This is a genomic window from Niallia sp. XMNu-256, from assembly GCF_036670015.1.
Classification (GTDB): domain Bacteria; phylum Bacillota; class Bacilli; order Bacillales; family Cytobacillaceae; genus Bacillus_BD.
Map to the genome: position 1 here is coordinate 2,922,234 of NZ_CP137636.1, position 115,343 is coordinate 3,037,576.

130 protein-coding genes, 2 pseudogenes, 1 riboswitch and 1 other annotated feature (2 of these 134 cut by a window edge) are annotated in these 115,343 nt (G+C 37.0%); of the genes and pseudogenes, 18 read left to right on the forward strand and 114 right to left on the reverse strand.

The window, feature by feature from the left end:
- From panC to R4Z10_RS14855, 8 genes are all read right to left on the reverse strand, one after another.
- Nucleotides 1-633 carry the 5' portion of a pantoate--beta-alanine ligase gene (gene panC, locus R4Z10_RS14820; protein WP_338470067.1) on the reverse strand. Its footprint begins 216 nt before the window's first position, so only the first 633 of its 849 coding nucleotides appear in the window; it begins with the start codon at nt 631-633; its stop codon lies off the left edge, out of view.
- Nucleotides 630-1,466, reverse strand: a complete 837-nt coding sequence (panB, locus tag R4Z10_RS14825) for a 3-methyl-2-oxobutanoate hydroxymethyltransferase (protein ID WP_338470068.1) — start codon at nt 1,464-1,466, stop codon at nt 630-632. The genes panC and panB overlap by 4 nt, the downstream gene beginning before the upstream one ends.
- Nucleotides 1,467-1,747: 281 nt before the next feature.
- Nucleotides 1,748-2,725, reverse strand: coding sequence for a biotin--[acetyl-CoA-carboxylase] ligase (locus R4Z10_RS14830; RefSeq protein ID WP_338470069.1), 978 nt, complete (start codon nt 2,723-2,725; stop codon nt 1,748-1,750).
- Nucleotides 2,710-3,909: a CCA tRNA nucleotidyltransferase gene (locus R4Z10_RS14835; RefSeq protein WP_338470070.1), complete on the reverse strand. Its 1,200-nt coding sequence runs from the start codon at nt 3,907-3,909 to the stop codon at nt 2,710-2,712. Before R4Z10_RS14835 ends, R4Z10_RS14830 begins: the two co-directional genes overlap by 16 nt.
- 2 nt (nt 3,910-3,911) lie before the next feature.
- On the reverse strand, nt 3,912-5,051 hold the full coding sequence (bshA, locus tag R4Z10_RS14840; RefSeq protein WP_338470071.1) for an N-acetyl-alpha-D-glucosaminyl L-malate synthase BshA: 1,140 nt from the start codon (nt 5,049-5,051) through the stop codon (nt 3,912-3,914).
- A gap of 45 nt (nt 5,052-5,096) precedes the next feature.
- Nucleotides 5,097-5,519, reverse strand: a complete 423-nt coding sequence (gene mgsA / locus R4Z10_RS14845; RefSeq protein WP_338470072.1) for a methylglyoxal synthase — start codon at nt 5,517-5,519, stop codon at nt 5,097-5,099.
- An 18-nt stretch (nt 5,520-5,537) separates the two neighbouring features.
- Nucleotides 5,538-6,338: a 4-hydroxy-tetrahydrodipicolinate reductase gene (gene dapB / locus R4Z10_RS14850; protein ID WP_338470073.1), complete on the reverse strand. Its 801-nt coding sequence runs from the start codon at nt 6,336-6,338 to the stop codon at nt 5,538-5,540.
- A gap of 14 nt (nt 6,339-6,352) precedes the next feature.
- Nucleotides 6,353-6,685, reverse strand: a complete 333-nt coding sequence (locus tag R4Z10_RS14855) for a nucleotide pyrophosphohydrolase (RefSeq protein WP_338470074.1) — start codon at nt 6,683-6,685, stop codon at nt 6,353-6,355.
- Between the two features lie 161 nt (nt 6,686-6,846).
- On the opposite strand from R4Z10_RS14855, the gene R4Z10_RS14860 reads away from it, so the two are divergent.
- Nucleotides 6,847-7,719, forward strand: coding sequence for a YitT family protein (locus R4Z10_RS14860; protein ID WP_338473254.1), 873 nt, complete (start codon nt 6,847-6,849; stop codon nt 7,717-7,719).
- A gap of 34 nt (nt 7,720-7,753) precedes the next feature.
- Here R4Z10_RS14860 and R4Z10_RS14865 read toward each other — a convergent pair whose 3' ends face one another.
- The 31 genes from R4Z10_RS14865 to R4Z10_RS15015 form a co-directional block, all read right to left on the reverse strand.
- On the reverse strand, nt 7,754-8,428 hold the full coding sequence (locus R4Z10_RS14865; RefSeq protein ID WP_338470075.1) for a zinc metallopeptidase: 675 nt from the start codon (nt 8,426-8,428) through the stop codon (nt 7,754-7,756).
- A 102-nt stretch (nt 8,429-8,530) separates the two neighbouring features.
- Nucleotides 8,531-9,322 (reverse strand): sporulation protein YpjB, encoded by a 792-nt coding sequence (gene ypjB / locus R4Z10_RS14870; RefSeq protein WP_338470076.1) that lies wholly within the window; start codon nt 9,320-9,322, stop codon nt 8,531-8,533.
- A 103-nt stretch (nt 9,323-9,425) separates the two neighbouring features.
- Nucleotides 9,426-10,028, reverse strand: coding sequence for a DUF1405 domain-containing protein (locus R4Z10_RS14875; protein WP_338470077.1), 603 nt, complete (start codon nt 10,026-10,028; stop codon nt 9,426-9,428).
- A gap of 102 nt (nt 10,029-10,130) precedes the next feature.
- Entirely contained in the window at nt 10,131-10,904 is a 774-nt protein-coding gene (locus tag R4Z10_RS14880; RefSeq protein WP_338470078.1) for a c-type cytochrome, read from the reverse strand.
- An 89-nt stretch (nt 10,905-10,993) separates the two neighbouring features.
- Nucleotides 10,994-11,668, reverse strand: coding sequence for a cytochrome b6 (locus R4Z10_RS14885; protein WP_338470079.1), 675 nt, complete (start codon nt 11,666-11,668; stop codon nt 10,994-10,996).
- Between the two features lie 2 nt (nt 11,669-11,670).
- Nucleotides 11,671-12,177, reverse strand: coding sequence for a ubiquinol-cytochrome c reductase iron-sulfur subunit (locus tag R4Z10_RS14890; RefSeq protein ID WP_338470080.1), 507 nt, complete (start codon nt 12,175-12,177; stop codon nt 11,671-11,673).
- Nucleotides 12,178-12,301: 124 nt separating this feature from the next.
- Nucleotides 12,302-12,766, reverse strand: a complete 465-nt coding sequence (locus R4Z10_RS14895; protein WP_338470081.1) for a DUF2487 family protein — start codon at nt 12,764-12,766, stop codon at nt 12,302-12,304.
- 105 nt (nt 12,767-12,871) lie between these two features.
- Nucleotides 12,872-13,420: a ReoY family proteolytic degradation factor gene (locus R4Z10_RS14900; RefSeq protein ID WP_338470082.1), complete on the reverse strand. Its 549-nt coding sequence runs from the start codon at nt 13,418-13,420 to the stop codon at nt 12,872-12,874.
- A 104-nt stretch (nt 13,421-13,524) separates the two neighbouring features.
- Entirely contained in the window at nt 13,525-14,790 is a 1,266-nt protein-coding gene (locus tag R4Z10_RS14905; RefSeq protein ID WP_338470083.1) for a tetratricopeptide repeat protein, read from the reverse strand.
- A 149-nt stretch (nt 14,791-14,939) separates the two neighbouring features.
- Entirely contained in the window at nt 14,940-16,238 is a 1,299-nt protein-coding gene (gene aroA / locus R4Z10_RS14910) for a 3-phosphoshikimate 1-carboxyvinyltransferase (protein WP_338470084.1), read from the reverse strand.
- Between the two features lie 28 nt (nt 16,239-16,266).
- A complete protein-coding gene (locus tag R4Z10_RS14915) occupies nt 16,267-17,373 on the reverse strand; it encodes a prephenate dehydrogenase (protein WP_338470085.1) in 1,107 nt (368 codons plus the stop codon).
- A gap of 46 nt (nt 17,374-17,419) precedes the next feature.
- A complete protein-coding gene (gene hisC / locus R4Z10_RS14920) occupies nt 17,420-18,523 on the reverse strand; it encodes a histidinol-phosphate transaminase (protein WP_338470086.1) in 1,104 nt (367 codons plus the stop codon).
- 16 nt (nt 18,524-18,539) lie between these two features.
- Complete coding sequence (gene aroH, locus R4Z10_RS14925) at nt 18,540-18,923, reverse strand: chorismate mutase (RefSeq protein ID WP_338470087.1); 384 nt, start codon at nt 18,921-18,923, stop codon at nt 18,540-18,542.
- Nucleotides 18,924-19,176: 253 nt separating this feature from the next.
- Nucleotides 19,177-20,250, reverse strand: coding sequence for a 3-dehydroquinate synthase (gene aroB, locus R4Z10_RS14930; RefSeq protein WP_338470088.1), 1,074 nt, complete (start codon nt 20,248-20,250; stop codon nt 19,177-19,179).
- The gene (gene aroC / locus R4Z10_RS14935; protein ID WP_338470089.1) at nt 20,250-21,419 is read right to left on the reverse strand and encodes a chorismate synthase; all 1,170 of its coding nucleotides are present in this window, start codon (nt 21,417-21,419) and stop codon (nt 20,250-20,252) included. Before aroC ends, aroB begins: the two co-directional genes overlap by 1 nt.
- A gap of 119 nt (nt 21,420-21,538) precedes the next feature.
- Nucleotides 21,539-22,312, reverse strand: coding sequence for a protein-glutamate O-methyltransferase CheR (locus tag R4Z10_RS14940; RefSeq protein ID WP_338470090.1), 774 nt, complete (start codon nt 22,310-22,312; stop codon nt 21,539-21,541).
- A gap of 122 nt (nt 22,313-22,434) precedes the next feature.
- Entirely contained in the window at nt 22,435-22,881 is a 447-nt protein-coding gene (ndk, locus tag R4Z10_RS14945) for a nucleoside-diphosphate kinase (protein ID WP_338470091.1), read from the reverse strand.
- 103 nt (nt 22,882-22,984) lie between these two features.
- Complete coding sequence (gene hepT / locus R4Z10_RS14950) at nt 22,985-23,947, reverse strand: heptaprenyl diphosphate synthase component II (RefSeq protein ID WP_338470092.1); 963 nt, start codon at nt 23,945-23,947, stop codon at nt 22,985-22,987.
- Between the two features lie 116 nt (nt 23,948-24,063).
- Nucleotides 24,064-24,765 (reverse strand): demethylmenaquinone methyltransferase, encoded by a 702-nt coding sequence (locus R4Z10_RS14955; RefSeq protein WP_338470093.1) that lies wholly within the window; start codon nt 24,763-24,765, stop codon nt 24,064-24,066.
- Between the two features lie 4 nt (nt 24,766-24,769).
- Nucleotides 24,770-25,573, reverse strand: coding sequence for a heptaprenyl diphosphate synthase component 1 (locus R4Z10_RS14960; RefSeq protein WP_338470094.1), 804 nt, complete (start codon nt 25,571-25,573; stop codon nt 24,770-24,772).
- A 148-nt stretch (nt 25,574-25,721) separates the two neighbouring features.
- Nucleotides 25,722-25,964 (reverse strand): trp RNA-binding attenuation protein MtrB, encoded by a 243-nt coding sequence (gene mtrB / locus R4Z10_RS14965; RefSeq protein WP_338470095.1) that lies wholly within the window; start codon nt 25,962-25,964, stop codon nt 25,722-25,724.
- Nucleotides 25,965-25,995: 31 nt separating this feature from the next.
- Nucleotides 25,996-26,565: a GTP cyclohydrolase I FolE gene (gene folE / locus R4Z10_RS14970; RefSeq protein ID WP_338470096.1), complete on the reverse strand. Its 570-nt coding sequence runs from the start codon at nt 26,563-26,565 to the stop codon at nt 25,996-25,998.
- A gap of 231 nt (nt 26,566-26,796) precedes the next feature.
- On the reverse strand, nt 26,797-27,069 hold the full coding sequence (locus tag R4Z10_RS14975) for an HU family DNA-binding protein (protein WP_338470097.1): 273 nt from the start codon (nt 27,067-27,069) through the stop codon (nt 26,797-26,799).
- Between the two features lie 554 nt (nt 27,070-27,623).
- Entirely contained in the window at nt 27,624-29,102 is a 1,479-nt protein-coding gene (spoIVA, locus tag R4Z10_RS14980; protein ID WP_338470098.1) for a stage IV sporulation protein A, read from the reverse strand.
- Between the two features lie 213 nt (nt 29,103-29,315).
- Nucleotides 29,316-30,023 carry a hypothetical protein gene (locus R4Z10_RS14985; RefSeq protein WP_338470099.1) on the reverse strand — a complete coding sequence of 236 codons (708 nt, stop codon included), beginning with the start codon at nt 30,021-30,023 and terminating at the stop codon, nt 29,316-29,318.
- 30 nt (nt 30,024-30,053) lie between these two features.
- The gene (locus R4Z10_RS14990; protein WP_338470100.1) at nt 30,054-30,254 is read right to left on the reverse strand and encodes a DUF2768 domain-containing protein; all 201 of its coding nucleotides are present in this window, start codon (nt 30,252-30,254) and stop codon (nt 30,054-30,056) included.
- Nucleotides 30,255-30,544: 290 nt separating this feature from the next.
- Nucleotides 30,545-31,570 (reverse strand): NAD(P)H-dependent glycerol-3-phosphate dehydrogenase, encoded by a 1,026-nt coding sequence (locus tag R4Z10_RS14995; protein WP_338470101.1) that lies wholly within the window; start codon nt 31,568-31,570, stop codon nt 30,545-30,547.
- Between the two features lie 16 nt (nt 31,571-31,586).
- Complete coding sequence (gene der, locus R4Z10_RS15000) at nt 31,587-32,897, reverse strand: ribosome biogenesis GTPase Der (RefSeq protein ID WP_338470102.1); 1,311 nt, start codon at nt 32,895-32,897, stop codon at nt 31,587-31,589.
- A gap of 153 nt (nt 32,898-33,050) precedes the next feature.
- Nucleotides 33,051-33,236, reverse strand: coding sequence for a hypothetical protein (locus R4Z10_RS15005; protein ID WP_338470103.1), 186 nt, complete (start codon nt 33,234-33,236; stop codon nt 33,051-33,053).
- Nucleotides 33,233-34,129 carry a YIEGIA family protein gene (locus tag R4Z10_RS15010; RefSeq protein WP_338470104.1) on the reverse strand — a complete coding sequence of 299 codons (897 nt, stop codon included), beginning with the start codon at nt 34,127-34,129 and terminating at the stop codon, nt 33,233-33,235. Before R4Z10_RS15010 ends, R4Z10_RS15005 begins: the two co-directional genes overlap by 4 nt.
- Nucleotides 34,126-34,734, reverse strand: a complete 609-nt coding sequence (locus tag R4Z10_RS15015) for a hypothetical protein (RefSeq protein WP_338470105.1) — start codon at nt 34,732-34,734, stop codon at nt 34,126-34,128. The genes R4Z10_RS15010 and R4Z10_RS15015 overlap by 4 nt, the downstream gene beginning before the upstream one ends.
- Before the next feature lie 142 nt (nt 34,735-34,876).
- Here R4Z10_RS15015 and R4Z10_RS15020 point away from each other — a divergent pair, with 142 nt between their 5' ends.
- Nucleotides 34,877-35,014 (forward strand): YpzI family protein, encoded by a 138-nt coding sequence (locus tag R4Z10_RS15020; RefSeq protein WP_338470106.1) that lies wholly within the window; start codon nt 34,877-34,879, stop codon nt 35,012-35,014.
- 13 nt (nt 35,015-35,027) lie between these two features.
- Here the strand turns inward: R4Z10_RS15020 and fni are convergent, their stop codons facing one another.
- The 15 genes from fni to R4Z10_RS15095 all read right to left on the reverse strand — a co-directional run bounded on the left by fni (nt 35,028) and on the right by R4Z10_RS15095 (nt 48,211).
- Complete coding sequence (gene fni, locus R4Z10_RS15025; RefSeq protein WP_338470107.1) at nt 35,028-36,107, reverse strand: type 2 isopentenyl-diphosphate Delta-isomerase; 1,080 nt, start codon at nt 36,105-36,107, stop codon at nt 35,028-35,030.
- Nucleotides 36,108-36,119: 12 nt separating this feature from the next.
- Complete coding sequence (rpsA, locus tag R4Z10_RS15030) at nt 36,120-37,259, reverse strand: 30S ribosomal protein S1 (protein ID WP_338470108.1); 1,140 nt, start codon at nt 37,257-37,259, stop codon at nt 36,120-36,122.
- Nucleotides 37,260-37,585: 326 nt separating this feature from the next.
- A complete protein-coding gene (locus R4Z10_RS15035; protein WP_338470109.1) occupies nt 37,586-38,167 on the reverse strand; it encodes a lysophospholipid acyltransferase family protein in 582 nt (193 codons plus the stop codon).
- A gap of 6 nt (nt 38,168-38,173) precedes the next feature.
- On the reverse strand, nt 38,174-38,845 hold the full coding sequence (gene cmk, locus R4Z10_RS15040) for a (d)CMP kinase (protein WP_338470110.1): 672 nt from the start codon (nt 38,843-38,845) through the stop codon (nt 38,174-38,176).
- A 182-nt stretch (nt 38,846-39,027) separates the two neighbouring features.
- On the reverse strand, nt 39,028-39,255 hold the full coding sequence (locus tag R4Z10_RS15045; RefSeq protein WP_338470111.1) for a YpfB family protein: 228 nt from the start codon (nt 39,253-39,255) through the stop codon (nt 39,028-39,030).
- Between the two features lie 54 nt (nt 39,256-39,309).
- Nucleotides 39,310-39,780, reverse strand: coding sequence for a PilZ domain-containing protein (locus tag R4Z10_RS15050; RefSeq protein WP_338470112.1), 471 nt, complete (start codon nt 39,778-39,780; stop codon nt 39,310-39,312).
- Complete coding sequence (locus R4Z10_RS15055; RefSeq protein ID WP_338470113.1) at nt 39,759-39,977, reverse strand: flagellar brake protein; 219 nt, start codon at nt 39,975-39,977, stop codon at nt 39,759-39,761. The genes R4Z10_RS15050 and R4Z10_RS15055 overlap by 22 nt, the downstream gene beginning before the upstream one ends.
- 134 nt (nt 39,978-40,111) lie before the next feature.
- Complete coding sequence (ypeB, locus tag R4Z10_RS15060; protein ID WP_338470114.1) at nt 40,112-41,464, reverse strand: germination protein YpeB; 1,353 nt, start codon at nt 41,462-41,464, stop codon at nt 40,112-40,114.
- A gap of 14 nt (nt 41,465-41,478) precedes the next feature.
- Nucleotides 41,479-42,354 (reverse strand): spore cortex-lytic enzyme, encoded by an 876-nt coding sequence (sleB, locus tag R4Z10_RS15065; RefSeq protein ID WP_338470115.1) that lies wholly within the window; start codon nt 42,352-42,354, stop codon nt 41,479-41,481.
- 117 nt (nt 42,355-42,471) lie between these two features.
- Entirely contained in the window at nt 42,472-43,149 is a 678-nt protein-coding gene (gene prsW, locus R4Z10_RS15070; protein WP_338470116.1) for a glutamic-type intramembrane protease PrsW, read from the reverse strand.
- 98 nt (nt 43,150-43,247) lie between these two features.
- Nucleotides 43,248-44,213, reverse strand: coding sequence for an asparaginase (locus tag R4Z10_RS15075; protein ID WP_338470117.1), 966 nt, complete (start codon nt 44,211-44,213; stop codon nt 43,248-43,250).
- A gap of 12 nt (nt 44,214-44,225) precedes the next feature.
- Nucleotides 44,226-45,188, reverse strand: coding sequence for a YpdA family putative bacillithiol disulfide reductase (locus tag R4Z10_RS15080; RefSeq protein ID WP_338470118.1), 963 nt, complete (start codon nt 45,186-45,188; stop codon nt 44,226-44,228).
- Nucleotides 45,189-45,289: 101 nt separating this feature from the next.
- Nucleotides 45,290-46,567 carry a Glu/Leu/Phe/Val dehydrogenase gene (locus R4Z10_RS15085; protein ID WP_338470119.1) on the reverse strand — a complete coding sequence of 426 codons (1,278 nt, stop codon included), beginning with the start codon at nt 46,565-46,567 and terminating at the stop codon, nt 45,290-45,292.
- A 191-nt stretch (nt 46,568-46,758) separates the two neighbouring features.
- Complete coding sequence (locus R4Z10_RS15090) at nt 46,759-47,334, reverse strand: genetic competence negative regulator (RefSeq protein WP_338470120.1); 576 nt, start codon at nt 47,332-47,334, stop codon at nt 46,759-46,761.
- Nucleotides 47,335-47,437: 103 nt separating this feature from the next.
- Entirely contained in the window at nt 47,438-48,211 is a 774-nt protein-coding gene (locus R4Z10_RS15095; RefSeq protein ID WP_338470121.1) for a metallophosphoesterase, read from the reverse strand.
- Between the two features lie 147 nt (nt 48,212-48,358).
- Between R4Z10_RS15095 and R4Z10_RS15100 the strand changes: the two genes are divergently transcribed.
- Genes R4Z10_RS15100 through cotJC form a run of 3 tightly spaced genes read left to right on the forward strand, consistent with a single transcriptional unit; the run spans nt 48,359 to nt 49,475 of the window.
- On the forward strand, nt 48,359-48,583 hold the full coding sequence (locus R4Z10_RS15100; RefSeq protein WP_338470122.1) for a spore coat associated protein CotJA: 225 nt from the start codon (nt 48,359-48,361) through the stop codon (nt 48,581-48,583).
- A gap of 1 nt (nt 48,584) precedes the next feature.
- Complete coding sequence (locus R4Z10_RS15105; protein ID WP_338470123.1) at nt 48,585-48,845, forward strand: spore coat protein CotJB; 261 nt, start codon at nt 48,585-48,587, stop codon at nt 48,843-48,845.
- A 60-nt stretch (nt 48,846-48,905) separates the two neighbouring features.
- The gene (gene cotJC, locus R4Z10_RS15110; protein ID WP_338470124.1) at nt 48,906-49,475 is read left to right on the forward strand and encodes a spore coat protein CotJC; all 570 of its coding nucleotides are present in this window, start codon (nt 48,906-48,908) and stop codon (nt 49,473-49,475) included.
- 42 nt (nt 49,476-49,517) lie between these two features.
- Here cotJC and R4Z10_RS15115 read toward each other — a convergent pair whose 3' ends face one another.
- The 5 genes from R4Z10_RS15115 to R4Z10_RS15135 all read right to left on the reverse strand — a co-directional run bounded on the left by R4Z10_RS15115 (nt 49,518) and on the right by R4Z10_RS15135 (nt 53,924).
- Nucleotides 49,518-49,976 carry a YpbF family protein gene (locus R4Z10_RS15115; protein WP_338470125.1) on the reverse strand — a complete coding sequence of 153 codons (459 nt, stop codon included), beginning with the start codon at nt 49,974-49,976 and terminating at the stop codon, nt 49,518-49,520.
- Between the two features lie 110 nt (nt 49,977-50,086).
- Nucleotides 50,087-50,758, reverse strand: coding sequence for a LysM peptidoglycan-binding domain-containing protein (locus R4Z10_RS15120; protein ID WP_338470126.1), 672 nt, complete (start codon nt 50,756-50,758; stop codon nt 50,087-50,089).
- The gene (locus tag R4Z10_RS15125) at nt 50,755-51,369 is read right to left on the reverse strand and encodes a CPBP family intramembrane glutamic endopeptidase (protein WP_338470127.1); all 615 of its coding nucleotides are present in this window, start codon (nt 51,367-51,369) and stop codon (nt 50,755-50,757) included. The genes R4Z10_RS15120 and R4Z10_RS15125 overlap by 4 nt, the downstream gene beginning before the upstream one ends.
- 33 nt (nt 51,370-51,402) lie before the next feature.
- Entirely contained in the window at nt 51,403-52,887 is a 1,485-nt protein-coding gene (locus tag R4Z10_RS15130) for a RecQ family ATP-dependent DNA helicase (RefSeq protein WP_338470128.1), read from the reverse strand.
- 2 nt (nt 52,888-52,889) lie between these two features.
- Nucleotides 52,890-53,924, reverse strand: a complete 1,035-nt coding sequence (locus tag R4Z10_RS15135; protein ID WP_338470129.1) for a helix-turn-helix domain-containing protein — start codon at nt 53,922-53,924, stop codon at nt 52,890-52,892.
- A gap of 293 nt (nt 53,925-54,217) precedes the next feature.
- Here R4Z10_RS15135 and R4Z10_RS15140 point away from each other — a divergent pair, with 293 nt between their 5' ends.
- Nucleotides 54,218-54,466 carry a ferredoxin gene (locus R4Z10_RS15140; protein ID WP_338470130.1) on the forward strand — a complete coding sequence of 83 codons (249 nt, stop codon included), beginning with the start codon at nt 54,218-54,220 and terminating at the stop codon, nt 54,464-54,466.
- Nucleotides 54,467-54,560: 94 nt separating this feature from the next.
- Here the strand turns inward: R4Z10_RS15140 and R4Z10_RS15145 are convergent, their stop codons facing one another.
- From R4Z10_RS15145 to R4Z10_RS15205, 13 genes are all read right to left on the reverse strand, one after another.
- Nucleotides 54,561-55,148, reverse strand: coding sequence for an ECF transporter S component (locus R4Z10_RS15145; protein WP_338470131.1), 588 nt, complete (start codon nt 55,146-55,148; stop codon nt 54,561-54,563).
- 175 nt (nt 55,149-55,323) lie between these two features.
- Nucleotides 55,324-55,460, reverse strand: a riboswitch (FMN riboswitch).
- A gap of 392 nt (nt 55,461-55,852) precedes the next feature.
- Nucleotides 55,853-57,631, reverse strand: a complete 1,779-nt coding sequence (locus tag R4Z10_RS15150; protein WP_338470132.1) for an ATP-binding protein — start codon at nt 57,629-57,631, stop codon at nt 55,853-55,855.
- Nucleotides 57,628-58,344, reverse strand: coding sequence for a response regulator transcription factor (locus tag R4Z10_RS15155; protein ID WP_338470133.1), 717 nt, complete (start codon nt 58,342-58,344; stop codon nt 57,628-57,630). Before R4Z10_RS15155 ends, R4Z10_RS15150 begins: the two co-directional genes overlap by 4 nt.
- 131 nt (nt 58,345-58,475) lie before the next feature.
- Nucleotides 58,476-59,660, reverse strand: a complete 1,185-nt coding sequence (ccsB, locus tag R4Z10_RS15160; RefSeq protein ID WP_338470134.1) for a c-type cytochrome biogenesis protein CcsB — start codon at nt 59,658-59,660, stop codon at nt 58,476-58,478.
- Between the two features lie 12 nt (nt 59,661-59,672).
- Nucleotides 59,673-61,298, reverse strand: coding sequence for a cytochrome c biogenesis protein ResB (locus R4Z10_RS15165; RefSeq protein WP_338470135.1), 1,626 nt, complete (start codon nt 61,296-61,298; stop codon nt 59,673-59,675).
- Between the two features lie 18 nt (nt 61,299-61,316).
- Nucleotides 61,317-61,841, reverse strand: a complete 525-nt coding sequence (locus R4Z10_RS15170; protein WP_338470136.1) for a thiol-disulfide oxidoreductase ResA — start codon at nt 61,839-61,841, stop codon at nt 61,317-61,319.
- A gap of 159 nt (nt 61,842-62,000) precedes the next feature.
- Entirely contained in the window at nt 62,001-62,723 is a 723-nt protein-coding gene (locus R4Z10_RS15175) for a pseudouridine synthase (protein ID WP_338470137.1), read from the reverse strand.
- Nucleotides 62,724-62,873: 150 nt separating this feature from the next.
- Nucleotides 62,874-63,401 (reverse strand): spore maturation protein, encoded by a 528-nt coding sequence (locus R4Z10_RS15180; protein WP_338470138.1) that lies wholly within the window; start codon nt 63,399-63,401, stop codon nt 62,874-62,876.
- A gap of 5 nt (nt 63,402-63,406) precedes the next feature.
- A complete protein-coding gene (locus R4Z10_RS15185) occupies nt 63,407-64,000 on the reverse strand; it encodes a nucleoside recognition domain-containing protein (protein ID WP_338470139.1) in 594 nt (197 codons plus the stop codon).
- On the reverse strand, nt 63,997-65,142 hold the full coding sequence (locus R4Z10_RS15190) for a D-alanyl-D-alanine carboxypeptidase family protein (RefSeq protein ID WP_338470140.1): 1,146 nt from the start codon (nt 65,140-65,142) through the stop codon (nt 63,997-63,999). The genes R4Z10_RS15185 and R4Z10_RS15190 overlap by 4 nt, the downstream gene beginning before the upstream one ends.
- A gap of 129 nt (nt 65,143-65,271) precedes the next feature.
- A complete protein-coding gene (locus R4Z10_RS15195) occupies nt 65,272-66,165 on the reverse strand; it encodes a superoxide dismutase (RefSeq protein WP_338470141.1) in 894 nt (297 codons plus the stop codon).
- A gap of 127 nt (nt 66,166-66,292) precedes the next feature.
- A complete protein-coding gene (scpB, locus tag R4Z10_RS15200; protein WP_338470142.1) occupies nt 66,293-66,868 on the reverse strand; it encodes an SMC-Scp complex subunit ScpB in 576 nt (191 codons plus the stop codon).
- Complete coding sequence (locus R4Z10_RS15205; protein WP_338470143.1) at nt 66,868-67,614, reverse strand: segregation/condensation protein A; 747 nt, start codon at nt 67,612-67,614, stop codon at nt 66,868-66,870. Before R4Z10_RS15205 ends, scpB begins: the two co-directional genes overlap by 1 nt.
- A gap of 154 nt (nt 67,615-67,768) precedes the next feature.
- On the opposite strand from R4Z10_RS15205, the gene R4Z10_RS15210 reads away from it, so the two are divergent.
- On the forward strand, nt 67,769-68,293 hold the full coding sequence (locus tag R4Z10_RS15210; protein WP_338470144.1) for a DUF309 domain-containing protein: 525 nt from the start codon (nt 67,769-67,771) through the stop codon (nt 68,291-68,293).
- Nucleotides 68,294-68,295: 2 nt separating this feature from the next.
- Here R4Z10_RS15210 and R4Z10_RS15215 read toward each other — a convergent pair whose 3' ends face one another.
- A complete protein-coding gene (locus R4Z10_RS15215) occupies nt 68,296-68,655 on the reverse strand; it encodes a GNAT family N-acetyltransferase (protein ID WP_338470145.1) in 360 nt (119 codons plus the stop codon).
- A 611-nt stretch (nt 68,656-69,266) separates the two neighbouring features.
- On the opposite strand from R4Z10_RS15215, the gene R4Z10_RS15220 reads away from it, so the two are divergent.
- Nucleotides 69,267-70,133: a DUF1002 domain-containing protein gene (locus R4Z10_RS15220; protein ID WP_338470146.1), complete on the forward strand. Its 867-nt coding sequence runs from the start codon at nt 69,267-69,269 to the stop codon at nt 70,131-70,133.
- Nucleotides 70,134-70,154: 21 nt separating this feature from the next.
- Here the strand turns inward: R4Z10_RS15220 and lysA are convergent, their stop codons facing one another.
- The 16 genes from lysA to R4Z10_RS15300 all read right to left on the reverse strand — a co-directional run bounded on the left by lysA (nt 70,155) and on the right by R4Z10_RS15300 (nt 83,774).
- Nucleotides 70,155-71,477 (reverse strand): diaminopimelate decarboxylase, encoded by a 1,323-nt coding sequence (gene lysA, locus R4Z10_RS15225; protein WP_338470147.1) that lies wholly within the window; start codon nt 71,475-71,477, stop codon nt 70,155-70,157.
- A 161-nt stretch (nt 71,478-71,638) separates the two neighbouring features.
- Nucleotides 71,639-73,117 carry a spore germination protein gene (locus tag R4Z10_RS15230; protein ID WP_338470148.1) on the reverse strand — a complete coding sequence of 493 codons (1,479 nt, stop codon included), beginning with the start codon at nt 73,115-73,117 and terminating at the stop codon, nt 71,639-71,641.
- Nucleotides 73,110-73,679: a stage V sporulation protein AE gene (locus R4Z10_RS15235; protein ID WP_338470149.1), complete on the reverse strand. Its 570-nt coding sequence runs from the start codon at nt 73,677-73,679 to the stop codon at nt 73,110-73,112. The genes R4Z10_RS15230 and R4Z10_RS15235 overlap by 8 nt, the downstream gene beginning before the upstream one ends.
- 28 nt (nt 73,680-73,707) lie before the next feature.
- On the reverse strand, nt 73,708-74,124 hold the full coding sequence (locus R4Z10_RS15240) for a stage V sporulation protein AB (RefSeq protein WP_338470150.1): 417 nt from the start codon (nt 74,122-74,124) through the stop codon (nt 73,708-73,710).
- Nucleotides 74,121-74,741, reverse strand: a complete 621-nt coding sequence (locus tag R4Z10_RS15245; protein WP_338470151.1) for a stage V sporulation protein AA — start codon at nt 74,739-74,741, stop codon at nt 74,121-74,123. The genes R4Z10_RS15240 and R4Z10_RS15245 overlap by 4 nt, the downstream gene beginning before the upstream one ends.
- 123 nt (nt 74,742-74,864) lie before the next feature.
- Complete coding sequence (gene sigF, locus R4Z10_RS15250; RefSeq protein ID WP_338470152.1) at nt 74,865-75,623, reverse strand: RNA polymerase sporulation sigma factor SigF; 759 nt, start codon at nt 75,621-75,623, stop codon at nt 74,865-74,867.
- 12 nt (nt 75,624-75,635) lie between these two features.
- A complete protein-coding gene (gene spoIIAB, locus R4Z10_RS15255; RefSeq protein WP_338470153.1) occupies nt 75,636-76,076 on the reverse strand; it encodes an anti-sigma F factor in 441 nt (146 codons plus the stop codon).
- A 4-nt stretch (nt 76,077-76,080) separates the two neighbouring features.
- Nucleotides 76,081-76,431 carry an anti-sigma F factor antagonist gene (spoIIAA, locus tag R4Z10_RS15260; RefSeq protein ID WP_338470154.1) on the reverse strand — a complete coding sequence of 117 codons (351 nt, stop codon included), beginning with the start codon at nt 76,429-76,431 and terminating at the stop codon, nt 76,081-76,083.
- 197 nt (nt 76,432-76,628) lie between these two features.
- Entirely contained in the window at nt 76,629-77,795 is a 1,167-nt protein-coding gene (locus tag R4Z10_RS15265; RefSeq protein WP_338470155.1) for a D-alanyl-D-alanine carboxypeptidase family protein, read from the reverse strand.
- Nucleotides 77,796-77,919: 124 nt separating this feature from the next.
- Complete coding sequence (gene deoB / locus R4Z10_RS15270) at nt 77,920-79,110, reverse strand: phosphopentomutase (protein WP_338470156.1); 1,191 nt, start codon at nt 79,108-79,110, stop codon at nt 77,920-77,922.
- A 370-nt stretch (nt 79,111-79,480) separates the two neighbouring features.
- Nucleotides 79,481-80,374 (reverse strand): site-specific tyrosine recombinase XerD, encoded by an 894-nt coding sequence (xerD, locus tag R4Z10_RS15275; RefSeq protein WP_338470157.1) that lies wholly within the window; start codon nt 80,372-80,374, stop codon nt 79,481-79,483.
- 6 nt (nt 80,375-80,380) lie between these two features.
- A complete protein-coding gene (locus R4Z10_RS15280; RefSeq protein ID WP_338470158.1) occupies nt 80,381-80,608 on the reverse strand; it encodes a YqzK family protein in 228 nt (75 codons plus the stop codon).
- A gap of 149 nt (nt 80,609-80,757) precedes the next feature.
- Nucleotides 80,758-81,216, reverse strand: coding sequence for a Fur family transcriptional regulator (locus R4Z10_RS15285; protein WP_338470159.1), 459 nt, complete (start codon nt 81,214-81,216; stop codon nt 80,758-80,760).
- Between the two features lie 100 nt (nt 81,217-81,316).
- A complete protein-coding gene (spoIIM, locus tag R4Z10_RS15290; RefSeq protein ID WP_338470160.1) occupies nt 81,317-81,958 on the reverse strand; it encodes a stage II sporulation protein M in 642 nt (213 codons plus the stop codon).
- Nucleotides 81,959-82,050: 92 nt separating this feature from the next.
- Nucleotides 82,051-83,223, reverse strand: coding sequence for a TIGR00375 family protein (locus R4Z10_RS15295; protein WP_338470161.1), 1,173 nt, complete (start codon nt 83,221-83,223; stop codon nt 82,051-82,053).
- On the reverse strand, nt 83,220-83,774 hold the full coding sequence (locus R4Z10_RS15300) for an NUDIX hydrolase (RefSeq protein ID WP_338470162.1): 555 nt from the start codon (nt 83,772-83,774) through the stop codon (nt 83,220-83,222). The genes R4Z10_RS15295 and R4Z10_RS15300 overlap by 4 nt, the downstream gene beginning before the upstream one ends.
- A 72-nt stretch (nt 83,775-83,846) precedes the next feature.
- Between R4Z10_RS15300 and mciZ the strand changes: the two genes are divergently transcribed.
- Nucleotides 83,847-84,062: a Z-ring formation inhibitor MciZ gene (mciZ, locus tag R4Z10_RS15305; protein ID WP_338470163.1), complete on the forward strand. Its 216-nt coding sequence runs from the start codon at nt 83,847-83,849 to the stop codon at nt 84,060-84,062.
- A gap of 58 nt (nt 84,063-84,120) precedes the next feature.
- Nucleotides 84,121-85,041: an aldo/keto reductase gene (locus R4Z10_RS15310; RefSeq protein ID WP_338470164.1), complete on the forward strand. Its 921-nt coding sequence runs from the start codon at nt 84,121-84,123 to the stop codon at nt 85,039-85,041.
- A gap of 40 nt (nt 85,042-85,081) precedes the next feature.
- Here R4Z10_RS15310 and R4Z10_RS15315 read toward each other — a convergent pair whose 3' ends face one another.
- Nucleotides 85,082-85,318, reverse strand: coding sequence for a DUF3886 domain-containing protein (locus R4Z10_RS15315; protein WP_338470165.1), 237 nt, complete (start codon nt 85,316-85,318; stop codon nt 85,082-85,084).
- 329 nt (nt 85,319-85,647) lie between these two features.
- On the opposite strand from R4Z10_RS15315, the gene R4Z10_RS15320 reads away from it, so the two are divergent.
- The 3 genes from R4Z10_RS15320 (at nt 85,648) to R4Z10_RS15330 (ending at nt 87,879) form a co-directional block, all read left to right on the forward strand.
- The gene (locus tag R4Z10_RS15320; RefSeq protein ID WP_338470166.1) at nt 85,648-85,779 is read left to right on the forward strand and encodes a hypothetical protein; all 132 of its coding nucleotides are present in this window, start codon (nt 85,648-85,650) and stop codon (nt 85,777-85,779) included.
- 98 nt (nt 85,780-85,877) lie between these two features.
- Nucleotides 85,878-86,813 carry an alpha/beta hydrolase gene (locus R4Z10_RS15325; protein WP_338470167.1) on the forward strand — a complete coding sequence of 312 codons (936 nt, stop codon included), beginning with the start codon at nt 85,878-85,880 and terminating at the stop codon, nt 86,811-86,813.
- Between the two features lie 139 nt (nt 86,814-86,952).
- Nucleotides 86,953-87,879: an alpha/beta hydrolase gene (locus tag R4Z10_RS15330; RefSeq protein WP_338473255.1), complete on the forward strand. Its 927-nt coding sequence runs from the start codon at nt 86,953-86,955 to the stop codon at nt 87,877-87,879.
- Between the two features lie 49 nt (nt 87,880-87,928).
- On the opposite strand, the gene R4Z10_RS15335 is transcribed toward R4Z10_RS15330, so the two are convergent.
- The 8 genes from R4Z10_RS15335 to R4Z10_RS15370 all read right to left on the reverse strand — a co-directional run bounded on the left by R4Z10_RS15335 (nt 87,929) and on the right by R4Z10_RS15370 (nt 94,480).
- Entirely contained in the window at nt 87,929-88,258 is a 330-nt protein-coding gene (locus R4Z10_RS15335) for an iron-sulfur cluster biosynthesis family protein (RefSeq protein ID WP_338470168.1), read from the reverse strand.
- 88 nt (nt 88,259-88,346) lie between these two features.
- On the reverse strand, nt 88,347-88,679 hold the full coding sequence (locus R4Z10_RS15340) for a YolD-like family protein (protein WP_338470169.1): 333 nt from the start codon (nt 88,677-88,679) through the stop codon (nt 88,347-88,349).
- Nucleotides 88,680-88,804: 125 nt separating this feature from the next.
- A complete protein-coding gene (locus R4Z10_RS15345; RefSeq protein WP_338470170.1) occupies nt 88,805-90,064 on the reverse strand; it encodes a UV damage repair protein UvrX in 1,260 nt (419 codons plus the stop codon).
- A gap of 230 nt (nt 90,065-90,294) precedes the next feature.
- Nucleotides 90,295-91,476, reverse strand: a complete 1,182-nt coding sequence (locus tag R4Z10_RS15350; protein WP_338470171.1) for an NAD(P)/FAD-dependent oxidoreductase — start codon at nt 91,474-91,476, stop codon at nt 90,295-90,297.
- A 27-nt stretch (nt 91,477-91,503) separates the two neighbouring features.
- A complete protein-coding gene (locus R4Z10_RS15355; protein WP_338470172.1) occupies nt 91,504-91,944 on the reverse strand; it encodes a DUF1641 domain-containing protein in 441 nt (146 codons plus the stop codon).
- Between the two features lie 244 nt (nt 91,945-92,188).
- Entirely contained in the window at nt 92,189-92,935 is a 747-nt protein-coding gene (locus R4Z10_RS15360) for an amino acid ABC transporter ATP-binding protein (protein WP_338470173.1), read from the reverse strand.
- 15 nt (nt 92,936-92,950) lie between these two features.
- Complete coding sequence (locus R4Z10_RS15365) at nt 92,951-93,610, reverse strand: amino acid ABC transporter permease (protein ID WP_338470174.1); 660 nt, start codon at nt 93,608-93,610, stop codon at nt 92,951-92,953.
- A gap of 69 nt (nt 93,611-93,679) precedes the next feature.
- The gene (locus R4Z10_RS15370; RefSeq protein WP_338470175.1) at nt 93,680-94,480 is read right to left on the reverse strand and encodes an amino acid ABC transporter substrate-binding protein; all 801 of its coding nucleotides are present in this window, start codon (nt 94,478-94,480) and stop codon (nt 93,680-93,682) included.
- 239 nt (nt 94,481-94,719) lie between these two features.
- On the opposite strand from R4Z10_RS15370, the gene R4Z10_RS15375 reads away from it, so the two are divergent.
- Nucleotides 94,720-95,898 carry an MFS transporter gene (locus R4Z10_RS15375; RefSeq protein ID WP_338470176.1) on the forward strand — a complete coding sequence of 393 codons (1,179 nt, stop codon included), beginning with the start codon at nt 94,720-94,722 and terminating at the stop codon, nt 95,896-95,898.
- Between the two features lie 33 nt (nt 95,899-95,931).
- Here R4Z10_RS15375 and R4Z10_RS15380 read toward each other — a convergent pair whose 3' ends face one another.
- A complete protein-coding gene (locus R4Z10_RS15380; RefSeq protein WP_338470177.1) occupies nt 95,932-96,732 on the reverse strand; it encodes an SDR family oxidoreductase in 801 nt (266 codons plus the stop codon).
- 89 nt (nt 96,733-96,821) lie between these two features.
- Here R4Z10_RS15380 and proC point away from each other — a divergent pair, with 89 nt between their 5' ends.
- Both proC and namA read left to right on the forward strand, forming a co-directional pair.
- A complete protein-coding gene (gene proC, locus R4Z10_RS15385) occupies nt 96,822-97,667 on the forward strand; it encodes a pyrroline-5-carboxylate reductase (protein WP_338470178.1) in 846 nt (281 codons plus the stop codon).
- 63 nt (nt 97,668-97,730) lie between these two features.
- A complete protein-coding gene (gene namA, locus R4Z10_RS15390; RefSeq protein ID WP_338470179.1) occupies nt 97,731-98,750 on the forward strand; it encodes an NADPH dehydrogenase NamA in 1,020 nt (339 codons plus the stop codon).
- A gap of 88 nt (nt 98,751-98,838) precedes the next feature.
- On the opposite strand, the gene R4Z10_RS15395 is transcribed toward namA, so the two are convergent.
- Complete coding sequence (locus tag R4Z10_RS15395) at nt 98,839-100,173, reverse strand: sodium-dependent transporter (RefSeq protein ID WP_338470180.1); 1,335 nt, start codon at nt 100,171-100,173, stop codon at nt 98,839-98,841.
- A gap of 52 nt (nt 100,174-100,225) precedes the next feature.
- Nucleotides 100,226-100,439, reverse strand: a binding site (T-box leader).
- Nucleotides 100,440-100,542: 103 nt separating this feature from the next.
- Nucleotides 100,543-101,463 (reverse strand): ribonuclease Z, encoded by a 921-nt coding sequence (rnz, locus tag R4Z10_RS15400; protein WP_338470181.1) that lies wholly within the window; start codon nt 101,461-101,463, stop codon nt 100,543-100,545.
- A gap of 141 nt (nt 101,464-101,604) precedes the next feature.
- On the opposite strand from rnz, the gene zwf reads away from it, so the two are divergent.
- A complete protein-coding gene (gene zwf / locus R4Z10_RS15405) occupies nt 101,605-103,104 on the forward strand; it encodes a glucose-6-phosphate dehydrogenase (protein ID WP_338470182.1) in 1,500 nt (499 codons plus the stop codon).
- Nucleotides 103,105-103,314: 210 nt separating this feature from the next.
- Here zwf and gndA read toward each other — a convergent pair whose 3' ends face one another.
- From gndA to mce, 5 genes are all read right to left on the reverse strand, one after another.
- A complete protein-coding gene (gndA, locus tag R4Z10_RS15410; RefSeq protein ID WP_338470183.1) occupies nt 103,315-104,733 on the reverse strand; it encodes an NADP-dependent phosphogluconate dehydrogenase in 1,419 nt (472 codons plus the stop codon).
- Nucleotides 104,734-104,859: 126 nt separating this feature from the next.
- A complete protein-coding gene (locus R4Z10_RS15415) occupies nt 104,860-106,122 on the reverse strand; it encodes a DNA polymerase IV (protein ID WP_338470184.1) in 1,263 nt (420 codons plus the stop codon).
- 244 nt (nt 106,123-106,366) lie between these two features.
- Entirely contained in the window at nt 106,367-107,488 is a 1,122-nt protein-coding gene (locus R4Z10_RS15420; protein ID WP_338473256.1) for a tripeptidase T, read from the reverse strand.
- Nucleotides 107,489-107,605: 117 nt separating this feature from the next.
- Nucleotides 107,606-109,162, reverse strand: coding sequence for a carboxyl transferase domain-containing protein (locus R4Z10_RS15425; protein WP_338473257.1), 1,557 nt, complete (start codon nt 109,160-109,162; stop codon nt 107,606-107,608).
- Nucleotides 109,140-109,571 (reverse strand): methylmalonyl-CoA epimerase, encoded by a 432-nt coding sequence (gene mce, locus R4Z10_RS15430; protein ID WP_338470185.1) that lies wholly within the window; start codon nt 109,569-109,571, stop codon nt 109,140-109,142. The genes R4Z10_RS15425 and mce overlap by 23 nt, the downstream gene beginning before the upstream one ends.
- Nucleotides 109,572-109,743: 172 nt before the next feature.
- On the opposite strand from mce, the gene prli42 reads away from it, so the two are divergent.
- Nucleotides 109,744-109,845 (forward strand): stressosome-associated protein Prli42, encoded by a 102-nt coding sequence (prli42, locus tag R4Z10_RS15435; protein WP_338470186.1) that lies wholly within the window; start codon nt 109,744-109,746, stop codon nt 109,843-109,845.
- 33 nt (nt 109,846-109,878) lie between these two features.
- Here prli42 and R4Z10_RS15440 read toward each other — a convergent pair whose 3' ends face one another.
- From R4Z10_RS15440 to meaB, 8 genes and pseudogenes are all read right to left on the reverse strand, one after another.
- Complete coding sequence (locus R4Z10_RS15440) at nt 109,879-110,391, reverse strand: L,D-transpeptidase (protein ID WP_338470187.1); 513 nt, start codon at nt 110,389-110,391, stop codon at nt 109,879-109,881.
- Between the two features lie 27 nt (nt 110,392-110,418).
- Nucleotides 110,419-111,420, reverse strand: a complete 1,002-nt coding sequence (locus R4Z10_RS15445; protein ID WP_338470188.1) for an aromatic acid exporter family protein — start codon at nt 111,418-111,420, stop codon at nt 110,419-110,421.
- Nucleotides 111,421-111,602: 182 nt separating this feature from the next.
- Nucleotides 111,603-112,325, reverse strand: coding sequence for an amino acid ABC transporter ATP-binding protein (locus R4Z10_RS15450; RefSeq protein WP_338470189.1), 723 nt, complete (start codon nt 112,323-112,325; stop codon nt 111,603-111,605).
- A complete protein-coding gene (locus tag R4Z10_RS15455; protein ID WP_338470190.1) occupies nt 112,318-112,977 on the reverse strand; it encodes an amino acid ABC transporter permease in 660 nt (219 codons plus the stop codon). Before R4Z10_RS15455 ends, R4Z10_RS15450 begins: the two co-directional genes overlap by 8 nt.
- A 138-nt stretch (nt 112,978-113,115) precedes the next feature.
- A pseudogene (locus tag R4Z10_RS15460) lies at nt 113,116-113,643 on the reverse strand (transporter substrate-binding domain-containing protein); the annotation flags it as partial.
- 30 nt (nt 113,644-113,673) lie between these two features.
- Nucleotides 113,674-113,901: pseudogene (locus R4Z10_RS15465) on the reverse strand (hypothetical protein); the annotation flags it as partial.
- Between the two features lie 254 nt (nt 113,902-114,155).
- Complete coding sequence (locus R4Z10_RS15470; protein WP_338470191.1) at nt 114,156-114,593, reverse strand: BrxA/BrxB family bacilliredoxin; 438 nt, start codon at nt 114,591-114,593, stop codon at nt 114,156-114,158.
- An 88-nt stretch (nt 114,594-114,681) separates the two neighbouring features.
- Nucleotides 114,682-115,343 carry the 3' portion of a methylmalonyl Co-A mutase-associated GTPase MeaB gene (meaB, locus tag R4Z10_RS15475; RefSeq protein ID WP_338470192.1) on the reverse strand. 418 nt of this gene lie beyond the right edge of the window, so only the last 662 of its 1,080 coding nucleotides appear in the window; its start codon lies off the right edge, out of view; its stop codon occupies nt 114,682-114,684.

Consider the following 115,343-nt stretch of genomic DNA (forward strand, 5'->3'; position numbering starts at 1 on the left):
CTCCACACCCATTTGCAAACTTTGATAAAGCTCAGGTGCTTCTACTCGTTCTCGATCTGTTAAGTAAACATTTCGTGAACTTTTAGCTAATCCATCTTCCTCACGAATCGTATTAACAGCAATAATTTGCAGTGGAAAATGAAAATCCTTCACAAGACTCTCCACAATTGCTAATTGCTGAGCATCTTTTTTACCAAAATACGCTTTAGTCGGCTGGACTAAATGGAATAGTTTGGTGAGAACTGTTGCAACTCCATCAAAATGGCCTGGACGGGTACGACCACATAACACGTCAGTCATTTTTTTTACGACTACAGATACCGATAATTCATTGGGATACATTTCAGCAACAGAGGGGTAAAACAGTATATCCACACCCTCTGTTTCAGCAATTTTTTGATCACGCTCAAAATCACGTGGATAGCGATCAAGATCTTCTGTTGGTCCAAATTGCAACGGGTTAACAAATATACTTAAAACGAGAATATCATTTTCTTTTCGAGCTTGTTTCATTAGTGCCCGATGACCTTCATGAAGGAACCCCATTGTTGGTACGAATCCAATCGTTTGTTGTCTTTTGTTTGTCTTCTCTATTATTTCTCGTAATTCCTGAATCGTTGTGATTACCTTCATGCTTTTCCTCCATATAAGGAAGTTAATTCTTCCTCTTTCATGATGTAACTGTGGCTTTTATCTGGAAAAGACCTTGTCTTTACTTCATCCACATATTGTTTAATTCCATTTATCGCGATCTCATCGATATCGCCAAACTTTTTAACAAATTTCGCGACTCGTTCCACCCCATAACCTAGAACATCATGATATACAAGAACTTGTCCATCTGTTCCATTACCAGCCCCAATTCCAATCGTGGGAATACTTAACTGTTTGCTAATTTCGGCTGCTAGTTGTTCTGGAACACACTCGAGAACAATCATGAATGCCCCTGCTTCTTGGCATTTAATGGCATCTTCTATTAGCTTTTTAGCTGAATCTGCATTTTTCCCTTGGACTTTGTAACCCCCAAGTACAGCTACAGATTGCGGTGTTAATCCTAAATGTGAACAAACGGGAACCCCTGCTTTTGTTAAAGCGTTAATATGCTCTAAGACGCCATCTGCGCCTTCAAGCTTAACAGCATGTGCTCCCCCTTCTTGGAGCATCTTTGTCCCCGCAAGTAAAGTATCTCGAATTGACAAATGATAACTCATAAAAGGAAGATCTGTAATGACAAACGTATCCCTCGCTCCTCGTTTAACAGCCTTAGTATGATGAATCATTTCTTCCATTGTTACATGGATCGTAGAATCATAGCCTAGTACAACCATTCCAAGGGAATCGCCAACTAAGATCACATCTGTATCCGCTGCTTCCGCATGCTTTGCTGAAGGATAATCATAAGCAGTCAGCATTGCAATGGGTTCACTCTTTTGCTTCATTTTCAAAAAGTCAGTAGTTTGCTTCATTTCAAATTACCTCCATAAAGTAATGGAAAGAGGCAAACATGCGTGCGGACAATAAAAAAATCCTTCCACAAAATAGCAGAAGGATTTTGAATGTATCATTTCACGCATATCCCTCTGTCCTGGTCCATTTTTTTGGATCTAGGCAGAATCTTATTGTTCATATATTAGTTAGATTCAGTTATTCGGTGCAGTTCACAACATGATACCGCCCAATCATCCCGATTATAACAAATATGCATGAATGTTGGCTATATAATTTTATAATTTTTTCATTTTTCCATTTAATTTTGCAATTCTATATCTGCGGAATATATTGAATGGATAACTCCTTTGTCATCCTCTAGCAATAATACCCCATCATCTGTAATTCCAATCGCCTTTCCCTCGATGGTTTCTTTTAACATACGAGCGGTTATTTTCTTTCCAATCGTAACGGCATAACCTTCCCATAATAACTTAATTGGATAAAACCCTTCCTTTAAATAAAGGTCATATAAAGTCTCAAGCTTTGTTAATAGGGTTTGTATTAATCTCGCCCGATTAACCTTTTCTCCTCCTTCAATCAACAATGATGATGCAATTGATTCCAGCTCTGGTGGAAAGGAGTCTTGATTAACATTAATACCAATTCCTATAGTAACGGAGTTAATTCGGTCACTTTCCGCTTGTAGCTCTGTCAAAATACCCGTTATTTTTTTGCCATTAATCAAGATGTCATTTGGCCACTTAATTTGTGGCAATAGAGGCGTTAGTTCCTCAATTGCTTGAACGACTGCAACAGCAGTAATTAAAGTTAACTGGGGCGCTTGTTGTGGCAGAAGATTCGGGCGTAAAAGAATACTCATCCAAATTCCTGTATATTTGGCTGAGTGCCATTCTCGATTCAATCTTCCACGTCCAGATGTCTGTTCTTCAGCAATGACAATCGTTCCTTCTGGTGCACCGTCCATACTTAATTTCAGCGCAATTGCTTGGGTAGAATGGACGGATTCTTCATAATGAATTTGTTGTCCTAACCTCTTTGTCGTTAATCCTAGACGAATTTCATTATCGGTTATTTTTTCTGGCACCTTAACAATTCGATAACCTTTTCGTCTTACCGCCTCAAGTTCAAACCCCTCTTTTCGAAGATCTTCCATATGTTTCCACACGGCCGTTCTCGAACAACCAATTAATTCCGCTAAATACTGTCCTGATAAAAATTCTTCATCGCTATTCGTGAAGGCGTCCAGCAATCGTTTTCTTACTTCAGATTGCACTTTGTTAGCCACTCCCTTATTTGTACTTTCTCATTCTCAATTTTTCCAGTAATAACAGCCCTCTCAATAATTTGAAGCACCTCTTTAATCCATGGACCACCATCTTTATCATACCATTTCATCAAATCGTCCCCACGAACAGCGAGATCTTGCCGCTCTTTAATGGGAAGTAGGCTGTGCTGCTTTTTTAGATCCATTATCCCTTTTAGCACGTCATGTTGCTGAAGGATATTATAAATTTTTTCAGTATGTATCGCATTTTCAAGCTTAGCATCGAATAAAGTTTCTACCGTCCACTTTTGTTGTAAGCGATGATGCAATAGCTGTAAAAGTAAAGTTACTTTTTTGATTTTCTTCACTGGGAGTTTCCATTGTCTTAAAAACGTCTCAGGATGATCAATCGTAGTTCCCAATAAATATAGAAGTAAAGTCCACATTTCATCAATCGCTAAAGGTTCAATATTTAATTTTACCATCTGCTCTAGAGCCGGTTGCTTACCTTTAAGACCCGGTAAATACTTATATAAGCTTGTGTCTATTAATATCTGTAGAGCTTGTTCTTTGCCCTTGCCGATTAATAGTTTTTCAAATTCTACGGTTTTCCGCTCAGTCGCAACATTTTCTAGGAGCGGGGCATGTTCTCTTAACGCATGATATGTATTTTGTTCAACCGAAAACTGTAATTGACTAACAAATCGAACGGCTCGCATCATTCTCAACGCGTCTTCATGAAACCTTTCCCTAGGCGAACCAACCGTTTCGATGACTTTGCTTCGAATCGCCTGTTTACCGCAAAATGGATCGGTGAATGTTCCTCCTTTATCCATTGCAATGCTATTCATCGTGAAGTCACGACGCTTTAAATCATCATGGAGATTACGAATAAACGTTACTTCTGATGGACGACGAAAATCGATATATTCACCGTCAGTACGGAAAGTAGTTAATTCGTAGGTTTCATTATTCCATAGGACCACAACTGTGCCATGCTCGATTCCTACATCAACGGTTCTTGGAAAGATCTGTTTAATTTCGCTTGGAGTAGCAGAGGTTGCAATGTCAATATCTGAAATCACTCTACCAAGAAGATAATCGCGAACACAACCACCCACAAAATAAGCCTCGTATCCAGCTTTTTCAATTTTAGTTAAAATGGGGATAGCTTGTGTAAAGACCGGCAACATCCTCATTCACCACTTTCCATTAAACCATAATAAATGTCCTCGTATTGTTGGACAATTTTCTCACCTTTAAAATTCTCATTCACCGACATCATTCCTTTTTGTGAAAATTGATGATGTAAGGACTCATTTGTTAAAAGTTGTAATGACTTATCAGCAATTTCTTCTATATTCCCTAATTCACAAATAAAACCATTTACTCCATTAGAGATTACCTCGGGAATGCCACCAATGTTTGTTCCAATACAAGGTACTCCGCATGCAAGTGCTTCAAGAGCTACAAGTCCAAAGCTTTCCTTTTCTGACAGAAGAAGCATTAAGTCGCTAATGGAATATAATTCCTCGAGATTTTCCTGTTTGCCGAGAAATAAAACATCATTCTTTAAGTTTAATCTGTCAACAAGTTGACTTACTAGTGAGATATCTGGACCATCACCAACAAGCATTAATTTTGCAGGTACTTTCTCAGCGATTTTGGAGAAGGCCTTTACAACATCTGGCACCCGTTTGACACTGCGGAAATTAGATACATGAATCACTACTTTTTCATGTGCAGGAATGCCATATTCTCCTTTTAGGTATTGGGAAGGTACTTTATGATAAATTCGTTCATCAATAAAGTTATATACTGGAACAATTTTCTTTTTTGGCTGAATTACGTCATATGTTTCAGCCACTAAGGAATTGGATACAGCTGTTACGATATCCGACTCTTCTATTCCAAAACGAATGGCATCAGATAAAGAGGCATCGTAGCCAAGGACCGTAATATCCGTTCCGTGTAATGTTGTTACAATTTTCACATCTTTATTAGACATTTGTTTCGCTAATATCGCACAGACCGCATGGGGAATCGCATAATGAACATGCAATAAATCAAGCTTCTCTCTTTTTATGATTTCAGCCATTTTACTCGCAAGCGCAATATCATAGGGTGGATATTGAAAAACAGAATATTGATTTACCTCTACTTGATGGTAGTAAATATTGTGATACATTTTCTTTAATCGGAAAGGCACACTAGACGAAATAAAATGTATTTCATGGCCCTTTTCTGCCAGCATTTTTCCTAGTTCGGTTGCAACGACCCCTGACCCACCTACTGTTGGGTAACAAGTAATTCCGATCTTTAATTTTCTATTCATAGTAATACTCCTACTTCACTTAGATCAAATGATATCCACAGTAATTTAATCTGTTATGGTGTTTTCCGTGTTCCCTCTTACAATATTCCTCCATGAGATATCCCCACGCTGAAGGCCCTTAATCAGCACTTCTCCTGTCCCCATATTTGTTGCTAGCGGAACTTCATACACATCGCATAAGCGAATAAGTGCCGTTACATCTGGCTCATGCGGTTGAGCAGTTAGAGGGTCACGGAAGAAAATAACCATGTCCATTTTATTATTAGCAATCATCGCACCGATCTCCTGGTCTCCGCCCAATGGGCCTGATTGAAAACGATGGATTTCTAAGCCAGTTGCTTCCATAATTTTTAATCCCGTTGTACCAGTTGCAAAAAGCTTATGATTCTTTAATATTTCTGAATAAGCAGTAGCGAAACGAATCATATCATTTTTTTTCTTGTCATGTGCTATTAAGGCTATATTCATTAGAGAGTCATCTCCGTTCTAATCAATGATGTTTTCTAGACCATAAATGAGAGTATTAACATTTTTCACTGTATCAACAGCAAGCTTAACCCCTGACATAAAAGATTCACGATTATAAGAATCATGACGAATCGTCAAAGTTTGACCATTTGAGCCAAACATCACCTGTTGATGAGCAATTAAACCAGGCAATCTCACAGAATGAATATGCATTCCCTCAAAGTTTGCACCTCTTGCCCCTTGGAGAGTTTCCTTTTCGTTTGGATGACCTTGATTTTTTTCCGTTCTTACTTGTGAAATCATTTGTGCTGTTTTGACCGCCGTTCCAGAAGGTGCATCTAACTTTTGGTCATGATGCAATTCAATGATTTCTACATCTGGAAAATATCTTGCTGCTAACTGAGAAAATTTCATCATTAAAACAGCCCCTACGGCAAAATTAGGTGCAATAATACAACCTAGATCTTTTTCTTTACAGAGGTCTTCCAATTCTCTTAAATTTTCTTCGGTAAATCCAGTTGTCCCAACGACTGGACGAACACCTAATTGTAAAGCTGTTCTCGTATGCTCCATCCCTATTTCAGGAGTCGTCAAATCAATAAGTACATCCGCTTTAACTTCCGTTAAACAGACAGTCATATTATCGTATACAGGCACTGGCAATGATGAAATTCCATCAAGCTCATTTAACTTTTTCCCACCGTGTTTGTGATCAACCACAGCAACCAGTTCATAATGTTCGGTTCTTTCTACTAATTTCACAGCCTCAGAACCCATTCTTCCTCGAGGTCCTGCTACAACAATTCTTGTTTTTTCCATAATTAAATCCCCTTTTATTTATTAATTTTAGTCCAGCGATCTTTATCTCTAGTAGCAAACTTTTTCATGACAGCATTATGAGCTTCTTCTAGATCAATATTTAAGGAGTTGGCAAAGCAAATTAACACAAATAATAAATCTCCCATTTCCTCTTCAATGGTACGAGCTTTTTCCGTTGTTTTTTTCGGTTTTTCTCCATAAAAATGATTGACCTCACGAGCTAATTCTCCAAGTTCCTCTGCCAACCGTGCAGTCATTGCTAGTGGGCTAAAATACCCCTCTTTAAACTGACTTATGTATGCATCGACTTCTTTTTGTAAATCTTTTACCGTTTTATCGTTTGACACTACAGCCACCTCGAATAATGAAAAAATAAAAATATTTATCCTTTTACTTCTATCATGTTAGCTAAACTCATTAAAATTTACAACATTTTTCATTTTTTCGTATGATTGCTATAAGAATGTTAAACTTAATAGAAAGAGATGCTGAATTGGAGGCGTTTGTCATGAGGTTAGGTCTTAAGTTTAAGAATATTGTATTAATCCTTATTGGTGCTTGTATTTTTTCATTTGGTATCGTCCATTTCAACATGCAAAACAACTTATCTGAAGGTGGGTTTACTGGAATTACATTATTGCTTTTTTTCCTGTTTAACTGGGATCCTTCATATGTCAATTTACTTTTAAATATTCCATTATTCTTTCTTGGGTGGAAATTACTAGGGCGTAAGGTTTTTCTTTATACAATTATTGGTACAGTTAGTGTCTCAATCTTCCTTTGGATCTTCCAGCGTTACCAAATCAACATGCCTTTAAGTAATGATATGACGTTAGCAGCGTTATTTGCTGGGACTTCTATTGGAGTTGGACTGGGAGTTATTTTTCGATATGGCGGAACAACCGGGGGAGTTGATATCATCGCAAGATTGGCGCAAAAATATATTGGCTGGAGTATGGGGAAAACGATGTTTTTATTTGATGCCTGTGTAATTTTTTTATCATGGATTTTTTATTTAACCTATCAAGAGGCAATGTACACACTTGTTGCAGTTTTTCTAGCTTCAAGAGTGATTGATTTTATGCAAGAGGGTGCCTATTCTGCTAGGGGAGCGATGATTATTTCTGAGTACAGTGATAACATAGCTGATAAAATATTAGAAAAAATGAATCGGGGCGTAACTGTATTAAAAGGGTATGGGTCTTATTCCAAACAAGAGCGAGAAGTATTATACTGCGTCGTAGCGAAAAATGAAATGGGGCGCTTAAAAGAAGTTGTTACGAGCGTTGATCCACATGCTTTTGTATCTGTTAGTGTTGTTAACGATGTGATTGGAGAAGGATTTACTCTAGATGAAAATAAAAGGCCGATTGAAGATTGAAAAAGGACGGACTTATTTTAGTCCATCCTTTTTCTTAGTCATCACTTTGCATGCCTGTATAAATGAGAATTAAACGAACCAATTCTAATACAGCAATTGCAGCAGCAGCCACATAGGTCATGGCGGCAGCGTTTAAAACCTTTTTCGTTTCTCTCTCCTCATCATTTCGAATAATACCGAGAGCAACTACTTGGTCCATCGCGCGATTTGAAGCATTAAATTCAACTGGTAATGTTACGACTTGGAATAACACAGCCGCAAACATAAACAAGATTCCTAACAGAACAAAGTTACTGAATCCAAGCAGCATTCCAATGATAATTAAGATCCAAGAGAAATTAGAACCAATATTAGCGACCGGAACAAGTGTATGTCTTAGTCTTAAAAAGCTGTAAGCTTCCGCATCTTGGATTGCATGCCCCACCTCGTGGGCTGAAACAGCGGCAGCAGCAACAGAATGACCGTGATAATTGTCAGTCGATAAACGCACTGTTTTGGTTCTAGGGTCATAGTGGTCTGATAAAACTCCACCTACTTCTTCAATGTTCACATTGTAAAGTCCATTATCATCAAGAATCTTCCTAGCAACCTCTACTCCCCTCATCTGTGAAGAAGAAGAAACCTGTGAGTATTTTTTATAGGTTTTTTTCACCCGAATTTGTGCCCAAATTGGAATGATTAAGACCAGCGCAAAATAAACTAAAAACAATCATTATCCCTCCTAGTACTTATCGTTACATTTATTTTAGAAGGTTTCTAATATAACTGTCAAATAATAAAGTTGAATTCAAGGTCATTTTTTAAAAGCGACTTATTGTCTAGATGGATTTTTGCCTTTTTCCTTTTCACCTTTATATTTTCTCCAGCCTACATAAGACAATGTAACAATGATTATACTTCCTGTGGAAATGATTACCCACCATAAGGATGGATCCATTTCATCCTCAGTGGTTATCTGATTAAAGACAGATGTTAGTTCTGTTTCAATTTCAAACAATTCTTGCCTTGCTTGATCTTTATTCAAAATATCCATACGATATCGGTCAATAAAGGCAATTCTCGTATCCAATTGTTGAATTTTCTCTGATGAAACATCTAATTTAAGACTTGGTTGAATAATGTCGTATAAAACCATAAAAGTATTTAAACTTTGATGAAATTTCTCCTTCTCGCCATTTATCGCAGCCTTTTTCACTTCATCATAGGCAGCCATTACAGGTTCCTCCATCCTTGTCCAAAGAGGCTCTTTTGAACCTGAAATGGCGTCAATCACAAGTCTAAACTTTGTCAATCGATTAATTCTCTCATCCTGATTCATCGTTGCATTTGTTGTCGCCTCGACTGCTTCATTATGAGCAATCGTCACAATACGTAATTCATCCATTGAAAATGACTGTTCTTTCACAGTTACAGACGAGAACTTTTTAGAGAATGCCTCTAAGATCAACTTAGCGTCTTCATATCTATGTGATTTTGTTAATTGGAGCGCCTCATCAGACAAATCATTTAATTGATCGATCGGCGTAGTTTCCTCATTAGCAAATACAAGATTAGGTAATAATAGCAAAAACAATAAAAAGACAATCCATATTTTGGATTTCATGCTTGTCCCCCCTCTATTAATAACAATCTATGAGGGGATAGACAAGGTTAGACCATTAATTTAGCCTGTGCAATAAGAAGAAATAGAGATTCAGAAGGGAAAATTATCTACTATATCTTATTGTTAATTTGAAACGATCTTCTCTAACGCCTAAGTAGTATGCAATAAATAGCGAACAAATACTTAGCCAAAAGGTAAAGTAGCCAATTTGCGGAACAAATGCATCAAGAACTTGATAACTTGGCATCATAAAAAATACATAATCAATGACATCATTATGTAGTGTCCAAATTCCTGCTACAATTAGATGCCAAACTTTAAAGCGATAAAATGGTGCATATAAAAGACCTTGGATGGCCATTCCAGCATGAGAAAAGACCAGCATCCAGCCTGCTAAACCAAGCTCCCCGGTTTCAAACAGAACAAGAAAGTTCATCACAACTGCCCAAAAACCATACTTAAATAACGTAACAATCGCTAACGCCTCAATGAGCGGCCAATTTTTTCCCATTAAAAAGGCAATTAATACAAACACAAAAAATAAGCTTGCCGTAGGGCTATCAGGAACAAATAGGATAAAAATCGCCGGTGTTTCTGCTAATTGCCAGCCGTACCAATCATATCCATAGATTGTGCCAAAAATATTAATGATTAATAATAGCCATAAAAAATAACGATTTCCTAATAAGGGATACATTTGTTTCATTATAAAATTCCTCATCTCTGTGCTAATATGTACCTTTTTATATTAACATAAAGAAATTAAAAACAAGAAAGAAGCCAATCTCAAAACCGGCTTCTTCGATGATTATTTACTTTCAATACTAGATAAAAATTCTGACATTTTTGCTAGTTCATCATCTGTTCCACTAAATAAGCCTGCTGGCATTTTACCACTTTCTGTACCATTTTTTGCAATATCTGCAATTTCTTCAGGAGTAAGACCTGTATCAATTAAAGATGGAGCAGCTGCCGTTCCTTCAAGCTGATTTCCGTGACAGCTTATACACCCATTGACTTCAAAGATTTGATAACCTTCCGCAGTTGTATCTATCTCTGCTTCAGCTACTATTTTCCCTTGTTCTGCAGCTGCCTCCCAGTCATGATTGTCAACGGCTTCCCAAGTTAAATACGTAATTGCTGCAACAGCAAGTAACATAAATCCAGTTGCTAAAGGACGTTTTGTTGGCTTTCTTTCAGGCCCCCTGTCAATAAATGGCGCTAGTAACAGCGCCCCAAATGCTAAGCCAGGAATAACTAGCGCCCCTACCACATTATACGGACCAGAAGCATAGCTGTATTTTAATAATTGGTACAAAAATAAGAAATACCAGTCCGGCAATGGGATATAGGCTGTATCACCAGGATCTGCAACTTTTTCCAATGGAGGCTGGTGGGCAACGGTTAAACATAAAAAGCCAATAAGAAAAACAGCACCAACCATCCATTCTTTCAGTAAATAGTTTGGCCAAAATGCTTCCGTTTTCCCAGGGTATTCCGAATAATCTTTCGGAATGTTCGGTTTTTTATTTTCAGTGACGCGTGAATCACCTACAAACTTCATCCCTTTTCCACGTTGCATGAACAATCTCCCTCCCTTTTAGAGATCATAGATTCAGAGGAATCATTAATTTAGTGTATCGAAAATTATAGATTAAGACTTTACTTATCTTATAATGGTCCTGAAATCCCTTGTTTACGAATCATGATAAAGTGAGCAGCCATTAATCCAAATAATGCGGCAGGTAAGAAGAACACATGAATCGCAAAGAATCGCGTAATTGTTTGGGCCCCGACAATATCAGAACTACCTGCTAATAAAATTTTTAGATATTCTCCGATAAATGGTACAGATTCAACAATTTGAATCGTAACCTTTGTCGCAAACAACGCTTTCATATCCCAAGGTAGTAAATATCCAGTAAGACCTAATCCAAGCATAACAAAGAAAATTAAAACTCCGACAATCCAGTTCAATTCCCGTGGCTTCTTGTAAGCGCCTTGGAAAAATACACGCAATGTATGTAAAAACATCATAACGATTACCAAGCTTGCTCCCCAGTGATGCATTCCTCTAACAATTTGTCCAAACGCCACTTCATTTTGCAAATAATACACAGATTCCCAAGCATTTTTAATATCTGGTACATAATACATGGTTAAAAACATACCGGAAAGAATTTGAATAACTGTAATAAAGAAAGTAAGTCCTCCAAAGCAATAGACAAATGCGGAAAAATGATATGCTGGATTTACGTGCTCTGGAACTTCATGATCGGCAATATCTCTCCATAATGGAGTTATATCCAAACGCTCATCTACCCAATCATAAATTTTATTTAACATGTTTAAGCACCCCCTCGTGGTTCTGCTTTACCTAAGTAGAGGTATCCATCTTTTTCTTGAATTGGGTATACATCTAGCGGAGCAATCGGTGGTGTTCCTTTCACATTATCTCCGTTCTTCGTATAAAGACCTCCATGACACGGGCAATAAAAATGGTCAGGATTGGCTTTATCTGTGTTCCAATCAACCGTACACCCTAAATGCTTACATACTGGAGAAAGGGCGACGACCTCACCATTTTCATCCTTATAAACCCATGCTGAATTGGATACATCTGATTCATACCAAGCATCTTTTTGCTCAAAAGTAAAATCGACACGTGTTGGTACCTCTGTAATATCACTAATCTTTTGTGGTGTAGGGATAAAATCGCTGCTTCCAGATTGTTGTAAAACTGGATCAACAGCGAAACGAACCATTGGCATAAGGATTCCAGCGGCCATAAATCCGCCTACACCCGTCAACGTATAGTTTAGAAATTGACGTCTAGAGACACGCTTTTTGCTCATACATCTCCCCCCTAAATCGATTAAATTGAATTAACAAAATTTTCTTACTAGGACAATTTCAATAATATATCAATATTTCGGTAAGGTCAATAAAATCAGAAAATTATGGTGATTTTTATCACCCTTATTCTTCGGTTTGCCACCTCTTCGCTAATTGAAATTTAAGTTCCTTCAGTTTATCTTCTAGGATAATATTTTGATATTTTCGATCAGATGAATGAATTGTCGTTTCGAAAATGGTAATTAATGTGCCATTTAATTTATTTTCATAGCTTACCCATTCGTTATCTCCAGTTAAATAGAATATATGCTTAAACCCAGCCTGTAATAATTCTGATTCCCATTTTAACAAATAATCAAATGGCAAGTCCCTTTCAATTCCTTTTAAATAGGTAAATCTAGGGAGCAGAAGTAATCTGCCTTTGAATTGTTTTTCAAGGGGAACTGTCAATAATGATATAAATTCAGACATCCCTACGGTTTCTTCTAAGTTATCTTCAAAGGATATGGGACATAATGGCAATACTACTGTATCTATATATTCTTTAGCTTTAATAAACATGTCCATATCTTCGTATGTCCATTTCAAAACGGTTTCCTCTTTTCCATATTTTCTATATATTCTAACATATTTTTAGTAATAAACAATTTATCTAGCCTTATCTAAAAAAATAGACCTGTTCCGAGTAACAGGTCATTTAGCGTCCATCAGTTTATTTAACTGGGCCGTAAGCTTTTGAAAGGCCTCTTGATCTTTTTTGTCAAGGGCTTCGTCAATTTGTTTGAGGAGTTTATCCTTTTGGAACTTTTCAATGCTGTTAATTAAAAACTTTTCTGCTAATTGACGATCTTTATCGCTAATTTGGATGTTTTTTGGCATAAATGGATTCTCTTCTAATACAGCTGCAAACTGAGGAGCTTTATAGGATGCACGGAAGTTTAGTTGAATGTATATGTCTTCATCTCGATTTAAACGGATGTCGTGAAAAGATTTCTCGGCATCTGTTGTCATCACATTTTCCTTGTAAAAGCGAAAAGGTACTTCGTCAACACAATGGGCAGACATGATGATACCCCTCGGACAGTATTGAGCCTGTTCAACAAAATGAACTTTCTCCATTAGTTGATCGTGACTCATTAAGTAGTTTAAAATCCATACACACTCTCGTCTTTTCAATTGGTAATGATTTAGAAACCAACGAATAAAGTCTTTTTTCTCATTGACAGAAACAGGGGCGTTCATCTTTGGTAACCCTCCTCTGCTATTATTAGCATATATTATTATTTTTTAACAAATCCTTTAATGCTATAAAAACTTTAGTAACATCTTTTGTTAAACCAATTTACCTATAATGGGTCAATATCTTCAGTTAGCCTTTGCCAAACATCTACATACTCTTCATTATTAGGTTCCATTTTAATCAGCTCACTAAAAACTTCGACGGCCTTCTCTCGTTTCCCTTCTTCAACTAGAAAATATCCGTAATGGCTTAAAAAATCTGAGGAGTCTTTAAAAAATGTATATGCGTTCTCATAGCTATTTAATGCCTGTGAATATTCTTCTAAATTTTGATAAGCTATAGCCGCATCCCAATTGAATTGAGGATCTTCTTCCACTCCAACGATGCTTATGATTTCGATTATATCTTCATATCTTTCTTGATGAAGGAATAATTTATTCAGAGTTAATGCCGCTTCTATTAATTCTGGATCTAACGCTAAAGCTTCTCTGAACATTTGCTCAGCCTCGTCCTCTTTACCTATTTTCAGGGCTAATTTTCCAGCATATAAATATAGATCCTTATTAAACTCATCATACTGCATGGCTTCTTTAAGGATTTGATAACCTTTTTCCACATCTTCCACTCGTTCGTATGCGCGTGCTAAATTGGTGTATAACGAATAATATTCCGGATCAATCTCTTTTAACTGAAGGAATAATTTAATTGCTTTTTCATTAAAACCAGCTTGAAGAGCTGTGAAACCATAATTAAAAAGTGTATTTAATTCCATTTTTTCCATTAGCGCTTTCTCATAGTAGTGTAGTGCATCTTCAAATGAGCCACCAGCACTCAAGGCATCAGCAATTCTTTGATTTAGATTGACACCTCCAACTTCTTCTGTTGTTTGAATAACCATTTTATAATAATGGATGGCTTCGCTAAATTTTCCTTCCTCATAATTAAGCTCGCCTAATGCAAAATCAATGACTGCTTCATTTGGTAACAGCTCCTTTGCCTTTAATAATTTTTGTTTACTAACTTCATAAAGGCCTTCCATCTGATAAAGATCGGCCATAAGCAATAAGCTTTGCGGATAACTCGGGTCATTTGGGCTGATTTTCTCTAATTCTAGCACCGCAGCCTCTTCATTTCCTTGTTCCATTAGCGTTTCCGCCAGTAAGACTATAAGTTCACCTTCTTGTGGATAGACTTTTATAAGCTCTTTTATTAAATTCTGAGCCTCAAGGATAAAGCCATATTGAAATAGACCTTCTGCAACTAAAAACTTTTCTTCATGTGAACCAATAGCTAAAATGGCCTCATACTCTTCCATTGCTTTCTCGTATAATCCATTTTCCAAGTGTGTGATTATTTTATTCGCTACATCCATAATTAAGACCCTTTCTTTTTATCATTCGTTTAACCAAAAAAACAATATTCAAACCTCATTATGTATTCATCTTTTAATTGTAAATTTCATTATAACAAAAACAGGTTAAATAAAAAAAAAATAAAACTGCAATAATTGCAGTTTTATTTTCAATCTGTAGCTATTAATTGCTGGAGATCATTAAAAAATTGTGGGTAGGATACTGAAATTGATTCTTTTTCTTGGAGAAAAACCTCGTTCTCACAGATTAATGCGGCAACCGCAAGCATCATTCCAATCCGATGGTCGCCATGACTTGATACCGTTCCACCAGTTAATCGATTATTGCCTTGAATAACCATGCCGTCTTCAGTTGCTTTAATCGCTACTCCAAGCTTTGATAGTTCATTCACAACTGTATCAATCCGGTTCGTCTCTTTTACCTTTAATTCTTGGGCATCACGGATAATTGTTTGACCCTCTGCTTGAGAAGCAAGTAAAGCAATTACAGGAATTTCATCAATTAATCGAGGAATTAAGTCACCGCCAATGGTCATTCCCTTTAAATTTGACGTTTTAATCGTTATGTCTCCAACAGGTTCAAAATTATTCTCATCTGATTTCATTTCAATTGTCATATCAGCACCCATCTCTTTTAGCACATCAATAATTCCAGTACGAGTTGGATTTAAACCGACATTCTTTAAGATAATAGAGCTATTAGGTACAATCGCTCCTGCAACAAGGAAAAAAGCAGCAGATGAGATATCTCCTGGAACATGAATAGTCGTTCCTTTTAAAGTTTGTCCACCTTTTACTGATACGGATAAACCATCTTCTTCTACTATACCGCCAAATTGTCGGATCATTCGTTCCGTATGGTCTCTTGACTTTTCTGGTTCTATAACAGTTGTTCTTCCCTCTGCTTGCAAACCAGCTAAGAGAATGGAAGATTTCACTTGAGCACTTGCAACAGAAGGGTGATAGGTAATCCCCTTAATTTGTCCACCTCGGATCGATAATGGGGTATACTCTCCGTTTTGGCGACCATCAATTTGTGCTCCCATTTCTGTCAACGGCTTCGTTACCCTTGTCATTGGTCGCTTTCCAATAGATTCATCCCCTATGATTGTACTGTGAGATTCACGACCAGCTAAAAGGCCCATTAGCAAGCGAATAGTTGTTCCTGAATTACCTACGTCTAGCACTTCTTTTGGTTCCTTTAAACCGCTCCATCCTTTTCCATGAATCACTAATTTATCCTCGGTCTGCTGTATATCAACACCCAATTGACGAAAACAAGCAACCGTATTTAAACAATCATCTCCTAATAGAAAACCAGTTACGGTTGTGTCACCCTCTGCAATTGCTCCAAACATAACCGAACGGTGTGAGATGGATTTATCACCTGGGACTGTAATCTCTCCAGTTAATGAATGTTGATTGTATTCTAATGGTTTTGAACCCATCTGTTTCACCTTCCTTACTAGTTGAACCTTATGATATTAAGGTTGTTTCAAAGTCTGTATAGTGCTCAATACATTTCTTAGCTCGTATACGGTCTTCTTCCGTCTGAAAACTAATAACAAGAACACCAATGATATCTTCTCTAGTTTCTCGAATTTGTATATTGGTAATGCTGATTTCTTCCTTAGCTAAATAGCCCGTTACTTCAGATACAACCCCCGGATAATCGGGGACATCAACAAATAAGTCATAAAAGGCAGGAATGGCCCCTTTCTGTTGTGGCAATTCATCTCTGAATCTTTTAGCATCGGCAAAATATTGATAAATTTTTTCACCATCTTCAGTTTTAATAATGGTAGCAACAGTTCTCATTTCGTTTTGCCATTGGTCTAGCAATTCCATTAATACCTCTTTATTATGTAAAAGAATATCGCGCCACATAGACGGGCTACTTGAAGCTATCCTAGTAATATCTCGAAATCCTCCAGCTGCTAGCCGCGGAATTAAATTTTGTTCTTTACTCTTTTTCTCAGCTTGATGGACAAGTGATGCAGCAATAATATGTGGGAAATGGCTAATCACTCCCGTTAAGAAATCATGTTCTTTCGGTGTAACTACAAGAAATTTTGCGTTTGTTCCTTTTAACCACTCTTTCAACACTTGCACTTTTCCTTGTTCAATTCCTTGACCTGGAGTTAATAGATAGAATGCATTTTCAAACAAAATGGCGCGAGCTGCTGATACTCCACTTTTATGGGAACCGGCCATTGGATGTCCACCGATAAATGTAATTCCTTGCGAACTTAATTTTTCCTCCGCCTTTTTGACTACCTCATATTTTGTACTTCCAGCATCTGTAATTATCACGTTTTTCTTTAGAGGAATTTCGCAGAGAAGATCGATAATTTGTTCTGTTTCTTTAACTGGAGTCGTAATTAAAATCAAATCAGCGTCTTTGGCACCGTCTTCGATTCTATCTACTAATCTGTCTACAACTCCAAGCATTTTTGCAATTTTACCTTGATCCTCATTAATATCATAACCGGTTATTTGGCATTCCCCATGCTCCCCTTTAATACACAATGCGAGAGAACCGCCAATAAGGCCTAGTCCAATGACAAATACTTGACCTTCCAATTCGGCCACCCCCTTTTTTTGCATTGCCACTCTCTATATAGTTGGATTAATTTGAAATAGCCGCTTTTTCTTGTAAGTATTGAGTCATGACTTCTATGACTCCATTATTCTCTTCGGTAGAACCAACCGTAACCCTAACAGACGTTGGGAACCCTAATGCATTACCAGAACGAACAATATAACCTCTTTCCAATAAATATTGGAAGACCTCGTCTCCACTCGTACCAAAATCAATTAAAATAAAGTTCGCTTGTGAAGGAAAATACTTTAATTGCTTTTCTTTACAAAATAACTCGAATTGAGCCATTCCATCGCGATTTTTCTTTTTGCATTCTTCAACATATTCTTGATCATTAATTGCAGCAATTGCAGCAATCTGTCCAAGTGTGTTGACATTAAATGGTTCCCTGACTGGTTCTAATGCTCGTATAATATCTTCATGTGCAATCCCATAACCAATTCTTAAACTAGCAATTCCATAAATTTTTGAAAAAGTTCTTACGACAATTACATTTTTATAAGTTTTAGCGAAGTCTACTGAATCATAGAAATCATCAGCTACAACATAATCATGATATGCATCATCAATAACCACTAGTGTTTGATCTGGTACACGATCAAGGAATGAAACGAGTTTTTCTTTTGAAATATGAAGGCCTGTAGGGTTATTCGGACTGCATACCCAAACAACCGCAGTATTTTCATCAATTGCCTTAAGCATAGATTCTAAATCATGTTCTCCATCGTTTAATGGGATCTCTCTAATCTCCGCTCCATCAACAATGGCATTATGTTTGTATTGTGAGAAGCTAGGGCTTGGCATCACCGTGTTTTTCCCCGGCAGCAAAAATGCGCGAGATACAATTTGAATTAAATTATCTGCTCCATTTCCAAAAATCAATTGATTTTGATTTACTTTTAAAAAATCACACATTGACTCTCGCAGCTTTGTCGCATATCCATCAGGGTAAATAGCGAAATTAGTAACCGCTTCTTTTAAAGCTTCCACTGCCTTAGGCGATGCCCCAAATGGGTTCTCATTAGAAGCAAGTTTTACAATATTCTCAAGACCATATTCTCGTTTTACCGATTCAATGGGTCTTCCTGGTTGATATGGTTTTAATGTTAATAATTGCTCTTTCCACTGCATGACTATTCACCTCAGGTTAATCTTGATTGTTTCTATGTTGTACTAAGTCCGGCCGTAAAGTAACAGCCTCTTCTAAATAAATATGCTCAATTTCCCGTTGCCTTTTCGTTGTATTAATATGCATCATTACTCGTATACATTTCTGTAATGCATGAGGGACAGCCATTTCCTTCATACACATGACAGGTACATAGCTCCACCCGTCGATCGCACGCATCGCTCTTGCTGGAAAAGCATTCGTAATATCATCTGTTACAGAAATAAATACGGAAGCCACCTGCTCTGGATCGATTTTATTCGCTTTGATCATCTCTCGTAATAATCGGTCCGTTTCTTGTAAAACAGCTATTTCAGTATCTTCTTTAATTGTAATCGCCCCGCGGACTCCTCGAACTTGCAAAAAATCCCCTCCCAATAGAAAAGCACAAGCGCCTTGACCAGCCCCGATAAAGAAAACTCTCCGACTGGCAAGCCTTTAGGCGAAGACAGAGGAGTAGTTGCTCTTATGCCTAACATTTTTCTAGTTAGGCCAAGCACAAGACGAACTGTCAAGAAGGTCGACCTTTACCTTCTTGACGGATTGGCTTGTGACCTCGAGAGGCTAGGCGCTGGAGCTAGACAGTTACCTAAAACTTATAAGTATAGCCTCTTATTCAGAGGCTGAATTGCTCTAACTCTCCTAAAATTTCCGTTTCGGATAATTCATAGATTTGCGGCATTCCAATTTTATTTAAAAGGACAAACCTAATTTGCCCATCGATTGATTTTTTATCACCTTTCATCCTTTGGATGAGTGCATCTAAAGATAAACCTCTCGGCAACTCGGTTTGATAGCCTAATGAATCAAGCCATATTTGAAAGGCTGCTGTATCCATTTGAAGCCCTGCAAATTTCTGACTAAGTTGTAAGGCGAATCCCATTCCAATTACAACGGCTTCTCCATGAGTGATTTTCCCATAGCCCATTTCAGCTTCAATCGCGTGTCCAAGAGTATGACCGAAGTTTAAATAAGCTCTTACCCCAGTTTCCTTCTCGTCCTCACCGACAATCACGCTCTTAATCTCAATTCCTTTTGCTAAAAACGTAACAAGATCCTCTTCTGTCAAATATTCTAATTGGCGAATATGATTTTTTAGCCAAGTATAGAAAGAAAAATCCTGTATGAGTCCATGCTTAATAACTTCAGCAAAACCCGAACGTATTTCATGCTGTGGCAAACTAGCTAAGAAATGAGTATCATAGATCACTGCCTCTGGTTGATAAAATGCCCCAATCATATTTTTACCTTTCGGATGATTGATCGCAACCTTCCCACCTACCGCACTATCATGTGCCAAGATCGTAGTTGGCAGCTGAATAAAAGGAATTCCTCGCATAAATGTCGCAGCAACAAATCCTGCCAAATCTCCAACCGCACCGCCGCCAAGTGCAAGGATTAAGGAACCGCGATCAAGACCGGCATTTAAAGCTGCTGTTTGACATTCATAATAAACGTCAAATGTTTTAGCCTCTTCCCCACTTGGTACCCTTATTGCTTCAACATGAAAGTCTTTGAGTAATTGAAGGATTCGATCTAAATAAAGAACTCCCACCTTTTCATCCGTAATAACCATGATTTTCGTGACAGATAGATGTTCCTGTATAAAACGGGGCAGTTCATCAATTACACCAGGCCCGATATAGACTGGGTAAGATTTTAATGGAGTCTTGACCATATGTTGAATCATTAAAATTCCCTCGCATATTTACGGTGTTCATCAACTACTTCTTTTAGCGTTTCAAAACGATCACTATAAAACTGATCAATAATGGCTGAAGCCAATTCCCATGCAACAACATTTTCAGCAACAACCGCAGCTGCTGGTACGGCACAACTATCTGAGCGTTCAACACTTGCTGTAAATTCCTCTTTTGACTCAATATCCACACTTTGCAGCGGCTTGTACAATGTTGGAATTGGTTTCATAACTCCTCTTATGACAAGTGGCATCCCATTGGACATACCACCTTCTAAGCCACCTAAACGATTGGTTTTTCGATAGAACCCTCTTTCTTCAGACCAAACGATCTCATCATGTACTTGGCTCCCTGGAATATGCGCTGCATCAAAGCCTATTCCAAATTCAACACCTTTGAATGCATTAATACTGCAGATTGCTGCAGCCAGTTTCGAATCTAACTTACGATCATAATGCACATAACTGCCAACCCCTGCTGGCATACCCTCTACAATAACCTCTACAGTTCCACCGATTGAGTCGCCATTTTCCTTTGCTGAGTCAATCGCTCTCATCATTTTTTCCCCTGCTTCTGGATCTAGACAGCGTACAGGTGATTCTTCTGTTATTTCTCTTAAGCTTTGAATCGAGTCATAACTTGTCTCTGATGCCTTTACCCCACCAATTTCTACTACATGGGATGCAACCTCGATTCCTAGTAGAGATAATAATTTTTTCGCTACAGCCCCTGCTGCAACACGAACGGTCGTTTCTCGCGCAGAGGATCGTTCTAATACATTTCTCATATCACGATGACCGTATTTTAACGCTCCGTTTAAATCAGCGTGACCTGGTCTAGGTCTCGTAACTTTCCGTTTGATATCTTCTTCATTTCCTTCAAAAGGCTCAGCCCCCATGATTTTTACCCAGTGTTTCCAGTCATTATTTTCTACAACTAATGCAACTGGCGACCCTAATGTTAATCCATGTCTAACCCCACTAGTGATCTCAACTATATCCTTTTCAATTTGCATTCGACGGCCGCGACCATACCCTTTTTGTCTTCTTGCCAATTGTTCATTTATATCCTCTTGTAATAGAGGCATTCCCGCTGGTAGTCCCTCTATAATGGTTGTTAATTGCGGGCCATGTGATTCTCCTGCTGTTAAATATCTCATCTTTCTTTCCCCCTTCACATCATTAAAGGATTATGTATCAATATAACATATCAATCCAAATTAGAATAGTAAGTTTTAAAAATAATCCTAACATTTTTTCAGAAAAGTTTATACCATTATTATATCTTTTTGTAGAAAAAAGTATCTTCCACTTCAAAACGATATTTGTTTACATTAAAAATTTGTTCAGTACTACCAACAAAAAGGATACCGTCCTGGTTTAGAGCCTTTGAAAATTTTTGATATATACTATCCTTTGCTTCTTCTGTAAAATAAATGAGAACATTGCGACATATAATTAAATCATAAGCTGTTCCATAGGGTTCAGCTAATAAATTATGTTTTTTAAAAGTGACGGTCTTTTTAATTTCCTCTGAAAGGACGTACCCGCTCTCCTCACGAGTAAAAAATCTTCTTTTCATATCCACCGGGATTTCGTTGAGAGACCGTTCAGGGTAAATTCCTAATTTTGCTCGAGCGATCGCTTTTTCATCAATATCTGATGCTAATATATTAATTTTTGATAACGGCATATACTTGGATAATATCATCGCTATTGTATATGGTTCCTCGCCTGTCGAACATGCTGCGCTCCATACTTTTGGTTTATTTACCCTTTTTAGCATTTTTGGCAAGATTCCTTTTTCTAAAACCTCCCAACGTTTATAATTACGATAAAATTCGGAAACATTGATCGTCATTCGATCCAAAAATTCATATAACAATTCTGAATCACGAGTCACCCCTTGAAAGTATGCTTCAAAGAAGGAGTATCCTTTCTTTTCATACAAGGAGGTTAGTCTTCTTTTCATTTGTGTCTCTTTGTATAGACTTAGATCAATTCCTGTTTTGGATTTTATGCGACTAATGAATTGTTGATAATCAGTAGGCATTCTTATACTCCCTTTATTAGGATAACTTTAGTATAGTACAAAAGGGATTCCCTTTTCCATCTAAATAGAAAAGCTACTCATTAAAAAAACGGCACTTGAAAAAAATCAAGTGCCGCTTTTTATTAATAAATCCATTGACCCATTAATTTATCGTATTGAACTACTTCTTCTTCCTTAAAAAATAATCCGATTTCACGAACTGCACTTTCAGGAGAGTCAGAACCATGAATTACGTTTTTTCCAACTGTTACTCCAAAATCGCCGCGAATGGTTCCAGGTGCAGCATCCTTTGGATTTGTTGAACCCATCATTTGACGAGCAGTTGCAATGACATTTTCGCCTTCCCAAATCATCGCAAATACTGGACCAGATGTGATAAAATCAACTAATTCACCAAAAAAAGGACGTTCTTTATGTTCACCGTAATGCTCTTCGGCTAATTCTCTAGGAATATTCATTAATTTTCCACCAACAAGTTGAAAACCTTTTTTCTCAAACCGTGAAATTATTTCACCAATTAAATTACGTTGTACACCATCTGGTTTAACCATTAAAAATGTTTTTTCCATAATACTTCAGCCCCTATAACAGTATGTATAATATTCTCCCTTTCGCTTTTTGAAAGGGATTCCATGGAAATAATAACATTTATTTGAATACTTTACAACTTCCCTAAAATTTTCTTTTGCCAATATATTTAGCAATATTACGAAGTGCGGTTTTGGCCTGATTATCGGGAAGTTGTTCAACCATGATTAGGGCTTTATTTAAATATTGATTGCTGATGTTTCTAGCTCTTTCAATTGCACCACAATCAATAATCAATTTAATAATCTCTTCCATTTCTTCCTTAGTCATCTTCTCATGGACTTTACGAATTTCCTTTGCAATTGCCTCATTTTCCATGGCAATTAAAGCCGGAAGTGTGATATTCCCTTGTAACAAATCTCCTCCAGATGGCTTCCCTAATTCCTTTTCAGTTCCTGTAAAATCAAGAATATCATCGATAATTTGGTAGGACATCCCCACATAATATCCATATTTCGCCAGATTCCATGCTGTTTTTTCGTCAACATTGGCCGTAATTGCACCTAACTGACAGCTCGATTCAATTAACAGAGCCGTTTTCCTTTTGATTCTCCGTAAATAATCCCTTAAATTTTGATTAAACCGATATTTATCTTTCATTTGCTCTAATTCACCGATGACCAACTCAACCATTGTATGCGAAAGAATTGTATGTGCCTGAGGTTTTTCTATTTCAGCCATTAATTCTAAAGCACGAGCAAAAATATAGTCGCCTGTATAAGTAGCAATTCGATTATCCCATTTAGCTTTAACGGTCGGTTGTCCTCTTCGAATGGACGCATCATCAATTACATCATCATGAATAAGAGAGGCAGCATGGATTAACTCTAAAGAAACCGCCACTTTTTTGATCTTATGAATATCGTACTCACCAAATTTAGCCGCCAATAACACAAAAAGAGGACGAATCCGCTTCCCCCCCGCTTGCAACAAATGAAGAGAGGCTTCTCTTAGCAGTGCCGAATCAGCATACACAGCCTCTTCTAATGCTTTCTCTACTATATCAATATCCTTATTTAAAAATGAATACATCATTTTAAATTTCATATCCGTATCCACCTTGCTGTAACCCCTGCTTGCACACGCAAACAAAACGTCCATTTATTTTAAGCTAAGTATTTGTCACATCACTTATCAATGTGTAAGACTGCTGCTGAATAAAGTTAACGCTTATAGCCAAAATGTGCTGCTGCAACGCCACCTGTATAAGGTTTATACGTTACATTCACAAAACCTGCTTGTTCAAACATCTCAGCTAGTTTTCTCATCCCCGGAAAATGACGCGTTGATTCATTTAACCAAGCATATTCCTTATAGCTTTTCGCAAATAATTTACCAAAAAACGGCATGATAAATTGAAAATAAAAATAATATAATTGCTTAAATCCAAAAGCGGTTGGATGAGATGTATCTAATGAAACAACCAATCCACCTGGTTTAACGACACGATACATTTCTTGTAACACTTGCTGAAGATCCGGTACATTTCGCAGCCCAAATCCAATGGTTACATAATCAAAGGCCCCATCAGGAAAAGGAAGTTCCATAGCATTCCCATGAACAAGAGTAACATTATGATAATTTTTTAACTTTTGTTCGCCTATTTTGAGCATATTTTTACTAAAATCCAGTCCGATTACTTCTCCATTGTCACCGACAGCTTGCGCTAGAGAGAGTGTCCAATCACCCGTACCACAACATAAATCAAGTGCTTTTGATCCTGCACGTACGTTCATTCGCTTCATAATATCATTCCGCCACCTGACATGCTGTTTGAAGCTAATGACAGAATTCATTTTGTCGTACTGGTCATAAATATTTTCGAAAACGCGGTGAACCTTTTGTTCTTTTGTTTGTTCTTGCATGCTTCTACCCTTCCTCCACAAATGATTTTTCTACTGGTTGGGTTCTATCCATCAATCGTTGTTTTAAATTGGGACTTAATAAAGGTGCATCATCCATTCCAATCATGATTTGCTTCTTAGCGTGCTCAATAAAACTCTCACATTGTTGGATTAAGCTCTGTTGCATGTGATTGTTTAGCCTTTCTCGATCACTTGCAAATGTTGAACGGTCAATGGCATGAAGAACAACTGAATTTCCGGTCGTCAAAAATAGTTCCTTTTCCTCAATTAATCGATTGAGGAGGAGAAAGTTTGCGATACTATAATCCCAATTTGTTATGTTAAAAAAATGGGCAAACTCTTCAATTAAGGAGAATTCAATCACCTTTACACTATCCATAACTTCTCTTACATTGTTTTGATTTTTACTGTAAAGAGTGACTTTATGCTCGTTAATTCTTTTAACTGCTTTCGATAGTTTTTTTATAATTGCAATATTTTCTACTTTAGCTAAAAATTTGTAATACAATCCACTATAATAGTCTCCCGCTAAAATAGTGAGTTGCCTTGTTTTCATACTATTATCATCTTTTAAAGAGTTGGATACATAATCATGTGTATCTAAAGCAATATACATAAGCATAATGGCAATAATATATGAATCTTGTTCTATTGGAGAAAGATCTAATTGATCAGCTATTGAAATCAGGATAAGTAATTTATCCTCATCAATTTTTGGCAATTGGATATATTTACGTAAATAAGGATGTAAAACATATCTTTCGATGATTTCCTTCATTTGTGCTATTCTAATTTCAATATCGCTCATGTAATCACACCCTTATTCCCCGTTTAATTATTAAGTAGTGTTAAATCTATATATTATATAGGACAAGCAGACCCCATTATATCATAAAAGATGCTATATTGGGGTATGCTTTCCTATTTTGTTTACTTCACTTCAGTTGAATATATGGTTAGTTAGAATCCGTTTTTCCTTCGCTTTCTAAGTCACCAAATTGCGTTTTAATAAAAGCAGAACCGCGAATTTTAATTGCTGATGTATGTTCTGTAAATTGTGCAATTAACACTTCGCCTTTATCTAATTTTTCAGAATGGTGAAACTTAGTATCTGAACCCCTTGTTAAACCAATGACGTTGACACCGTCTTCTTTTGCTTTAATAATTACATAATCATTAGAGGTTGGTTTTGTATTCATAATCCCCACAGCCTTCTTTCTATATTGAGCTTTATGGATGTTTAATTAACGACAGCACTTCTGATCGTAAGTTACTATCCTCGTCAAAAACACCCCTCGTTGAAGTTGTAAGTGTTCTAGTACCAGGTTTATTGACACCCCTCATTGTCATACACATATGTTCGGCCTCAACTAATACCATGACTCCATGTGGTTCCAGTGTTTCATATATACTATCAGCAAGCACAGCTGTAATCCGTTCCTGGAGCTGTGGCCTTCTTGAAACAGCCTCTACCGCTCTAGCCAATTTACTTAAACCGGTAACTCGTCCATTTCTCGGTAAATAGGCTACATGGGCTTTACCAAAGAACGGAACTAGATGATGCTCGCACATCGAATAAAGAGTAATATCCTTCACTAATACTAATTCTTCATGTTCCTCACTGAATACGGTTTGAAAATATTCTTTCGGGTCTTGCTGTAAACCACTAAACACTTCTTCATACATCTTTGCTACTCTTTTAGGAGTATCTAGGAGTCCTTCTCGATTTGGGTCTTCTCCAATTGCTTCTAATATTAAACGTACCGCTTCTTCAATTTGAGTACGATTGACTTGTGTCATTCAGATTTCCTCCTAATATGATCTCAAAACTAAATAATAATTTCTCTTATCTCTTATAGAAAACCTTAATGATTCGTTGATGAATTACTATTTATAGTAGCATACTTTATAAATTATTATTAGGTGGAAATCATGAGGATATGCCTGTCAGCAACTGAAAAACATATGTATATTTAGATGACTTCAATAAAAAACCGCGAATTCTCGCGGTTTATTAGCACTTATATGTAATTATTTAACTGCATCTTTTAGCGCTTTACCTGGTTTAAATGCAGGAACCTTACTTGCAGCAATTTCAATTTCTTCCCCTGTTTGAGGGTTACGTCCTTTACGTGCAGCACGCTCACGGACCTCAAAGTTTCCGAAGCCAATAAGCTGTACCTTATCACCGTCTTTTAATGCGTTTAGAATCGCATCAAAAACAGCATCTACTGCTTTAGTGGCATCCTTTTTAGAAAGCTCACTTGCCTCAGCAACTGCGTTAATTAATTCTGTTTTGTTCATGACAGTCACCTCCTCCCAATGATTAAAAACCTTGTAAATACTCACTTCTTACCTACATTTGTAAACAAATTTTGTTAATTCTATACATCATTACCATTTTTTAAATGATAACAAGCATTATCTTAAAACATAGAGAAGAATATTTCAAACCTTTTTTTAAAAAAAGCCTTTAATTTCAAGGGTTTTTTGATTATTATTACCAATTCCTCTAAAAGATTATCATAATAGAATCCTAATCGCAAGAGAATTTTAACAACCTAGACAAGTTTTCCCTCCATTTACATACACTCCGTCAAATTTCACCCCGAATACTTATACACCCAAAGCACAATTACATAGATTCACCTGACTAAGTTGTCATAACCGTAGCTCGAACTCATTCGGTGAGTTTCTACCAAATATTCCTTGGTTTCCGCAGGAAGCTTAATATATATCAGCTTAGGATTGAACTTCGCTCTATTAGAAAATCATTTGCACTCTTCTCCGACTTTTAGAGGTAGAACTAATCAACTAATGAAGCAACAAAAAAAAAAAGAACTCTCATAGTGAGAGTCCTATAATATAATCGCAATTAGTCCACCAGATCCTTCATTGATAATTCTTTCTAACGTTTCTTTCAACTTATATCGAGCGTTTTCAGGCATTAAGGACAGTTTTGCTTGAATGCCTTCCCTGACTATGGAACTCAAACTTCTTCCAAAAATATCAGAGTTCCAAATGGAAAGTGGATTATCTTCAAAATCCTGCATGAGATATCGGACTAATTCTTCACTTTGTTTTTCAGTTCCAATAATTGGAGCAAATTCACTTTCCACATCAACTTTAATCATATGAATCGATGGAGCCACCGCCTTTAGGCGTACACCAAAACGTGAGCCCTGACGAATAATTTCTGGTTCTTCCAAACTCATATCCGCGAGGGCTGGTGATGCAATTCCATAGCCTGTTTGTTTTACCATTTTTAAGGCATCTGCGACTTGGTCGTATTCGGTTTTAGCATGGGCAAAATCCTGCATAAGTTCTAGGAGATGGTCTTTTCCACGGATTTCGACACCTACAATCTCTTTTAAGATATCATCGTATAATTCATCAGGTGCAAATAAATCAATTTCCGCAACACCCTGGCCCATTTCAATTCCCGCTAAGCCTGCTCGGTCTATAAATTCAAATTCAGAGAACTGTTGAACCACTCGATCCACGTCTCGCAGCCTTTTAATATCCTTTACTGTTTCTTTAACGGCCTCTTGATAACTCTCACGAAGCCAGTGATTCTCTTTGAGGACCATTACCCAACTAGGTAGATTAACATTAACCTCGAGAACTGGAAATTCATATAATGCTTCTCTCATCACATTTAAAACATCGGTTTCACGCATCCCCTCTACACTCATCGCCAGTACAGGGATGTCATACTTTTCCGAAAGATCTGCACGGAGGGATTCTGTATTTGGATGTTGTGGTTGTACACTATTGATCACCATAATAAATGGTTTTCCAACCTCTTTTAACTCATTGATGACACGTTCCTCTGCCTCAATATAGTTACTCCGTGGAATGTCACCAATTGTACCGTCTGTCGTAATGACAACACCGATGGTTGAGTGCTCTTGTATCACTTTTCGAGTTCCAATTTCTGCAGCCTCATGAAATGGGATCGGCTCTTCATACCAAGGAGTCGTAATCATTCGTGGACCATTCTCATCTTCATATCCTTTTGCCCCTGGTACTGTATATCCAACACAATCAACTAAGCGGATGTTCACATCCAATCCTTCAGCAACATGAATGCTTGCTGCTTGGTTTGGAACAAATTTCGGTTCTGTTGTCATGATTGTTTTTCCAGCAGCACTTTGAGGGAGCTCATCTTGGGTGCGGGCTCGCTCTGCTTCATTGCTAATGTTAGGTAGTACAACTAATTCCATAAATTTTTTAATAAATGTTGATTTACCAGTACGGACTGCACCAACTACACCTAGATATATGTCTCCACCGGTTCTTTCGGCTATATCTTTAAAAATATCTATCTTTTCCAAGTGATCCCCTCCTAAAATCCCGATACTAATAATGTATTGAATGATCCTATCAATTATTTTCTACACTATATGTTTATGATGTTGTCCCACATCGTTATGACAGTTTTCTATATTTTTAACCTCCTTATCGGAAGAATAACATGTGAGGGTTTCACTTTCATTACGAGAAAAAACCCTTCTTTTACAATATATTTTGTAAAAGAAGGGTTATGACTAATTCGTTAAAAAGACAGGTTCATTTGTTTCTGAATCAATCGTATATGGCAAGGAATAAGCGGGTACAAATGGAGAGCTCTTTATTAAAATATTCCTTATATCATCTCCATTTTGGAATTCATGAGACTCATTGTTTATCGCCTGATATAAATCACTACGATAATCCACATATACTTCTGTTTTGTGATTAATCACAATCGGGAGATGTTGACTACTATAAGGACTAACCACAAATGGTTCCTCAGAATAACCTAGCTTTTCAAAATCAATACTATAAATATTTTCAGCAAGCTTATCCTTAAATGGAGGATAACCTTGAATTTTAATACGTAAATTAATTTCACTAATGAGATCAGCTATTCGCAGGTCAAACATTTTAACTGTTGGTTTCGTTTCAGCGTCAACAATGACATATTGAAACACCCCCCCACTCTCATAAGCATTGCTAGGGGGTTCAGCCATATACTCTGGTATAAGTCTTTTAAAATCAATTGGATATTTATGGTATATAGGTGTGTCCTTTTCTAATGTTTTGATTGGCAAAATCCCACCCTGATCTTTTTGGAAATTCTCAACTGCAGTCTGTACCGATTGCAGTTGATCCTGATATGGAATTGCATTATGTGCCAATTGTTCCTCAGGAAACATACACCCAGCTAACAGTGGTATGCTAACTAACAACACAAGTGTGAATAACTTCTTCAATCTCCTCAGCCCTTTTAATCTATAAAGTTACTATGTAGTTGGTCCACTAAAAACCACTAAAAATATGATCATTCCAGAAATAAATAATAATAGATAGGCAAAAATAGCGGAAAAAACCTTTAAAATTTTTTGTTTTAATTTATACCTACTCAAATAAATTAAGATCATTGCCACAAACAAAAATCCCATTGATGCAATTGATATCCACATTCTCATTAATGCTGGTGACATTTTCTCCACTCCCCTTATTTGAGAAGTATTATATCACAGTAATTAGTATTTTTATAATGTTTTGACTCTTTATTTTTTGTCTAATAATTGAGGGCAATTTTTTTAAAAAAATAAAAAAAGCCAGAACGAAGATGGGGCTAAAAAATCTTCATTCTGGCCTCTAATTGACTAAATAACCCATGTTCACAGTTTAATACACCAGTTCCTTCGTATGCATTGTATGCAAGAACCTTGTAAATCGTATCCTCAAATGCCTAGAAAGGAAAATTTTTTTCAGGAATTTAAATCAATTAGATGGTTAAATCTTCCATTTCATGAGTTTTTACTCTTCCCATTAATTCATCAACAGCAGCTTTGGCATTCCCATTATTAAATAATACCCCATATAGGGCATCAGTGATCGGCATATTGACCTCATATTTCTTGGCTAATTGCCATGCAGCCTTTGTTGTTCGTACCCCTTCGACAACCATTCCCATGTTATCCAACACTTCCTGGAGAGACTTTCCTTTACCGAGTAAATTCCCAGCTCGCCAATTACGGGAATGAACGCTTGTACATGTAACAATTAAATCACCAATGCCTGTTAAGCCAGCAAAAGTTAAAGGACTAGCCCCCATTTTGACTCCAAGTCTTGTGATCTCTGCAAGACCTCTTGTCATTAAAGCAGCTTTAGCGTTATCTCCATACCCTAGTCCATCCGATATTCCTGCCGCTAATGCAATAATGTTTTTGAGGGCTCCACCAATTTCTACCCCAATAATATCAGGATTTGTATATACGCGGAAATGTTGGTTAATAAACAGATCTTGCACTCGCTCTGCTGCAGTTATATTCTGAGAAGATGAAGTTACAGTTGTTGGTTGGCGTAGAGCAACTTCTTCAGCATGACTTGGACCTGATAGAACGACAATACTTTCATATAGATCTTTAGGCAGTTCTTCTTGTATCATTTCTGAAATTCTCATAAATGTATCAGGCTCAATGCCTTTACTAACATGCACAATCGTTAATGGACTTTTTTGAAATGATCTGACCTTCCCTAGTACTTCACGAATTGCTTTTGTTGGAACAGCTAGAACAATAAGGTCTAATCCTGAAACGGCTTCTTCAAGAGAAGAATAGCCAATAATATTGTTGGGTAACTCGATATTTGGTAAATACTTTTGATTTGAATGATGTTGATTAATTTCTTCTATTTGGTCTGGTTTATGTCCCCATAAGCGGACCTCATGTCCATTGTCCGCTAAAACAATGGACAGGGCTGTTCCCCAACTTCCAGCACCTAACACAGCAACCTTTTCTATTTTACTCATACCATCACACCCTTTTTTACTTCCTTGCACGCGGGAAGATTTTGATTGGAGTCCCCTCAAATCCAAACGCATCCCTGATCCGATTCTCAAGAAATCGCTCATAAGAAAAATGCATTAATTCTGGTTCATTAACAAAAACAACAAATGTAGGTGGTTTTACAGAAACTTGAGTTGTATAATAAATCTTTAACCGCCTCCCTTTGTCTGTTGGTGTCGGATTCATAGCAACTGCATCCATAATGACATCATTTAAAATACTTGTATCCACACGACGAGCGTGATTTTCACTCGCCATATCAATCATTGGCATTAATGTATGGATCCTCTTCTTCGTTTTAGCCGACAGAAAAACAATTGGAGCATAATCAAGAAACTGGAAATTATCCCGAATGTTTTCTTCAAAGTCTTTCATGGTTTTTTCGTCTTTTTCGACAGCATCCCATTTATTTACAACAATGACAACAGCTCGTCCTGCCTCATGTGCATAACCAGCTATTTTTTTATCTTGTTCAATAATCCCTTCTTCAGCATTAATTACGACTAGAACCACATCTGAACGTTCAATCGCCCGCAATGCTCTTAACACACTATATTTTTCAGTTGTTTCATATACTTTTCCTTTTTTTCGCATCCCGGCTGTATCAATAATGACATACTCTTGACTGTTGTATGTTAGAATTGAGTCAATGGCATCACGGGTTGTACCAGAAATATCACTAACAATCACACGTTCTTCTCCTAGGATAGCATTCACTAATGAGGATTTCCCAACATTAGGTCGTCCAATTAAAGAAAAACAAATCACATCATCTTCATAATCTTTCGTATCTCTTTTAGGAAAGTGTTTAGCTGCCTCATCTAATAAGTCTCCAAGCCCTAAACCGTGGGAACCAGAAACAGGGAACGGTTCTCCAAATCCCAAAGAGTAAAAATCATAAATCTGTTCTCTCATTTCAGGATTATCGATTTTATTGACCGCTAACACGACAGGTTTCTTCGCTTTATACAATATTTTAGCGACTTCTTCATCAGCAGAAGTCACACCTTCTCTTCCATTCGTTAAAAATATGATTACATCTGCTTCATCAATTGCAATTTCTGCTTGCTGACGAATTTGTTCTAAGAATGGCTCATCTCCAATGTCAATTCCACCTGTATCTATGATGTTAAAGTCATGACTCAGCCATTCTCCAGAACTATAAATCCGATCCCTTGTCACACCTGGGATATCTTCGACAATTGAAATTCTTTCTCCTACAATCCGATTAAAGATCGTTGATTTTCCAACGTTAGGCCGACCTACAATGGCAATAACGGGTTTCGCCATTATTATCACCCTCCTTATATATTCACGCACTTTTTGTTATGTATCATTTGGTTTACAAGTAAAATTTAACATGGTGGATCATTACATGCCAGAAAACCCTTCTGTACTAAGAAGGGCTTAACTATACTAGTTTATCAAAAGTATACTCCAATATCAATGTTTCACGATAATATAGACTTCATCTGTAATGGCATGGGCAATTCCATCCAATATTGCTTCTAAATTGGTGGCATAGTAGTCCATTTGTTCTTTATCGTCACAAACAAAAACCGTTGTTCCACTTGGAACGCGATTCGGATTTGTCGTAATTGCAGCTAAAATAAATTTCCCGAGATTCATTCTTCAATACTTCCTTCCGACTTAACTTTTCTCTCTTTTGGCATTCGTATCGCATTTTCCAAAGTTGGAACCGCTCCGATCGTTTCGATCGCTTTTTGTTTATCACGATCTTGAGGCAGAATAAAAACAGCTACCCTTCCATCTTCTAAATCTCTTTTAGCAAGCGGCGCTAGGGCAGGAGTACCGGAATCACGATAAATACCTAATGCTGTTGATACATCATGCAGAATTGCTTGTCGTTGTCCGAGATTAGCAATTGTCGAGCGAGCATCGAAGTTTTTCGGTGTTAAAACAAAGCCCATTCCATAGCGAAGGATTTCTTCACGACGGTCCGGTATTCCAATATTCATAATATATATATTATCTACATGTAATCCAGGTCCATCAAAATGAGGTTCAACATATTTAATATCCACAATTTCTCTTAACTTTCCGCCAGTCATTAACTTCTTTGAAATCAACATACAAACAATTACAGCAACTACCGCTACCCAAAAGTTAAATATTAAATAAAAAAGTGTCGTAATTAAAGATGTAAAGATTACTAAATAATTCCTGCTTTCAAAAACAACCGCAATTCCTTCAATATACGTTTTTCCACGCGGCACCAACTCATAGCCGTCTAACTCTGTCAGCGTATTTCGCTCCATGTTTCTCACTTCTCTAAATTGAGAAGCTGCAACGGTTAAGAAGGTAATTGCTGTAAAATCCTCCTCCATTAAAGACGGAACAGCCAGTGTTCCTAGACCTGCAGCGATAAAGCCTAAGGCAATGTGGATGATTTTCCCATGCAAATAAGTTGGATATTGACGATAATCGGTTTTCAACATATATACTCTAGACAATGTTCCGATTGCTACCCCGAATGCGACGGGTAAAGTGTATTCATTCATGATAGTTTTTGTTTCTCCTTTTCTATAGAATCGACCTGCTTGTCAAAATAACTAGCTACTAGTTCTAATCCATTCCATCCAACTAAAAATGATATTGACAAAGCATAAGGGTCAAGTGAATATAATGTAGCTACAGGATATGAGAATGAATACTTTGCTACAAGCAAACTATATAAGATTTCTCCATGGATTGATCCCATTGTAACTGCAATCATTCTCAATCTTTTATCTTGAATGAGTAGCAGCGTTGTACAAGTTAGAATAATAGCTAATAACCATTCTCTCTTCATCATTAACCATACAGGGTCAAATAATTCGTATAAATGGAAACAGGCCGTAACTAACATTAAAATAAAAACAGAAAATAAAACATATAATAAAGGTTTTAAGTCTAAACGCGAAATGGTTAGGTAGGTGGTTAGCAACATAAATAAACCTGAGCCACTTATCTCTAGAGATCCCACTAGAACTGAAGAAGTAGACAGCATAATAGAAACTAATATCCAAGCAGATAGAATTAAACGGTCATGATGGTTCTTAGAATAAAAAAATGTAGTAATGACCCACCCCATCCAAAAAATCCAATAAAATAACAAACCATTCATTTCCCCATATACCTCCTATCTTTACCAGTATGACTACATTTTATGTAATTTAATCGCGCAGCAAGTTGATAACCAAAATCTTGTACGTTTACGGGTATAATCTAATATGGATGTTGCATGTTATTAAAGTGGAGGTGATAAGATGGGAAATGATCGCCAAGAAAAGAAACTTAAACAATCAAGAAGAGTAGAGTCCGACAGAGACCAAGCCTTACACTATCCCGGTGCAACGAAACTACAAAGTCCTGAAGAAGCCAGAAAGTTAAATGACGGAAAATAAAAGGTGCGAGGCATCATCCATTTTCTGGATGGTGTCTCGCACCTTTTCTCAAACTATACTGTTTTGTATCAATATTTCGTTCATTTAACCAATGATGGGTATTCCCACTTATGACGAGAGAAGATCGTTGTAGTTCTGCGATATTTTGGACACCTAATGCTGTCATAATCATGATTAATTCTTCATGCATTAGAGCGATTTCACTTATTAAGCTTTCGATCCCTTCTTTAATAAGCACTTTTAAGAAATGTCCTGAAATACCAGATAAGTTAGCCCCTAATGACAACGTTTTTGCTACATCTAAACTTGTTTGAAGCCCACCAGAGGCCACCACTTCCATCTCACATCCGCTATTTTTTGCTTCTATTAGTGAGGCAGCTGTAGAAATCCCCCATTGATTAAAGAAACTTAAAAACCGTTCGCGTCGTTTGTTCTCAATCTTCGCAAAATTAGTCCCACCATATCCGCCGATATCGACCATTTTTACTCCAATGGAAGCAAGTTCCTTGACTGTTTCACGATTCATGCCGAATCCAACTTCTTTTACGATAACAGGTACATCTAATCCATTCACAATTTTCTCGATGCGTAACAAAGCATCCGCAAAATCGCGATCTCCTTCTGGCATTGTAAGCTCTTGGATCACATTTAAATGGATTTGGAGAAGGTTTGCCTCAATCATGTCAATGGCCCGTTTGGCATCGTCAAGACTTGCTTCACTGCCAAGATTCCCCATAATGATTCCGTTCCGATTTTCTTTCCTTACTATTCGGTATGTTTCTGCCTCTATAGGGTTTCGGATAGCAGACATTTGCGAACCAACAGCAATGGCTAAATCCAATTCTTTTGATACAATTGCTAGCTCCTGATTTATCTTTGTTGTTCTTTTCCCACCGCCACCAGTCATCGCATTGATAAAAATTGGCGAACTTAAAGAAAGTCCGCCAATCTTTGTATCTAATGAAATATCGTTCACACCCATATTGGGTATGCTTTGGTGTATGAACATCACATCATCTAAACCAGTTGATCGCTCCTGACCTGTTGATAGTGCATGTTGGATATGATCCCATTTTCTTTTTGATCTAGACAATTTATATCACCATTATTTTTTCAAATTCTTAAGTTGATCCCCAATTACATCACCAAGGGAGAAGCCTTTCGTTTCTTCTGGCAATTCGTAATCAGTCACTTCTGTTGCTACATTTTCTTCTAATTCCTTAATGCTTAGAGAAAGTCGTTGTTCAGATTCGCTAACATCAAGAACCTTCACTTTAATATGGTCTCCTTCGCCTAACACTTCATGTGGTGTACCAATATGTTTGTGAGAGATTTGTGAAATATGAACAAGTCCTTCTACTCCTGGAAAAACCTCTACAAATGCACCATAAGATACAATTCGCTTAACAGTTCCATCTAAAATAGAGCCTTTTGGTGCTTTTTGAGCAATATTTTCCCATGGTCCTGGCAGTGTTTCTTTAATTGATAATGAAATTCTTTCATTATCTACGTCAACACTTAAAACCTTTACTTGAACCTTTTGTCCTTCTTCAACTACATCAGAAGCTTTTTCGATATGCTGATGGGATAATTGGGAAATGTGAACAAGTCCATCCATACCGCCTATATCAACAAATGCTCCAAAATCGGTTAGTCTTTGTACCGTTCCTTCAATCACTTGACCTGATTGTAAAGAAGAAAGTAACTCTTGCTTTTGTTTTACTTTTTCTTCTTCCTGTACTGCTTTATGGGATAAAATAATACGGTTCTTTTCTTTATCTAGTTCAACAATTTTGAATGTTAAGGTTTTTCCTTTATAATCTGAAAAATCTTCAACAAAATGAGATTCAACTAAAGATGCTGGTACAAATCCACGAACGCCTAAATCTACAACAAGCCCGCCCTTTACAACATCTTTAATTTCAGCTTCAAATGTTTCATTATTTTCAAATTTAACAACAAGTTGATCCCAAGCCTTTTCAGCATCTACCTTTCGCTTAGATAGAATTAACGCCTCTTCCTCAACTTTTAAAACTTGAAGGTCTAGTTCATCACCAACAGACACAGCATCACTGGCCTTTTCAATATGAAGACTTGATAATTCGCTGATTGGAATAATACCATCTAGTTTACTTTCAGCAACTTCAACAACTACTTGCTTCTCTTCAACCTTAGATACAACGCCTGTAACGCGATCGCCTACCTCAAAATTTCTAACTTCTACTTGGCCCATTTCCTCTGACATATGTATTCCTCCTTAATCCACAAACTTACTTCAAAATCAAATTCGCCTACCGAATTTGCGCCGGATTTATCGAGCTCGCTCGATAGAAAAATCCGAGGCGTCCGCCGGAGGCCAACTTCATCCAGCTGAGGTTTGTACCCCAACTGAATCAGATCAATTCTTTCTTTTATAGCTTTAAAATTAGGAGCGTGAGACTATTGCTGAATGAAGTTAAATGACGAATTTTTCATTAAAAATGAAGCTCTAATAAATCTTTAATAGAATTTTAAGAAAGATACTCCTTTTTAATAACTTCTTATAAATAGCTCATTTTGTCAAGTAAGATGCTATTTATAAATTCCGATTAATTGCTGAATTTCATTCATAATAATAGCAGTTGCTTCTTCAGCAGATACTTTGTTATTACGGTGTTCTGTAAAATCAATTGGCTTACCAAATACGATTTTAATTCTTTGAAAAGGCTTATATGACCCGATGACTGCACAAGGTACAATCGAAGCTTTAGAACGTAAAGCAAAAAAACCTGCTCCAGCTAACCCTTTCCCCAATTCACCCGTCTTACTTCTCGTCCCTTCTGGAAACAATCCCAATACTTGTCCTTCTTTTAGCACCTTTAGCCCCGTTCTTAATGCCTCCCTGTCACTCATTCCTCGTTTCACAGGAAAAGCATTAATATGGGGAAGAATTTTTCCAATTACGGGAGCAGAAAACAACTCCTCCTTTGCCATAAAATGAACGGGTCTAGGAGCTGCAATCCCAACTGTAGGGGGATCTAAATTACTAATATGATTGGAACATAGCAATACACCCCCATCTTTCGGAAAGTTTTCCCTACCAATAATCTGATAATTATAGATTGGATATAGTAACCCACTACAAATGGCTCTTCCTAAAGGATATAAATTCACTTACGATCAAATCCTTTCTTTTACTAATTCCAGAATTCGCTCTGCTACTTGATTGATCGAAAGTGTTGTTGAATTAATTAGAGTGGCATCTTCTGCTTTTTTTAGCGGAGCAACTTCCCTCTCGGAATCTAGCTTATCACGCAATGCAATCTCCTCTTTTAATTTCTCTAGATCAGATGAGTATCCTTTTTGTAGATTTTCTGCATGTCTACGATTGGCTCGCTCCTCAACAGAAGCGATTAAAAACACTTTCACTTCTGCATTCGGTAAAACAAAAGTACCGATATCACGGCCATCCATGACAACTCCTCCGCCTGAGGCTAAAAGTTGTTGACGTTTTACCATTTCCTCCCTGACTAACGGATGTCGAGATACAATAGAAACCGAATTTGTTACTTTTGAAGATCGAATTTGTTCGGTCACATCATTACCGTCTAAATAAACAAACTGCTTTCCGTTCTCGGGCACTAATTCAATTTTCGTATCTGATAATAGTGTATGTAAAGCCGGTTCATGTTCAAGACTAATCCCTTGATTCAACGCTTTATAGGTTAATGCTCGATACATGGCTCCTGTATCAATATAAATATATTTAAGTTTTTCAGCCACTAACTTTGCTACTGTACTCTTACCAGCTGCCGCAGGCCCATCAATGGCAATAGATATCTTTTTGTCCATGTTTCCTCCTGAATGTTCGGTAAAAATCTTAAAATTTAATTGTTTAATTTATTTTATCATAAGATTAGTGTAGAAGCCCTTATCAATTGTTAAAAGGAATAAGTTTATTATCGCCTATTTCAAGAATAAATAAAGACAGAGAGAATTCCCTGCCTTTATTTATTGATAAAGTGAAGCCACCGTTAATTAGGTTTACTTTCATCCCCACTTATAGATGTGGAGAAATTCTGCTGAATTGAGTTAAATGTTTCTAATACTTCTGTGATATTATTTTCAGTTACTCCTTCATAATGGGTGAGTTGTTGTAATTCTGGAAAAGAATTCCACTCATGAAAAAAGAGTTGGGTTAAGATTAGTAAAACGAGTTGAATCGTGATCATCTTCACTAACAATCTTTCAATAAACTTCATTTTATCCCCCATCATCTGTTATTTTATTCCTATTATGAGGGATTAAGGTTATTATTATTCGTTATAATCAATTCCTTTTTTCTTCATAGCCAATTGTCGATCAAAGGTAAAACGGAGTAAGGTTTGTCTTTCAATAGATGTAACATTCAAGAATTGCAAAGAAAATAAAGACCTTCCAGTTTCATCCTCATTGATCCTCCTAATAATTTTACTTCTTAGTTTCAAATAATGGTATTCTCCATCTTGAAAAGGCAAAATAAAAACAGCTACTACATCCGCTCCTTGTTGGACTGGATGTGCTTGTTGATCCAGTAAAAGTAATGAACCTCCAGCACTTATATCTTCTGTTATTGTTGTAAATGGTAAAAATTCATCTTGTACCGGGTGTATTGCAACATCAACTACCGCTGGGACTCGTACATATTGACGTCTTTGTATCTTAATGACAAAAGAGTCCCCGGGATACCTTAATTTTATCATCGGGATTCCTTGTAGTACTCTTCCTAAAACCTCAGTATTAAACATAAAAGCTGAATTGCCAAAAACAAAAAAACTTTCAATTGAGTCCCATCTACAAGAAACGTCGTTTGATTCGTTTTCATATTTATAGGATAATCAATATAAATAATCCCATCACTTTTTTCTACTAAGCGACATTTATATTTTTCCGAATGCTCATTATCTCTAGGTTCTAAAATTAGAGTGTCTCCAATCGTTAACATATGACCACATTCCTTTAATTTCCTTTAGGTAATTACTTAAATTATGCACATAAAAGATTAAATGGGCAATAGTTTCAGATGATCTTAAGAGATTAAAAATGTCTGTGTGACAGATCATCACACAGACATTTGTTTTATACTAAATCTTCATAAATTGGCTCTGCATTTTTCATTTTTTCGACTTTTTCTTCCTGACCGGTTTCAGCATTAATAAAGATACGATAAGTGTCTTTATCAAGTGTTCCCATAAATTCATAGCATAGAACAGCTTCATTTAAATCATTAATAATAACAGCTTGACGTTCCTCCATCACTTCAACTTGCGGATTGATTTTCTCTCTTGCCTCTGCCACAGTGATAGATGGTTTTGCAACTTCTGTATCAGAGGTAACTGATTTTAAATAATCTTCGTTCGAAAAACCAACAATTTGACCATTGTCTAATGCGACCTTTACTTTAAGTGACTTAGGATAGACTCTGACACCATCTAGAGATTTTATGATTGTAAATACACCTAAATTATCATATTGAGCACTTTCAAATACTTCAAGGTCCTTAAAACCATGATCTTTTAGAAATTGAACCGCACGATTTGCAGCATCATTCAAACTGATTTCCTGGCTCTTAACATCTCTAGAGAGCATGTACCAAAGTGGATGGCCGCCTTTTTTGGTAATATCCATATTCGAAATTTGATTCGTCTTTTTGTCTTCAAAGGAAATACTGTAAAAGCCATAGTCGGAGCCTTTGGCGTTTTCTGTAATTTGAACTTGTGTATCATTACTTAAACCAATAAATTTCTTGGCAACCTTGACCGCTTCATTTTTCGTAATAGTCTTGCCTTTTAAATGATCATAGCTATTATCATTTACCTTCATGTCGACAAATGCAACGCCTAAATCTGTTTCATCATAACCTTCCACCGTCTTTTCAACTGTTTTAAATCCATCGATGATTGCATTATCTCCTTGCTGTTTACCCGATACTAAAGCCAACTCAACATCCATCCATCTTAAGTTATTCTCCATGGCGACATGCTGAACCTTTCTAAGTTCATCCTGGATTTCTTCTGCTCGTCCATATAATTGTTTTAATGTAGCATACTCTTCTTCAGTCAACGGATCTTTGTCTAAATCACGAACAGCTGCCCGATAACTGAAATCTCCTACTTGAGCTAAGAACTCTTCTGTTTTATTAAACGGGAGAAGAGTTAACGGCAGTTGCCCAACATCACTATGAGCTTGTGAAGTTATCCTCCATACCTCTGCTAGAGTCGGTGAGAGGGATTGGCGAGAATTCATCGCGAGTGTTGTTCCGATCTTATCATGTAATAAATCAATTTGATAAGTTAACTCATGAAACGCCCTTTGGTAGTTATTTTCCGCATTGATTAAGACCGCATTTTTTTCTCGGTGTTCCTGATACCCCCATATAGTTGTACCAGCTACCGCTAATGATAAACCTGCAATTAAAATTCCTCTAAACAATGTACCTCACCTCTCTATTTACAGAATATATGTTTACCGATTTTTTTAATTTGTGGTCTAGTCCATATCCAACCACTTGTTGCTGTATCAGGGTTAAAATAGTAAAGCGCTTCACCTGTTGGATCCCAGCCATTTATGGCATCCAGAACCGCTTTTTTAGCAGTTTCATTAGGGGTCAACCAGATTTGACCATCGGCAACCGCTGTAAAAGCTCTAGGTTCAAAGATAACACCTGAAACTGTATTAGGAAATGTTGAACTCTGCACTCGATTTAAAATAACAGCTGCAACAGCAACTTGACCAATATAAGGTTCACCCCGTGCCTCACCATGTACCGCGTTTGCCATTAGTTGAATATCATTTTGTGAGAAACCATTTGGTACATTTGTGGCTGTTGGTCCTTTAGGCGTTGTTTGTTGCTGCCTTGCCGGTTGCTGTTGGGCTGGTGTCTGTTGCTGTCTTGCCGGTTGTTCTTGCTTTGCTGGTGATTGTTTCTTTGGCGGTGCTTGCTTATTTAAGTCTGTCCCACCATAATGCGTAAATTTTTTCCCCTTATTGATGTTTTGTTTCACATGCTTCTCATTATATTTTGACGCTTTAACAAGCTTTTCTTTCGTCTCTGCTCCTGCTAAACCATCTACTTTCATGCCAAACTCATACTGGAAATTCCTTAATGCCCAATATGTTCTCCATCCAAATACTCCGTCAATTTTTCCATTGTAAAAACCTAAATATTGTAGACGAGATTGAAGTTCTATAACGTCATCACCTACCGCACCTTGTTGAATGATTTGGTCCGTAAAGGCATCTACCTTTTCTCTATCTGGATAGAAACTGAAACAAATCGAGAAAATGATGATTAGTGCCGTAAAAAAAACTTTTCTTTTCATGTTAACTACCCCCAGTTATAAATCATTTTCACATTAATCGTATTTTTTGTAACAACTGGTTCATTTATACAAGTAATTTTTTTACCTCTTCTTAAAAGCAAAATAAAACCCTTCACTTTATAAATGAAGGGTTTTAACATTTTTGGAGTATTTAACACTTAATATGTGAGCCTTTTTCACTTTACGTAAGCCTAACCACCAAAGGAAAATCATAAAGGGCAACATAAAATAAATCCACGTTGTATGCAAATATAAAATGTAATCGTAAATCCCATGTAATAAAAATGGGACAAACAGTGATAGAAAAAGCCATTTTCCTTTTGATTGTGAAGAAAATTTTGCTTTGCCTAAATAATAGCCCATAATTACCCCAAACATGGCGTGGCTTGATACCGGTAGTAATGCACGTCCGATTGCAAATTCCAATCCATTACCAATCAAGTATAATATATTCTCTGTTGTTGCAAACCCAAGAGAAACAGATGAACCATACACGATGCCGTCATAGGGCTCATCAAAGTGAAAGTGCAAATAAGCTATATAATATACAATAAACCATTTAAAAAATTCCTCGAGCAAACCTGTTGAGAAAAAAGCATCCCCCATATTTGTGCGTAAAATATTCTCTGTCTCTAAAACATATTGAATAAACATAATCGGAAAAACAATTAGCGCTCCAAAGAAAAAAGTTCTAATTACTAATGCAATCGGTTCTACACCAAACTGATCCTTCAAATAAAAATAACATAGCAAGGCCAAACCAGGTGCGATTCCGGCTGACAGAATTCCCAGCATTTGCCGTCCTCTTTTCAAACTTTTTCTTTCATCCTAACATGTTACATACGTAAAGAAAACGGCTAATTTTACTAGTGAACAACAGGGGGCTAATATTTTTACGCGAACTCACTTTGTGTTATTTTTTGATCAGAGGCTAATAATACAGCTAATTTGATCCTTGCCTTTTTACTATCATAGTCCTCCCCTAGCAGGACGCCACTTTTCTGTAAATCATGAGCACTGCCGAGGTACCCATAGGAAGGGTACACTTTGCCTTCTTCCGCACTTGTTGTTACAACTGTGATAACTCCTTTATTAATAGCACTTTTTATTGAATCCATCATATAAGGAGGGACTTGTCCTCTTCCAACTCCTTCTAACACAAGTCCTTTTGCACCAGCAGTGACAGCGGCATCTATAAAAATTCCATCACCACCGCTATAACATTTAACAATATCCACTCTTGGGATGGATCTTTTAATAAGATATGATTCCTTCCTAACGGGCTTTTGGTAAATACTGACGATGTCATTATCAATGATTCCTAAATAGCCATATCCAAAGGACTCAAAGCCCTGTAAATTGGAAGCGTGTACTTTTTTCACATATTTTGCAGAATAAATTCTTTCATTAAAAACAACTACTACGCCAACACCTTTTAAAATGTCTGTTACTGCTACATAAATTGAATTTCTCATATTTGAGTAAACATCCGTCCCAACATCCTGTGGAGAACGCTGTGATCCGGTCACTACGATTGGTCTTGAATCATCAATCGTTAAATCTAGGAAGTAGGCCGTTTCTTCTAATGTATCGGTTCCATGGGTCACGACAATACCACAAATGGAAGGATCTTCTAGTTGTGAGAGAATTGCTTTACGAACTTTTAGCATTTCATCAAAGTCAATATGCATACTCGGCTTTTGCATCACATCGATAACTCTTACTTCAATATCATCAGGCAGTTGACATAACTCTGCCAACTCATTCCCCGTAAGAGCCCCTGAAGCTAAAAGTCCCTTTGATATTTCTTTACTAGCAATGGTTCCACCTGTTGTAATTAATGCAACTGTTTTTTTCAACTTATTCATCCTTTAATTTCTATTATCGATTGAAAGGGCTATTTTTTCGCCATGAAAGCGGCCATTTTCAACAAAAATCTCATTGGCCTCATTCCCAGCAGCAATAACACCAGCTATATAAACTCCCTCCACATTTGTTTCCATTGTTTCATCATTATAAACCGGTCTACCTGTTAAATCGTCTATTTTTACACCAATTTTTCTCAAGAAATCTTTGTCAGGATGATAACCTGTCATAGCAAAAACAAAATCGTTCTTTATCGTATACTGTTCTCCATCCTTCACGTAAACTACAGTGTTTTCTGTTATTTCCTTAACGACTGACTTCCATTCCATCTTAATGCGTTCATTACGGACATGTCCTTCAAATTCTGGAAGTATCCATGGTTTAATTTTAGGAGAGTATTCATTACCGCGATATAAAACCGTTACCCTTGCCCCTGCCTTAACTAATTCAAGGGTTGCATCTACCCCTGAGTTCTTTAAACCAATAACCACTACATCTTTATCAAAATAAGGGTGGGCCTCTTTAAAATAATGAAATACTTTTGGCAAATCTTCACCTGGTACTCCAATTAAATTAGGTTGATCGTAGTAACCTGTTGCAATAACAACATTATTTGCGATATATTTTTCTTTATCCGTTGTTACAATAAAACGAGAATCCTCTTTTTGAACATAAAGAACCTTTTCGAACGCATTGATACGTAAATCTTTCCGCTTTACGACTTCTCTATAGTAGGCAAGTGCTTGGCTTCGATTTGCTTTTCTTGTTTCTGTTATAAACGCCACATCACCAATTTCCAGTTTATCACTAGAACTGAAAAATGTTTGATGGGTTGGATAATGATAGATCGCATTTACAATATTACCTTTTTCAATGACAAGTGGTTTAATCCCAATGTCTTGTAGTGCAATTGCTGCGGCCAACCCACATGGACCTCCACCGACAATGATAACTTCTTCCTGTTTCAATGATGTTCACCTCAAAATTACGTACTATTTTTAGTAAAAAACAAAAAACTTCTATCCTATTATGATAGAAGCTTTGTTTAAAACTTTCAATATAAGAATAATTAGACCCAACCTCTGAATCTTGATGCTTCAGCCATTTTGCGTACGCCTACCATATAGGCTGCTAAGCGCATATCAACTTTACGAATTTGTGCCATCTCGTAAATTTGGTTAAATGCTTTCACAATAACTGTTTCCAATCTATCGTTTACCTCTTCTTCCGTCCAATAATATCCTTGATTATTTTGCACCCATTCAAAATAGGATACGGTTACTCCACCAGCTGATGCTAACACATCTGGAACAAGTAAAATACCTCGATCCGTTAAGATTTGTGTTGCCTCAAGGTTTGTCGGACCATTAGCAGCTTCTACAATAATTTTCGCATGGATATGTGGAGCGTTTTCTTCCGTAATCTGATTTTCAATGGCTGCAGGAACAAGAATATCACACTCTTTTTCTAGCAATTCCTGATTAGTGATCGTATGGTTAAATAATTTGGTAACCGTTCCAAAACTATCTCTTCTATCTAGTAAATACTCTACATCAAGACCATCCGGATTATAAAGAGCACCGTACGCATCCGAAATTCCGACAACAATCGCCCCTGCATCGTGCAAAAACTCCGTTAGGAAACTTCCAGCATTTCCGAACCCCTGAACGATGACTCTTGCACCTTTTATATCTATACCTTTTTTCTTTGCAGCCTCATTTATACATATGATTACACCTTTTGCTGCAGCGGACTCTCGTCCATGTGAACCGCCTAACACAAGCGGTTTTCCTGTAATAAATCCTGGAGAATTAAACTCATCGATCCGGCTGTACTCATCCATCATCCAAGCCATTATTTGTGAATTCGTAAAAATATCTGGAGCAGGTATATCTTTCGCCGGTCCAACAATTTGACTAATTGCTCTTACATAACCACGACTCAAACGTTCGAGTTCTCGAAAAGACATATCACGCGGATCACAGACAATTCCACCTTTCCCACCACCATATGGCAAATCAACTATTCCACATTTTAAACTCATCCAAATGGAGAGTGCTTTAACTTCATTTTCAGTTACTTCCGGATGAAACCGAATGCCTCCTTTAGTAGGACCAACTGCATCATTATGCTGCGCCCGAAAACCTGTAAAGATTTTCGTTGACCCATCATCCATGCGAATCGGGATTTTGACAGTCAACATCCGAATCGGTTCCTTCAACAGTTCATATACTTCTTCTGGATATCCTAATTTTTCCAAAGCCTTATGAATAACGGTTTGGGTTGACTTTAAAACATCAAGTTTTTCCTCTGCCGTGTTCGTTACCTGACTGTGATCGGCGGTCATGCATATTTCCTCCTAAAATCGTTGCTGATAGATGATTCTTTAGAGTTAGTATACACTTTTGTTGATAATATGCAAGACAAATGATTTTCTAATTAGAATAGTTAAAATATTTATAAAGCACTATGTAAACACTTTGAAACTCCCCTCGATTATTAGTTTCTTCATAATCAAGGAGAGTCGCATATCCGCTATTATTGAAAGTAAGTCATCATTTCGTTTACAGCTTTGTCCTTTACAATTGTTTTACCATACTCTTCTAGAATATGAACACTGATAAAAGACGGGTTTCCATACTCAGCCATAATCGCCGTAATGGTTGTTTGAATATCTTCACAAACATTATCAATTAGAAAATAATAAGCATTGTTCATATAGTAAATGGTTCCACCTGAAAACCCCGTGGCTCCTAACCTCTTGGCTAACCCAATCACATCTTCAAAATCTGCAATTTCAAATAAAATCTCCACATTGCCTTCTAATGTCACTTGCATATCGATAAACTGATCGTTAAAAATATCTTCTTCACTCTCTTCAACTGTAACGATCATCACCATCCCCTGTGCTTGCATAGAGAATATTTCAACAGCGACAGAACCATGGATATCCACTTTAAACTGTTCGCTAGCTTCTTCAAGCATATCATGAAAAAGTTGATGCCATTTCAATGAATCTTTCCAAATATCTTCTTTCGTCAACCCTCTGTCAAATAAATCATCGAGGGTCAGGAATATTTTAATCTTATTGTAATTTAATCGTTCTAAGCGCATATTGGATGCCCCCTACTGTGAACAAACTCTTAATTTAGTTTATGTAATAAAGCTATATTTGTGAGTCGTCTCATCCTAGTTGTATGTGTATACCCAATTTTGGTCAGGTTTCATGCTTAATCGTGATAAGATGTGTTTCAGCCTTTGCACCCAATCTAAATGGAATACCTGTTGTACCATATCCGTTACTTATTAAAACCGTTAATTCATCTATCTTCTTCAAACTTCCTTTCTCATAAGGTCCATACCCAAACAGACGGATCTGCCCTCCATGTGTGTGTCCTGACAACAATAAGTTAATTCCATACTTTGGTTCGATTTCCCTTCTAATTTCAGGATTATGACAGACTAATATTTTAAAGCTATCAAGCTCAACTTCTTCCATTGCCAATTCCAGATTATGTCTATCTTTACTAACCTCATCTAATCCGATAAAGTATAACCGCTCCCCTTCTTCGGATTGAAATAAAATCGAATCATTCACTAGTACTTTCACATCTAAAGATAATAGCATTGCATCCAGTACCGGAACATCTCCTTCATAATCATTGTTCCCCCATACAAATAAAACCGGCCCTAATGTTTTTAATTTCATAATATTGTTTTTGACACGTTCTAATGGTACACCTTTTTCCAGTAGATCTCCGCCAACAATGACGACATCTACATTTCCTTTTACCTCATCAATAATACTGTCAGAAACCGTTCGACGATGGATATCGGAAATAAAAAATAATTTAACTGTACGAAAGCTCTCTGGAAAAGCTGAAAATTCCAATGTATGATATACAACTCTGTTGCCAAAGGCTTCTCTATACATATAAATAAATAAACTAAGGAGAGTGATTAAACTAAGTATTAATATCCAAACCATCATTTTTTACAAGTGCCCCCTAAATAATAACTCATAGTCCTTAACATAGGATTTCTCGCATGAAGAGACCTATATTTTACCATAAAAATGTAACATAGAATAAATTTACCTATCATATGATTTAAAGGATGAAATAAAGGAGGTTATTAGATGAATACAAGAAATAAAGTTTGGCACCCATATAGCAGTCCATTCGATCCTTGTAAGCCTATCAAAACAAAAAGTTATTCTACTCCTCCCCATTTATACATGGGATTTCAACCACCAAATTTAGAACAGTTCGCACCTTTGGAGGCTTTAAAAGCCGGAACCCTTTGGAAGGCTCTTTACGATCCCTATTACAGCCCATATGAAAAAGCTAAAGGGAGGGATTAACATGAAAAAGATGCCTCCTGAATACTATCAATTACTCGAACAACTTCAAGCAGTTGATTTTGTCCTTGTCGAACTGACCTTATATTTAGATACCCATAATGACGATGCGGAAGCGATTAAACAATTTAACCAATTCGCTTCGGAACGAAAAAAAATAAAAAAGGCAATGGAAAGTAAATTTGGTCCACTGCAACAATTTGGAAACAGTTATTCGGGTTATCCATGGAACTGGGATGACGCACCGTGGCCATGGCAAGTATAGGTCGACTTATCCGATTAGGATTTTAACAAATGGACTTGTAGAATGTTAGGAGGTAATCTAATGTGGATTTATGAGAAGAAGTTGCAGTACCCCGTTAAAGTCAGCCAGTGTAATCCAACACTCGCGAAATACTTAATTGAACAATACGGTGGTGCAGATGGAGAATTAGCCGCAGCCCTCCGTTATTTAAATCAACGCTATACCATTCCTGATAAAGTAGTTGGACTATTAACCGATATTGGTACAGAAGAATTTGCCCATCTAGAAATGATTGCGACAATGGTCTATAAATTAACAAAGGATGCAACCCCTGAACAACTCAAGGCAGCCGGTCTTGGGGATCACTATGCAGATCATGATTCCGCTCTATTTTATCATAATGCAGCGGGTAATCCTTGGACTGCGACCTACATTCAAGCAAAAGGCGATCCGATTGCAGATCTTTACGAGGATATCGCTGCAGAAGAAAAAGCAAGAGCTACTTATCAATGGTTGATTAATATAAGCGATGATCCTGATATTAATGATAGCCTTCGATTTTTAAGAGAAAGAGAAATTGTCCATTCCCTCCGATTCCGCGAAGCCGTTGAAATTTTGAAAGAAGAAAGAGGGAAGAAGAAATTTTTCTAACAAAATCTTTTATTGAAAACAAATAAGAGTCTTTTGATACTCTTATTTGTTTTCATGGTATAAATTAATATCATAATTTTTCTTCATCATCTCAAACACAAGATGCCGATTTTTCCATTCGTCCTTATTACTCCACAAATCCTTACTTTTATCGATAATTTCACAACGCAATAAGTGGAATTCCTTTTCAGCCTTATCCCGTTTTTGCCGAAAAACATTCATTAGACCAAATAGGCCAAGGACGATCATTAACATAAAGAGATGGTTCGAATTATTTACATAAACCGAAAAAACGGTCGCAAAGGAATATGAATACGGCTTAAATAGCGTATAATACAAAACTATAAAATAGCCAAATGCAATAATGATTGTTCCCCACATAATCATTAAATGCCAAAAGGTTAATTTATCAAATTTCTGTTTTCTCTCAACTACCTTTTGTAACATTTTTCTTGTAGCCTGATCCGTTCTTTCATCAAGCATCATAATCGGTGATTCCAACTCATTCCCTCCCTTCTATCACCAATTTATGAACTTGTCCGTAAATGTATGACGGTTCTTTTTAAGAAATGATCTAATACGGCAAAAAAATCGGCACCACACATGCCGATTTACTTTGATAATGGGATGGTCAAAACCTGCCCCACTTTAATTTCATTACTACTTAATCCATTGGCCCTTTTAATCGTATCTATGCCTGCTTTTGATTGATAATATTTCATCGAAATTCGATAAATCGTTTCACCCGGCTGAACGGTATGGTAAATCGATTGATTGGATTGAGACTTCGTTTCACTCACGATTGAATCGACAGAAATAGAAGGGTTAGAGTTCTCTCCAGAGGAAATCAAATCATTGGGGTCCCTCCTTCTATCAACTGAATCTTCCACAACATCCTGTTCTCCCTCTGTTGAAGTTTCTGGTTCTGGCTCTGGATTTATCTCTTTCTCACTTTTTTCTTTTGGCACTGACTTTTCAATATCAATTACTTCGAAGCCCTCTGACGACTCCCCTATCGTTTTTCTTACGCTACTCATTGGTTCTTTTAACAAGGAAGAATAAATACTAAATATCGTAATTGGTAATAAAATAAAAAATAACACTAATAAACGAATGACCGGATACTTTAGCTTCCATTTATTTTTTTCCCTTTTTTGTTGGTGCACACGGCTTCTTGGAGGTAATTCTTCTCTTTCAACCATTTGCCCCTCTTCAAAGGTAGTTTTCTCTAATTTTTGCCTTAACTTCTCAGCTTGTTCTCTGTAGGGGCGCTCTTTACTCATTCAATGATCCCTTCCTGTTCATTTTGTTTCTTAGACTGAATAAAGTTGTATTTAATCAAACAACCTAATAAAAAATCAATCATAAAATGCATTAAAATCGTAACCAATAGATTCTCAGTCCGATCATAAATAAATCCAATTAGAAAACTTAACCCAATGACATTTATAAATAGAAACTTATTAAATAAATAACGAAAGTGAACGAACGCAAAAATAAGACTTGATAAAATAAGACCAACATGCGTTTGAATTACTCCACGGAATAAAATTTCTTCGGCTATTGAAACGATACCAGAGATCATCGCAATTTCAACAACTGGACGGGTTTGAAAAATTCGTTCATTCAATCCACCGTCATCATAGTAATGGGATGGAAGTAATTTCATTAACAAATAATCTAATAAAAATACCGCTACTCCAGCACTACCGCCCCATAAGAAAATTTGGTTTATATCCCATTTAAATAATGCGGCAAATTCTCTAACATCATCAAATAAAAAGAATCCTAGGATAAGAGAGAGGATTAACAAGAATAGCTGTGTTAAATATAAAGATTTGAGCAATTCCTTATCAGTTACTTCTAACATTAATTCACTGTACTTTTTTTTCATTGTTTCACTCACTTATGATATATTCGGTATCTTTTAATTTAATAATATATCAGTGAGTCTCTGTTTCCAACTAAATTCGACTTCATTCTTTTCTTCTATATTCCCACGATAAAATAATTTCATCTCAAACCCACACCTATCACAGCATGATTTAAGGTCTTTTCCTACCGTATCTTCCTTAAAGTACTGGAGGATCTGACTTCTTCTACAGCCGTCTGATCTGACAAGTTTCGTCATAACTGCTGTTTTTTCTTCTTTCAATTTTCTTCTTGATTCAACGATATTTTTATAATCTAGAAGATTTGTCAGAATGTCCGATTTGGTTTGGTCACGATCCAACAGAATATTAGATACAAATCTCCAACTTGTATCTGTAAATCCCCCCATTTTCTGCCATGCTTCCAAATCATGACTCCATACATCCTCGGATTGATGAACCATATTGAGTAACCAATCCAACTGTTGTATGGACGGTATTTCTGATAAAGCCAATTGATAAGCAAGTTGTTCATCACCAGGTGAGTATAATAAAACCGCAACACTCGGCTTTCCATCACGGCCTGCCCGCCCAATCTCCTGCAGATAGGATTCGACTTGTCCTGGCATATGATAATGAATAACAAAACGAATATTTTCTTTGTTCACGCCCATTCCAAATGCACTTGTTGCACATATAATTTCAAGTTGATTCATGAGAAACTGCTGTTGAATTAAAATGCGGGATTCCTGATCCATACCTCCATGATAAGCAGCAATGTTATTCACACCTTTTCCTCTTAAATATGTAACAGCCTGTTCAGCCATCTTTTTACTTGAAAAATAAATGATTCCGGGTCCCTTTAATTTGGCAACATGTTTATATAAAACGTTCCACTTATCTTGATGATTTTCAATTCGTAACACCGACATTGCAATATTTGGGCGATCAACCGAGAACACAATTTGCTGACAATTGTCCAACCTTAGTGATTGGATTATATCCTCAATAACATCCTTTGTCGCTGTTGCAGTTAAAGCTAATGTAAGCGGAAAACCTAGTTTTTCCCTAACTTCTCCAAGTTTCATATAATCAGGTCTAAAATCATATCCCCATTGTGAAATACAGTGCGCCTCATCAATGACAAATAGTGAGATTTTTTTTAACATTTTCAGCCTATCCATGAGAAGTGGATTGGCCAGTGATTCTGGTGAAATAAAAATAAATTTATATTGGTTTAAATTTAGCAGCGCTTTTTTCCGATCGGATCCAGCTAAAAAAGAGTTGACTGCGACAACACTTTTTTCCCCATTCATTTTCATTTGTTCAACTTGATCCTGCATTAAAGATAATAATGGAGAAACAATAATAACCTGGCCTGTAAGCTTATACCCTGAAAGTTGATAGCAAAGTGATTTGCCTGTTCCAGTCGGCAGCATTGCAATCGTATGATTGCCTTCTAGAACGGAAGTAATCACTTCCTTTTGTCCTGGTCGAAATTGTTCATAATTAAAATACTGTTTTAAATCGCTTTCTAACATGATCACCCGTCTCCATATTTAGCCAGCACCAATCTAATCTGAAAGTAAGTAACGTCCTCAACCATATTGAGAATAACTTTAAGTTGCTTTGACATCGACTGACTAGCTGCCCTTTTAATTTTTTCTTGTTTTTCTACTGTTACATACGGTTCAATTGAAAAGTCATTGATTTTTAAGGCTAGTTCGACTATATGATCTTCAATCGTACCTTTTTTTAATTGCCGAATGTCAATAATTTCTAGTAGTGAATACCCTTGTTGTAATAACTCCATTGTTTTTTCGGCAGACTGGGTAAGAACCCTGCTTTTCGTTGGTTCAATTAATGTATGTAAAATCGGAAATTTTTCAGCTTTTTGTTGAACTTCTGTAACCATAAAGTGGAGGATATTCAGAAATTCATAATAAAAATGTGTCGTCTCTAGATTAAACTTTTGAGCAGCTTGCTCTATGGTCAAACCAATAGAATGATATCCGCTTAAACGAACAACTATTAAATTAGGGTTAATCGACCGTTCTTTCTCTAAACAGGACACTAATTCAGAGTGTAAGTTCATACCTAATGTTTTCCGATTATAACGGTTTTGTTTTAAAAACATTCGTATCCAGTGAATGGTTTCTTGATTTTTTTGAATCGGGATATACTTTGAATCACGTTTTTGTAAATAGGAAATGACTTGAACTAATAGAGACAGCCTTTCCCAAAAAAGGAGGCTCTGCTTTTGCACATTCATGCCATCTAAATAACGTGGAATTGGTTTTTCGGTAATTAACCCAGCAAGAATGCACTCGCCTTCTTCCGTAAGACAATAATGATCATTATCGGAAATTGCTCTGACCCATTCGTTTGTTTTAAAGAAAGAGAGCATTTCTTCTAATTCCTGTCTACTTAAAAAGGGATAAGTATTAAATAAAGGTGTTAAACGATACAAGAATGCATCTTGAATCGTTTGTGAGGATTGTTTTCCATGTAACAAATGGAAAATCGAGTATATGGTGCGTTCTCCATTCAGTTTTTGTAAACTATATAAAATGATCATTTGTAAAAATGACAATTCCATTATGCTCACCGAACCATTCTAATATATTATTTCAAAAATAGTATACGCATAAACCCTACTTCAATCATACCATGAAACATTGTAATGAAAGGGTTTTCATATTGATTTTTTCAGCTTTAACCCTGAATAACTTTAAAAAAGCTATTCAAAATATTTTTTCTATTGAAAAGTTACTCAACCCGATTTAAAATAGAGGATAAGAAATGAGTTTATCGTTAAATCATCGTACAAACGATAAAATAAAAAATTATATTACTCAGGAGGTTTTTTCAATGGCAAAATATACAATCGTAGACAAAGAAACTTGCATCGCATGTGGCGCTTGTGGCGCAGCAGCTCCAGATATTTATGATTATGATGATGACGGTATCGCTTTCGTTACACTTGATGAGAATCAAGGTACAGTTGAGATTCCTGATGTTTTAATCGACGACATGATGGATGCTTTTGAAGGTTGTCCAACTGACTCCATTAAAGTAGCAGATGAGTCATTTGATGGGGACGCTTTAAAGTTTGAATAGTATCAGTAGTTAAAGGGGGGCTGGCTTTAGCCCTCTTTTTTTGGAGATCGTTTTCTCCAAATAAAAAAAAGCACCTTAAAGGTGCTTTTTTTATTTATAGACCCATTTTGTATGATGATTGTTGCTTTTGAATCCAATTTCCCATTTTTGAGAATAAGAACAAGAATACAAGTGACATAGCAATTCCTTTAATAATATTAAATGGTAATACCCCTGCCACTATATAGGAGCGAATTTCCGGACCGCTCATTGCTGGCCAGTTTAATAAAAACGTATAAGCTGGAAGTAAAATAAAGTAATTTAGTACACTCATAATTCCAGCCATTAAAATGGTACCGATAATTAAGCCAAAAGTCATGCCTTTTTTCGTTTTAATTTTATTATACACGTAATATGTTGGCAAGATAAAAAGGATTCCTGAAACAAAGTTTGCAAAGTGTCCAACAGGAATACCTGTTTCGCTACCCGTCATAAAATAATCAAGCACATTTTTTAATAATTCAATAACGATCCCTGCCATTGGACCATAAACTAACGTACCAATCAAAGCGGGCAGGTCACTAAAATCAATCTTTAAGAAATTTGGAAACGGTGGTATTGGAAAGTTTAATAGCATTAATACATACGCAAAACTACTTAACATGGCTACAGATACCATCACTCTAATCTTTTTACTTCTCATCTTCCTCTTCTCCTTTACTAGGATCCCTTCATCGGTTCCATAGAAAGAAGGTTTAGCGATAGCCCCTATAAATTTTCAATAAAAATCCCTCAAGTTTTATACTTGAGGGAGAATATTAGAAGGCATCTTTAAGAAACATCCAAAAAAGTATAATTTTTCTTGAATGTTGCCAAACCTCCATCTTCTCCCATCCAGACTATACTGTCGGCTTTGGAATCTCACCAAATCCTGCCTTTAAAATAAAGGCTCACGGGCTTTGAGATAAATCTCATTACCGTCGGTCGGGAATTTCACCCTGCCCCGAAGATAGATCTTATTCATATTTATGTCTTTATTATACATAAAGGTCCTATATCTGTGAAGAAAAATGTCTTAAAAAGGTTAAGTAAAGGTATATCTGTGCCTAATTTGTCACACAATTAACATCATTTCTTCATTTTTAGATTCCTAAAAATAATAAACTGACACAAAAGCCCATTGCACCTGCTATTAAAAACCTTCTTATGTAATCTCTCACGTTAACAAATCCTCCTTCCCTTATTCCCCTTTCACCCTATGTCAACTTGTCCATGAATAGAACAAGTGGTAATGAAAAATTCATTACCACTTGTTGAACAGTATTTATCAGGCTTAACGCACAGAAAGACTCCCTAATGATAAAAATTACTTTATTTGTTCCTTATGAAACAAGATTTGTCGGCAATTTACTTCAAATTTCTTGGAATCAGGAAGGAAAATGTCGTCCCTTGTCCTAGTCTGCTTTGAACGGTAATAAAACCATTATGTGCTTCGACAATATTCTTGGCAATTGCGAGTCCTAAGCCTGTGCCTGACTTTCCTCGTGTTCTCGCTTTATCTGCTTTATAAAATCGTTCAAACACAAATAGTAAATCCTCTTCAGGAATTCCAGCCCCATTATCTTCTACTTCAATCAAAATTCCGCGGTCATCGCTTCGCTCATGAATAGTAACTGTGCCACCTTCTTCAGTATGTCTAATTGCATTATCAACAAGGTTTGTTAACACTTGTTCAATCCGATCAGAGTCAAATGAAAACACAGATTCATTCCCTTCGCGATTAAATTGAAGTTTAATATTCTTTTCTTTCGATAACCCCTGAAATTTACGGTAAATCCTGCTTAGGAATGGTTCTATGTCCACCTCTTCAAGTGTCAAATTAAAATGTCCAGATTCCATTTTAGCCAAGTCTAATAGTTCATTAACTAGCCGGCCCATTCTCAAGGACTCATCGTAGATGATCTTAGCCATTTCTTGCTTTTCCTCATCTGTTTGCGCAATTCCGTCCACAATCGCTTCACTATAGCCTTGCATCATAGCAATTGGCGTTCGTAATTCATGTGAAACATTGGCAATAAAGTCACTTCTCATTTTATCTAGTTTTCGTTCCTCGGTCATATCTCTTACAACAGCAACAGCTCCACGGATGGATTGATGACTATATAATGGACTGACAATCATCACCCAATAATGACCTTTAAGAGTGATTTCACCGATTTGTTCTTTTTCTGTATTAACAGCTTGCTGGAATAACTCCATTACCTTAGAAGGTAGTTCTTCAGAAGAAGTTTCCAGCTTTTGTTTTTCAAAAGACCAATTTTGCAGAAAAAGTTCACCAGGGGGATTTGTCATGAGTATGGTACCATCACGATTAAACGTAATAACCCCATCTGCCATCCCACTTAAAATACTAGATAATAATTCTTTTTCCTGATTAAGGGCATTCAAATTAAATTTCAATTGACGGCCCATTTGATTAAAAGCAGTTGCTAATTCACCGATTTCATCATTTGTTAAAATCGGTACTTTCGTATCAAACTTTCCTTTAGCAACTTCAAAAGCCGCCTGTTTCATCTTTCGAAGCGGAGCATTAATTCTCGTTGATAAGAAGAACGCAAAGAAGGTTGTGAGAATAATCGCAATTCCAGCTGCGAGTAATATATATTCCGTTGTTTCCCGCGCCATTTCCTCGCCAACTTCAACTGATTGGTAAATATAGACAGCCCCATTATGACCATCTTTCCCTGCCAAAGGTACCCCAATAATAATGTATTGTAATAGGTCTTCGGCTCCGGCCCGATCAGAAAAATTAGTTACCACTTTTTTTAATTCATTTTTTTTCAATACCTGCGATAACTCTTCATTTTCTAAAAAATATGACAAGGGAATTTTTAATGTTTTCCCTTCATACGGAGCTGTGTAATACTCCGTTGGACTTAATACAATTGTAAGCCCTGTTACTTGATCAATTAACTCCCAAGAAATTTCTAAAGCACTGTCCAACTCATGGGTCTCTATGATTCGTGCAATTTTTTCAGCTTCTTCTACTAAGTTTTTTTCATTTTCAGAAGCTGAGTAGTTTTGCAAAAATTGCATCGTCATAATTAATACAAAAAACAGTACAAACGAGACAAGCAAAAGAATCGTTGCCCAAAGTTTAACAACTACACTGCGCCAAAATTTCATTCATCGATTACCTCAAACTTGTACCCGACACCCCAAACGGTAATAATCATTTTTGCAGCCTGTTCTGATACTTTATTTAATTTTTCCCGTAACCGCTTAACATGAGTATCAACTGTACGTAAATCACCGAAAAATTCATAATGCCAAACTTCTTTTAACAATTGTTCACGGTCATACACCTTATCTGGTGATTTCGCCAAGAAGAATAATAGTTCATATTCTTTTGGTGTTAAGTTGACTTCCTGTCCATTCGCTACTACTCGATGGGCATCATTGTCAATGGTTAGATGCGGGAAAACAATGACATCTTTTGTAACTGGTTCTGCTTGCACAAAGGTGGTTTGAGAAGAACGGCGTAATAACGCTTTCACACGTAAAACCACTTCTCTTGGGCTGAAAGGTTTAACAATATAATCATCTGTTCCCACTTCAAAGCCTTGGACCCTGTTCACCTCTTCACCCTTAGCTGTTAGCATGATGACTGGTGTTGACTTTTTCTCTCTTAGTTCCCGGCAAACTTCGATGCCATCTTTACCAGGCATCATTAAGTCTAGCAATATAACATCATAATCATTTGCCAGCGCCATTGAAAGTGCTTCATTTCCGTCTTCTGCTTCCTCAATCACATAATTCTCTCTCTCTAAATACATTTTTAATAAACGGCGAATTCTCTCTTCATCATCTACAACTAATATTTTAATGTTTTTATCCAAAGAATAACCCTCCTAGCACATCTATTGTACAAAAAGAACTGAATTATATCTATCCTTTCCCTATTATTTTGCCTAAAAAGGCCTCCACTACTTTTGTGAAGGCCTAAAAAGGAAGTATATAAATGAATTAATTAAGCATATGAGTGAAGTCCTGCTATCACCAAGTTGACTGCAACGAGATTAAACATAATAATAACAAAACCAATAACAGCTAACCATGCTGACTTTTCGCCATGCCAACCTTTTGAAAGCCTTAAATGTAAGAACGCTGCATAAAATAGCCATGTGATAAGAGCCCAAACTTCTTTTGGATCCCAGCCCCAAAAACGTGTCCACGCAATTTGCGCCCAAATCATTGCGAATATTAGTGCTCCTAATGTAAAAACTGGAAAGCCAATTAATACTGAGCGATAACTAATTTCGTCAACTAAATTTAAATTGACATTTTTGACAAGGGGTTTAAAAAGATCGCCAATTCTTTTTCGGAAGATGATGCGAATAACTAGATATAAAATAATCCCTACAACAATTGACCAGACGACCGTGTTTAATTTTTTGGCATTAATAATTGCAGGTACTTCAACGAGTGGTGAAAAGTTATCCTTTGTCAATTGTTCTCCTTCATGAGGACCAATGATGGCTGGCATTGTATACTCGAGTTCCGTCTCCGCGCCATTTTTATCAATCCAGTTAAAGTTTGTCTGGTAATTTAATGCCGAAAAGGTACTTGTGACAACTATGAACCCTACTACACAGATTAGGCTAAACATGATTGTTTCAAGCCAAAAAGTTTTTTTGCTTTTTTTGGATTGGTCAATCGACTTCACTAAATAAATAAGTCCTGCTGCAAAGCTAATGGCAAGAATGGCCTCCCCTAGAGCTGCTGTAATAACGTGAATTTGTAACCAGTGACTTTGCAGTGCCGGTATTAGTGGTGTAATATCTCTTGGGAACATACTTGCATACGCTATGATTAATAGGGCTACAGGTAAAGTAAATAATCCCAATAACGATGTTTTATAAATAAAGTATATCCCGATAAACACTCCAACAATACACATTCCAAAAAAGGTAGTAAACTCAAACAAATTACTAACAGGTGCATGACCTGCAGCAATCCATCTAGTAATAAAATAGCCGAGTTGAGCAAGAAACCCAATAATTGTAATTGTAATGGCTACTTTTGCCCATCTATTTTGCTTTTTATATTCTTCTTGATGGGTCCTTTTATCCTTAATGGCTCCACCAAAAAAGATGGTAGCTATTAAATATAGTATAAAGGCAAGAAACAACAAATTACTACTTAGGTTCACCAACTAAATCCCCCCTTATCCGTCCTTTTCTATGTTTAATTGGTCGTTAGGCTCTTCAACTCCTGTACCGTCCAACACAAATGCGATCTCTTGTTTTAAGCTGTGCCAATTTTTATTTGTGTGAGCAGCAAGCCAAACTTGATTGTCTCTACTATAGATCCAAATTCGCCTATGATACCAGAATGAGCCTTGACAAACTCCCAGCATAAAAATAGCTCCACCGAGCGCTATAATCCAAAGCGTTAAATCTTTTCGAACGGTAAGTCCCGAAACATTTTTCGTTTCGACCTCTTTAAAAGTCATTTTATATTGATTGTCACCGTCTGGTTCAATCGTTTGTCTGATGGCGACAAAACTAATTTCCCCATCTGGTTTGTCAGGGGTGTACATTTTAAAAATAAACCCTGGATTATTTGGAATTTTTGACTTAGTAGAAGGTTCTCCGTCGTTATTAAATTCAAAGTCTGGAAAGTAACTCATCATCTCAACTTCATAACCCTCTGATAACGGATATTCTGTTTTAGGCTCGTTTAAGTCAATCGTTAATGTGCCAAACTCCTCGCCCGTTTCTTTATGACTTAAAGCAAACGTCATCGTACTTAATTCATTTAACTTAAATTCGGTTTGGTATAGGGCATAATCTTCAAATTTAAAGGGTTCATTAACTCTTATTTCTCCATCTTTCAGCTTTTCTAATTGTGGTGGCTCGCCTGGAAGGGAATTTCCCTCTTTTTTATAAAGGGTGACATTCGATTGATAATTTTTGGCAACGACTCCAGCCCGGTCAATCGCATCCGCAAATACCTTACCATCTTTTTCACTATTATAAGTTTCTAGAATAAACTGATTATTTTTAAGGTAATATTCTCCATTTGTTTCTGGGATCAGCTTTGTTTCCCCTTCACGAACCCAGAGGACTTTATCAACATACATACCTGGGACAAAGCGAAGCATACCACCAATTAAAAAGATAATAAGTCCAACATGATTCACATAGGGTCCCCATCTTGAAAAACGACCCTTTTCTGCAAGCAGGTTTCCGTTTTCTTCCCGAATATGATAACGCTTTGACTTAAGTTTTTCTTTTAACAAATTATAGTTATCATCAGATAATTTAACATTTGTTTTGCTAAAAAATCGTTGTCTCTGTAAGAATCCTTCATTCCTCGTTACCCTTTGTTTTTTTAAGGCACGATAAAGTGGGATTACCCGATCCAAGCTGCATATGACAAGCGACACTCCAATTGAAGCAATTAATAATAAATACCACCATGAACTGTATAAATTATGAAATCCTAGTTCATAATATAATTGTCCAAACCACCCATATTGTTCTCGATAAAACTCTGATGGTGGGATTTGCGGCGGAATATACATTTCTTGCGGAAAAATTGTTCCGAAGGCAGATGCTATCAATGTAATGACAATGAGCATCACACCCACCTTTACAGAAGAGAAAAAATTCCAAATTTTATCAACAATCGTTTTGTTATAGGTTTGAGAACGCCGTGCACTTCCTTCATATCTCATGTCGACAAGTTTTTGCTTATTTTCATTTTCAGATAATGGTTTTCCACATGCCTCACAAAGGATCGTTCCATGTGGATTTACATGGCCACATTCGCATTTAACCTGATTCATCGAAAAAAACTCCCTTTACTACGGTTGAATTTGCTTCATATAATTATGCACCATTTCTTCCGTTAATTCCCCTAAATGTGATTTCACCACTGTTCCATTTTTATCAATAAGAAACGTGATTGGCAGTGGATTTACTCCATAGGTAGTCATGACCTCTTCTTTTTTATCAATCACGACAGGAAAAGTAAGTTCATGGCGGTCAACAAATTGCCTAACCGCAAATTCAGTTTCCCCCACATCAACAGCTATAACTTGTACCCCTTTGTCTTTAAAATGCTTGTACTGATTATTAATATATGGAAACTCTTTTTCACAAGGCTTACACCATGTTGCCCAGAAATTTAAAAATACCCCTTGGCCCTCATAATCTGATAACTGATGTTTTTCCCCATTTAGATCGACTAATGCAAAATCAGGTGCCTTTTTGCCGATTTCGACTTTATGCACTTCATCTTTTGTTAAATTAGCATACAATGAATAACCAACAGCTAGTACTAAAACTCCCAAGATTATGGTTCGCATCCAAAATCGTTGTTTCTTCATAAATGGCTCCTCCCCCCCAGTCCATTTTTGAAAAATGAGATCATCACAAATAAACTATGATGATCTGCCTTTTTGTTTTTTGAAAATAATAATTTTTCTAATATTATATCATTAATCTCTATCCTGTATTATTTTTTTTGCTTAATATATTTGAATTCCCTAATTACTTTCTGCTAAAAATCGAAGCTGCTTGACTTCGTGTGCTGTTAGCTCTCGAGATTCACCTGCATTTAAGCCCTGAAGCGTTAAAAAGGCATATCTTTCTCTACGCAGTTTCATAACCGGATATCCAATCGCTTCAAACATTCTTCGAACTTGACGATTTTTTCCTTCATGAATCGTCAGCGAAACAATCGCTGTTCCTTTCTTTTTATCTACAGAAATGACTTTCGCCCGGGCCGGAGCGGTCTTACCGTCTTCCAATTGGATTCCTTTTTCGAGCATTTTTATCTTTTCTCTAAGAGGAACTCCCTTTATTTTAGCAATATATTCTTTTTCGATCTCATTACGCGGATGCATAAGCAAGTTCGAAAACTCCCCATCGTTTGTTAATAAAATTAGTCCTGATGTATCATAATCAAGACGTCCTACTGGATAAATCCGTTGTTTAATTTGTGGGAAGTAATCCGTAACGGTTTTTCGGCCTTTATCATCTGTTACACTAGAAATGATGCCTCGTGGTTTATAAAAAAGAAAATAAACAGGTTCTTCCTTCTCAAGAGGAATTCCCTCCACCTCAACTTTATCGGAGTTTGACACTTTGACACCAAGTTCTTTAACTACTTTGCCATTTACCTTCACTTTACCTTCAAGAATCATTTCTTCTGCTTTTCTCCTTGAAGCGACACCTGCATGTGCGATTACTTTTTGAAGTCTTTCCATATAGTCACCTCTATCAAATTCGCGAGCTTTATACTTCATTTTGAATTATGCCATATTCTGCTCTTTTTTCAAAATAAAAGAAATGTAAGTCAACACAAAGGGCGGCCCTCGCGTTTGTTTCATCAAACAAGAGAACCGCCCCTTCTATTTTTACCATACGAGTGACACGATTACAATCGCAATCATAATTCCAAAAAGGTCTGCTAACAAACCTACTTTTAACGCATCCCCCATCTTCTTAATGCCGACTGCTCCAAAATAAACGGTTAAAATATAAAAAGTAGTATCCGTACTACCTTGTAAAACTGCTGCTAAGCGGCCAATAAAAGAATCAGGGCCATAGGTTGCAATTAAATCACTTGTCATCCCAAGAGCTGCTGTTCCAGATAAAGGCCTGATAATGGAAAGAGGGACAATTTCTGTTGGTACCCCGATTGCTTCCATTACTGGTCGGATTAAATTCATAAAAAATTCAAGAGCGCCGGAGGCCCGAAAGATGGAAATAGCCACTAACATTCCAACTAGAAACGGAATAATTGAGATCGCGATTTTAATTCCTTCTTTCCCGCCTTCAACAAAACTTTCATAAGTCGGTACTTTTTTATATGTACCGTAAAGTAAGATAAATCCTATGAGAATTGGTATAAACCAAAGGGAAATAACTGAAACAATTCCCATTCCTATCACCCTTTACGTTTTCGGGATCTTCGATAATAAAATAAGCGATCAATCATAATAGCCGCAATCGCTGATAATAAAGTAGCAAGTAATGTTGGACCAACAATATCTGTCGGTGATTCGGCATTATAATTCATGCGAATTGCAATAACAGTTGTGGGGATTAAGGTAACACTAGCAGTATTAATGACGAGAAATGTGACCATAGACCGACTTGCCTCACTTTTACCCCCGTTTAATTCTTTTAATTGCTCCATTGCTTTTATTCCTAGTGGTGTTGCCGCATTCCCAAGCCCGAATAAATTAGCCATCATATTAGATAAAATATATCCCATTGCAGGATGTTGGGGTGGGACCTCTGGAAATAATCTTTTTACAAAAGGACGAAAAAACTGTGAAAGTTTGTCCAATAGCCCGGCATGTTCGGCAATTTTCATCATGCCTAGCCAAAAGACAAGGACACTAATCAGCCCGATACAGAGAGTTACCGCCTCTGAAGCTCCTTTAAAAACCGCGGCGTTGACCTCTTCCATTGTTCCGTTAAACATGGCAAACACGACCCCAATTACGGTCAATAATACCCAAATAATATTAATCATTCTCCAACACCTATATGAAGACTAAACATGTTTTTGAAGTGTTCAGAGAAAGATCGATCTTCCTTTTTACCTGATCCTTTATAATAAAGGGGTACCTCTCTTAGCCTTTTTTCATCAAAAAGGATCGTTGCTTTACCAACTAAATCAGGTTTAACGTTCCCTTCTCGCCATTCCTCTTTTGGTTTCTGCAACGTGATTTTGATATGGAATAATTCTTGTTCTTTTTTCGTAACTGGATAGACAACATCCTGTTCTACATATACCTTGTTCTTATAAAAGTTGTCATCGATTTTTTTAAGCGTTCCTGCTTGTAAAACAGTTACGAGGTTATAGTTATTGAATCCATGCTCATACATGTTAATATGATCATTCCAATCATCAGGACCATTTAGTGTAACAGCAATTAAATCAAGATTGTCTTTTGAAGCGGTTGTAACTAGCGTTCTTTTGGCCCTCTTTGTATAACCTGTTTTACCGCCAGTTGTATGCTCATATAAACCAGTTAGTAAACGATTTTTATTTTTCCAGATTCGATCCCAATCTCCAGATGGATCTGGGGCACGATGTACTTTTGTTCCAGAAATTTTCTTATATGTATCATCGTTCATTGCATATTGGGTGAGTAGTGCCATATCATAGGCTGTTGAATAATGATTTTCATGATCATCTAAACCATGAGGATTGGCAAAATGGGTATTTTCCATTCCGATCTCTTCTGCTTTTTGATTCATTAAAAAAACAAAACCATCTAAACTTCCACCAACATGCTCGGCTATAGCCACAGCAGCATCATTACCAGACCGAAGCATTAATCCATAAACCAAATCTTCTAATTTTATCTTTTCATTTGGCTGTAAATAAATAGACGAACCTTCTGTACCAACTGCGTTATTACTAATGGTTACCGTTTCATCTAATTTTCCAGACTCAATCGCAAGAATAGCGGTCATGATTTTCGTAATACTTGCAATTCTTTTCTTCTCATGTGCACTCTTTTCGTATAAAACCCTACCTGACTGCTGTTCCATTAAAATAGCACTGCTTGCACTGACTGAAGCAGCACCTTGCACATTATGGGGAAGATACAGTAAGAAGGATGAGATCATTAAAGTACAAATTAATAAGTATTTAAAAGATTTCATTCTGTTATCCCTCTTCTCCTTTATCGGTTTGTACAAGTTTATGCCACTCTTGTCCCGTTATGACAAAAAAGAATGCAGGCCTTTTCCGAAGACCTGCCCTTCTCACCTTCTTAAACATTATAAAATCTTCTAAAATGGCTTCCATTTTAATTGTCTCGCTTTTAAAAAACGCTCCTCGACATCTTTCCAATTGACCGTATTCCACCAATTGTCTACATAGCTTGCCTTATTATTTTTATATTGTAAATAGTAAGCATGTTCCCATACATCAAGAGCAAGTAGGGGAATCGTATCCCATTGCGTTAAAATCATATGTCTCTCGGATTGGAGGATTTCCAAATGGCGTGAACGAGGGGACCAGACAAGAATGGCCCAACCAACTCCTTCAACTGCCTTGGCAGCTTCAGAGAAATGTTTTTTGAATAAGTCAAAACTGCCAAAGTACTTCTCAATTTCTCTAAGTAATAATCGACCAGGGGCTCCACCACCTTTTGGAGTCATATTATTCCAAAAGATTGTATGCAGATAATGACCTGACCCATGAAAGGCCAATTCTCGAGACCAATGCTTTACAAGGGAGAAGTCATTATTTTTTCTAGCCTGGGCAAGACTAATCTCTGCTTTATTCAGTCCATCTACATAGGATTGATGATGCTTTTGATGATGCAATTTCATGATTTCCTCTGAGATATAAGGCTCAAGAGCATTATATTCATAAGGCAAAGGCGGCAGCACATGCTTTCCTGGTTGAACATAAGTTTCATTTATAAAAGTACTTCCATGACTTTGACGTTCGATAAAGTATTGTTCGACTTCCTCATGAAGAGCTGCAACTTCTCCTTGTACAACTGAAAGCACCTCATTCGATGCATCTTCCTCCACAAGCCTTGATAATTGCGTTGAAAAGTCATGAATTCGCAAGTATATGCTTTCATTTTCATTTACTCCTTCATCTTTTAAAACAGTTAACACGTCTTCCTTCCATTTAAGCACTTCTTCTAAATACTCGTGCCTAGAATTCATCGTCATGCCTCCCCATTATCAAATTTTCCTCCACCACTATCCTATGGATAGTAATGAAGATTATTGCTTGACTAAACATAAAAGGTGCCAGGTACATCCAAAAAGGATGTACCTGGCACCTTTGTACCTAATCATCAAAACGGTCAAAAAATAAATCGGCTTCCGCTTGGAAGTCGTCTTCTTCTACCTTTTCCGGAAGCGGCGGAAGTTCCTCAATGCTCTTTAAGCCAAAATAATCAAGGAACTCTTTTGTTGTTCCGTACAGATAAGCTCTTCCTGCTCCCTCGGCTCTACCTACTTCTTTTATTAGAGCTTTTGCCATTAATGTGTGTAAGGGTCTTTCTGTTTTGACTCCTCTTATCTCCTCTATTTCCATTCTAGTAATTGGTTGTTTATAGGCGATAATCGCTAATGTTTCTAATGCTGCTTGAGATAAATTGGCTGTATGAGGGGATTCAACTAACTTTTTCAAATAGGAAGAGTACTCCTTTTTGGTTACTAGTTGAAAAGCACCTGCCATTTGCACAAGTGTAATTCCACGGTTTGGATTTTCATTGTATTCTTTTTCCAGTTCTCCAATTACTTGTTCAACCAACATCTGTTCTATTTCAAGAACATCGCAAATTTGTTTCATGGTGAGACCTTCATCACCGGCAGCAAATAATAAACTTTCAACAATTCCTCTCCAGTGAATAATCTCCATTACTCTCTTCCTTCCAAAACACAAACATAAATATCAGCAAAGTTTTTTTCCTGTTCAAGAATGATTTCATTTTGCTTCATTAATTCTAATAGAGCTAAAAAAGTTACGACAATATGCTCCCGATCATGAACAGGAAATAAATCAAAGAAATACTTTCGTCCTTTAATGCTTCTTAAATCATTTATAATTTCCTTCATTCTCGTTTCAAGCGATATTTCTTGGCGGGCGATTTTTGTTAAGAGCGGCCTTTGCAGCTTTCTTCTCCTTAATAACTTTTGTAAGGCTCCTAACATATCGTATAGTGACACATCAACCAATGGCTTTTGTTGGGCTATTACTGAATCCGTATATTGGGTTAAGTCGACAGGAGGTTTTGTAAACAATAAACTTCTTTCTTCCTCTAGCGTTCGTAGATCTCCAGCAACCTCTTTATATTTCCGGTATTCAATAAGACGTTCGACCAATTCCTCCCGCGGATCTTCTACTAGTTCAATTATGACATCTTCAAGTTGATTATGATTGGGGAGCAACATTTTACTTTTAATTTCTAATAACGTAGCCGCCATAACAAGAAATTCACTAGCAACATCAAGTTGTAATTCTTTCATCGTATGAATATAGTGCATATATTGTTCGGTTATTTGGGCAACTGGGATATCGTAAATATCTATTTCTAGTTGATTGATTAAATGAAGGAGTAAATCAAGTGGACCTTCAAAAGCCTCAATCTTTACTTTATATTGCATATTTTCCACCAAAACTTTTCACATAATAGTTGTTACTTATCTTTGTTGAATATCTTCTCTATTTGAAAATAAGCTATAATTAGTATAGTAGATTGACCGAATTTATCCAATAAAAATTTAAAGGAATACATTCTTAAACAAAGGGGATTAGAGCATGAACTTTCCACAAGAATATATCGATTTTTTAGTTCATTTTCACGGGGATCGCGATTATTTTGAATGTCATGAAATATTGGAGGATTATTGGAAAAAAGTAGATGAACGGAATAAAGACTCTATTTGGGTCGGACTTATTCAAATAGCTGTTTCCAATTATCATCACAGGCGCGGGAATCTCCATGGCGCCAAACGAATGTTAGAAAAGTCGCTTACCATCCTTTCAATGCACAAACAACCATTAGAAAAGCTAGGCCTTGACGCAACCGCTCTCTTTCAGCAAATGGAGCAACACTTATTACATATAAAAAACTCCGTGTCTTATAGCAGTCAACAACTACCTATCACTCCCGAATTGTTGGCTTTATGCAAAAAACGTTCGCAAGAATTAGAACTAGACTGGGGTAGTGAAAGCAATATGGAGGATTCGGAATTAATCCACCGTCATAAGAGGAGAGATCGTTCATCTGTCATTAATGAAAGACAACAAGCCTTACAGAAAAAAATGAATAGAAGGCAGTGAGATCATTCACTACCTTCTTCTATACACTTATCAATAAATGCGCTAGTAACCTTATTAGGTATAATTTGTTTATCCGGATACAAATCCTTTAATGCCATTACCATACTAGACCCAATTCCTTGTCCGCGATGGGATGGGTTCAGTGAAATGTGGTGAATCATAAATGTGGACTCATCATTCCAGACACCACCAAGTAGACCAATAATATCATCATCTACTTTCCATAAAAATAGCTGCCAATCTTTGTCAGACTCATATTGCTTTATGGTTTGTTGTAGTTTTTTTAAATCTTTTTCACTTGGCATATAGGACAGTAAACCCATAGCAATTTTCTCAAAACTTTTTTTATAACGAATAAGCATCATTAATCCCTCTTTATAAAACCAGTTGACCTAGTTTTACCTTTGTTAAAATTTTATCAAATTCGCTTACCGAATTTGCGCCCGGGTCTTTATCACGCGATTACGCCTCAGTGCGCCACTTTTGTGGCTTACACCTGACTAGAGGAACATCCTTTGTCGTGAAACTTCAATCAGTGGGTGTTCTATCCTACTGAATGCTGGTTGAACTAAACGGGTCTTTACTGGCAGTTGATTTCTACCTTCCTAGTTATATAATTAACTTGAGGTAGGGGTCTTACTACAGTTAAGACCCGGAAAAATTCCCCTAAAAAATCCGAGGCATCTGCCGGAGGCTTTATTTTATTCAGCAGGGTTTTAAACTACTATTAATGAACCGAACTTTACTTTTATTTCTTTCATCGTTCTGTTACAGAGAGTTACTGCTGAAAAAAGATAAATTGTATGACCTATTCATTTTGCAAACATCATACTTTTCATGATACCTAATTTATGGACATCTTTCAATGTCAAATTCGATATCGGACTAGAATTCATATTTACTTCTCTTTCTACTCAAAATTTTGTATGATGGAATTGCTTATCTTTATAGAAGGGATCACGAGGTGATAAAATTGAAAGTAATTAAACATGTAATCCTATTCCTGTGTATGCTTTTCATCCTTCCGCTCCAAAGCCATGCGGATGTTGCTGTTGGCGATACCATTATCACATTAGGTGAGAGTTTATCTGAAGAACAGAAGCAGGCCATCCTTGCAGAAATGAATGCACCCAAAGATGCCCAGATTATTACCGTTACAAATAAAGAAGAACATCAATATTTAGGTAATTATATTGCCAAGTCGATTATTGGATATAAAACCTTTTCTTCCTCAGCAATCACAATAAGAGAAAAAGGTTCAGGTCTTGAGGTTGAAACAAAAAACATAAATTGGGTAACAGATGAAATGTATCTAAATGCCCTTATTACTGCTGGTGTGAAAGATGCTGAAATTTATGTAACTGCACCTTTTGAAGTATCAGGCACAGGCGCTTTAACAGGATTAATTAAAGCCTATGAAGTTTCTGTTGATAAGACCATTCCTGAAGATGTAAAACAGGCTGCAAATGAGGAATTAGTAAAAACTGCTGAATTAGGAGACTCAATTGGAGCGGATAATGCTTCCGCTTTAATCGCCAAAGTAAAGGAAGAAATGGCAAAAACTCAACCTGAAACCGAAGCTGACATTAGAGCTATTATCGAACAAGCTGCAAAAGATTTAGGCATCACTCTAACTGAAGAACAAATCCAAAGTTTAATTGATCTCTTTAATAAATTAAAAGATTTAAATATTGACTGGAACCAAGTGGGCGAACAAATAAATATTGCAAAAGATAAAATTACCAAATTCCTTGAAAGTGAAGAAGGGCAAAGTTTCTTAGATCGATTGAAACAGTTTTTTATCAGTTTAATCGATGCCATTAAAGCGATGTTTGCCTAAAAGACAAAAGCTAAGCATTTGTTACAAATGCTTAGCTTTTTCATTAATAGATAGATCTAGTCGAATAAGATCTTCGTACGTTTCTCGTTTGACTACTAATTGTGCCTTTCCATCTTCAACGAAGACAACTGGTGGGCGTGGAATGCGATTATAATTATTTGCCATTGAATACCCGTATGCACCCGTACAAAATACCGCTAAAATGTCTTCATGATCACTTGCTGGTAAAGGCAAGTCCCAGATTAACATGTCTCCAGATTCACAGCACTTACCTGCAATTGATACTACTTCGGTAGGTTTCTCTAACGGTTTGTTGGCGAGAGCTGCTTCATATTTCGCTCCGTAAAGTGCAGGTCTAAGATTATCTGTCATACCTCCATCGATCGCAATATATTTGCGAACTTCCGGTACTTCTTTTCTAGAGCCAATTTTGTATAAAGTAATCCCTGCATCTCCAACTAGAGATCTACCAGGTTCAATTCCTAATTCAGGAATGTTCATTGAATATTCTTCTGCTTGTTTCTTTACTTCGTTAATAATTTCATTTACATAATCAGCTGCAGGTTTTGGTGTGTCATCTTCCGTATAACGAATCCCGAAACCGCCCCCAAGATTGAGAATCTCTGGTTGGTATGAAAAGCTAGTTTTCCATTGAGACAATTTTTTAAAGATTTTTTGTACTGCCAAAATAAACCCTGTTGTTTCAAAAATTTGTGAACCAATATGACAATGAATACCAGATGGTGTTAACCACTGAGATTCGATAATTTTTAATAAAGCTTCCTCAGCTTGACCATTTTCCAAGCCAAATCCAAATTTAGAGTCCTCTTGTCCCGTCAAAATATAATCATGAGTATGTGCCTCAATTCCAGGTGTAATTCTAATGACTACAGACATTTTTTGTTGTTTTTCCGCACATAACTCTTCTAACAGGTCTATTTCATAAAAATTATCGACAACCACATAGCCAATTTTATAATCTAGCGCCATCGATAATTCTTCTCTACTTTTATTATTGCCATGGAAATGAACCTTTTCCATTGGAAAGTCAGCCACAGCTGCTGTGTATAATTCTCCACCAGAGACAACATCAAGAGACAACCCTTCTTCATTTGCTAGTTGTACCATAGCAACTGATGAGAAAGCTTTGCTAGCAAAAGAAACTTGGGCGTTCACTCCATTTTTGCTAAAAGCTTCTTTAAAGCTTCGCGCTCTTTGTCTAATTAAGGCAACATCATAAACGTAGACAGGTGTGCCAAATTCTTTTACTAAATCTACCGTATCCACACCGCCAATTTCTAAATGTCCCCTATCATTTACAGTAGTTGTTCCATAATAGTACATGTTCGTCCCTCGTTCCTCATTAAAATAGATGTCACCAAGACTTCTTGTGTAAAATAATGTATCATAACAAAGTGAAATTCGCAATCGGCAAAACACACAATAGAGCTTGCGATTCCCCTCGCAAGCCCTATTTAAATTCGTCCCCTACATGAAGTTAGGAACTACTGTTTTGGTTGTCTTACCCGATTTGCCGTATGAATAATACTTGGTCTTAATTGTGCACCTGGGACGGCTCTTCGGATTAAGATTTGTAAAAATGCTTTCGGATGGAAAGGCAGTAACGGCCATAAATATGGGGTACTTAAAGAACGAATTCTTGCTAATAAAATAATATAAATGGTGATCCCCACGACTAAACCAGGTGTCTGGAAAATCGCAACGATAATTAGTATTCCTAACCTGGCCAACTTATTGGCTATCGCTAGTTCATAGCTTGGTGTAGCAAAATTCCCCATCGCAACAATAGAAATGTATAAAATGACTTCTGGAACAAATAAACCAACATCAATCGCAATTTGTCCGATTAGAACTGCAGCAACTAATCCCATCGCATTGGACAAAGCCGTTGGGGTATGGATTGCAGCCATCCGTAGAAACTCAATCCCAACATCTGCTAAAAAGACTTGAACAATAACAGGAATATTTGTTAATTTATTCGGTCCAATAAAAGCAATTCTTTCAGGCAAATGATGGGGTTCTAGGACAAATAAAAACCATAATGGCAATAAAAAAAGCGAGGTAAAAATCCCAAGAAAACGGACCCATCGAACAAATGTCCCGACTCCTGGTGATTGACGATACTCTTCCACATGCTGCATATGGTGAAAAATAGTGGTTGGTGTAATGATGACACTTGGAGAAGTATCTACATAAATTAGCACATGTCCTTCTAACAAGTGTGTTGCAGCAATATCCGCTCTTTCCGTATAACGGACGAGTGGATATGGATTATAGCCTTGTTTTAATAGAAACTCTTCTATTGTTTTATCAGCTAGTGGAATTCCATCAATCTCGATATTTTGTAATTCTTTCTTTATAATATCAACTAAATCTTTATTGGCAATTCCGTCAATATATCCAATTGCTATATCGGTTTTTCCTCTCTCACTTATACGCATGATTTCAAAGCGTAAGTTTTCATCACGGATCCTTCTTCTAGTCAATGCTGTATTTAAAATAATATTCTCGACAAATCCATCTCTTGAACCACGGATGACTTTTTCAGTATCAGGCTCCATCGGTGTCCTGCCGGGATAACTTCTAACATCTACAACTAAGGCTTGATCATACCCCTCAATAACTACAACCATTAAACCTGAAAGAACCTCGTCCACTAATTCATCAATCGATCTGATCGGTTTTACCGACTGATGGACGAGCCGATTATGTAAAATATCAAATAGATTTTCTGAATCCTGTTCGTTGTCATTAATTTCCACTAATTGTTCTGTTAACTCGATAATAAACCCCGCATCACATAACCCATTTACATAATAAAAATGAACATCTTTATTTAGAATTTTTAATTTCCGAACCCCTACATCAAAGCTTTTCCCCAGCCCAACTTTTTCTTTCATAAATTCTTCAACTTCGGTAACTGATCTAGGAATCGGTGTTTTTTCTTTCGCTTGACTAGCCATCAAAACCGCTCCTTTCTAAAATTAATCTTACGGCTTGTTTGGTAATCGGCGATCCTTTTTCATAATCATCTTTTCCCGCCATTTTTCCAATATCACCAACACCAACAATAATCGGTATATTTAACCCATCTAGACAGTAGACTGTATCTCCATATAATCTTCCAACATCCATTTCTTGAATCCCATATTTATCTACTCCCTTCTCTGTAAGGCAGCCCTCACGATCAATACTTACAGTAATTCTTGTCCATTCTTCCTTTCTAGTTCTAGAGGCGACAGCAATGACTCCAAGCACCTCGATTTCCTCATGTTGTGCAACAAATTTCAGTGCACTTTCTCCAGCACCTTCTCCAAGCATTCCACTATCATCAAACATTACTAGAACTGGATCCTGTGCAGCTTTTTTTATTAAATTAACGATTTCTGAACCGCTTAGTACAGTTGGATTACCATGAGACATTGATATACATCTCCCGCCTATATCTTTTGCAACTAATTCAAGGGATCTTCGAGCATAATCGTCTCCATCTGTTACTAAAATCACTTTTCTTTTCCGATTCATATCGTCAATTTCCTTTCCTATCAATTTTTTAATGATCGACAAAATAAATCCATTGAAAAAGGGACCCAATAACCTTTCCTAATGCTAAAGCCATCATTAAAATGACAATTTTCTCCTCTACCCCGATACGTTTAGCCAAAATTGGCCAAACATTTAAAACTTCTGTTAATGCTGCAGCCATCATCCCTACAAAAATACCTCCAGCTAAACCGAAACCAATGAGAATGAATGACGGAAAGTGTAAATGTGGTTCCTGTAAAATCGCAACGGTTCCTATAACGGCTCCCAAGATAACTGCCCATTCATACGCTTGAATCATTTTCATGGTTTTAGATAATTGTGTTAATCTTGGTATGATCCCAAGAACCGTTAAGAAAGCAACATAGCCTGCACCTACGGAAAAACCGCCTGCTAAACCAATAAATAAGACAAATAAGTGCTTCATGATCGTTTTTTCCTCGACATACTTTCTTTATTTTCATGCATAATGACATAACGATCGAGGTCTTGTTGATAGTTAAACATTTCAACTTCAAGGGGGCTTGGTTCTTCATTTAGTCTTTTCTTAAAGATATGGTTAAAAAAGATAATCATCCCGAGTCCCAGTCCAATTGAATATGGAATTTGAAAAAGCAACGGCTTTTCAACGCTTTCACCTGTTATGATTTTATAGAGTCTTTGATGAGCATCCTGCATGCTTACATCTTCATGGAAGTTCATTATTGTAAGCATGGAACCAAAAAATAGTAAAAACCAAATTAATCCAAAAAATACAGGTGAAATCTTTCTTTTTTTATATACGACTTCAATGATTGTTTGAGATGGACCAATCAACTGGATTTCTATCGCAGGATTAACTTTTTTCATCCTTTCTACAACTTGCATACTATCAATAATAATGATGTTTCGATCTTCGGGTTTGACTCTATACATGATCAATTCGTTAATTTGATTCAGTAAATGGTCTTCAGCAATAATTTGCGCGATGTCTTTTAAAAGAATTTTATCGTTTGGTTGAACAAGAATACGGTGACGTAGCCGAATATAAACCGTTTTTTCCAACATGTTCACATCCCACAATAGCATTTTTCTCTTACCAAGTAGTATTTCTTAGTTAAGAACGATCATGAACCCCAATAACTGGTTTATTAGTAAAGACTTGGAAAAATAAAAAACCGTATGGAGCTACATGTCCATACGGTCTTTCATTTGTTGAAGTATTTTCTTTTCTAGTCGAGAAACCTGTACTTGTGAAATACCTAGCCTTACTGCCACTTCTGATTGCGTCTGATCTTTGTAGTACCTGAGGTAGACGATTAATCGTTCTCGTTCATCGAGTTCTCGGATCGCTTCTTTTAAAGCGATTTGGTCAAACCATTTTCCTTCATTTCCGTCGTCAATTTGATCAAGGAGGGTAATCGGATCTCCATCGTTTTCATAAACGGTCTCATGAATGGATGAAGGTGTTCGACTTGCTTCCTGTGCCATAATGATATCCTCTGCCTGTATCTCCATAAACTCGGATAGTTCATTAATGGTCGGGATTCTACCTAACTTCTTAGATAACTCATCCTTAGCTTTGCGAATTTTATTCCCTAATTCCTTTAATGATCGGCTTACCTTCACCGTTCCATCATCCCTGATAAAACGTTGAATTTCACCAATAATCATTGGAACCGCATAGGTTGAAAATTTCACATCATAGGATAGATCAAATTTATCCACCGATTTCAACAATCCTATACACCCTATTTGAAAAAGGTCATCTGGCTCGTAACCACGATTTAAAAAGCGTTGGACAACAGACCACACTAATCGCATGTTTTTCTGAACGATCAAATCCCTTGCACTTTGATCACCAGCTTGACTTTGTTTAATTAATTCTTTTACCTCATTATCTTTTAAATAAGGTTGACTTTTTTCTGTTTTAACCTCCACATCCATCGGCAAGACTCCTTAATTGCACAGCAATTTACTTTTTTGTAATTGCTTTCTTAGTCGGATCTCGGTACCTTTACCTGGCTGCGATTGAACTTCGATGTCATCCATAAAATTTTCCATAATTGTAAAACCCATTCCAGACCTTTCTAATTCAGGCTTTGTCGTAAATAGTGGCTGTCTTGCTTCTTCTATATCTTGAATTCCGACGCCCTTATCCTTAATAGATAACTCTACAAACCCATGATCAAGAGAAACAGAAATATAGACGATCCCAGTTGGATCACTATTATATCCGTGAATAATGGCATTCGTTACCGCCTCTGAAACAACGGTTTTAATTTCCGTTAATTCATCCATTGTCGGGTCTAATTGCGATATAAATGCTGCAACGGTTACACGTGCAAAGGATTCATTTTGGCTCAGTGCACTAAATTGAAGTTTCATCTCATTTTTCATCGTATTAGGCAACCCCCAATCTTTGCAAAGCATTCTCTTCTGTAGGCTCAAGACGAATAATTTTAAATAAGCCTGACATATCAAATAGTCTTTGAACAGAAGGGGAAATTGCACATACGACCATCTCACCGTCAACCTGTTTAATTTGTTTGTAACGGCCAAGAATAACCCCTAAGCCAGAGCTGTCCATAAATGACAAGTGTTCCAGGTTTAATACAATATGATGAATGTCATGGCTCTCAATGGCGTTAACGGCTTTTTGGCGGAGTTCATCGGCTGTGTGATGATCCAATTCTCCTGCTAGACGAATGCATAAAACATCTTGTTTAACTTCCAATTCAATACTCAGACTCACTATTCGTTGCCCCTTTCATACATGTCCCTCATAATAGATGGTATGACATGCCATCTCTAAATTTATGATAAACTTGTTGGATAAAAATTATAAAATTAGAGATCGGCATCTAATAGTGAGTCAATTCTATAAAACCTGTATGATTTCCTTCTTCAAAACAAAACTAGTGGTAATTCGCTAATAAACTATCTTTTTTGTCAAAGTGTTTTCGTGAAGATTCCAAATGATCGTTTAAATAAATCCCACCAACTTGCTTTTTCAATATCTTGCTTAGCTACAATTGGACTCTCAACTAGTTTTTCGCCTTCTTTTTCAATGATTAGCGTTCCCACTTTATCACCTTTTTTTATAGGTGCTTTTAAATCTTTATTGATGGTTACTTTTTGTTTCACATCTTCAATATTTTCACCTTTTTTAGTCAGCAAGGAAATTGGTTCACTCGTAACAACATCTAATGTTTTTTCTTTCCCTTTGCTTATTTTTACAGAGCCCATTACATGATTACGTTTAAACATTGGATGGGTTTTATATTGACTAAAAGCATAATCAAGCATTTTCGTCACTTGAGCATTCCGATCCTTTGGTGTTGGTGCACCAAAAACAACGGCAATGACTCGCATGCCATCTTTTTCAGCTGTTGCTGTTAAACAGTACATCGCTTCTCTCGTAAAACCTGTCTTTAGACCATCGACTCCAGGATAGAAACGAACTAATTTATTTGTATTGACAAGCCAGAACTTTTTATCAGTATTTTCACGTAAATACGCTTCATAAGTACCCGTATATTTCGTAATATCTTCGTATTTAAGCAATTCTTTAGCCATAACAGCCATATCATGGGCAGAACTGTAGTGATCGTCAACAGGTAAACCTGTTGTATTTTGAAATTTTGTACCTTTTAGTCCTAGCTCTTTCGCTTTTTTATTCATCATTTCAATGAAAGCTTCTTCAGAACCTGCAATTCTTTCAGCCATTGCAACGGAAGCATCATTACCAGAACCAATCGCAATTCCCTTTAATAACTCTTCAACTGTCATTTCTTCGCCTGGTTCTAAAAAGATTTGCGAACCACCCATGGAGGCTGCGTATTCGCTCGCACGGACTTTTTCATTATATGTTATTTTCCCTTCGTCCAACGCTTCCATAATTAAAAGCATCGTCATAATTTTCGTCATGCTCGCAGGTGGTAATTGTTCATTGCTGTTATTCTCATATAACACTTTCCCTGTATCACGCTCAATTAAAATGGCAGACTTGACATTATCAGCTAATTCAACCCCTGTTTTTTCCTCCGCAGAGGCCATCGGAATCGCTAAAGATGTAAGTATTAAGACAGTGAGCATGATTGAAACAAGTCGTTTCATCACAAAACCCCTCCATTCTTTCTATGTTTTCCATTTTTTCCATTAAAACCAAATTTATACAGCCATAAGAAAAAAACATGGGAATGGTCTTTCTGTTCTCACAAAAAGACCATTCCCATGTTTTTTATTTTGTAATATTATCTAAAAAGCTCTTTCCGTTTGGCGGCATTTTCACTGAAAAATTATCAGCGATTGTTGCACCAATATCTGCAAACGTCTCTCGTAATGGTAACTCTTCTCCAGATTTCATTTTTGTTGAATAAACGATAAGCGGAACATATTCCCTAGTATGATCGGTTCCTTGATGAACAGGATCATTTCCATGGTCTGCCGTTAGAATTAGTAAGTCTTCTTCAGCCATTTTCTCTAACACTTCAGATAGTCGGGCATCAAACTCCTCAAGTGCTTTTCCATATCCAATCGGATCGCGACGGTGACCATATAAAGCATCAAAATCAACAAGATTCAAGAAACTTAAACCAGTAAAGTCCATATCAAAAGTTTGTAAGATTTTATCCATACCATCCATGTTGGAGACTGTTCTTAAACTTTTCGTAATTCCCTCACCATCATAAATATCATGGATTTTTCCAATCGCAATGACATCTAAACCAGCATCTTGCAATTCATTCATTGTTGTTCTACCAAATGGTTTTAAAGCATAATCATGACGATTGGCAGTCCGTTCAAAGCTTCCTGGTTTCCCTATAAATGGACGTGCAATAATCCTACCGACCATATATTCTTCATCAAGCGTTAATTCTCGAGCAATTTTACATATTTCATATAATTCCTCTAAAGGGACAACTTCTTCATGAGCAGCAATTTGTAGAACCGAGTCAGCCGAGGTATAAACAATTAAAGCACCCGTTTTCATATGCTCCTCACCTAATTCAACTAAAATTTCCGTCCCGCTTGCCGGTTTGTTGCCAATGATTTTCCTGCCGGTTTTCTTTTCTAACTCTTGGATTAATTCTTCTGGAAAGCCATCAGGAAAAGTTCTGAAAGGGGTTGATACCTTTAAGCCCATAATTTCCCAGTGTCCTGTCATTGTATCTTTTCCACTTGAAGCTTCTTGCATTTTTGTATAGTAGGCTAGCGGAGTGGTTGCTTTAGGGATTCCTTTAATTTCTTCAATTGCTCCAAGACCTAATTTTTCCATGTTTGGCATATGTAAACCGTTCATTTTTTCAGCGATATGGCCTAAAGTATGAGCTCCTTTATCACCAAATTTATCAGCATCTGGTGCCTCCCCAATTCCAACTGAATCCATCACAATAAGAAAAATTCGTTTAAACGGAAATGATGTAGTCATAAAACCCCTCCTGCTTCATTTTTACGTTATTCTTTTTGCCATCAAAACTATCATATCCTTCATTTTATTCTTTCATGAAATAAAGTAAAACTTCCATCAGTGGATGTTCTTCCCCCCTGATAGTTAGTTAAAACCAGCAGACTTGATGGTCACGCAGACATGACCGCAGGCGTTTTAGTCTATGTTCATTATTTCGGACCTTTACGGACAGTTGATCCCCTACCTTGATCTTGATGGAGTGAATTTACTGCCCGTTAGGTGCGGGAGAAAAAAAGCCACCATTTTATCACGGCAGCTCTGAAGAATTCTAAATGAAATTAATCTAGTTAAGGGATTGTACTCTTTACAAAGTGTGATAGGGCGAATTTATTTATGCACGTGGATGATATCGTCTATATTCATCATTTAATCTTGTTTTTGCTGCATTTATATAAATCTGGGTTGTCGATAGGTCCGCATGACCAAGCATTTCTTGAACAGCCCGGATATCAGCCCCATTTTCCAATAAATGGGTGGCAAATGAATGTCTTAGTGTATGTGGCGTTAACTCTTTCTTAATCCCTGCCTCATTGACCAATTTTTTTAAAATCTTCCAAAAACCTTGCCTTGACAATCGTTTTCCATGGTGATTTAAAAATAGAGAGTCGTCGTAATATTTAGGAGAAACAAATTGAGGCCTGCCCTCTTCTAAATAGGTTTGTAAGGCTTGGATGGCAGTTTTTCCAATGGGAATAACCCGTTCTTTATTTCCTTTTCCTGTACAACGAACAAACCCCATCATTAAATGAATATCATTCATAGATAAAGAGATTAACTCACTGACCCGAATTCCTGAGGCATATAATAACTCTAACATGGCTTTATCGCGAAGCCCATAATGATTAGTTGGATTAGGAGAATTTAATAAGGTTTCGACTTCTTGTAAGCTCATTATTTTTGGAAGGGAGCGCTCAACATGCGGACCTTCGACAAATACAGATGGATCATCATCTGTCGCCTTTTCCCGTAATAAAAACTGATGCAGTGCCCTTATTGAAGCAATATGCCTGGCGATGGTACGCGATGATTTCCCTTGCTCTTTTAAATAGTCTAAAAACCCAAAAATATGGAATTGCCTGGTTTCATTAAATCCCTTTAATTTCTCTACATTGGTTAAATACTTTATGTAACTCTTTAAGTCTCTTTCGTATGATACAATGGTGTTTTCCGCTAATGCCTTTTCTGCAAGTAAAAAATGGGTAAACTTCTTTAATTCAGCTTCCATCTATCATTACTCCCCATTTAAATAAAACAAGATTAACCGATCAAACCAATTTGGATGCTGTTCCTCCCCTACTGCTATTACCTTAATTGCCGATCCTTCTGGTTCATCATATCGGTGGTATTCTGTATATTCTTCATTTAACCACATAATACCATAATAAAAAAGAATTGTGCATCCAGTGAATAAAATAAACACTTTGATTGTATGGAACATTAATCTCAACCAGTTTTTCATTTTTATTCCTCCGCCAAGTATTTCCTACTTCATTCATATGCCAAGATGGACAGGTTTTATACATCGATTAAAAAAGATTGGTTAGTTATCAATCGGATCCATATAAAACAAAAAAACCTCTTCTATTATTTATAGAAAAGGTTTTGATTTTAATTGCTCTTCTCTTTACTTTTTCCTTGACAGCGATGGCAAATTCCATGAAAAGTAAGCCTATGATCTTTAATTTTGAATTTCCACTCACGCTCAACAATTTCTTCAACATCATCCAATAAATCTTGTTGAATTTCGTCAACAGATCCACATTCAATACAAACAAGATGGTGATGAAAATGCGCCGCACCCTCTGTACGGAGATCGTATCTTGAGACACCGTCTCCAAAGTTTATTTTATCGACTATTTTCAATTCAGTTAGTAGCTCTAATGTTCGATAGACTGTAGCAAGACCAATCTCAGGCGACTTTTCTTTCACAAGGAGGTAAACATCTTCTGCGCTTAAATGGTCTTCTTCATGTTCTAATAAAACCGCCACAGTCGCTTCACGTTGTGGTGTCAACTTGTAGCTTGATGAGTGTAATTGTTTTTTAATTCTTTCAATTCTAGTCTCCATAACGAAAAGTTCCTCCTCTTCTCCCATTCTCAATTATAACAAATGGAGAGGGGGTGTCAATCTAAAATCATTATAATCTACATGTGATAATTGTTATTATTTAATATACAATATCGATTATTGTTTTCATTAATGAAGGAGATATATAGGCTTCAAAAAGTGCTGCTACAGCAAGGAATACCCCCGCCACAACGAAAATTAAAGCATATCTACCCAACAGCGGGAGAATCGGTTCGCTGTTTTTTTTCATAAACTGCCTTCTAAACATTTTCAACGAAATCGATACAGCCACTGTTGCTGTAATAATAAACACGGGAATGATAATAAAATTTTGCGGTAATACCGAAACAAATGATAACAGAAATCCATTCCACCCCATTTGATTCACTAAAAATCCGACGGTAAAACCAATGACTAACCCTTTCATAAATAAAACAATTAATATGATTGGCAATCCGACAATTGAAATTCCCAGTATTCCCATCATCCCGATAAATTTGCTATTATCAAAGAAACTTTGCGAAAATACGTCGCTGGCTGATGCAATTTTACCGTTTGAAACTTGTCCAAAGAACTGCGATAAATAATAGGCTAAATCTTCCTTTTGACTAAATGTTAAGCTATTTACAACAACTGCTCCGAATATGACCCCCATTAAAAATAAGACGACCACAAATAAATAAATTGAGGAATGCTCACGAATATGGGCGGCTACAACGTTCTGGTACATTTTTTTCTTCATTGCTCTTCCTCCTGCAAATGATTATTACAATTTATGCAGGAGGTCTGAAATCTATGACGCCGATTTAAACATTTAATAGATTTACTCTACTGTTAGTCCCCAACCGATATTTTTCCATACTTTCCACCACCACCAGCAGAAAGGTTTAACTTGCCTGTTCTTGCGAGGACAATGTACTGAGCTAGCTTTTCTGGAACGACGTTTTTTAAGTGTTCAATTGGAACATCATGTAGAATCGCCATTTCGGTACCAAAATGATTTAATAGTTTTCCTCTAATTTTTGGTCCAAGTCCCGGAATGAATTCAAGCGGAATTTGATGGATATAGGGAGGGCGTTCTCGCTTATTTCTGTTATCTCCCGATAATTCGGCAATCCGCTCCGCTACACCTTTTACATATTTAGAATGTCCACAATGAGCGCAAGTTGTTTCAGTCTCTGGGTGAAAAGGGTGAAGACATTTTTCACAAACGGTTTGGTGGTATTTTCCAAGTAATGGATCTAGTCCATAGTTAGCCAAGATTTTCCTTTCCTCTACATTATGCAACGCTTTTTCTAACTCACGGAAAGTTCGATTTTCCATCTCAATTGCCTGATATTCACGGGCTATTTTTCCAAGCGAATGTGCATCTGAATTAGATAAAAATGAATAGGAATGGAGCTCAGCAATTCCGTCTGCCATGTACGTGTTAGAGCTTAAGCCAAGTTCAATTCCATCGATATATTCTGGAATGAACACCTCTGTTAAAGAGGAATGAACCCCTTTCCCATATAGACTTTTATAAGGGGTAAACACATGAGCTGGAATAAATAATCCATTTAATTCTTTCACCTTTTGTTGTAACTCTTTTCCACTACAATAAATCCGTTGGGAGCTAAGATGAATATTTTTCAAATGATTACTCAGCCAGTTCGAGAAGGTTTTTAGCGTTTCAATGGTCGGTAAATAACAAAGAACGTGGATGGGACCATGACAGTTTTCATCATAAATTTCCAATTCTGAACCAGGAATAATTGTTAAACCGCCGTAACTTAATCCACCTTCCTCTAGTTGAATCAATTCACCTGCCTCCATCAGTTCTTCCATCTCAATGATAACTTCAGGAGAATGACAATCAATAATGCCAATCATGTTCAATCCCTTTTCATCCCTTGCATGAGCAATAATATTTGAAAAGGTTAACGTTTTGGCACCAGTAATTTTAACCGCCCTGCCGTTTTTTGTTCTGCCAATGTGAATATGTAAATCAACAAAATATTGGTTCATATTTGCTTCAACGCCTCTTGTAACTGCAAATATTGAACGGCAAAGACAGTTTTTGCATCATAAATTTTTTTCTCCTCAATGGCATGCATGGCTTCTTCCAGTGTCAATTCTCGTAATTCAACAAATTCATCTTCATCAAGGCCAGCGGCATTTTCTTTTTTTGACAACCCTTTCGCTAAGTAAACATGAACAATTTCATCAGCAAAACCCGGTGATGTATAGAAAGAACTAACTAGTTCCAGCCCTTCACATTGGTAACCCGTTTCTTCTTCTAATTCTCGCATTGCACATTGAGCTGGATCTTCTCCCTTTTCAAGTTTACCAGCTGGAATTTCGAAGATTGTTCGCTCCAATGCTTTACGGTATTGCTCGACTAATACAAATTTATTTTCGGTAGTTACTGCAATAATTGCGACAGCCCCTGGATGTTTGACTATTTCACGCTTCGCTTGTTTGCCATTTGGAAGTTCCACGTCATCCACTTGCAAGGAAATGATCTTTCCACTAAAAATTTGTTGGGTTGACAGTGTTTTTTCTTCAAGACTTTTCAATTTATACCCCTCCAGTTCTATTCAATTTATTGACTCATACATTTTAGCATACTCGGTTAGGGGGAAATGAGAATGAATATTTATGTCCATGAAAAAGGAGTTCTTTTAACAGGTAAAGCATGGGAAATAAGACAAAAGTTAAACGAGTATGGTAAATGTTATGAATATGTTGCAGATTGGGTGGGAGCCCAGTCTAAAGATGCCTCAAATGTATCTTATCACAAGCCTTCCTTAATCATGAATCCACAGCAAAAAGAATTTAGACCCACTTCCTCTAAGAAACGCTAATGCTTTTTCTGGTTTTAGAATTAGCAGAGTGTTATAAATAAGGAAGGAGGTGTCGCATTTGGTACAGAAACGACAATTAGGGACTTCTGATTTACAAGTTTCAGAACTCGGATTAGGATGTATGTCTCTCGGTACCGATCCTTTAAAGGCTGAATCTATTATAAAACATGCAGTTGAGGCCGGAATTAATTTTTTTGATAGTGCCGATTTATATGACTATGGTGAAAACGAAAATATTCTAGGCCAAACACTAAAGCCTATTCGAGATAAGGTAGTAATCTCTACAAAAGTAGGGAACCGCTGGAATGAAGGAAAAGAAGGCTGGTGTTGGGATCCCTCAAAAGCTTATATAAAAGAAGCAGTTAAAAATAGCTTAAAAAGGCTGGATACCGATTATATCGATTTATACCAACTTCACGGTGGAACGATTGAAGACCCTATTGAGGAAACGATCGATGCCTTTGAGGAACTAAAGGCTGAGGGATACATTCGCTATTACGGTATTTCTTCCATTCGTCCGAATGTAATTCGAGAATATATCGAGAAATCGAATATCGTCTCGGTCATGATGCAGTACAGTCTGCTCGACCGTAGACCAGAGGAAGAGGCCCTTCCTCTTTTAAACAAGCACGGGATTAGCGTCATTACAAGAGGATCACTGGCAAAAGGACTTTTGAGCGTTAACATGTCAGATAGAGCATCCTTTGCTATTCGTGAAAAAGGTTATTTAGATTATTCGTTTTCAGAAGTGTCTAATGTAGTAGATAAACTTACAGCCTCATTACAACGTCCATTAAATGAAATTGCTTTGCATTATAATTTAGCCCATCCTGCTGTTGCTTCGGTTGTAGTTGGTGCTAGTTCAGTACAGCAATTGAAACAAAATGTACAGGCAGTTAATAGTGAAAAGCTAACTACAGAAGATGTCACTCAACTTCAGGCTTTGACAAAGAATAATATCTACCGAGAACATCGCTAAAATAGTAGGCAACTTCCACTTTCCGAAGTTGCCTACTATTTTATTTAAAGTCTTTCCAATTAAAACTACTTTCATTAAGCAGCTCTTCAAAGCTTTTATTTTTCTCTTTTTGTCTGCGTTCTTTCTTTTTCTGCTCTTCTTGGGCTTTCCTTTTTTGTTCTTCCGCTGTCTCTAATTCCTTTTTCTTTTCCTTTAGTTCCTTAACTAGATCTGCGTTTAAGAGATCCCCCAATGTAGCTGATTTCTCAACAGCTTTTTTCTCTTGTTTTTTTCTCATCCAAATCCCTCTTTAACATTGAATTTTCATAACCCATTATAACATTTATCAGGCTTAACGGGCAGTAAGACTCCCACCTCAAGATTCTGAGTAAAATAAAAGAAGATAGGTGGGGAATCAACTGATCGTAAAGCGCCGAAATAATGAACATAAACTTAATACGCTCCAGCAACATCTGCGTGACCAACGCTGTGGACTAAAGCTTTCCATCAGTGGGGATGAAAGCCCCCCTACTGATGGATGTTTTACTTTATTGACTGCATAATTTCCTCTCTTTTCAACCATGTTAACAAGTGAAGTACATACTTATTATTTAGGAGATGAACAACTTGAGTCAAAAACGTGAAAAAGGTTATAGCCAAAAGGGAAAGCCGAATGCTGATACGGTAAAAAATACAATTGCTGCTGAAGATTTAGAAACAGCTATCCATCCAACGAAAAAACAAAATTCTAAACAGTAAACCGCTTTTTCATAAGCGGTTTTTTTGAATGAATTTTTTCTATTATCTCATACTAAAAAACAAATTCAGTTATGCATCAACCATCGGAGGCAGCAATAATGAATAAGAAAAAGGTACTTCAATGGTCTTTTTCGGCCGCCCTATTTCTTTCTTCTATAGGTATTTACGCGTCAAATCGACTAATGTACATGAAAACTAAAGATGATGAAGCCATTATCCACCGCGAAAAGAATGCAGGACGAATAAATCCAGACGAATTTAACTCCTTAAATAAAAGAGAAGTTACCCTTTCTTCTCCATTCGGTTATCCGTTAAAATTGCTTCTTGTCGAACCACTTGTCACCAACCGTTACATCATTATTTCTCATGGGGTAACTGAAAATAAACTGAGTTGTATAAAATATGTAAAATTTTATTCAGACAGAGGTTTTAATGTCCTTATGTATGATCACCGACGCCACGGAGAATCAGGGGGAAAAACGACTAGCTATGGTTATTACGAAAAATATGATTTGCGTGCAATTGTGCATTGGCTAAAGCAAGACATGGGTCCAGAGATTTTACTAGGCATTCATGGAGAATCGATGGGAGCTGCCACTCTTCTTCTTTATGCCGGCATGCTTGAAGATGGTGCTGATTTTTATATTGCCGATTGCCCTTTTTCCGACCTTAAAGAGTTAGTATCCTATCTCATCAAAAAAGAGGTTAAATTGCCTCCAAAACTGGTTTTGCCTGTTTCTAATTTATTCTTACGACTACGGGATCGCTATACTCTTCACGACATTTCGCCGATTTCTGTGATTGATAAAATTAATAACCCAATTTTATTTATTCATACTAAAAAGGACGACTTCATTTTACCTTCCATGACTGAGGAACTTTATCACCGGAAAATAGGACCCAAACAATTATACCTGGCCGAAAACGGATTTCACGCCTGTTCTTATAATGATAATAAAGAGTCTTATGAAGCTACTGTTGATGAATTTTTAAAGAACTTTGTTTTTAACATGGTGGAACAACAAGCAAACTAGAATGATTTCGCACCCTCAAACCATTTTGGGTGCTTTTTCTTTATTTTAATTTTTTTAACATCCTTAATATGGGCACCATCCCTTATACACTACAGTATTATATATTACTAATAAAAAAACGGAGGCGCGCCTTGTTATGATGAAAAAATTCATAAAGATGGTCCGTTTTCTGTGTTCGCTTCTATTATTTCTTTCTTCCTTTGGGATTTTAATTACCAATCGATTGATGTACATCAAGAAAAAAGAGGATGAAGCCATTCTTCATCGCGAAAAGTCATCGGGCCATTTCCATCCAGATGATTTTCTTCATTTACCAAAAAAAGAGATGACTGTTCCTTCTCCATTTGGCTATGATTTAAAAGTCATTCTTGTGGAGCCCCATCAAACAAATCGCTATATGATTATTTCCCATGGGGTAACGGAGAATAAAGTAAACTCAATTAAATATATGAAACTTTTCCTAGAGAGGGGTTTCAATGTGGCCATTTATGATCATAGACGTCACGGGGAATCCGGTGGTAAAACAACCAGTTATGGTTATTATGAAAAGTTTGATTTAAAAGCCATTGTCCATTGGCTAAAAAATAAGAAAGGCTCCGATCTTCTCTTAGGAATTCATGGGGAGTCTATGGGGGCGGCAACCATGCTTTTGTATGCTGGGTCGGTTGAAGATGGAGCTCATTTTTATATTTCCGATTGTGCTTTTTCAGATTTTAAAGAACAACTTTCCTATTTATTAAAAAAGAATATAAAACTACCGCCGAAGCTTGTTCTTCCTCTCGCCGACACCTTTTTACGAGCTCGGGAAAGATATACTCTCCATGACATTTCACCGATTTCAGTTGTACACAGAATTAAACATCCGGTTCTATTTATTCATAGTAAAAAAGATGATTATATTTTACCATCGATGACAGAAGCACTTTATCAAAAGAAAAAAGGACCGAAGAAACTATTTCTTGCTGAAAACGGAGCCCATGCCAAATCTTTCCATGAAAATAAAGAAGCCTATGAAGCAGCCATTGATGCATTTTTACAAGAGTTTGTTTTCCAAAGAGACAGATAAAATCTGAATATAATGGTAGAAACCACGTCTATCATTGCGTGGTTTCCCTCTATTTCCCTGTTTTATCAATAAAACTCATTCTTGGATTTAAATATTGGTTAGGACTTTTCAACATGAAGCTGAATCTTTTTTCATTGAAATCAATGGTCAACTTTTCATCAAGAAAAACTTCCTTTGATTTCTCAATATAAACGCTGACATTATTGGTTTTTACTTCATAATCATCGCTATCCAATTCACTTACGAACCATAGGGTAGAAACTCCACACATGACACAACCACATTCATCTGTATCATATTTGAGTTTCACATAACCTTTTTTATCCTTTGTTAACCCGTTGATTTTTTCTTGGGCAAGCTCAGTGATTAAGATTTCCATGGAGTAATCCTTTCTTTTATGAATTAACTAACTGTTTTATTGTAACATAAGAAAGATTTTTCCCTCACCTTCTTTGCTTCAGACATATTTATCTAACTATTTTAACATCCATAATATTTTGAAGTTTAATTCGGTGTTCTTCATCAAAGTAATCAATGATACACAGCTGATTTTCCAATGGATCAAAGCGATGAATCTGCCCTATTAATACCTCGTATTTTTTGTCACGATAGTGGACTATACTAACAGAGCAGTCAAACTCCATAGCTTCGGCAATCACTCCATTCAGAACTTCTAATTGCTGATCATCCAGTATTTTTTTTGTTTCATACGTGTCTTCTTCAGCCCACTCCCTTAAAACTTGAACATGTTCAGGAAGCATCATAGATACCCATTTTATTCGTCCACGATCCCGTATCACTTATATCCCTCCTTCTCCATTAGTGGAGGTTTTCTTTCATCCCCACTATCTTTTTTATTGTAATCAAAACTTAAGGTGGGACCTTACTCCCCCGCTAAGCCTGATCAAACTACGTCTATGAAATTTTACATTTTATGGCCTCCAACAAGTTTCGAGCGTTGTCTTGCTGTACCAGCCTTTGTATAAGAAACTGCCCTTAGGAGGGCATCTGATCCAAACCGTTGGCGTATATGATCAACGGTGTAGCCCAAGGCATGTCTTTTCCAGCCATTTAAATCAAAGAGATCTAATTGAAAGTCTGTGTCATCGACAATATTGCTTAATGACATCGAAATCTTTCTTACCGTTTTCCCTTCATAATGCTCATGAAAAAGCTCCAAACAAACACGGTAAATATCCATTGTAGTATTGGTTGGATTTTCAATCGTTCTAGAGCGATAAAATCCGCCGCCTAACTCATCTTGACTATAACTTAATCCAAAGCTAATCGTCCTGCCTGCTTTTCGGTGATTTCGTGCCCTTTTAGCGACTTCTTCACACATTTCGAGAATTACACGCTTAATCTCTTCCTCTTCTTTATAATCACGTAGCAACACTTGCCCTTTCCCAAAGCTAATCTGTCCTTCCATAATTGGAGCACCGATTTCTGACAAATCAATCCCCCAAGCATGGTGATACAACTGATTGCCCATAACGCCAATTTTTTTTTCAAGTTTCTTTAAATCGTATTGGGCAAGTTGGCCGACTGTGAAAATTCCCATGCCATTTAATGTTTTTTCGAGCCTTCGTCCAATCCCCCACATATCCCGTAATGGTGAAATTGGCCAAAGTTTTTTAGGAATATCCTCATACGTCCACTGAGCAATTCCCGTTTTCTTTGCTTCTAGATCAAGGCAAAGCTTAGACATCAATAAGTTAGGGCCAATCCCGATCGCACATGTCAGTTGAAATTCCCGCTCAATATCATCTTTTATCTTTTTTGCGACCGTTACAGGATCTCCCCAAAGCTTACTTGTACCATCTACTTTGAGAAAACTTTCATCAACACTGTAAGCATGAATTGCTTCTTTTGGTACATAGCGATTAAATACTCGTAATATTTCCATTGAAACGCGAACATAGGTCGCCATTTTTGGTTCAACAACCACAATTCTTGGATCTTCCGGGATATCAAACTTTCGCGACCCCGTTTTAATCCCAAACTCTTTTTTCATTTTAGGAGAAGCGGCAAGGACAATACTTCCCTCACGTTCCTTGTCTCCCACCACCGCCAAATAGCATTGCAATGGATCCAGCCCTGCCATCACAGCAGAACAACTCGCGTAAAAGCTCTTCATGTCCACACATAAAATATACTGTTGCGGCATTTTACTATAATCGAACATGAATGGCAGCCTCCAATAAACAAATTATCTTTAAGAACATCCGTTCTTTATTCTATTCTCATCTTAAACGAATATACGTTCTTATTCAATGGGATTTTCTCCCATAAGGACAAAATCCTATAGACATACAAAGATATTACTCAAAAAAAGTAATCAATTTCATACAAAAAAAAACTGCCTAACAAGATCGTTTAGACCTTGTTAAGCAGTTTTTTAAATAATAATATTGATTAATAAGCTAACGCAAATAGACCTTTAATATGGGACAAGTAACGGACATTACTTGCTTCTTTCATTAATGATGCAGGAAGCCCTTTAAGCGGTGTTGAGTTGCCTCCGATTTCAGCAACAGCATCTTTGCGACCAAGACTAGCAAGAGTACCCGAGTTAACAGGGGCAAACTTATCCATCGTTTTACCATTTAAGTATGCAAACAAGTTATAGCCAACAAGCTCACCCATTTGCCATGCATTTTGTGCAGTTGGTGCATATGGACGTCCGCCTTCTGGAGGGAATGCAACCGCGCTGTCACCAACAACAAACACATCTTCATGGGATTTTGATTGTAGGAATTCATTCACAGTCGCTTTTCCACGATCTACTTCAAGTCCTGATTCGGCAACAATTGGAAGAGCCTGTACACCGCCAGTCCATACAAAAGTATTAGCGACAATTTTGCTGCCATCTTTTAAAGAGATCTCATTGCCTTCTACACCTGTTACTGGAAGACCAATTAAGAACTCAACTCCACGCGCTTCTAAGCTCTCTTGTGCACGTTGGATCAAATGATCAGGAAGAACTGGCAGAATTTTTGGTCCAGCTTCAACTAACTTAACCTTCATTTCATTCCAATCCACACCATATTGTTTCGCAACTATTGGCATATGATCAGCGATTTCACCAACTAATTCAACACCCGTTAAACCACCGCCACCAATAACAATCGTAGCATCAGCCTCATTTTTAGTTTTAGCATATTCACGAATGCGCTCTACAATATGTTTATAAATTTGGTTTGCGTCCTCAACTGACTTTAAAACCATACTGTTTTCCTCAAGTCCTGGAATTCCAAAGTAAGCAGTTTTACTTCCAAGAGCTACAACCAGTACATCATAGGAAAGCGTAGAACCGTCAGAAAGTGAAACCTCTTTTTTATCTGCAGAGAATGAATTAACTTTTGCAATTTTAAGGTCAATATCTTTTCCTTTGAAAAGCTTGTTTAGCGGTAATGCCACAGACCCTTCTGAGGTTGTACCACCTGCAAGACGGTGTAATTCAGTAATAATTTGGTGTGTAGGATACTGATTAACAACTGTAACATAAGCATCATTACTTTTTAAGTATTTTCGTAGAGTTAAAGCAGTAAGTACCCCGCCATAACCCGCTCCTAAAATCACAATATGTTTTGACATAAAAAAATCCCCGTCCTTATTGTTTAATTAGTACTTCTTTTCACTTTCACGTTCAGTAACAATTTCTAAGTATGCGTTTACAAAGCGAAACATCTTTTGTACTTGTGGGTCTTTCATCATTTTTAACATACCGAACAGACCAATGGTTTCATGACTATCTTCAGCGCGGTCTTTAGCTTCAATCGCTGTAGCTGCAACCTTTTTAACTGTATCTACAACTGGGCCCGCAACTTCTGATAGAGCAGAGACCGTATCATTTTTAAGGATCTCATCAGTTGCAAGTGATTGAGCTGTATCATAATATTTTGATAGAACTTGAACCATTTCGGTGAGCTTTGGAAGTTCCTCAACTAAGACTGTTAGAGATTCTTGTACTTCCGGCTTTAATAAATGATCGAGAATATCCAATTGTTCTTGTCTTTTAGACAGGCTTTGCGAATAGTTTTCTAGAGTACTAGTTTCTGCCATTTTATATTCCCCTTTATTAGATGATATATTTGAATTTTTTGTGTCATTTTGCACAATCTACTATAAAAAAAGTGATATAAATCATTTGCAAACGTTTTACAATTAATATTATACATAAAATTGTTAAAAAGTGAACATAAATTTCAAAAATACTTTAGTAAAATACTGAAATTTTATTTTATTTTATAAAAAAAGCTCCAAGTCCATCAAGAAAATAGATGGTGCCTGGAACCTCATCATATTTTTATTTTAAACTACGATTTAAAAATGCTTTTGTTCGATCGTATTTTGGGTTTAGAAATAAATCTTGTGGGTTTCCTGATTCAACAATTTCCCCTTGATCCATGAAAATAGCTTTGTTGGCTACCTCTCTGGCAAATTCCATTTCATGGGTAACCACAATCATCGTCATATGTTCTTTTGCCAAATCTTTCATCACCTGTAAGACTTCTCCTGTTAACTCAGGATCTAGTGCAGAAGTCGGTTCATCAAAGAGCAAAATGTCCGGATTCATCATAAGCGCTCTAGCAATGGCAACCCGCTGTTTTTGTCCGCCTGAAAGATTCCCAGGAAGCTTATTAGCATGTTGAAGTAAACCAATTTTCTCCATCAAGGCTTTACTTCGCTGATCGATCACATCATATGATTCCTTTTTTACCATTTTTGGTGCAAGTTCAAGGTTTTCTTTAACTGTTAAATGAGGAAAAAGATTAAAATGCTGAAAGACCATCCCCATCTTGGATGTTACCTTCTTTAGTTCCTGAGGTTTAGAATAAACGCCGTCCTTAACTAAATAATCACCGGAAACACAAATACTTCCCCCATCAATTTCCTCCAAATGAATTAAGCCACGCAGCATCGTACTTTTTCCAGAACCTGATGGCCCAATCACTGCAATCACATCATTTTTTTCGACTTCGAAAGTAATTCTTTTTAACACTTCTAAGTCACCATAAGATTTTTTGAGCCCTGTTACTTCAATGAAAGCCACAAATAACTACTCCTTTTAATCGAATTTAAATCGCTTTTCAAGCCACTTAAAGAACATTGTTAACACAATAGTCATAAGTAAATAAATAACACCTGCTACAAAGAAAGGGAATATTGTAAAGTCACGATTTACCGCAGTTTGGGCATAATGTAGTAATTCTGGAACCGCAACCGCATACAAGAGCGCAGTATCCTTCACCAATGTAATCGATTCATTTGCAACAGAAGGAAGGGCGATCCGAAACATTTGTGGCAGCACGACCTTAATTGTTGTCTGCCACTTATTTAAGCCTAGCACTTTTGCTGCCTCATATTGACCCTTATCAATCGCAAGTAGTCCACCGCGAAAAATCTCGGCAAAATAAGCCGCATAATTTAAAATAAACCCAAGAGTAGCTGCAACAAAGCGATCTAAAATTAAATATGGACCAATCACCGGTATCATCGGTAGCCCGAAGGTAATAATTAATAATTGTAATAATAGAGGGGTTCCACGCATCACATAAATGAAGGCTTGTGCTAGCCATGACAATGGTTTAAAGGTGCTCCTAACCGCTAAAGTTAAAATAAATCCTAATGGAATCGAGGCAATGATTGCAATAAAAAATAATAGGATGGTCGTTTGGGCACCCTCAAGCATCGGCTTAAGGATCGTTATTAAATAATCAACAGACATAAAAGAATTCCTCCAAAACAAAACAGGGTTTCCTTAGGAAATCCTGTTTTGTCCTATTTTTGCATGATCTTATTCTAACACTTTATCTTCGCCAAACCACTTTTCTGAAATTTCAGCTGCTGTTCCATCAGCAATGACAGCATCAATGGCCGCTTGAAGTTCATTCAACAATTCATCATTGCCTTTAGCAACACCAACAGCATATTCTTCAGGTGCTAGTTTTTCGTCTAATACTTTAAACGTATCTGGTTTCTTTGTCATTTTATAATTCATAACAACTTCATCGATGACAACCGCTCCTACTCGGTTGTTTTCTAAGTCCATTAATGCAAGGTCATTTGTTTTATATTCATGTAGACCACCAACTTCTTTACTGATTGATACTCCATTCCAAGCATCTAGTGCTGAAGATTGAGCTTGAATACCAATTTCTTTCCCTTTTAAATCATCCAACTTTTCGATTTTGGAATCTTTTAAAGTAACAACCACTTGGTTATTTGCTAAATAAGGCTTTGTCAGTAAAACTTTTTGTGCTCTCTCCTCTGTAATGGTATATCCATTCCAGATCAAATCGATTCTTCCACTGCTTAATTCAGATTCCTTTGAGCTCCAATCGATGGGTTGGAACACAACTTCTCTCTCCATTTTTTCCCCAGTTGCTTTAGCCAAATCAATATCAAACCCAACAATTTCATTGTTTTCATCCCGGAATCCCATAGGAGCAAATGTATCATCAATCCCAACGATCAATTTATCTTTAGTAGTACTAGAGTCTGAAGCATTGCTGTCGTTATTAGGATTTGAACATCCTACTAAAACGGCAAACAAGGCTGCAATAACCATTACTAGACCCAATAATCTTTTCTTCATAGTAACCACCCTTATAATATAATAAAATACAAATCCTTTAGTACGTTACTATATTAGATTAGCATAAAACAGGTAAGAGTCATACCCCTAAAATATTATTTTAATATTATGAAATGTAATTAAGATGAGTCGACATTGTGCTCTCTATCACTTATAATCATTTTCCCTTCGTTTATCACCTGAATTGACTATAAGACGATGAAATTATTATAATAGTCGAAGAACGGAGTGAACAAATAATGAATAATAATAAAAAGGCATTATCGATCCTTTTTGCCGTCATGTTCTTAGTTATGGCCGGCTTTGGAATCATCATCCCGGTACTACCCTTTTACGCAGAAGAAGTCGGTGCATCCCCTACACAATTAGGTTTGTTGATGGCGGTATATTCTCTTACTCAACTACTATTTGCACCGATGTGGGGACGGATATCAGACCGAATTGGCCGTAAGCCTGTCATTATGGCCGGGATCTTAGGATTAACATTCTCTTTTTTCATGACAGGATTTGCAAACGAACTTTGGATGTTATTCGTTGCGAGAATCATTGGAGGGATGCTGTCGTCCGCTAATATGCCTACTGCCATGGCCTATGTAGCCGATATTACAAGTGCAGAAGACCGTGGAAAGGGAATGGGAGTCATCGGCGCAGCAACCGGCTTAGGATTTGTGTTTGGTCCAGCAATCGGCGGGGTTTTTTCAAAGTTTAGCTTAAGCACCCCGTTTTTTGTAGCAGGCAGCTTATCCTTACTAACTTTCTTCCTTGTTTGGATCCTATTAAAAGAATCATTAACTACTGAAAAAAGAACCCAACCACAAGCCAAAAAAACATCAGTATGGTCAGAGTTTACTGGGGCCGGGTCCCTCTTGTTTTTCCTGCAGCTTTTTATTTCACTGTCCCTGTCAGGACTTGAAACAACATTCGCTTATTTTGCAGCAGTAAAAGCAGATATCGGTACAGTTGAACTCGGATACACATTTATGATTATGGGATTAGCCAGTGCGTTTGTCCAAGGTGGTTTGATCGGGAGGTTAACAAAGAAGTTTGGAGAAGGGCCAGTCATCGCTGGAGGGATTATCGTATCAGCCTTTGGTTTCTTCCTTATTCTATTTACTTACAACTTCTTAACCGCGGCCTTATTTATTACCATTTTTGGAATTGGAAATGGAGTCATCCGTCCAACTGTATCAGCATTGCTGACAAAAAGTGCTGATTCGGGGCATGGCAGTAAAACAGGGTTGCTCTCTTCCTTTGATTCATTAGGAAGGATTATTGGACCTGTTGCAGGCGGATGGCTTTATGAGAAATCGATTAACCTTCCTTACATATCTGGGATTATTTTATCCTTTATCGCATTAGCACTCTACTTTATCTATAAAGCACAGGCGGCAAAAATGAACAAGCCTAACTTACAATAAAAAGAAACAGCCTTGCAATGAAGGCTGTTCTTTTTATTTTTTGCTCAAAAATGGTTTTCCCGCCTTTTCAAACAATCGAGGAAAAAGAGCAAATAAGACACTGCCTGCGTTCATCCATCGGGGCAGATTGAGTTCTCTTTTATTCGTCAGCACAGCATTTACTATTTTACTAGCCACAAAGTCTGGCGTAATCATAAACCTTTTGACATTTTTGGCATAGGAGCCCGTTTCATCAGCGATTGAAAAAAAGTTCGTCTGAATCGGGCCTGGATTTACAGCAGTCACAAAAATGTTCATGTCTGAAACTTCCATTCTAAGGCTGTTCGTAAATCCTAGTACTGCATGTTTCGTAGCAGCATAGGAACTAGATTTTGGAGTTGCAATTTTCCCAGCCTGGGATGCGATATTAATAATATGACCTTCTTCCTGTTGCAACATGACAGGGAGAACCATATTTGTACATGCAATTAATCCAATCACATTCACAGCAAACATGTCTTTTATCTTTTCAATAGATGTTTCATGCGCCGTACGGAAAAGCCCAAATCCTGCATTATTGACAAGCACATCAATTTGCCCTATTTCTTTAATTATTTGCCCAAAAACATTTTTTACTTCATCCGTATCCGATACATCCAATTTGAATATCCTAACAGAGACTGAATAGCGAGTTTGTAAGTCAGTTTGAATTTCTTTTAGTACGTCTAACCTTCTAGCTAGAAGAATTAAATTAGCTCCGTTTTCTGCACACTTTTCTGCAAGAGAACGTCCTACTCCACTTGATGCCCCAGTTATGATAATATTTTTATGTTGCAAACGTTCATTTGTTATCATTTTTTCACCTACTGCATTATGGTTTACTCATCTCTTTAATTTCTACTATGTAGTAAAGGAAGTCAAGTAATTATTAGGAGGAACTTCAATTGAGGAAAATAGCGATGGTCGGTGCCGGGTCGATGGCAGAAGCCTTAATTTCAGGAATGGTAAATAATCATCTCCTAGAATCAAAACAGATTTGGGTAACAAATAGAAGCAATAAAGAAAGGCTTCAAGAGTTGAAAAATACATATGGTGTATTAACTACTTATCATTTGCAAGAATTATGTCAAGGAGCAGATGCCATCATTCTTGCGATGAAGCCAAAGGATGCATTAAATGCACTTGTAACGATTAAAGAGTTTTTGGAAGAGGATGCTATGGTTATATCGGTTTTAGCCGGTGTATCAATTAGTAGCATTGAGCTTCTCTTGGAAAAACCAATGTCAATTGTTCGTGCGATGCCAAATACATCGGCTACAATCGGAAAATCAGCGACAGCTCTAGCAAGCAATGATCAAGTAACAAACGAACAGTCTGATAGAGTTGAAAAGATTTTTCAAACCGTAGGCGTAACAAGATTTGTAAAAGAAGAACAATTAGATGCTGTTACTGGTCTTTCTGGAAGCGGCCCCGCTTATGTCTATTATCTGTTTGAAGCGATGGAAAAAAGTGCAGTCGAGCTTGGGCTTGAAAAAGAGCTTGTTAAAGATTTAATCATTCAAACCTTCTTAGGAGCAGCAGAAATGCTATCAAAAACAACAAAATCAGCAAGTCAACTTCGGGAAGAAGTCACAAGTCCTGGTGGTACGACTGAGGCAGGCTTAAAGGTACTTTCTGACATGCACGTTGACCAAGCATTTTTCAATTGTATCAAGGAAGCTGCCGCACAATCGAAACGCCTTGGTGAAAATATCAGCAATGAAATGGAGAGTAAAGTCGTAAAACGGTAAAGGTTTATTTTTCTATCCTTTCAGATTATTTGTTATACTAAAAGTTAGGAGGGATTGAAAAAATTGAACTCAAAACTATTTACGCCTTTTACTATTAAAAATGTCACATTAAAAAATCGCATCGTCATGTCTCCAATGTGTATGTATTCTTGTGAAAAGGAGGATGGCAAAGTAACTCCTTGGCATTTTACTCACTATATTAGCAGGTCTGTGGGTGGAGTCGGATTGCTCATCCTTGAGGCAACAGCTGTTACCCCACAGGGAAGAATCTCTTCAAAGGATTTAGGTATTTGGGATGATGTACATATTGACGGTTTACAGCAATTAACTGCTGGAATCAAAGAAAACGGTGCGGTACCTGGGATTCAACTTGGACATGCAGGTAGAAAAGCAGTTTTAGACAGTGAAATTATTGCGCCTTCTGCCATTGCATTTGATGAAAATTCAAAAGTTCCAAAGGAAATGACGATAGATGAAATCCACCAAACTGTAGAAGCCTTTAAGCTTGGCGCAGAGCGTGCGAAAAAAGCGGGCTTTGAAGTGATAGAAATTCATGGCGCCCATGGATATTTAATCAATCAATTTTTATCACCACTATGCAATCAGCGCCAAGACGAATATGGTGGGAATGCACAAAATCGTTATCGATTTTTACAAGAAATAATTGAAGCCATTAAATCAGTTTGGAATGGTCCACTATTTGTTCGAGTTTCGGCAGATGAGTATCACATGGATGGTTTGACGATAGAGGATTATATTACTTACTGCAGTTTCATGAAAGAACAAGGGGTAGACTTAATTGATGTAAGTTCAGGCGGAGTGGTCCAAGCGAGAATTAATATTTACCCAGGCTATCAAGTACCACTTGCGGAAAAGGTTAAACAGGGTTCCGAGATCCCAACAGGTGCAGTTGGCTTGATTACTACCGGTTTACAAGCGGAGGAAATTATTCAAAGTGAACGAGCCGATCTCGTATTCATTGCTCGTGCTCTGTTGCGTGATCCATACTGGCCAAGAAGTGCGGCAAAAGAACTTGGAGTCAGCATTGAAAGCCCTGTTCAATATGAAAGAGGTTGGAGATAAGCAATAAGAGGTCCATGAGTTTCTGTCATGGACCTTCTTTTTTGTAAATGAAACAAAAGAAAAGACAGGGCTCCTTCCCCTGCCTTTTCTAAATAATATCGGTAATATCAAGAAAGACAACAATAATTACAAGTGGTATCACATAACGCAATAAGAAATACCAAATATGGAAAAGACCTTGATATTTCGTGTTTTGAATCAACTCGCTATTCAAAACAGACTTTTTCATTTTGTAAGAAACAAAAATGGAAATCAGCAAGGCTCCAATCGGCATTAATAGGTTACTAACAAGAAAGTCAGCAGCATCAAAGATCGTTTTATTAAAAATAGAAATGTCTGAAAGTACGCCGAAGGATAGAGCCGAAGGAACACCAACAATAAAAACAAGAATCCCAATGATCCAGGCTAAACGATGTCTGCCCCCCCTGCCTTTAGAAGCAGATGCCACAACAATCTCAAGCAGTGAAAATGCTGAAGTAAGAGTCGCAAACAAAAATAACACTAGAAAAATGATTAAAAAGAAATTCCCGAAAACCATTTGTTCAAAGACAGAAGGTAAAATAATAAATAGCAAACCCGGACCTGCTGTCGGTTCATATCCTAAAGAAAATACGGCCGGAAAAATCGCTAAACCAGCAAATAAACAGATCAGTAAATTCATAGCTACAATAGAAAGTGCAGGTTGTACAATACTTTCTTTTTTCGATAAATAGGAGCTATACGTAACCATTACGGAAACCCCGACACTCAGCAGGAAGAAGGACTGTCCAAGAGCAGATAAAATACTTTGCGAATTTAATTTTGAGAAATCAGGATTCAGGAAGAACTTTACTCCTTCCATGGCGTCATCAAGTGTTAGTGAGCGTACCATTAAAATAATAAATAAGATAAAGAGGGCAGGCATCATAAACTTACTCGCCTTTTCAATTCCGGTTTGTATCCCTTTTCCTACTATAATTATTGTAATAATAAGGAAGATTGCTTGAGTTCCAACCGCAAGCACTGGGCTTGATACAGTATCAGTAAAAAGCAGTTCATAATTAACATTTTCCTGCCCCACTTTACCTGTAAGACTATAGATTATATATTGAATAATCCAGCCGCCAATCACACTATAAAAAGACAACAAAATAAAACAAGTAATGACTCCAAGATAGCCAATCCAATGCCATTTTGTTCCGGGAGCAATTTCCTTATAAGCTGAAATCGCCTCCTTTTGTGTACTACGACCAATAATAAATTCAGCTAACAATAAAGGAAATCCAATTAAAAGCGAAAAAATAACAAATATGAGAATAAAAGCTCCCCCACCACTCGTCCCGGTTACATATGGCAGCTTCCAAATAGCTCCAAGTCCAATTGCAGAGCCTGCGGATGCCAAAATAAAGCCAATTTTCGATGACCACTGATCTGTCTTTTCCAACATTTATCCCTCCTGATCTATTGGTTGTAAAAACAAAAAAGTCACAAGCTCAATAAGGGACGTGCAGAACACGCGGTACCACCCTTATTGAAAGCATGTGACTTTCCACTTAAATTTGATAACGGTAATAACACCGATTTCTTTGTAAAAAAAAGAAACTAGCTCCAAGCTGAAACTCACTATAATCTTTGTATCAGCTTGCACCATCCGCCGACTCTCTTCAACAGGGAAATTATAGCTTAATATTCACTCTTCAAAGCCTTATAAAAGTGCCCTAAATGTATTTCAATATAATAGATATAGTCAAATTATAAAGGAATCTAACTAATAAAACAAGCTTGTTTTTTCAAATACTTTATTCTTGTATAATTATCTCGAAATGGATATCGCTTTAAAATCATGCGCAATCTCTGTTTCCGGAAAAACTTCGCGGGCTTCCCTTAACAATTCTTCGGATGCATCACGATCATAGCGCGAACTAATATGGGTAAGACAAAGTTTTTTGACGGACGCCTCTTTTGCAGTTTGAGCCGCTTGTGTTGTTGTTGAATGAAAATACTCTTTCGCCAAACTTTCTTGTCCATGTGAAAAAGTTGCTTCATGAATAAGTAGGTCGGCATCTTGAGCCAATCTCTTAGCCGGTTCACACATTCTCGTATCCCCAAGAATAGTGACAATTCTCCCCCTCTGCATCGGACCAACATAATGTTCTGGATTTAACACAGTCCCATCATCTAATGTAACCGACTCCCCCGCCTTAATTCTTTTATAAATAGGACCAGGCTTAACTCCAATCTCTTGTAATTTATCCACTAGAAGTGTACCGGGAAGATCTTTCTCCATAACACGAAAACCATAGGAAGGGATTCCATGATCTAGCAGTCTTGCTTCAACCAGAAATTGGGCATCCTCAAAAATAATTCCTTCCTCAATTTCAACAATATTTAGCGCATACTTTAAATACGTTCCACTTACCTTTAAACTCGTTTCAATAAAATTTCTTAAACCACTAGGCCCATAGACGGTAAGTTCTGATTCACCACCTTGAAAAGACCGACTGGCTAGCATTCCTGGCAATCCATAAATATGGTCGCCATGTAAATGAGTAATAAAAATTTTTTCCATTTTGGATGGTTTGATCGATGTATGTAAAATCTGATGCTGGGTGGCCTCCCCACAATCAAATAACCAAATGGTTCTACGTTCTTCCAAAAGCTTAAGTGCTATAGAGGTTACGTTCCGGAGTTTTGCAGGGATTCCAGCTCCAGTTCCTAGAAAAAAAATTTCCACCTGAGTCCTCTCCTTCCAATTCATTTATTTTATTATTATAACGAAAGACAAAGGGTTTGCATATTTTGACAGATATCGTTAAAATTTGACGATAGCAGTATTAATTATTACTCCATTTAAAATGAAAAGAGGTTTAACATCGTGACTCAAAATGAAAATCCTGCATCTTTGATTGTCATTTTCGGTGCTACAGGAGATTTAGCCAATCGAAAACTATTTCCTTCCTTATATAATTTATTTAGCAAAGGAAATCTATCCAAAAATTTCGCTGTTGTCGGAGTAGCAAGAAGATCCTTATCTAATGATGAGTTTAAACAGAACATCATAAAGTCAATTGGGACGGTTTCAAACGATGTAGATAAGATGAATGAATTTGCTTCCCATTTTTATTACCATTCTCATGATGTTACAGACTCTGCTTCCTATACAGCTCTAAATGAAATCATCACAGATTTAGATGATCATTATGGAACAAAAGGAAATCGGATCTTCTATTTAGCCATGGCACCAGAATTCTTTGGTACAATTGCGACCCATTTAAAGGAAGATGGTCTCACTGATGTTTCTGGCTTTAAACGTTTAGTGATTGAAAAACCATTTGGCCATGATTTACAATCAGCTCAAGAACTTAATAACCAAATTAGAACAGCTTTTGCTGAAGAAGAGATTTACAGGATTGATCATTACTTAGGTAAAGAAATGGTTCAAAATATTGAAGTCATTCGATTTGCCAATGCAATATTTGAGCCATTATGGAATAACCGCTATATTTCCAATATCCAAATCACTTCGAGCGAGACGCTTGGAGTCGAAGAGCGTGGCCGCTATTACGAAAACAGTGGCGCTCTTCGCGACATGGTTCAAAACCATATGCTACAAATGGTTGCTTTGCTCGCGATGGAACCTCCGATTCGATTAAATACAGAAGAGATCCGTTCCGAAAAAGTGAAAGCATTTCGGGCAATGCGGCCGATTAAAGATGATGAAGTGAAACAATTTTTTGTGCGAGGTCAATATGGACCAGGTTATGTTAACGGTGAATTAGTTTCAGGCTATCGCCAAGAAAACATGGTTAATCCAGAGTCTAATACAGAAACATTTGTAGCTGGCAAGTTAATGATTGATAATTTCCGCTGGGCAGGGGTTCCATTTTATATCCGGACCGGAAAACGAATGAAAACAAAATCAACAAAAATTGTTGTTCAGTTTAAAGACATTCCAATGAACCTGTATTATAAAACAGAACAAACGTTAAGCCCAAATCTACTTGTCATTCATATTCAACCTGAGGAAGGAATTACCCTTCACTTAAACGCTAAGAAAGCAGGGCAAGGAATAGATGCCCAAGCGGTTAAATTAAGCTATGCTAATAAAGGGGTTGATGGAATTAATACACCAGAAGCCTATGAAAAGTTATTGTATGACTGTATGAAGGGCGATGCTACGAACTTTACACATTGGGATGAAGTCGCTTTGTCTTGGAATTTCGTTGATAATATTTCTGATGTTTGGCAAAATACATACGCCAACTTCCCTAACTATGAAGCAGGCTCCTATGGTCCAAGAGAAAGTGATATTTTACTCGCTAGAGATGGATTTTTCTGGTGGCCGGTTACAAATCTTGATGTTGAATCTTGTTAACAAGAAAAACGCAAACGCCTGCGGAACAAAAAACTTTTGTTTCTGTAAAAGAAATCCAAAGAAGCTCCCCTTATTGCTCACCCCCGACAAGCTAAGGGGAACCGTGGATGTTCTTTAACTGCTTGACGGATTGGCTAGACCGAAGAAGGGCTAGGTGCTCGAGCAGATCACAAAAAACCTCTTTGCTATGCGCAAAGAGGTTTTTTGTGCTTATTTATCATCTTGGAACCATTGAGTATGGAAAACTCCTTCTCGGTCAATTCGTTGATACGTATGGGCACCAAAATAATCGCGTTGTGCTTGTAATAAATTAGCAGGTAATGTTTCCGTACGATAACTGTCATAATAAGCTAGTGCTGCAGAAAAACATGGAACTGGAATACCAAATTGAACTGCTTGTGCCACAATTTCACGTAAAGCATATTGATAACTCTCAACAATCTCTTTAAAGTATGGGTCAAGTAACAGATTTTTTAGACCTGGTTCTCGATCATAGGCATCCTTTATTTTCTGTAAGAACTGTGCTCGAATAATGCATCCTCCGCGGAAAATCATGGCAATATCCCCATATTGAAGATTCCAATCATAATCCTCAGAAGCTGCTCTCATTTGCGCAAATCCTTGAGCGTATGAACAAATTTTACTCATATACAAAGCTTTGCGAACAGATTCAATGAAAGCTTGCTTATCACCAGTAAATGGTTTTACATTAGGGCCATTTAACACCTTACTAGCTTGAACTCGTTCTTCTTTCATTGCAGAAATGAAGCGGGCATAAACAGACTCTGTAATAACTGGCAGCGGTACTCCTAAATCAAGTGAGTTTTGGCTCGTCCATTTTCCAGTTCCTTTTTGTCCAGCAGTGTCTAGAATCATGTCAACAAGCGGTTTCCCTGTCTCATCGTCAACTTTCGTAAAAATATCAGCAGTAATTTCGATTAAATAGCTATCAAGCTCACCTTTATTCCATTCCGCAAACACTTCATGAAGTTCATTTGCTTCTAAACCAAGGACATTTTTCATTAGAAAATAAGCTTCACAAATAAGTTGCATATCACCATACTCAATGCCATTATGAACCATTTTAACATAGTGACCGGCACCATCTGGCCCAATATAAGTTGTACAAGGCTCCCCGCCAACTTTTGCAGAAATATCTTTAAAAATCGGAGCCACTAATTCATAGGCTTCTTTCTGTCCACCAGGCATAATTGAAGGACCTTTAAGCGCTCCTTCTTCTCCACCTGATACGCCTGTCCCAATAAAATGGATTCCCTGTTCACTTAAGCGTTGATTTCGTCTTTGTGTATCAGTAAAAAGTGTATTGCCACCATCTATTAAGATATCCCCTTTTTCTAAGTAAGGGAGTAATTGATCAATTGTCGCGTCGGTTGCTGCACCTGCTTTAACCATCAGCATAATTTTCCTTGGACTTTCAAGGGAATTGACAAACTCTTCAATTGAATAAGTGCCCTTGAAGTTCCTTCCTTTTGTTTCAGCTAGAACTTCATCTGTTTTCTCACGTGAACGGTTGTAAACCGCAACAGAATATCCTCTTGATTCAATATTCATGGCGAGGTTTTTACCCATAACAGCCATTCCAATTACACCAAACTGTTGTTTTGTCATCCTTTTACTTCCCTTCTAACTATGTATAAAACTTCTTAAACTCTTTTACTTTAGCAATTATTGTCGAAATTAGCAATGAATCTGATTAAAGTTAGTATACCAACATGCTTATAATCAAATTCATCATTAATCTTTCGGAAAAAAGTCAAGAAAGTCTTTGCTGAAACTTGTTTCTGATGTGTTTTTTGTGTTTTTTTCTACGGCTTTATCTAAGGCTTTTTCAATAATGCCTTCTCCAAATTTAGACCTTAACCCTTCAACAGCCTTAATTAAAGGCTCTTGTTTGGCCTCTTTTTCATAAGAAAAAAGATCCAGCTGCCTTACCGCCTGTTTTTTTTCCACTAAATCAGACCCAGTTACTCCTAAAAGGCGCACTGGTTCTCCATTCCAATGTTTTAGAAAAAGTTCCTTGCTTTCTTTATATAATTCATCAAACCTGACCGTTGGATTTAATAATTTCTTACTTCGATTAATGGTTTTCCGATTTTTATAACGAATCGTAATGCCAATTGAAGATGCTAACATCTTTTTACGATTCAATCGAACAACTACTTTTTCTGTTAATCTTTTTAGTACTTGTAGCAGTTCCTGTTGATTCGTTTCATCACTTGGCAATGTTGTTGAATTCCCAACACTCTTAATCTCGTTTGCCGCATTTGGATCAATGGGTCTTTCATCGATTCCATTCGCTCGATCTTTTAGACGAATTCCGTTAATACCGAGAAGGGCATCTAACTGAATTTTATCGGCTTGAGCTAGGTCCTTAATAGTAACAATTCCCATTGAATTTAATTTTTCGGCAGTTTTTTTGCCAACCCCATGCATTTTAACGACAGGTAAAGGCCACAGAACTTTTTGAACATCACGCTTTCGCAATACCGTGATGCCTAGTGGTTTTTTCATATCAGATGCCATCTTAGCTAAAAACCGATTTGGTGCTACACCAATACTACAAGGTAAGTCCAATTCATTTAAAACTTGTTTTTGAATATTTTCAGCAATTTCTAATGGAGCTCCTAATTCAAAACTCTCGGTAATATCTAGATACCCCTCATCAATGGATACAGGTTCAACAAGATCGGAGTATTGTTTAAGAATATTGAACATTCCTCCTGATGCAGCACGATACCGTTCAAAATTGGGAGTCATTACTATGAGTTGGGGACAAAGTTTTTTTGCCTCCCAGAGCGGCATTGTTGTTTTCACTCCAAATTTACGGGCCTCATAGCTACACGTAACAATAATTCCCTTGCGCTCTTTTGGGTTCCCGGCTATTGCCAGTGGCTTTCCTTTTAAGGCAGAGTTATACGCCATCTCAACTGAAGCATAAAAACTGTTCATATCGACATGCAAGATAACTCTCCCGTTTTTAGGATACATTTCTTTCATTTAAGAACACCTTCTATTAAAAGTCGCTACCTTTAGTTTATCATTGTGACGGTAAAAAGACTTGCATAGATTATGAGCCCTTTTAGATTTTGCTGTTTATACTGGACCAAAGCCGGATAATAACAGGAATTTATGCAAATTTGGTGGGGTTAACACGCATTACTATCAATGGTCTTCATAGCACCGATATAAAGTCTAAAAACCGAGTAAAAGGTTTTATAGCCCCGCAGCCGGTTCAAAATACTTATTCGCCTGCTACCTCTTGGATGATGGCCACAGTCATTTCAGCAAGTTTATATAATTCTTCAATAGGCATTCTTTCGTTCGTTGTATGAATTTCCTCGTAACCAACTGCTAAGTTTACGGTTGGAATCCCAAATCCAGCAATTACGTTGGCATCACTTCCACCACCACTATGTAATAATTCACAACCACGACCGATTTTAGCAGCTGCTTTCTTTGCTACTTCGACAACATGATCGCCATCCCCAAACTTAAAGCCTGGATACATCACCTGTACTTCCACTTCGGCCTTTCCACCCATTGCCTCTGCTGTACTTTCAAAAGCTTCCTTCATTTTTTCCACTTGAGCTTCCATTTTTTCCGGAATTAATGAACGAGCCTCAGCTAAGATTTCAACATGATCGCAAACGATATTTGTTGCTTGGCCTCCCGCAAACCGTCCAATATTAGCTGTCGTCTCTTCGTCAATTCGTCCAAGCGGCATTTTCGCAATTGATTTAGCTGCAATCGTAATCGCAGAAACTCCTTTTTCCGGTGCTACCCCGGCATGAGCAGTTTTTCCAAGGATTGTGGCTTTTATATGGGCTTGTGTCGGAGCAGCGACAATAATATTGCCTACTTTGCCATCACTATCAAGGGCATAGCCATATTTCGCTTTAATTAAAGAACGATCAATCGCTTTAGCACCCACTAAACCGGATTCTTCTCCAACAGTTATGATAAATTGGATATCACCATGCGGAATCTTTTGTTCTTTTAAGACACGAATCGTTTCGAGCATGACAGATAACCCGGTTTTATCATCTGCACCAAGAATGGTTGTGCCGTCTGTTACGACATAACCGTCTTTAATCGATGGCTTTACTCCTTTGGCTGGGACGACGGTATCCATATGGGAAGTAAAGTAGATTGTATCGACGCCAGGTTTTGTACCCTTTAACGTACAAATCAAGTTACCCGCTCCATGCCCCGTAATCGCTGTTGTATCATCCTCATAAACATCGACACCTAAATCAGTGAACTTTTGTTTTAACACTTTGGCAATCTCTGCCTCATATTTCGTTTCAGAATCAATTTGCACCAATTCTAGAAATTCATTTAATAAACGTTCTTGGTTAATCATCATTCAACGACTCCTCACTCTATTTTCTACAATTAGTATACCTCTTTTATTTATACGCCATCAAATATCGACCCTGATTCAAAAAAGAAAATCGCTCTCAATAAGAACGATTTCCAATTATAACGGCATATTCCCATGTTTTTTCCGAGGTCTGTGCTCCTGTTTGTTTTTAAGGATTTCCAACCCTTGAAGCAGCTTTATTCGTGTTTCTCTAGGATCGATGACATCATCAACCATTCCTTTACTTGCTGCAACATACGGGTTGGCAAACTTTTCTCTATATTCGTTTATTTTCCGGATCCTTGTTGCTTCTGGATCCACACTTTGCTTAATATCCTTTGCAAAAATAATATTTGCTGCTCCTTGTGGTCCCATAACCGCTATTTCGGCATTTGGCCAGGCAAACACCAGGTCAGCTCCAATAGATTTACTGTTTAATGCCACGTAAGCCCCTCCATAAGCTTTTCTTAAAATAACGGTCAGCTTTGGAACAGTAGCTTCAGAATAGGCGTACAGAATCTTGGCTCCATGCCGGATGATCCCTCCATGTTCTTGCTTAACACCTGGTAAAAACCCGGTTACATCTTCAAACGTAATGATTGGAATATTAAAAGAATCGCAAAATCGGATAAATCTTGCGGCTTTGTCCGACGAATTTATGTCAAGTACACCAGCCATGTATTTTGGTTGATTACAAACTAGACCAACAACCTCTCCTTTCATTCGTGCCAGCCCAATGACAATATTTTTCGCAAAATCTTGCTGGATTTCTAAAAAACTATTATGATCTACTACTCTACCGATCACCTTTCGAATATCATATGGACGGCTTGATTCAATTGGAATGGTATCTATTAATTCAGGACGATCATCATCATCATTGTTTGAGGAGTTTGCAGGAGGTTTTTCAGTATTATTTTGTGGAAGGTAACTTAACAAATTTCGAACTTGTTTTAATACAATCTCTTCTGATTCACCCCGAAAATGAGCATTTCCACTCACTGTATTATGGACAACGGCTCCACCAAGGTCCTCAGGTGAAATTTTTTCACCTGTAACCGTTTCAATGACTTTAGGTCCAGTAATAAACATTTGACTACTTTGCTCGACCATGAAAACAAAATCTGTAATCGCTGGTGAATAAACGGCGCCACCCGCACATGGACCCATGATCACCGAGATTTGCGGAATTACTCCTGAATAGATCGTATTACGATAAAAAATTTGCCCATAGCCATCAAGTGATAGAACTCCTTCTTGGATTCTCGCTCCACCTGAGTCATTTAACCCGATAATCGGGGCGCCATTCTTCGCAGCTAAATCCATCACTGCTGCGACTTTTTTGGCATGCATTTCCCCTAGTGCTCCACCGAAGACCGTGAAATCTTGAGAAAATACATAGATAGGCTGTCCATTGACTTTAGCATAGCCAGTTACAACTCCATCGCCAGGATACTTTTCATTTTGCAGGCCAAAATCATGACAGTTATGCTCGATAAAAGGAAATAATTCTACAAATGTCCCAGAGTCGACCAATAAATCGATTCGTTCACGGGCGGTTAACTTCCCCTTTTCGTGTTGTTTGATCATTCGATCATCACCGCCCCCGAGCCGAGCTGCTGCTTTCCGATCATATAATTCATGGATCTTATTATACATATCCTTCTTCTCCATGCTCCATTCCTTTCTTTTCACATATTTCAAAAAGAACATTGTCGGATGATTTTGGATGAATAAAGGCAATATCTGTATTACTTGCACCCTTTCTAGGCTGGGAGTCAATCATCGTAATCCCTTTTTCCTGTAACTCTCTAATCCGATCTTCAATGGAGTGAACAGATAAGGCAATATGATGAATTCCTTGTCCGTACTTTCCAATAAATTTCGAAATTGCACTTTCTGAACTAGTCGGCTCTAATAACTCCAGCTTTGTTTCTCCCCCATCTAAGAACGCCACTTTGACATGTTGTGTTTTTACCTCTTCAATCCGAATTAATCTGAGCTTTAATACTTCGGTGTAAAAGGATAGACTCTTTTCAATTGAATGAACGGCAATTCCAATATGATCAACTTTTTGAATCATGACGGACCACCCCCATTTTTTAGAATCTATATAATAATTATTCTATTCGGGATTGAAGTAAAATAATCCAACTTTCCTTTGATAGTTGTCCTAAAGATCTGTTCTTAGTAAAATAGATGTATTGTGGTGGATATTAAACGGATTAACTATGATGAGAGCTGGAGGGAAAACTTTGTCTAAAAACCGGAAAAAAACACAAAAAATTATTGTATATTTAATGATCTTTATTATGTTAGCTTCGACCATTTTAACGGGGATCATGATGTTTATTTAATAATAAAGATGAGGGCTGTTTTTAGGACAGCCCTCATTTTATTGCTCTATATTCCTTTGCTAACTCTTCAAATGATTTTGTAGTAGATGTGACAAGGATTTTTGTCCCTAGAGGGATTTTAGGATAGAGAGATTCAATGACTTCATTCTGCAGACGGATACAGCCTTGTGAAACCCTTTTTCCAATGGATGGCGGATGATTCGTTCCATGTATTCCATAAATTCTGCCGTCGGTTTCCTTCGCATCAAATCCGATCCAGCGTGAACCAAGTGGGTTTTCTGGCGTTCCACCAGGTATGTCTTTTTTACGGTAGTAAGGATTTTCAGCTTTTACTGTAATTGTAAATATTCCTTCTGGGGTTAAATCATTGGTTACTCCTGTTGCCGCATCAACTACTGTCTCGACTTGATTTTCATGTATAAAGGCCAGCTCATTCGTTGATTTATTAACGATGATAAACGGATCCCCGGGTATTGGATTGGCGCCAAGAGGCCATAAAGGTGAAAGAGATAAGGCAATAAGTAGAGTGGAAAATAGTTGAACCATCACATCACCACCCTATTTATATTTTACTTAGTTTCCTTCACCTACTATGTTTTTATTCCGCTTGCTTTGCTTAACAATTCCTTTAAAGGATCGCTTAATTAATAAGTACTGTTCCATTTCATTAATGAAATGGAACAGTGCAGCACGAATTTCAAATTCTTCTCTAGTTTTTGGAAGTTCCATTTTCTCAAATTCTTTATGCATTTTATTCAGTTTATCTAAGTAGATATCTGCTGTATTTCCTCCATGAATATGTTCTGAGAGTTCTTCAATAAAGTCGGCGATTATTTTTCCTTGTTCAACAGTTTTAGAGATTGAAGTTATAATCGGTAATACCCTTTCAATGATTTCAAATTGCTTTTCCCTTATTTTGAAATATGTAAAATATAGACTTTCCTCTTCATTATGTAAAAATTGATTTTCCATTTCTTGAAATGAGAGTACCTTTGCTTCGTTAATCCATTGAATCGTCTCAGGAATTTCTTTCCCATCCCAATTATGATCACCATGTCTCAAGTAGTATACTATCTCCTTAAAAATGTTTTTAAAATTACTTTCAATTTTGCGTTGATACTCTTCAATTTTACGATCCAAGCTCGGCATATATAAGTTTGCCAATAAAGCCATTCCGACTCCAATTAATACAAGCAAGAATTCGTTCAAAATAAACCCAAATGTCACTCCGCCAGCAGAATAAAAGTGCAAAATAATGACAGAGCTTGAGGCAACCCCATCAGTTGCTTTAAATAACACAACTGTCGGAATAAAAAATAGAAGGAGCAATCCAATAACTCCTGCATAGTATCCGATTAATTCAAAAAACACTATTGAAAAGACGATTGCGATTAAACCTGCTAGAATTCGATCCCACGATGCTCTAAGTGACTTTTTCTTCGTGTTTTTAATACATAGAATCGTAATAATTCCTGCAGAAGCATAATTTTCTAACCCTAAACCTTGCGCAATTATGATGGCTATTACTGCACCCACCGCTGTTTTGAGCGTACGATATCCAATCCGAAATTTCATTGTCCTTCACCCTGCTATTCTTTTTCTTTCAGTTTAACATGTTTTTTCTTTCAATTAGCGAGCTCTTCCCCCTACTGATAGGATCTTTATTCCCCATTTACAAAATCGAAAGAAACTTTACTAAATGGATATAAAAATAAAAGTGGAAAAGATTCGCTATACCTTTTCCACTTTTATTAGTATTATAATATTTTTTCCAAAAAATCTTTTGCTCTTTGACTTTTTGGGTTCGTAAAAAATTCTTCTGGAGGGGAATCTTCTCCAAGCTTCCCATCTTCTAAAAAGAGTACCCGATCAGCAACTTCACGAGCAAATCCCATTTCGTGAGTTACAATCGCCATTGTCATTCCTGAGTCTGCTAGTGATTTCATAACATCTAAAACCTCTTTTACCATTTCCGGATCTAGGGCTGATGTCGGCTCGTCAAACAACATTACTTTCGGCGACATCGCAAGAGCACGTGCGATTGCGACACGTTGTTTTTGTCCACCTGATAAACGATTTGGATACTGTGATGCCTTTTCCGCTAAGCCCACTTTTGTTAATAAGTCCATTCCGACCTTTTCAGCTTCCGCTTTGCTCATTTTCTTTACTTTCATCGGCGCATAGGTGATATTCTCCATCACCGTTTTATGGGGGAATAAATGAAAGTGTTGAAATACCATTCCCACATTTTGTCTTATTTTCATAATATCTGTTTTCTTATCCAATAAGTCCATATTATTAATATAAATATGACCGCCAGTCGGTTTTTCTAATAAATTTAAACAACGAAGGAACGTTGATTTTCCTGATCCAGACGGACCAATAATGGCAACAACTTCTCCTTCATGAATGGTCGTTGAAATTCCTTTCAATACTTCAAGCTTGCCGAATTGTTTCGTTAATCCTTCTACCTTAATCACTTTTTCTCATTCTCCTTTCGACAGCTTTTCCGATCATCGTTAAGATCATGACCATGATATAATAGATAATCCCTGCTAAAAGCAACGGCTCAATAAAACGGAATTTATCTGCCCCAACTTGGTAAGCACGGCGCATAATATCCATGACACCAATTGTTGTAACAATTGCAGACTCTTTTGTTAGTGTGATAAATTCATTCATTAATGAAGGTAAAATATTTTTAACTGCCTGTGGAAGAACGATATTCATCATCATTGGACGATAGGGAACTCCTAATGCCATTGCCGCCTCACTTTGGCCTTTGTCAATTCCTAATATTCCACCACGGATAATTTCAGAAATATAAGCCGTGGAGTTTAACCCAAAAGAAACAACAGCAGCAGTAAATGGTTCAATTTGGTAGCCGAGTACTTGAGGTGAACCAAAATAAATGATCATTAATTGCAAGACAAGCGGTGTACCACGGAAAATGGATGTATACGCGTCTGCAAACCAAGTTAGAACTTTAATATTGCTAATTTTAAATAATGACAAAATAATTCCAAATACAAATCCGATAATTCCAGCAAAAAAAGCGATCTGGAGTGTGATCCCAATTCCTTTTAAAATATACGGAAAAGAGGGGAGTACAGATGCGAAATCTAAATTCATTTTTAACCAATCCTCTCAAATAATATAAGATCATTAGTTAGGAAAAGGATTCTGAAAAGTATTACTTTCTCTTCTAAAACGAATAAAAACGTTCAGAAATGATTTGAATCTGAACGTTTTTATTATTTATTTTCCTAAATAACCTTCTGCAACAGTGTCTTCGATAATTGCGGCATCTAGACGACCTGCTTTGATTTCTTGAATTAATTCAGGAATTCGGTTTCTGTTTTCTAAATTGAATCCTATTTCCTCAGCTAATTCTTTTCCTTTTTCCTCCTGGATGGATCCCATTTGGACACCCACTTTTTTATCTTTTAAATCTTCTAAGCTTTCTATTCCACTATCTGTTGTTGAAACAATAACGTGTTTTGATGTATAGTAAATATCACTAAAGTCTACACTTTCTTTACGATCGTCAGTAGCAGACATAGCAGACATAACAAAATCAGCTTGTCCATTTTGCAATGCTGAAATTAAACCACCAAAATCCATATCTTGGATTTCAAGTTTGTAGCCTAATCTTTCTGTAATGATTCTAGCAATTTCAATATCAAGTCCCATATAATCGCCAGTACCTTCAGTATCAATATATTCAAATGGTGCATAATCAGCTGAAGTTGCCATTTTCAATACTTTGTTGCCTTCAACAGCCCCTTCACTTGGAGCATCCTTTTCTGACTCGGGGTCTAACCATTTATTGATTAATCCATCCATTTCGCCACTATCAATCATTGCCTTTAATTCATTATTAAACTCTTCCCTAAGCTCACTGCCTTTTGGAAATGCGATAGCATAGCCACCATCTGCATCTTCAACCGTGAATCCTCGAATTTCTTGATTCGTCGCATTACCTGAACCACAGGCTGCAAGTATGCTTAATAGAAGAGAACTCATTACTAGTAAGATTAACTTTTTCATGATCATTTCCTCCTTGCGTTTATATTGCACTAAATAATGCTATTATAATAAATACGAATATTTATTCACATAAATGGATTTTAACACATTGTAACGAATATGCAACAATGAAATATACATAAAAATAATATTCTAAAATTCTGATACAAGTATTATATTTTTTGCATTAGGTTGAACATCACATTCATACCTTTAATTTTCCCAATTTCATACAAAAAACCCATTATTTTTGAAAAATAATGGGTTTTTTATTATTACCTTTAGATTTCTTCACAATATTCATCAAAATAGTTCTGTAGCTTTTGCATAACTGCCGTTGGTTCATGTCCTTCTATTTCGTGGCGTTCGATCATTTTAAGTATTTTCCCATCCTTTAATAGAGCAAATGATGGAGATGATGGTGGATAGCCTGTGAAATAGGTACGAGCTTTTTCCGTTGCTTCCTTATCTTGACCAGCAAAAACAGTTACTAGATGGTCAGGACGCTTATCATAGTGAATAGCATGATTTGCAACCGGACGAGCAATCCCGCCAGCACAGCCACAAACAGAATTAATCAATACAAGTGTGGTTCCTTTTTGATTTAAAGCTTCATCGACCTCATCAGCTGTTTTCAATTCTGTATATCCTGCCTCAACCATTTCTTGTCGAGCCCTTAAAACATGATCATTCATGAATAAATTAAAATTAATATTCATTTTTTTCGCTCCTTTTAAACATTGTAAATATATTAGTTATTATCATAACAATATATTTTATTATAACGCAATGAAAAGACTTTGCACTCTATTGTTTATATTTTTTAAACAACTCGTCAACAGCCTGTGAGACCGTTATACTTCCAGATTGTACATCCTGTTCAAGAGTAGGCAAGACCTGTTTTACTTCTGGATGATGATAAAATCTGTACTGGAGGTGTTCTAGAATCATCTCCTTCATCCATTCCTTACTCTGTAATTTGCGGCGTTCGGCAAAAAGAGAGGATGCCTTAACGACCTTTTCAAAGTCTTTTATGACATTCCAAATTTCTTCTATTCCTTGATTAGAGAGGGCCGAACAAGTAAAGGCTTTTGTCTGCCATCCTTTTGTTGCTGTGGGGAGAAATCTCAATATCCGATTGTACTGATTTTTCGTGCTTGTCGCTTTCTCTATGTTTTTTCCATCCGCCTTATTGACCACAATCATGTCGGTTTGTTCCATTATTCCTTTTTTCATGCCTTGCAACTCATCTCCAGCTCCAGTTAAAACTAAGAGCATAAAAAAATCAACCATATCCCGTACCGTTGCTTCACTTTGTCCAACACCGACTGTTTCAACGATAATTACATCAAACCCAAAGGCCTCGCATAAGACAATGGTTTCTCTTGTCTTTCGATGAACACCACCTAAATTTCCTGATGATGGACTAGGGCGAATGAATGCTCGCGGATTTCGTGACAGCTTCTCCA

Coding starts and splice junctions, on each gene's coding strand:
- panB (WP_338470068.1), bottom strand. CDS start 1,466: ATGAAGCAAACTACTGACTTTTTGAAAATGAAGCAAAAGAGTGAACCC.
- R4Z10_RS14835 (WP_338470070.1), bottom strand. CDS start 3,909: ATGTTGCCGGTCTTTACACAAGCTATCCCCATTTTAACTAAAATTGAA.
- bshA (WP_338470071.1), bottom strand. CDS start 5,051: ATGAATAGAAAATTAAAGATCGGAATTACTTGTTACCCAACAGTAGGT.
- mgsA (WP_338470072.1), bottom strand. CDS start 5,519: ATGAATATAGCCTTAATAGCACATGACAAGAAAAAAAATGATATGATT.
- dapB (WP_338470073.1), bottom strand. CDS start 6,338: ATGGAAAAAACAAGAATTGTTGTAGCAGGACCTCGAGGAAGAATGGGT.
- R4Z10_RS14860 (WP_338473254.1), top strand. CDS start 6,847: ATGAGGTTAGGTCTTAAGTTTAAGAATATTGTATTAATCCTTATTGGT.
- ypjB (WP_338470076.1), bottom strand. CDS start 9,322: ATGAAATCCAAAATATGGATTGTCTTTTTATTGTTTTTGCTATTATTA.
- R4Z10_RS14875 (WP_338470077.1), bottom strand. CDS start 10,028: ATGAAACAAATGTATCCCTTATTAGGAAATCGTTATTTTTTATGGCTA.
- R4Z10_RS14880 (WP_338470078.1), bottom strand. CDS start 10,904: ATGCAACGTGGAAAAGGGATGAAGTTTGTAGGTGATTCACGCGTCACT.
- R4Z10_RS14885 (WP_338470079.1), bottom strand. CDS start 11,668: ATGTTAAATAAAATTTATGATTGGGTAGATGAGCGTTTGGATATAACT.
- R4Z10_RS14890 (WP_338470080.1), bottom strand. CDS start 12,177: ATGAGCAAAAAGCGTGTCTCTAGACGTCAATTTCTAAACTATACGTTG.
- R4Z10_RS14900 (WP_338470082.1), bottom strand. CDS start 13,420: ATGAACGCCCCTGTTTCTGTCAATGAGAAAAAAGACTTTATTCGTTGG.
- R4Z10_RS14905 (WP_338470083.1), bottom strand. CDS start 14,790: ATGGATGTAGCGAATAAAATAATCACACACTTGGAAAATGGATTATAC.
- aroA (WP_338470084.1), bottom strand. CDS start 16,238: ATGGGTTCAAAACCATTAGAATACAATCAACATTCATTAACTGGAGAG.
- hisC (WP_338470086.1), bottom strand. CDS start 18,523: ATGCAGTGGAAAGAGCAATTATTAACATTAAAACCATATCAACCAGGA.
- aroB (WP_338470088.1), bottom strand. CDS start 20,250: ATGATTCAACATATGGTCAAGACTCCATTAAAATCTTACCCAGTCTAT.
- aroC (WP_338470089.1), bottom strand. CDS start 21,419: ATGAGATATTTAACAGCAGGAGAATCACATGGCCCGCAATTAACAACC.
- R4Z10_RS14940 (WP_338470090.1), bottom strand. CDS start 22,312: ATGCCTACTGATTATCAACAATTCATTAGTCGCATAAAATCCAAAACA.
- ndk (WP_338470091.1), bottom strand. CDS start 22,881: ATGGAAAAAACATTTTTAATGGTTAAACCAGATGGTGTACAACGTAAT.
- hepT (WP_338470092.1), bottom strand. CDS start 23,947: ATGAAATTTAAAATGATGTATTCATTTTTAAATAAGGATATTGATATA.
- R4Z10_RS14955 (WP_338470093.1), bottom strand. CDS start 24,765: ATGCAAGAACAAACAAAAGAACAAAAGGTTCACCGCGTTTTCGAAAAT.
- R4Z10_RS14960 (WP_338470094.1), bottom strand. CDS start 25,573: ATGAGCGATATTGAAATTAGAATAGCACAAATGAAGGAAATCATCGAA.
- mtrB (WP_338470095.1), bottom strand. CDS start 25,964: ATGAATACAAAACCAACCTCTAATGATTATGTAATTATTAAAGCAAAA.
- folE (WP_338470096.1), bottom strand. CDS start 26,565: ATGACACAAGTCAATCGTACTCAAATTGAAGAAGCGGTACGTTTAATA.
- R4Z10_RS14975 (WP_338470097.1), bottom strand. CDS start 27,069: ATGAACAAAACAGAATTAATTAACGCAGTTGCTGAGGCAAGTGAGCTT.
- R4Z10_RS14990 (WP_338470100.1), bottom strand. CDS start 30,254: ATGTCACCAGCATTAATGAGAATGTGGATATCAATTGCATCAATGGGA.
- R4Z10_RS14995 (WP_338470101.1), bottom strand. CDS start 31,570: ATGAGTAAAATAGAAAAGGTTGCTGTGTTAGGTGCTGGAAGTTGGGGA.
- der (WP_338470102.1), bottom strand. CDS start 32,897: ATGGCGAAACCCGTTATTGCCATTGTAGGTCGGCCTAACGTTGGAAAA.
- R4Z10_RS15005 (WP_338470103.1), bottom strand. CDS start 33,236: ATGAATCTCGGGAAATTTATTTTAGCTGCAATTACGACAAATCCGAAT.
- R4Z10_RS15010 (WP_338470104.1), bottom strand. CDS start 34,129: ATGAATGAATACACTTTACCCGTCGCATTCGGGGTAGCAATCGGAACA.
- R4Z10_RS15015 (WP_338470105.1), bottom strand. CDS start 34,734: ATGAATGGTTTGTTATTTTATTGGATTTTTTGGATGGGGTGGGTCATT.
- R4Z10_RS15020 (WP_338470106.1), top strand. CDS start 34,877: ATGGGAAATGATCGCCAAGAAAAGAAACTTAAACAATCAAGAAGAGTA.
- rpsA (WP_338470108.1), bottom strand. CDS start 37,259: ATGTCAGAGGAAATGGGCCAAGTAGAAGTTAGAAATTTTGAGGTAGGC.
- cmk (WP_338470110.1), bottom strand. CDS start 38,845: ATGGACAAAAAGATATCTATTGCCATTGATGGGCCTGCGGCAGCTGGT.
- R4Z10_RS15045 (WP_338470111.1), bottom strand. CDS start 39,255: ATGAAGTTTATTGAAAGATTGTTAGTGAAGATGATCACGATTCAACTC.
- R4Z10_RS15050 (WP_338470112.1), bottom strand. CDS start 39,780: ATGTTTAATACTGAGGTTTTAGGAAGAGTACTACAAGGAATCCCGATG.
- R4Z10_RS15055 (WP_338470113.1), bottom strand. CDS start 39,977: ATGTTAACGATTGGAGACACTCTAATTTTAGAACCTAGAGATAATGAG.
- sleB (WP_338470115.1), bottom strand. CDS start 42,354: ATGAAAAGAAAAGTTTTTTTTACGGCACTAATCATCATTTTCTCGATT.
- prsW (WP_338470116.1), bottom strand. CDS start 43,149: ATGCTGGGAATTCTGTCAGCCGGAATCGCACCTGGTTTGGCCTTGCTA.
- R4Z10_RS15085 (WP_338470119.1), bottom strand. CDS start 46,567: ATGACCGCCGATCACAGTCAGGTAACGAACACGGCAGAGGAAAAACTT.
- R4Z10_RS15090 (WP_338470120.1), bottom strand. CDS start 47,334: ATGCGCTTAGAACGATTAAATTACAATAAGATTAAAATATTCCTGACC.
- R4Z10_RS15095 (WP_338470121.1), bottom strand. CDS start 48,211: ATGATGGTTTGGATATTAATACTTAGTTTAATCACTCTCCTTAGTTTA.
- R4Z10_RS15100 (WP_338470122.1), top strand. CDS start 48,359: ATGAATACAAGAAATAAAGTTTGGCACCCATATAGCAGTCCATTCGAT.
- R4Z10_RS15105 (WP_338470123.1), top strand. CDS start 48,585: ATGAAAAAGATGCCTCCTGAATACTATCAATTACTCGAACAACTTCAA.
- cotJC (WP_338470124.1), top strand. CDS start 48,906: ATGTGGATTTATGAGAAGAAGTTGCAGTACCCCGTTAAAGTCAGCCAG.
- R4Z10_RS15120 (WP_338470126.1), bottom strand. CDS start 50,758: ATGAGTAAAGAGCGCCCCTACAGAGAACAAGCTGAGAAGTTAAGGCAA.
- R4Z10_RS15125 (WP_338470127.1), bottom strand. CDS start 51,369: ATGAAAAAAAAGTACAGTGAATTAATGTTAGAAGTAACTGATAAGGAA.
- R4Z10_RS15130 (WP_338470128.1), bottom strand. CDS start 52,887: ATGTTAGAAAGCGATTTAAAACAGTATTTTAATTATGAACAATTTCGA.
- R4Z10_RS15135 (WP_338470129.1), bottom strand. CDS start 53,924: ATGATCATTTTATATAGTTTACAAAAACTGAATGGAGAACGCACCATA.
- R4Z10_RS15140 (WP_338470130.1), top strand. CDS start 54,218: ATGGCAAAATATACAATCGTAGACAAAGAAACTTGCATCGCATGTGGC.
- R4Z10_RS15145 (WP_338470131.1), bottom strand. CDS start 55,148: ATGAGAAGTAAAAAGATTAGAGTGATGGTATCTGTAGCCATGTTAAGT.
- R4Z10_RS15150 (WP_338470132.1), bottom strand. CDS start 57,631: ATGAAATTTTGGCGCAGTGTAGTTGTTAAACTTTGGGCAACGATTCTT.
- R4Z10_RS15165 (WP_338470135.1), bottom strand. CDS start 61,298: ATGAATCAGGTTAAATGCGAATGTGGCCATGTAAATCCACATGGAACG.
- R4Z10_RS15170 (WP_338470136.1), bottom strand. CDS start 61,841: ATGAAGAAACAACGATTTTGGATGCGAACCATAATCTTGGGAGTTTTA.
- R4Z10_RS15175 (WP_338470137.1), bottom strand. CDS start 62,723: ATGGAAAGACTTCAAAAAGTAATCGCACATGCAGGTGTCGCTTCAAGG.
- R4Z10_RS15180 (WP_338470138.1), bottom strand. CDS start 63,401: ATGGGAATTGTTTCAGTTATTTCCCTTTGGTTTATACCAATTCTCATA.
- R4Z10_RS15185 (WP_338470139.1), bottom strand. CDS start 64,000: ATGATTAATATTATTTGGGTATTATTGACCGTAATTGGGGTCGTGTTT.
- R4Z10_RS15190 (WP_338470140.1), bottom strand. CDS start 65,142: ATGAAATCTTTTAAATACTTATTAATTTGTACTTTAATGATCTCATCC.
- R4Z10_RS15195 (WP_338470141.1), bottom strand. CDS start 66,165: ATGAATTCTAGGCACGAGTATTTAGAAGAAGTGCTTAAATGGAAGGAA.
- scpB (WP_338470142.1), bottom strand. CDS start 66,868: ATGGAGATTATTCACTGGAGAGGAATTGTTGAAAGTTTATTATTTGCT.
- R4Z10_RS15205 (WP_338470143.1), bottom strand. CDS start 67,614: ATGCAATATAAAGTAAAGATTGAGGCTTTTGAAGGTCCACTTGATTTA.
- R4Z10_RS15210 (WP_338470144.1), top strand. CDS start 67,769: ATGAACTTTCCACAAGAATATATCGATTTTTTAGTTCATTTTCACGGG.
- R4Z10_RS15215 (WP_338470145.1), bottom strand. CDS start 68,655: ATGCTTATTCGTTATAAAAAAAGTTTTGAGAAAATTGCTATGGGTTTA.
- lysA (WP_338470147.1), bottom strand. CDS start 71,477: ATGTACTATTATGGAACAACTACTGTAAATGATAGGGGACATTTAGAA.
- R4Z10_RS15230 (WP_338470148.1), bottom strand. CDS start 73,117: ATGGCTAGTCAAGCGAAAGAAAAAACACCGATTCCTAGATCAGTTACC.
- R4Z10_RS15235 (WP_338470149.1), bottom strand. CDS start 73,679: ATGAATCGGAAAAGAAAAGTGATTTTAGTAACAGATGGAGACGATTAT.
- R4Z10_RS15240 (WP_338470150.1), bottom strand. CDS start 74,124: ATGAAGCACTTATTTGTCTTATTTATTGGTTTAGCAGGCGGTTTTTCC.
- sigF (WP_338470152.1), bottom strand. CDS start 75,623: ATGGATGTGGAGGTTAAAACAGAAAAAAGTCAACCTTATTTAAAAGAT.
- spoIIAB (WP_338470153.1), bottom strand. CDS start 76,076: ATGAAAAATGAGATGAAACTTCAATTTAGTGCACTGAGCCAAAATGAA.
- R4Z10_RS15265 (WP_338470155.1), bottom strand. CDS start 77,795: ATGAAACGACTTGTTTCAATCATGCTCACTGTCTTAATACTTACATCT.
- deoB (WP_338470156.1), bottom strand. CDS start 79,110: ATGACTACATCATTTCCGTTTAAACGAATTTTTCTTATTGTGATGGAT.
- xerD (WP_338470157.1), bottom strand. CDS start 80,374: ATGGAAGCTGAATTAAAGAAGTTTACCCATTTTTTACTTGCAGAAAAG.
- R4Z10_RS15280 (WP_338470158.1), bottom strand. CDS start 80,608: ATGAAAAACTGGTTGAGATTAATGTTCCATACAATCAAAGTGTTTATT.
- R4Z10_RS15285 (WP_338470159.1), bottom strand. CDS start 81,216: ATGGAGACTAGAATTGAAAGAATTAAAAAACAATTACACTCATCAAGC.
- spoIIM (WP_338470160.1), bottom strand. CDS start 81,958: ATGAAGAAAAAAATGTACCAGAACGTTGTAGCCGCCCATATTCGTGAG.
- R4Z10_RS15295 (WP_338470161.1), bottom strand. CDS start 83,223: ATGAACCAATATTTTGTTGATTTACATATTCACATTGGCAGAACAAAA.
- mciZ (WP_338470163.1), top strand. CDS start 83,847: ATGAATATTTATGTCCATGAAAAAGGAGTTCTTTTAACAGGTAAAGCA.
- R4Z10_RS15315 (WP_338470165.1), bottom strand. CDS start 85,318: ATGAGAAAAAAACAAGAGAAAAAAGCTGTTGAGAAATCAGCTACATTG.
- R4Z10_RS15325 (WP_338470167.1), top strand. CDS start 85,878: ATGAATAAGAAAAAGGTACTTCAATGGTCTTTTTCGGCCGCCCTATTT.
- R4Z10_RS15330 (WP_338473255.1), top strand. CDS start 86,953: ATGAAAAAATTCATAAAGATGGTCCGTTTTCTGTGTTCGCTTCTATTA.
- R4Z10_RS15335 (WP_338470168.1), bottom strand. CDS start 88,258: ATGGAAATCTTAATCACTGAGCTTGCCCAAGAAAAAATCAACGGGTTA.
- R4Z10_RS15345 (WP_338470170.1), bottom strand. CDS start 90,064: ATGTTCGATTATAGTAAAATGCCGCAACAGTATATTTTATGTGTGGAC.
- R4Z10_RS15350 (WP_338470171.1), bottom strand. CDS start 91,476: ATGTCAAAACATATTGTGATTTTAGGAGCGGGTTATGGCGGGGTACTT.
- R4Z10_RS15355 (WP_338470172.1), bottom strand. CDS start 91,944: ATGGCAGAAACTAGTACTCTAGAAAACTATTCGCAAAGCCTGTCTAAA.
- R4Z10_RS15365 (WP_338470174.1), bottom strand. CDS start 93,610: ATGTCTGTTGATTATTTAATAACGATCCTTAAGCCGATGCTTGAGGGT.
- R4Z10_RS15370 (WP_338470175.1), bottom strand. CDS start 94,480: ATGAAGAAAAGATTATTGGGTCTAGTAATGGTTATTGCAGCCTTGTTT.
- R4Z10_RS15375 (WP_338470176.1), top strand. CDS start 94,720: ATGAATAATAATAAAAAGGCATTATCGATCCTTTTTGCCGTCATGTTC.
- R4Z10_RS15380 (WP_338470177.1), bottom strand. CDS start 96,732: ATGATAACAAATGAACGTTTGCAACATAAAAATATTATCATAACTGGG.
- gndA (WP_338470183.1), bottom strand. CDS start 104,733: ATGACAAAACAACAGTTTGGTGTAATTGGAATGGCTGTTATGGGTAAA.
- R4Z10_RS15415 (WP_338470184.1), bottom strand. CDS start 106,122: ATGAAAGAAATGTATCCTAAAAACGGGAGAGTTATCTTGCATGTCGAT.
- R4Z10_RS15420 (WP_338473256.1), bottom strand. CDS start 107,488: ATGATTAACCAAGAACGTTTATTAAATGAATTTCTAGAATTGGTGCAA.
- R4Z10_RS15425 (WP_338473257.1), bottom strand. CDS start 109,162: ATGGAGAAGAAGGATATGTATAATAAGATCCATGAATTATATGATCGG.
- mce (WP_338470185.1), bottom strand. CDS start 109,571: ATGATTCAAAAAGTTGATCATATTGGAATTGCCGTTCATTCAATTGAA.
- R4Z10_RS15440 (WP_338470187.1), bottom strand. CDS start 110,391: ATGGTTCAACTATTTTCCACTCTACTTATTGCCTTATCTCTTTCACCT.
- R4Z10_RS15445 (WP_338470188.1), bottom strand. CDS start 111,420: ATGAAATTTCGGATTGGATATCGTACGCTCAAAACAGCGGTGGGTGCA.
- R4Z10_RS15455 (WP_338470190.1), bottom strand. CDS start 112,977: ATGAATTTAGATTTCGCATCTGTACTCCCCTCTTTTCCGTATATTTTA.
- R4Z10_RS15470 (WP_338470191.1), bottom strand. CDS start 114,593: ATGAATATTAATTTTAATTTATTCATGAATGATCATGTTTTAAGGGCT.